General features: G+C 54.9%; 106 protein-coding genes and 2 tRNA genes (2 of these 108 cut by a window edge). 42 read left to right on the top strand and 66 right to left on the bottom strand.

Annotation, left to right across the window (positions count from 1 at the left end; all coding sequences use genetic code 11):
* Nucleotides 1-366, bottom strand: the 5' portion of a protein-coding gene (nrdR, locus tag FDP13_RS02635; RefSeq protein WP_012770763.1) for a transcriptional regulator NrdR. Its footprint begins 84 nt before the window's first position; 366 of the gene's 450 nt are visible here — the first part of the coding sequence; it begins with the start codon at nucleotides 364-366; the stop codon falls past the left edge of the window.
* A 459-nt stretch (nucleotides 367-825) separates the two neighbouring features.
* Here nrdR and mgtA point away from each other — a divergent pair, with 459 nt between their 5' ends.
* A complete protein-coding gene (mgtA, locus tag FDP13_RS02630) occupies nucleotides 826-3,537 on the top strand; it encodes a magnesium-translocating P-type ATPase (RefSeq protein WP_143838496.1) in 2,712 nt (903 codons plus the stop codon).
* A 178-nt stretch (nucleotides 3,538-3,715) separates the two neighbouring features.
* Nucleotides 3,716-4,285: a DUF3251 domain-containing protein gene (locus FDP13_RS02625; protein WP_033576003.1), complete on the top strand. Its 570-nt coding sequence runs from the start codon at nucleotides 3,716-3,718 to the stop codon at nucleotides 4,283-4,285.
* Nucleotides 4,286-4,410: 125 nt separating this feature from the next.
* On the opposite strand, the gene secF is transcribed toward FDP13_RS02625, so the two are convergent.
* From secF to queA, 5 genes are all read right to left on the bottom strand, one after another.
* Nucleotides 4,411-5,382, bottom strand: a complete 972-nt coding sequence (gene secF, locus FDP13_RS02620) for a protein translocase subunit SecF (protein ID WP_012770766.1) — start codon at nucleotides 5,380-5,382, stop codon at nucleotides 4,411-4,413.
* A 10-nt stretch (nucleotides 5,383-5,392) separates the two neighbouring features.
* Nucleotides 5,393-7,240 (bottom strand): protein translocase subunit SecD, encoded by a 1,848-nt coding sequence (gene secD, locus FDP13_RS02615; protein ID WP_072033789.1) that lies wholly within the window; start codon nucleotides 7,238-7,240, stop codon nucleotides 5,393-5,395.
* A gap of 28 nt (nucleotides 7,241-7,268) precedes the next feature.
* A complete protein-coding gene (yajC, locus tag FDP13_RS02610; RefSeq protein WP_012770768.1) occupies nucleotides 7,269-7,604 on the bottom strand; it encodes a preprotein translocase subunit YajC in 336 nt (111 codons plus the stop codon).
* A gap of 66 nt (nucleotides 7,605-7,670) precedes the next feature.
* On the bottom strand, nucleotides 7,671-8,834 hold the full coding sequence (gene tgt / locus FDP13_RS02605) for a tRNA guanosine(34) transglycosylase Tgt (RefSeq protein WP_012770769.1): 1,164 nt from the start codon (nucleotides 8,832-8,834) through the stop codon (nucleotides 7,671-7,673).
* An 89-nt stretch (nucleotides 8,835-8,923) separates the two neighbouring features.
* Entirely contained in the window at nucleotides 8,924-9,991 is a 1,068-nt protein-coding gene (queA, locus tag FDP13_RS02600) for a tRNA preQ1(34) S-adenosylmethionine ribosyltransferase-isomerase QueA (protein ID WP_033576092.1), read from the bottom strand.
* A gap of 159 nt (nucleotides 9,992-10,150) precedes the next feature.
* On the opposite strand from queA, the gene FDP13_RS02595 reads away from it, so the two are divergent.
* Together FDP13_RS02595 and FDP13_RS02590 are read left to right on the top strand one after the other, a co-directional pair.
* Nucleotides 10,151-10,756, top strand: coding sequence for an ACP phosphodiesterase (locus FDP13_RS02595; protein ID WP_027712849.1), 606 nt, complete (start codon nucleotides 10,151-10,153; stop codon nucleotides 10,754-10,756).
* A 177-nt stretch (nucleotides 10,757-10,933) separates the two neighbouring features.
* On the top strand, nucleotides 10,934-11,536 hold the full coding sequence (locus FDP13_RS02590; protein ID WP_013316819.1) for a peroxiredoxin C: 603 nt from the start codon (nucleotides 10,934-10,936) through the stop codon (nucleotides 11,534-11,536).
* A gap of 78 nt (nucleotides 11,537-11,614) precedes the next feature.
* Here FDP13_RS02590 and proY read toward each other — a convergent pair whose 3' ends face one another.
* From proY to phoB, 6 genes are all read right to left on the bottom strand, one after another.
* The gene (gene proY / locus FDP13_RS02585) at nucleotides 11,615-12,967 is read right to left on the bottom strand and encodes a proline-specific permease ProY (RefSeq protein WP_012770773.1); all 1,353 of its coding nucleotides are present in this window, start codon (nucleotides 12,965-12,967) and stop codon (nucleotides 11,615-11,617) included.
* Between the two features lie 99 nt (nucleotides 12,968-13,066).
* Entirely contained in the window at nucleotides 13,067-14,386 is a 1,320-nt protein-coding gene (gene brnQ / locus FDP13_RS02580; protein WP_033576093.1) for a branched-chain amino acid transport system II carrier protein, read from the bottom strand.
* Nucleotides 14,387-14,816: 430 nt separating this feature from the next.
* Entirely contained in the window at nucleotides 14,817-15,923 is a 1,107-nt protein-coding gene (locus FDP13_RS02575) for a cobalamin-independent methionine synthase II family protein (protein WP_027712852.1), read from the bottom strand.
* Nucleotides 15,924-16,143: 220 nt separating this feature from the next.
* Nucleotides 16,144-17,118, bottom strand: a complete 975-nt coding sequence (locus FDP13_RS02570; protein ID WP_012770776.1) for a PstS family phosphate ABC transporter substrate-binding protein — start codon at nucleotides 17,116-17,118, stop codon at nucleotides 16,144-16,146.
* An 80-nt stretch (nucleotides 17,119-17,198) separates the two neighbouring features.
* Nucleotides 17,199-18,521, bottom strand: a complete 1,323-nt coding sequence (phoR, locus tag FDP13_RS02565; RefSeq protein ID WP_033576005.1) for a phosphate regulon sensor histidine kinase PhoR — start codon at nucleotides 18,519-18,521, stop codon at nucleotides 17,199-17,201.
* Between the two features lie 26 nt (nucleotides 18,522-18,547).
* A complete protein-coding gene (gene phoB, locus FDP13_RS02560) occupies nucleotides 18,548-19,237 on the bottom strand; it encodes a phosphate response regulator transcription factor PhoB (RefSeq protein ID WP_012770778.1) in 690 nt (229 codons plus the stop codon).
* A gap of 323 nt (nucleotides 19,238-19,560) precedes the next feature.
* On the opposite strand from phoB, the gene sbcD reads away from it, so the two are divergent.
* On the top strand, nucleotides 19,561-20,793 hold the full coding sequence (gene sbcD, locus FDP13_RS02555) for an exonuclease subunit SbcD (protein ID WP_143838494.1): 1,233 nt from the start codon (nucleotides 19,561-19,563) through the stop codon (nucleotides 20,791-20,793).
* Nucleotides 20,790-24,473 (top strand): AAA family ATPase, encoded by a 3,684-nt coding sequence (locus FDP13_RS02550; RefSeq protein WP_143838492.1) that lies wholly within the window; start codon nucleotides 20,790-20,792, stop codon nucleotides 24,471-24,473. The genes sbcD and FDP13_RS02550 overlap by 4 nt, the downstream gene beginning before the upstream one ends.
* A gap of 35 nt (nucleotides 24,474-24,508) precedes the next feature.
* Here FDP13_RS02550 and mak read toward each other — a convergent pair whose 3' ends face one another.
* On the bottom strand, nucleotides 24,509-25,420 hold the full coding sequence (gene mak / locus FDP13_RS02545) for a fructokinase (protein WP_033576008.1): 912 nt from the start codon (nucleotides 25,418-25,420) through the stop codon (nucleotides 24,509-24,511).
* Nucleotides 25,421-25,590: 170 nt separating this feature from the next.
* Here mak and rdgC point away from each other — a divergent pair, with 170 nt between their 5' ends.
* Complete coding sequence (gene rdgC, locus FDP13_RS02540; protein WP_027712858.1) at nucleotides 25,591-26,502, top strand: recombination-associated protein RdgC; 912 nt, start codon at nucleotides 25,591-25,593, stop codon at nucleotides 26,500-26,502.
* 45 nt (nucleotides 26,503-26,547) lie between these two features.
* On the opposite strand, the gene FDP13_RS02535 is transcribed toward rdgC, so the two are convergent.
* From FDP13_RS02535 to FDP13_RS02515, 5 genes are all read right to left on the bottom strand, one after another.
* Complete coding sequence (locus FDP13_RS02535) at nucleotides 26,548-28,338, bottom strand: methyl-accepting chemotaxis protein (protein WP_143838490.1); 1,791 nt, start codon at nucleotides 28,336-28,338, stop codon at nucleotides 26,548-26,550.
* 469 nt (nucleotides 28,339-28,807) lie between these two features.
* Nucleotides 28,808-29,092: a pyrimidine/purine nucleoside phosphorylase gene (gene ppnP / locus FDP13_RS02530; RefSeq protein WP_012770784.1), complete on the bottom strand. Its 285-nt coding sequence runs from the start codon at nucleotides 29,090-29,092 to the stop codon at nucleotides 28,808-28,810.
* 36 nt (nucleotides 29,093-29,128) lie between these two features.
* Nucleotides 29,129-29,650, bottom strand: coding sequence for a shikimate kinase AroL (gene aroL / locus FDP13_RS02525; RefSeq protein WP_012770785.1), 522 nt, complete (start codon nucleotides 29,648-29,650; stop codon nucleotides 29,129-29,131).
* Nucleotides 29,651-29,966: 316 nt separating this feature from the next.
* A complete protein-coding gene (locus tag FDP13_RS02520) occupies nucleotides 29,967-30,983 on the bottom strand; it encodes an asparaginase (protein ID WP_231578079.1) in 1,017 nt (338 codons plus the stop codon).
* 304 nt (nucleotides 30,984-31,287) lie between these two features.
* Nucleotides 31,288-32,388: a methionine synthase gene (locus FDP13_RS02515; protein WP_012770787.1), complete on the bottom strand. Its 1,101-nt coding sequence runs from the start codon at nucleotides 32,386-32,388 to the stop codon at nucleotides 31,288-31,290.
* Nucleotides 32,389-32,797: 409 nt separating this feature from the next.
* Here FDP13_RS02515 and FDP13_RS02510 point away from each other — a divergent pair, with 409 nt between their 5' ends.
* The gene (locus FDP13_RS02510) at nucleotides 32,798-33,985 is read left to right on the top strand and encodes a carboxylesterase (protein WP_033576012.1); all 1,188 of its coding nucleotides are present in this window, start codon (nucleotides 32,798-32,800) and stop codon (nucleotides 33,983-33,985) included.
* A gap of 128 nt (nucleotides 33,986-34,113) precedes the next feature.
* Nucleotides 34,114-34,770, top strand: coding sequence for an HAD family phosphatase (locus FDP13_RS02505; RefSeq protein WP_143838488.1), 657 nt, complete (start codon nucleotides 34,114-34,116; stop codon nucleotides 34,768-34,770).
* A 15-nt stretch (nucleotides 34,771-34,785) separates the two neighbouring features.
* On the opposite strand, the gene FDP13_RS02500 is transcribed toward FDP13_RS02505, so the two are convergent.
* Nucleotides 34,786-35,727 (bottom strand): LysR family transcriptional regulator, encoded by a 942-nt coding sequence (locus tag FDP13_RS02500; protein ID WP_033576014.1) that lies wholly within the window; start codon nucleotides 35,725-35,727, stop codon nucleotides 34,786-34,788.
* Nucleotides 35,728-35,890: 163 nt separating this feature from the next.
* Between FDP13_RS02500 and FDP13_RS02495 the strand changes: the two genes are divergently transcribed.
* A complete protein-coding gene (locus FDP13_RS02495) occupies nucleotides 35,891-37,318 on the top strand; it encodes a M20 family metallopeptidase (protein WP_012770791.1) in 1,428 nt (475 codons plus the stop codon).
* Between the two features lie 8 nt (nucleotides 37,319-37,326).
* Nucleotides 37,327-38,601, top strand: coding sequence for an MFS transporter (locus tag FDP13_RS02490; protein ID WP_143838487.1), 1,275 nt, complete (start codon nucleotides 37,327-37,329; stop codon nucleotides 38,599-38,601).
* Nucleotides 38,602-38,701: 100 nt separating this feature from the next.
* Here FDP13_RS02490 and FDP13_RS02485 read toward each other — a convergent pair whose 3' ends face one another.
* A complete protein-coding gene (locus FDP13_RS02485) occupies nucleotides 38,702-39,901 on the bottom strand; it encodes an MFS transporter (protein ID WP_143838485.1) in 1,200 nt (399 codons plus the stop codon).
* Nucleotides 39,879-40,409 carry a GNAT family N-acetyltransferase gene (locus tag FDP13_RS02480; RefSeq protein ID WP_027712867.1) on the bottom strand — a complete coding sequence of 177 codons (531 nt, stop codon included), beginning with the start codon at nucleotides 40,407-40,409 and terminating at the stop codon, nucleotides 39,879-39,881. The genes FDP13_RS02485 and FDP13_RS02480 overlap by 23 nt, the downstream gene beginning before the upstream one ends.
* Before the next feature lie 157 nt (nucleotides 40,410-40,566).
* On the opposite strand from FDP13_RS02480, the gene FDP13_RS02475 reads away from it, so the two are divergent.
* A complete protein-coding gene (locus FDP13_RS02475; protein ID WP_033576018.1) occupies nucleotides 40,567-41,448 on the top strand; it encodes a LysR family transcriptional regulator in 882 nt (293 codons plus the stop codon).
* Between the two features lie 80 nt (nucleotides 41,449-41,528).
* On the opposite strand, the gene FDP13_RS02470 is transcribed toward FDP13_RS02475, so the two are convergent.
* Entirely contained in the window at nucleotides 41,529-42,107 is a 579-nt protein-coding gene (locus FDP13_RS02470) for a hypothetical protein (RefSeq protein ID WP_012770796.1), read from the bottom strand.
* Nucleotides 42,108-42,547: 440 nt separating this feature from the next.
* Between FDP13_RS02470 and FDP13_RS02465 the strand changes: the two genes are divergently transcribed.
* From FDP13_RS02465 to FDP13_RS02450, 4 genes are read left to right on the top strand one after another with little or no spacing between them, the layout of a single operon-like run.
* Nucleotides 42,548-43,783, top strand: a complete 1,236-nt coding sequence (locus FDP13_RS02465) for a SpoIIE family protein phosphatase (protein WP_027712870.1) — start codon at nucleotides 42,548-42,550, stop codon at nucleotides 43,781-43,783.
* 27 nt (nucleotides 43,784-43,810) lie between these two features.
* Nucleotides 43,811-44,362 carry a SiaB family protein kinase gene (locus tag FDP13_RS02460; RefSeq protein ID WP_012770798.1) on the top strand — a complete coding sequence of 184 codons (552 nt, stop codon included), beginning with the start codon at nucleotides 43,811-43,813 and terminating at the stop codon, nucleotides 44,360-44,362.
* 2 nt (nucleotides 44,363-44,364) lie between these two features.
* Nucleotides 44,365-44,799 (top strand): DUF1987 domain-containing protein, encoded by a 435-nt coding sequence (locus FDP13_RS02455; protein ID WP_012770799.1) that lies wholly within the window; start codon nucleotides 44,365-44,367, stop codon nucleotides 44,797-44,799.
* 4 nt (nucleotides 44,800-44,803) lie between these two features.
* Nucleotides 44,804-45,529 carry a GGDEF domain-containing protein gene (locus tag FDP13_RS02450; RefSeq protein ID WP_027712873.1) on the top strand — a complete coding sequence of 242 codons (726 nt, stop codon included), beginning with the start codon at nucleotides 44,804-44,806 and terminating at the stop codon, nucleotides 45,527-45,529.
* Between the two features lie 61 nt (nucleotides 45,530-45,590).
* Here FDP13_RS02450 and FDP13_RS02445 read toward each other — a convergent pair whose 3' ends face one another.
* Nucleotides 45,591-45,932 carry a zinc ribbon domain-containing protein YjdM gene (locus tag FDP13_RS02445; RefSeq protein WP_033576020.1) on the bottom strand — a complete coding sequence of 114 codons (342 nt, stop codon included), beginning with the start codon at nucleotides 45,930-45,932 and terminating at the stop codon, nucleotides 45,591-45,593.
* Between the two features lie 314 nt (nucleotides 45,933-46,246).
* Here FDP13_RS02445 and FDP13_RS02440 point away from each other — a divergent pair, with 314 nt between their 5' ends.
* Entirely contained in the window at nucleotides 46,247-47,467 is a 1,221-nt protein-coding gene (locus FDP13_RS02440; RefSeq protein WP_143838483.1) for an MFS transporter, read from the top strand.
* Between the two features lie 77 nt (nucleotides 47,468-47,544).
* On the opposite strand, the gene FDP13_RS02435 is transcribed toward FDP13_RS02440, so the two are convergent.
* The 3 genes from FDP13_RS02435 to FDP13_RS02425 all read right to left on the bottom strand — a co-directional run bounded on the left by FDP13_RS02435 (nucleotide 47,545) and on the right by FDP13_RS02425 (nucleotide 51,446).
* Complete coding sequence (locus tag FDP13_RS02435; RefSeq protein WP_143838481.1) at nucleotides 47,545-49,308, bottom strand: L-tyrosine/L-tryptophan isonitrile synthase family protein; 1,764 nt, start codon at nucleotides 49,306-49,308, stop codon at nucleotides 47,545-47,547.
* A 315-nt stretch (nucleotides 49,309-49,623) separates the two neighbouring features.
* Nucleotides 49,624-50,304: an HAD family hydrolase gene (locus FDP13_RS02430; protein WP_012770804.1), complete on the bottom strand. Its 681-nt coding sequence runs from the start codon at nucleotides 50,302-50,304 to the stop codon at nucleotides 49,624-49,626.
* A gap of 20 nt (nucleotides 50,305-50,324) precedes the next feature.
* Entirely contained in the window at nucleotides 50,325-51,446 is a 1,122-nt protein-coding gene (locus FDP13_RS02425) for an L-tyrosine/L-tryptophan isonitrile synthase family protein (RefSeq protein WP_234424366.1), read from the bottom strand.
* A gap of 809 nt (nucleotides 51,447-52,255) precedes the next feature.
* On the opposite strand from FDP13_RS02425, the gene FDP13_RS21920 reads away from it, so the two are divergent.
* Nucleotides 52,256-52,402, top strand: a complete 147-nt coding sequence (locus tag FDP13_RS21920; protein ID WP_255582005.1) for a hypothetical protein — start codon at nucleotides 52,256-52,258, stop codon at nucleotides 52,400-52,402.
* A gap of 125 nt (nucleotides 52,403-52,527) precedes the next feature.
* On the opposite strand, the gene FDP13_RS02415 is transcribed toward FDP13_RS21920, so the two are convergent.
* Nucleotides 52,528-53,106, bottom strand: coding sequence for a YbhB/YbcL family Raf kinase inhibitor-like protein (locus tag FDP13_RS02415; protein WP_143838479.1), 579 nt, complete (start codon nucleotides 53,104-53,106; stop codon nucleotides 52,528-52,530).
* 183 nt (nucleotides 53,107-53,289) lie between these two features.
* Here FDP13_RS02415 and FDP13_RS02410 point away from each other — a divergent pair, with 183 nt between their 5' ends.
* Nucleotides 53,290-54,138: a helix-turn-helix transcriptional regulator gene (locus FDP13_RS02410; protein WP_033576024.1), complete on the top strand. Its 849-nt coding sequence runs from the start codon at nucleotides 53,290-53,292 to the stop codon at nucleotides 54,136-54,138.
* A 118-nt stretch (nucleotides 54,139-54,256) separates the two neighbouring features.
* A complete protein-coding gene (locus FDP13_RS02405) occupies nucleotides 54,257-55,147 on the top strand; it encodes an oxidoreductase (RefSeq protein WP_143838477.1) in 891 nt (296 codons plus the stop codon).
* 5 nt (nucleotides 55,148-55,152) lie between these two features.
* Here the strand turns inward: FDP13_RS02405 and FDP13_RS02400 are convergent, their stop codons facing one another.
* Nucleotides 55,153-55,674 (bottom strand): TetR/AcrR family transcriptional regulator, encoded by a 522-nt coding sequence (locus tag FDP13_RS02400; protein WP_234424365.1) that lies wholly within the window; start codon nucleotides 55,672-55,674, stop codon nucleotides 55,153-55,155.
* Between the two features lie 217 nt (nucleotides 55,675-55,891).
* On the opposite strand from FDP13_RS02400, the gene FDP13_RS02395 reads away from it, so the two are divergent.
* The 5 genes from FDP13_RS02395 to mutS all read left to right on the top strand — a co-directional run bounded on the left by FDP13_RS02395 (nucleotide 55,892) and on the right by mutS (nucleotide 62,050).
* Complete coding sequence (locus FDP13_RS02395) at nucleotides 55,892-56,632, top strand: 3-oxoacyl-ACP reductase family protein (RefSeq protein WP_143838473.1); 741 nt, start codon at nucleotides 55,892-55,894, stop codon at nucleotides 56,630-56,632.
* Nucleotides 56,633-57,041: 409 nt separating this feature from the next.
* Complete coding sequence (locus FDP13_RS02390) at nucleotides 57,042-57,476, top strand: MarR family winged helix-turn-helix transcriptional regulator (RefSeq protein WP_072033791.1); 435 nt, start codon at nucleotides 57,042-57,044, stop codon at nucleotides 57,474-57,476.
* 30 nt (nucleotides 57,477-57,506) lie between these two features.
* Nucleotides 57,507-58,241 (top strand): NADPH-dependent F420 reductase, encoded by a 735-nt coding sequence (locus tag FDP13_RS02385; RefSeq protein ID WP_033576028.1) that lies wholly within the window; start codon nucleotides 57,507-57,509, stop codon nucleotides 58,239-58,241.
* A gap of 33 nt (nucleotides 58,242-58,274) precedes the next feature.
* On the top strand, nucleotides 58,275-58,988 hold the full coding sequence (locus FDP13_RS02380; RefSeq protein WP_033576029.1) for a nitroreductase: 714 nt from the start codon (nucleotides 58,275-58,277) through the stop codon (nucleotides 58,986-58,988).
* 503 nt (nucleotides 58,989-59,491) lie between these two features.
* Nucleotides 59,492-62,050, top strand: a complete 2,559-nt coding sequence (gene mutS, locus FDP13_RS02375) for a DNA mismatch repair protein MutS (protein ID WP_033576030.1) — start codon at nucleotides 59,492-59,494, stop codon at nucleotides 62,048-62,050.
* A gap of 62 nt (nucleotides 62,051-62,112) precedes the next feature.
* Here mutS and FDP13_RS02370 read toward each other — a convergent pair whose 3' ends face one another.
* Both FDP13_RS02370 and FDP13_RS02365 read right to left on the bottom strand, forming a co-directional pair.
* Entirely contained in the window at nucleotides 62,113-62,727 is a 615-nt protein-coding gene (locus tag FDP13_RS02370) for a copper resistance protein NlpE N-terminal domain-containing protein (RefSeq protein WP_143838471.1), read from the bottom strand.
* 45 nt (nucleotides 62,728-62,772) lie between these two features.
* Nucleotides 62,773-63,321: a YaeQ family protein gene (locus tag FDP13_RS02365; RefSeq protein WP_012770816.1), complete on the bottom strand. Its 549-nt coding sequence runs from the start codon at nucleotides 63,319-63,321 to the stop codon at nucleotides 62,773-62,775.
* Between the two features lie 238 nt (nucleotides 63,322-63,559).
* Here FDP13_RS02365 and FDP13_RS02360 point away from each other — a divergent pair, with 238 nt between their 5' ends.
* Nucleotides 63,560-63,760: a YaeP family protein gene (locus FDP13_RS02360; protein ID WP_012770817.1), complete on the top strand. Its 201-nt coding sequence runs from the start codon at nucleotides 63,560-63,562 to the stop codon at nucleotides 63,758-63,760.
* Nucleotides 63,747-64,007: a Rho-binding antiterminator gene (gene rof, locus FDP13_RS02355; RefSeq protein ID WP_012770818.1), complete on the top strand. Its 261-nt coding sequence runs from the start codon at nucleotides 63,747-63,749 to the stop codon at nucleotides 64,005-64,007. The genes FDP13_RS02360 and rof overlap by 14 nt, the downstream gene beginning before the upstream one ends.
* A 55-nt stretch (nucleotides 64,008-64,062) precedes the next feature.
* On the opposite strand, the gene tilS is transcribed toward rof, so the two are convergent.
* The 19 genes from tilS to rpsB form a co-directional block, all read right to left on the bottom strand.
* Nucleotides 64,063-65,391, bottom strand: coding sequence for a tRNA lysidine(34) synthetase TilS (gene tilS, locus FDP13_RS02350; protein WP_143838469.1), 1,329 nt, complete (start codon nucleotides 65,389-65,391; stop codon nucleotides 64,063-64,065).
* Nucleotides 65,381-65,770, bottom strand: a complete 390-nt coding sequence (locus FDP13_RS02345) for a VOC family protein (RefSeq protein ID WP_012770820.1) — start codon at nucleotides 65,768-65,770, stop codon at nucleotides 65,381-65,383. Before FDP13_RS02345 ends, tilS begins: the two co-directional genes overlap by 11 nt.
* Before the next feature lie 184 nt (nucleotides 65,771-65,954).
* The gene (accA, locus tag FDP13_RS02340) at nucleotides 65,955-66,914 is read right to left on the bottom strand and encodes an acetyl-CoA carboxylase carboxyl transferase subunit alpha (RefSeq protein ID WP_143838467.1); all 960 of its coding nucleotides are present in this window, start codon (nucleotides 66,912-66,914) and stop codon (nucleotides 65,955-65,957) included.
* A 12-nt stretch (nucleotides 66,915-66,926) separates the two neighbouring features.
* Complete coding sequence (gene dnaE / locus FDP13_RS02335; protein WP_143838465.1) at nucleotides 66,927-70,409, bottom strand: DNA polymerase III subunit alpha; 3,483 nt, start codon at nucleotides 70,407-70,409, stop codon at nucleotides 66,927-66,929.
* A gap of 77 nt (nucleotides 70,410-70,486) precedes the next feature.
* Entirely contained in the window at nucleotides 70,487-71,083 is a 597-nt protein-coding gene (gene rnhB, locus FDP13_RS02330; RefSeq protein ID WP_143838463.1) for a ribonuclease HII, read from the bottom strand.
* Nucleotides 71,076-72,227 carry a lipid-A-disaccharide synthase gene (lpxB, locus tag FDP13_RS02325; RefSeq protein WP_143838461.1) on the bottom strand — a complete coding sequence of 384 codons (1,152 nt, stop codon included), beginning with the start codon at nucleotides 72,225-72,227 and terminating at the stop codon, nucleotides 71,076-71,078. The genes rnhB and lpxB overlap by 8 nt, the downstream gene beginning before the upstream one ends.
* Before the next feature lie 3 nt (nucleotides 72,228-72,230).
* Nucleotides 72,231-73,019 (bottom strand): acyl-ACP--UDP-N-acetylglucosamine O-acyltransferase, encoded by a 789-nt coding sequence (gene lpxA / locus FDP13_RS02320; protein WP_012770825.1) that lies wholly within the window; start codon nucleotides 73,017-73,019, stop codon nucleotides 72,231-72,233.
* A 3-nt stretch (nucleotides 73,020-73,022) separates the two neighbouring features.
* On the bottom strand, nucleotides 73,023-73,478 hold the full coding sequence (gene fabZ, locus FDP13_RS02315) for a 3-hydroxyacyl-ACP dehydratase FabZ (protein ID WP_012770826.1): 456 nt from the start codon (nucleotides 73,476-73,478) through the stop codon (nucleotides 73,023-73,025).
* 150 nt (nucleotides 73,479-73,628) lie between these two features.
* The gene (gene lpxD, locus FDP13_RS02310) at nucleotides 73,629-74,651 is read right to left on the bottom strand and encodes a UDP-3-O-(3-hydroxymyristoyl)glucosamine N-acyltransferase (protein ID WP_027712888.1); all 1,023 of its coding nucleotides are present in this window, start codon (nucleotides 74,649-74,651) and stop codon (nucleotides 73,629-73,631) included.
* 3 nt (nucleotides 74,652-74,654) lie between these two features.
* On the bottom strand, nucleotides 74,655-75,152 hold the full coding sequence (gene skp / locus FDP13_RS02305; RefSeq protein WP_012770828.1) for a molecular chaperone Skp: 498 nt from the start codon (nucleotides 75,150-75,152) through the stop codon (nucleotides 74,655-74,657).
* 136 nt (nucleotides 75,153-75,288) lie between these two features.
* Entirely contained in the window at nucleotides 75,289-77,706 is a 2,418-nt protein-coding gene (gene bamA / locus FDP13_RS02300) for an outer membrane protein assembly factor BamA (RefSeq protein ID WP_027712889.1), read from the bottom strand.
* 34 nt (nucleotides 77,707-77,740) lie between these two features.
* Nucleotides 77,741-79,096: a sigma E protease regulator RseP gene (rseP, locus tag FDP13_RS02295; RefSeq protein WP_143838459.1), complete on the bottom strand. Its 1,356-nt coding sequence runs from the start codon at nucleotides 79,094-79,096 to the stop codon at nucleotides 77,741-77,743.
* A gap of 21 nt (nucleotides 79,097-79,117) precedes the next feature.
* A complete protein-coding gene (gene cdsA / locus FDP13_RS02290) occupies nucleotides 79,118-79,975 on the bottom strand; it encodes a phosphatidate cytidylyltransferase (RefSeq protein ID WP_012770831.1) in 858 nt (285 codons plus the stop codon).
* A gap of 9 nt (nucleotides 79,976-79,984) precedes the next feature.
* The gene (ispU, locus tag FDP13_RS02285; RefSeq protein WP_012770832.1) at nucleotides 79,985-80,746 is read right to left on the bottom strand and encodes a (2E,6E)-farnesyl-diphosphate-specific ditrans,polycis-undecaprenyl-diphosphate synthase; all 762 of its coding nucleotides are present in this window, start codon (nucleotides 80,744-80,746) and stop codon (nucleotides 79,985-79,987) included.
* 181 nt (nucleotides 80,747-80,927) lie between these two features.
* Complete coding sequence (gene ispC, locus FDP13_RS02280; RefSeq protein ID WP_012770833.1) at nucleotides 80,928-82,121, bottom strand: 1-deoxy-D-xylulose-5-phosphate reductoisomerase; 1,194 nt, start codon at nucleotides 82,119-82,121, stop codon at nucleotides 80,928-80,930.
* 203 nt (nucleotides 82,122-82,324) lie between these two features.
* Nucleotides 82,325-82,882, bottom strand: coding sequence for a ribosome recycling factor (frr, locus tag FDP13_RS02275; protein ID WP_012770834.1), 558 nt, complete (start codon nucleotides 82,880-82,882; stop codon nucleotides 82,325-82,327).
* 142 nt (nucleotides 82,883-83,024) lie between these two features.
* Nucleotides 83,025-83,756, bottom strand: a complete 732-nt coding sequence (gene pyrH, locus FDP13_RS02270; RefSeq protein WP_012770835.1) for a UMP kinase — start codon at nucleotides 83,754-83,756, stop codon at nucleotides 83,025-83,027.
* Between the two features lie 172 nt (nucleotides 83,757-83,928).
* The gene (tsf, locus tag FDP13_RS02265) at nucleotides 83,929-84,786 is read right to left on the bottom strand and encodes a translation elongation factor Ts (protein WP_012770836.1); all 858 of its coding nucleotides are present in this window, start codon (nucleotides 84,784-84,786) and stop codon (nucleotides 83,929-83,931) included.
* A gap of 125 nt (nucleotides 84,787-84,911) precedes the next feature.
* Nucleotides 84,912-85,637 (bottom strand): 30S ribosomal protein S2, encoded by a 726-nt coding sequence (gene rpsB, locus FDP13_RS02260; RefSeq protein WP_012770837.1) that lies wholly within the window; start codon nucleotides 85,635-85,637, stop codon nucleotides 84,912-84,914.
* 368 nt (nucleotides 85,638-86,005) lie between these two features.
* Between rpsB and map the strand changes: the two genes are divergently transcribed.
* The 4 genes from map (at nucleotide 86,006) to FDP13_RS02240 (ending at nucleotide 90,938) form a co-directional block, all read left to right on the top strand.
* Entirely contained in the window at nucleotides 86,006-86,800 is a 795-nt protein-coding gene (gene map, locus FDP13_RS02255; protein ID WP_012770838.1) for a type I methionyl aminopeptidase, read from the top strand.
* Between the two features lie 49 nt (nucleotides 86,801-86,849).
* Entirely contained in the window at nucleotides 86,850-89,531 is a 2,682-nt protein-coding gene (gene glnD, locus FDP13_RS02250) for a bifunctional uridylyltransferase/uridylyl-removing protein GlnD (protein ID WP_012770839.1), read from the top strand.
* 72 nt (nucleotides 89,532-89,603) lie between these two features.
* Nucleotides 89,604-90,428: a 2,3,4,5-tetrahydropyridine-2,6-dicarboxylate N-succinyltransferase gene (gene dapD, locus FDP13_RS02245; protein WP_012770840.1), complete on the top strand. Its 825-nt coding sequence runs from the start codon at nucleotides 89,604-89,606 to the stop codon at nucleotides 90,426-90,428.
* A gap of 123 nt (nucleotides 90,429-90,551) precedes the next feature.
* Nucleotides 90,552-90,938 (top strand): DUF3461 family protein, encoded by a 387-nt coding sequence (locus FDP13_RS02240; RefSeq protein ID WP_012770841.1) that lies wholly within the window; start codon nucleotides 90,552-90,554, stop codon nucleotides 90,936-90,938.
* Nucleotides 90,939-91,154: 216 nt separating this feature from the next.
* On the opposite strand, the gene FDP13_RS02235 is transcribed toward FDP13_RS02240, so the two are convergent.
* From FDP13_RS02235 to syd, 4 genes are all read right to left on the bottom strand, one after another.
* A complete protein-coding gene (locus tag FDP13_RS02235) occupies nucleotides 91,155-91,607 on the bottom strand; it encodes a flavodoxin (protein ID WP_027712894.1) in 453 nt (150 codons plus the stop codon).
* Nucleotides 91,608-91,625: 18 nt separating this feature from the next.
* Nucleotides 91,626-92,408 (bottom strand): tRNA pseudouridine(65) synthase TruC, encoded by a 783-nt coding sequence (gene truC / locus FDP13_RS02230; protein WP_033576040.1) that lies wholly within the window; start codon nucleotides 92,406-92,408, stop codon nucleotides 91,626-91,628.
* Between the two features lie 2 nt (nucleotides 92,409-92,410).
* Nucleotides 92,411-92,731 carry a YqcC family protein gene (locus tag FDP13_RS02225; protein ID WP_143838457.1) on the bottom strand — a complete coding sequence of 107 codons (321 nt, stop codon included), beginning with the start codon at nucleotides 92,729-92,731 and terminating at the stop codon, nucleotides 92,411-92,413.
* Nucleotides 92,732-93,441: 710 nt separating this feature from the next.
* Entirely contained in the window at nucleotides 93,442-93,990 is a 549-nt protein-coding gene (gene syd, locus FDP13_RS02220; RefSeq protein WP_143838455.1) for a SecY-interacting protein, read from the bottom strand.
* Between the two features lie 285 nt (nucleotides 93,991-94,275).
* On the opposite strand from syd, the gene ppnN reads away from it, so the two are divergent.
* Entirely contained in the window at nucleotides 94,276-95,640 is a 1,365-nt protein-coding gene (ppnN, locus tag FDP13_RS02215; RefSeq protein WP_012770846.1) for a nucleotide 5'-monophosphate nucleosidase PpnN, read from the top strand.
* A 56-nt stretch (nucleotides 95,641-95,696) separates the two neighbouring features.
* Complete coding sequence (gene xni / locus FDP13_RS02210) at nucleotides 95,697-96,458, top strand: flap endonuclease Xni (protein WP_012770847.1); 762 nt, start codon at nucleotides 95,697-95,699, stop codon at nucleotides 96,456-96,458.
* Between the two features lie 72 nt (nucleotides 96,459-96,530).
* Here the strand turns inward: xni and rlmM are convergent, their stop codons facing one another.
* The 4 genes from rlmM to FDP13_RS02190 form a co-directional block, all read right to left on the bottom strand.
* Nucleotides 96,531-97,631: a 23S rRNA (cytidine(2498)-2'-O)-methyltransferase RlmM gene (gene rlmM, locus FDP13_RS02205; RefSeq protein WP_012770848.1), complete on the bottom strand. Its 1,101-nt coding sequence runs from the start codon at nucleotides 97,629-97,631 to the stop codon at nucleotides 96,531-96,533.
* A 1-nt stretch (nucleotide 97,632) separates the two neighbouring features.
* Complete coding sequence (locus FDP13_RS02200; protein ID WP_012770849.1) at nucleotides 97,633-98,019, bottom strand: DUF423 domain-containing protein; 387 nt, start codon at nucleotides 98,017-98,019, stop codon at nucleotides 97,633-97,635.
* Nucleotides 98,020-98,101: 82 nt separating this feature from the next.
* Nucleotides 98,102-99,028 carry a transcriptional regulator GcvA gene (locus FDP13_RS02195; protein WP_027712901.1) on the bottom strand — a complete coding sequence of 309 codons (927 nt, stop codon included), beginning with the start codon at nucleotides 99,026-99,028 and terminating at the stop codon, nucleotides 98,102-98,104.
* Between the two features lie 353 nt (nucleotides 99,029-99,381).
* Nucleotides 99,382-99,603, bottom strand: coding sequence for a YgdI/YgdR family lipoprotein (locus FDP13_RS02190; RefSeq protein WP_012770851.1), 222 nt, complete (start codon nucleotides 99,601-99,603; stop codon nucleotides 99,382-99,384).
* Between the two features lie 171 nt (nucleotides 99,604-99,774).
* Here FDP13_RS02190 and csdA point away from each other — a divergent pair, with 171 nt between their 5' ends.
* Both csdA and csdE read left to right on the top strand, forming a co-directional pair.
* The gene (gene csdA, locus FDP13_RS02185; protein WP_143838453.1) at nucleotides 99,775-100,980 is read left to right on the top strand and encodes a cysteine desulfurase CsdA; all 1,206 of its coding nucleotides are present in this window, start codon (nucleotides 99,775-99,777) and stop codon (nucleotides 100,978-100,980) included.
* Between the two features lie 2 nt (nucleotides 100,981-100,982).
* Nucleotides 100,983-101,426, top strand: a complete 444-nt coding sequence (csdE, locus tag FDP13_RS02180; protein WP_081979768.1) for a cysteine desulfurase sulfur acceptor subunit CsdE — start codon at nucleotides 100,983-100,985, stop codon at nucleotides 101,424-101,426.
* Here the strand turns inward: csdE and tcdA are convergent.
* The gene (gene tcdA / locus FDP13_RS02175; RefSeq protein ID WP_143838451.1) at nucleotides 101,414-102,247 is read right to left on the bottom strand and encodes a tRNA cyclic N6-threonylcarbamoyladenosine(37) synthase TcdA; all 834 of its coding nucleotides are present in this window, start codon (nucleotides 102,245-102,247) and stop codon (nucleotides 101,414-101,416) included. The genes csdE and tcdA overlap by 13 nt on opposite strands.
* Before the next feature lie 207 nt (nucleotides 102,248-102,454).
* Between tcdA and FDP13_RS02170 the strand changes: the two genes are divergently transcribed.
* The 4 genes from FDP13_RS02170 to FDP13_RS02155 are packed head-to-tail and all read left to right on the top strand — an operon-like array spanning nucleotide 102,455 to nucleotide 104,977.
* Entirely contained in the window at nucleotides 102,455-102,901 is a 447-nt protein-coding gene (locus FDP13_RS02170) for a GNAT family N-acetyltransferase (protein ID WP_143838449.1), read from the top strand.
* 18 nt (nucleotides 102,902-102,919) lie between these two features.
* Nucleotides 102,920-103,933, top strand: coding sequence for a D-2-hydroxyacid dehydrogenase family protein (locus tag FDP13_RS02165; protein ID WP_143838447.1), 1,014 nt, complete (start codon nucleotides 102,920-102,922; stop codon nucleotides 103,931-103,933).
* The gene (locus FDP13_RS02160) at nucleotides 103,933-104,412 is read left to right on the top strand and encodes a GNAT family N-acetyltransferase (protein ID WP_012770857.1); all 480 of its coding nucleotides are present in this window, start codon (nucleotides 103,933-103,935) and stop codon (nucleotides 104,410-104,412) included. The genes FDP13_RS02165 and FDP13_RS02160 overlap by 1 nt, the downstream gene beginning before the upstream one ends.
* 19 nt (nucleotides 104,413-104,431) lie before the next feature.
* Nucleotides 104,432-104,977, top strand: coding sequence for a GNAT family N-acetyltransferase (locus tag FDP13_RS02155; protein ID WP_234424364.1), 546 nt, complete (start codon nucleotides 104,432-104,434; stop codon nucleotides 104,975-104,977).
* A gap of 56 nt (nucleotides 104,978-105,033) precedes the next feature.
* Here the strand turns inward: FDP13_RS02155 and mltA are convergent, their stop codons facing one another.
* Complete coding sequence (gene mltA, locus FDP13_RS02150; RefSeq protein ID WP_143838445.1) at nucleotides 105,034-106,197, bottom strand: murein transglycosylase A; 1,164 nt, start codon at nucleotides 106,195-106,197, stop codon at nucleotides 105,034-105,036.
* A 210-nt stretch (nucleotides 106,198-106,407) separates the two neighbouring features.
* Between mltA and FDP13_RS02145 the strand changes: the two genes are divergently transcribed.
* Nucleotides 106,408-106,484, top strand: a tRNA-Met gene (locus FDP13_RS02145).
* A gap of 40 nt (nucleotides 106,485-106,524) precedes the next feature.
* Nucleotides 106,525-106,601 (top strand) — tRNA-Met (locus FDP13_RS02140).
* A gap of 63 nt (nucleotides 106,602-106,664) precedes the next feature.
* Here the strand turns inward: FDP13_RS02140 and amiC are convergent.
* Nucleotides 106,665-107,903 (bottom strand): N-acetylmuramoyl-L-alanine amidase AmiC, encoded by a 1,239-nt coding sequence (gene amiC / locus FDP13_RS02135; protein ID WP_033576050.1) that lies wholly within the window; start codon nucleotides 107,901-107,903, stop codon nucleotides 106,665-106,667.
* A gap of 206 nt (nucleotides 107,904-108,109) precedes the next feature.
* Between amiC and argA the strand changes: the two genes are divergently transcribed.
* On the top strand, nucleotides 108,110-109,453 hold the full coding sequence (gene argA / locus FDP13_RS02130) for an amino-acid N-acetyltransferase (protein WP_193745560.1): 1,344 nt from the start codon (nucleotides 108,110-108,112) through the stop codon (nucleotides 109,451-109,453).
* Between the two features lie 143 nt (nucleotides 109,454-109,596).
* Here the strand turns inward: argA and ptrA are convergent, their stop codons facing one another.
* The 6 genes from ptrA to thyA all read right to left on the bottom strand — a co-directional run.
* Nucleotides 109,597-112,500, bottom strand: coding sequence for a pitrilysin (ptrA, locus tag FDP13_RS02125; protein WP_143838444.1), 2,904 nt, complete (start codon nucleotides 112,498-112,500; stop codon nucleotides 109,597-109,599).
* 39 nt (nucleotides 112,501-112,539) lie between these two features.
* Nucleotides 112,540-112,926 (bottom strand): prepilin-type N-terminal cleavage/methylation domain-containing protein, encoded by a 387-nt coding sequence (locus FDP13_RS02120; protein WP_143838442.1) that lies wholly within the window; start codon nucleotides 112,924-112,926, stop codon nucleotides 112,540-112,542.
* Complete coding sequence (locus tag FDP13_RS02115) at nucleotides 112,910-113,356, bottom strand: YgdB family protein (protein ID WP_231578078.1); 447 nt, start codon at nucleotides 113,354-113,356, stop codon at nucleotides 112,910-112,912. The genes FDP13_RS02120 and FDP13_RS02115 overlap by 17 nt, the downstream gene beginning before the upstream one ends.
* Entirely contained in the window at nucleotides 113,346-113,948 is a 603-nt protein-coding gene (locus FDP13_RS02110; protein WP_143838440.1) for a prepilin peptidase-dependent protein, read from the bottom strand. Before FDP13_RS02110 ends, FDP13_RS02115 begins: the two co-directional genes overlap by 11 nt.
* The gene (locus tag FDP13_RS02105; RefSeq protein WP_143838438.1) at nucleotides 113,942-114,433 is read right to left on the bottom strand and encodes a prepilin peptidase-dependent protein; all 492 of its coding nucleotides are present in this window, start codon (nucleotides 114,431-114,433) and stop codon (nucleotides 113,942-113,944) included. Before FDP13_RS02105 ends, FDP13_RS02110 begins: the two co-directional genes overlap by 7 nt.
* A gap of 241 nt (nucleotides 114,434-114,674) precedes the next feature.
* A protein-coding gene (thyA, locus tag FDP13_RS02100; RefSeq protein ID WP_012770867.1) for a thymidylate synthase crosses the window boundary here: on the bottom strand, nucleotides 114,675-115,343 show its 3' portion. It continues 126 nt past the right edge of the window; 669 of the gene's 795 nt are visible here — the last part of the coding sequence; its start codon lies beyond the right edge, outside the window; it ends in the stop codon at nucleotides 114,675-114,677.

Here is a 115,343-nt window from a genome sequence, read left to right as displayed (position 1 = left end):
CACCTTGTCGAGCTTTCTTAGCGCATCCATCACCAGATTGCCCACCATTTTGGCCGTCACTTCCCGCTCGCCGGTCGCTCGCAGTTGGGACTTAATATGCGTAATCGCCATTTCCACATCGTCAGAGCTGACCGGGCGCTTTTCCAGCGCCTTCAGCATACCGCTGCGTAGTTTGTCCTCATTGAACGGTTCGCGCACATCATTACTTTTGATCACGCGCGGCATAACCAATTCAGCCACCTCAAACGTGGTAAAACGTTCATTACACACCAGACACTGGCGGCGACGGCGCACCTGAGAGCCCTCTCCCACCAGACGAGAATCAATTACCTTGGTATCCACAGCGGCACAAAAAGGACAATGCATAACGTTTCCAGACCATAGCCTTATTATCTCGGCCTAGTTTACCCCGAATTTCGCTTATAACCCAAATACCGGCATAACGCCTTTTTCATCGTCGACATCACTGCGGTTTAGTTTTGATTGAAGTGACATACGTTAAAGTAGCGCCGCATATTGGTCATGCTGTGTGTCGGCAGCCGACTGATAAACCTATCGGCGCCGGGATAGCCGGCACGCTAACGGAAACGCCCCGCGTTTCTTCTTTTTCCACTACCGGAGACCCCCTCAATGGGACCTGACCCTAACCCTCATCCAGGGTACTGCGTCACTCGCCGGTAAGTCAGCTTTACGCTGCCTTGCCGGTCAACACAGGCAAGGCAGCGGCGTTCATTCCCCCTGCCTTTGATAACAAGCCACACGCGGGTGTATTGGCTCTGCGTGCTATTGGGCTGCAGCTTTTTATCGCTGCGGCAGGGAGTTTTTATGCTGTTTATTCGACTCACAAGACACCTGTTCTCGCAACTTGGCCGCCATTTGCCGCGCCGCTTGTTCCAGCGCGACCTGATGCCAGACGGCAAATTGAACATCAACCAGGCCATGACCGAGGCGATGACGGCACGTTGCCTGCATCTGGCCTATCTTGATGAAACCGCCCTGTATCAGGAATTCGCCAGCCATCCCGAAGGATTATTGCCTGATGAAGTGATGCAGGCGCGGGCGCGCCACGGCGATAACTGCATTCCCGGCGAGCAACCCCTGCCCTGGTGGCGGCACTTATGGCGTTGCTATCGCAACCCGTTCAACCTGCTGCTGACGCTGCTGGGAATGATTTCTTATGCCACGGAAGACCTGACCGCTGCGCTGGTCATCGCGCTAATGGTGCTCATTTCCACGCTGCTCAATTTCATTCAGGAAGCGCGTTCCGGTAAAGCGGCCGATGCATTAAAAGCAATGGTCAGCAACAAGGTGACGGTACTGCGCAGCGATACCCACAACGGTTATAGCGACTATCAGGACATCCCGCTGGACCAACTGGTTCCGGGCGATATCGTTAAACTGGCGGCAGGCGATATGATCCCAGCCGATCTGCGCATTTTACAGGCTCGCGACTTGTTCATCAGTCAGGCGTCGCTGACCGGCGAATCGCTACCGGTGGAAAAAGTAGCGAACAGCCGCCAGAGCGAGCCGGCAACCACACTGGAATGCGACACGCTCTGCTTTATGGGCACCAACGTGGTCAGCGGCACCGCACTGGCAATGGTGATAGCCACCGGCCGCCACACCTGGTTTGGTCAACTGGCCGGCCGGGTCGCGCAAAACCCCAGTGAAATAAATGCCTTCCAGCAAGGTATCAGCCGCGTAAGCTGGTTACTTATCCGCTTTATGCTGGTAATGACGCCGACTGTCCTGTTCATCAACGGCTACACCAAAGGCGATTGGTGGGAAGCCGCACTGTTCGCGCTGTCGGTCGCCGTCGGCCTGACGCCGGAAATGCTGCCGATGATCGTCACCTCGACGCTGGCGAAAGGCGCGGTCAAACTGTCGCGCCAGAAAGTGATCGTCAAACGCTTGGATGCCATCCAGAATTTCGGCGCGATGGATATCCTGTGTACCGACAAAACCGGCACGTTGACGCAGGACAAAATCGTACTGGAATGCCATACCGATGCGTTTGGCCGTACCAGCCAGCGAGTGCTGCGCCGTGCCTGGCTAAACAGCGCCTACCAAACCGGGTTGCGCAATCTGCTGGACCAAGCGGTATTGGCCGGTATCCCATGCCAGGAGCAACAAGCCGAGCTGTCGCGCTGGCGAAAAGTGGACGAAATCCCGTTTGATTTTGAACGCCGCCGTATGTCGGTCGTGGTGGCGGAAAACAACCATGAACACCTGTTAATTTGCAAAGGCGCGCTGGAAGAAATCCTCAGCGCCTGCGCTCAGGTGCGGCGTGCTGAACAATTGCTGCCGCTGGACGCCGCCTTACTCTCGCATATCCGTCATTTAACGGATGAGTTGAACCGCCAGGGGTTGCGCGTGGTGGCCGTCGCCAGCAAGCTCATGCCAGCCGATCGTCAGGATTACGGCCGGGTGGATGAATCCGACCTGATTCTGGAAGGCTATATCGCTTTTCTCGATCCGCCGAAAGAGAGCACCGCGCCGGCGCTAAAAGCGCTGAAGGACAACGGCGTGATGGTGAAAATCCTCACCGGCGATAGCGAACTGGTGGCGGCTAAAGTGTGCCGTGAAGTAGACATCGAACTGACCGGCGTACTGACGGGCCGTGATATCGATGCGCTAAGCGATGAACAACTGGCGCACGCTGCCCGCGACACCACGCTATTTGCCCGTCTCACGCCGCTGCACAAGGAACGTATTGTGCGCCTGCTGCGCTCGGAAGGGCACGTGGTCGGCTTTATGGGCGACGGTATCAACGACGCGCCGGCGCTGCGGGCGGCGGATATCGGTATTTCGGTGGACTCGGCGGTGGATATCGCCCGCGAAGCGGCAGACATTATCCTGCTGGAAAAAAGCTTGATGGTGCTGGAAGAAGGCGTCATCGAAGGTCGCCGCACCTTCGTCAACATGCTGAAATACATCAAGATGACCGCCAGTTCCAACTTCGGTAACGTCTTCAGCGTACTGATAGCCAGCGCTTTCCTGCCGTTTCTGCCGATGTTGCCGCTGCATCTGTTGATCCAAAACCTGATGTACGATATTTCGCAGATAGCAATCCCGTTCGATAACGTGGACGACGATCAGGTCAAAAAACCACAGCACTGGAATGCCGGCGATATCGGTCGCTTCATGGTATTTTTCGGTCCGATCAGCTCTATTTTCGATGTGCTGACCTTCTCACTGATGTGGTGGTTCTTTCATGCGAACACCCCGGCCGCTCAAACACTGTTCCAGTCCGGCTGGTTTATTGAAGGGCTTCTCTCACAGACGCTCATTGTGCATATGATCCGTACCCGACGTATCCCGTTTATCCAGAGCCGTCCATCCTGGCCGGTGATGGCGATGACGCTCTTAATCATGGCGACAGGCATTGGTCTGGTGTTCTCGCCGCTGGCGGGTTTCCTGCAACTACAGGCGCTTCCGCTCAGTTACTTCCCATGGCTACTGGCGATTCTGAGCGGTTATCTGCTGCTTACTCAGGCCATGAAAGACTTCTTCGCCCGTCGCTACGGCTGGCAATAACGATAATCGATGCAGCGGTGAATAGTGGCCGCTGCATCGTGACAGTTCTCTCGATTCAGCTTGTTCTGCTTATCTTTTTCCTGAAATGTCATCCACTATAAGGGACAACGAATCGTGTCTAAACTGACACGGATTAGCTTATGAAACGGCCCGCTACGGTCTCAGGGAGAAACAGGCCATGACTGTTTACCACCGCGTTATTCCGCTGTTATCCGTCATCATGTTGCTCGCCGCATGTGCGCAACCACAAACTACCCACGTCAAAAACGAATTAGGGCAGATCAACCAGAAACTGCATGACCTCACAGACCGAGCGCTCGCTCTGGAACAGCAAAATACACTGAATGCCAACTCCACGTCTGGCGTGTATCTGTTACCCGCAGCGCGAAACCGGGCGTTGCTTGAGAGCGGCATCGGCAAGTTAAGTCTGGAAATCAGCAAAGTTGAACCGGAAGCTAACGGCACTCGCGCGTTGCTGACTATTCGTACCATGAACATGCCGGCATTACCTGCTTTTCGGGCAACACTTGACTGGGGAGCGCTTGACCCGGTCAGCGGCAAGCCATTGACCGGCGATATGCAGACACAAGTGATCACGTTCTCGCCGTCTTTGACGCCGGTTTCAGAAACGACGATCGAAATACGACTTTCCGGCCTGACGCCCGAACAGTTGGGTTTTGTGCGTATGCATGATGTGATGGCCGAGTCTGAACCGCGCCAGAGTAATCCGAATCCACCCACCCACTAAAGCGGCGCCGGCATTTATTCTCTATTCACGAACAATCACCACCTCCCGAGGCGGTGGTTTAGGGCTGATAAAAAAACCCTGCCGGTTGGCAGGGTTTTGATTGCACCATCCGCATTCAAAGAAGGTTACGGCAGCAATGACGGCTGATCCGCGCCCTCTTTTTCCACTTTCTGCACCAACATGTGCTCGCGTTTCATACCCAACTTGAGCGCCAGTGCGGAAGCGACATAAATAGAAGACACCGTACCGATGGCTACACCAATCAACATGGTCAACGAGAACCCTTTCAACATTGCACCGCCGAACAGGTACAACATCAGGATCACCACCAACGTCGTTCCCGATGTGATCAAGGTTCGGTGCAACGTTTGGGTCAACGACACGTTGAAAATTTCGTAAGGCGTTCCACGGCGGATCTTGCGGAAGTTTTCACGAATACGGTCAGACACCACGATGCTATCGTTCAGCGAATAACCGATGACCGACATCAGCGACGCTACAATCGTCAGGTCGATTTCAATATCGAACAACGACAGTATGCCCATAGTGATGATCACGTCGTGCGCCAACGCAATCACCACCCCGGCAGCCAGACGCCATTCGAAACGAAAGCCGACGTAGACCAGAATACTGATTAACGCCGCCATCAACGCCATGGCGCCATTCTGCGCCAGATCAGCCCCTACGCTCGGCCCAACGAATTCAATGCGCTTAATCGCTGCATTCTGGCTGGTTGATTCGTTGATCACGTTAACAACTTTGCTGCCGAGAGCCTGACCGCCGGACTCATCGTGAGCAGGCGGCATACGTACCATAATGTCGCGGCTGCTGCCGAAGTTCTGTACCAGCGGATCCGCAAAACCGGCTTTCTGCAGCGCTTCACGCATCTGCTCCAGATCCACGGATTTTTCCAGCGAAATCTCGATAACCGTACCACCGGTGAAATCCAGTCCCCAGTTGAAACCACGCACGCCCATCACGGCGATAGACAGGATCAACAACAAACCGGACAAACCGAAAGCCCAGTAGTCCCAGCGCATAAAGTCATAAACTTTACGGCCGTAGTTCAATTGTTCAACAGTATATTCCTGTGCCACAACGCACTCCTCAGATAGACAGCTTTTTAATGCGTTTGCCGCCGTACAACAGGTTTACGATGGCACGGGTCCCAACGATCGCGGTAAACATGGATGTCGCCACGCCAATCCCGGTCGTAATCGCAAATCCTTTGATCGAGCCGGTACCGACCGCATACAGGATAATGACCTTAATCAGCGTCGTAACGTTGGCATCGAAAATGGAGCTGAATGCGCCGCGATAGCCTTCGTCAATCGCCTGCTGAACGGTTCGTCCGTTGCTGAGTTCCTCTTTGATACGCTCGTTAATCAGTACGTTAGCGTCCACTGCTACAGCCAGGGTTAACACGATACCCGCGATCCCCGGCATGGTCAGGGTAGCCCCCGGCAGCAACGACATCACCCCGACAACCAGCACCAGGTTCAACAACAGTGCCGATGTCGCAATCATGCCGAACTTCTTGTAGAAGAAGATCATGAACAGAATCGACACCGCTAAGCCAGCCAGACAGGCTTCCAGACCTTGGGTAATGTTTTGCATCCCCAGCGTCGGGCCGATGGTACGCTCTTCCACAATCTGAATCGGCGCTATCAGCGCACCGGCACGCAGCAGCAGCGACAGTTGGCGAGCTTCGTTCGGATTGTTGATGCCGGTAATGCGGAAGCTGTTACCCAGAGGAGACTGGATAGTGGCGACGTTAATCACCTCTTCCTGTTTTTCCAGAATGGCGCGACCATTAGCGTCTTTTTTACCGCTGTCCTTATACTCCACAAACAGGGTCGCCATCGGCTTACCGACGTTGCCCTTAGTGAAGTTTAACATCAGGTTGCCGCCGGCACTGTCCAGCGAGATATTCACCTGCGGGCGATTGTACTCATCATTGCCGGAAGTCGAGTCGGTAATGTGGTCGCCGGTCAGAATCACACGTTTGAACAGGGCTATCGGGCCGCCATCACGCATATTCATCACTTCGGTATCGCCCGGCACACGCCCGTTGCTCATCGCGACAGGATCAACATTGCTGTTCACCAGGCGGAACTCCAGCGTAGCCGTCGCGCCCAGAATTTCTTTGGCGCGCGCCGTATCCTGAATCCCCGGCAATTCAACCACGATACGGTCGGCACCCTGGCGTTGTACCAGCGGTTCGGCGACGCCGAGCTGGTTAACACGATTGCGCAGGATATTGATGTTCTGCTGCACCGCATATTCACGGGCTTCGCGCAAACGAACATCGCTCATCACCGCACGCAGCGTATCGTTGCCGCTAGAGCTGATCACCAAATCGCGATGGCGAGGGGTCAGGTAATTCACCGCGTTGTCACGCGGCTGACTGTCGCGGAACAGGATTTCCACGCCATAATTATCCGACTTGCGAACAGAAGCATACTGGATGCCTTTCTCGCGCAGTTCACTGCGCAGGGAATCCATCGTCTGCTCCTGTAACTTGCCTAATGCGGTATCCATATCCACTTCCATCAGGAAGTGAACACCGCCACGCAGGTCAAGACCCAGTTTCATCGGCTCCGCCCCCAGCACTCTCAGCCAGGTTGGCGTAGCGGGAGCCAGATTGAGCGCCACCACATATTTCTCGCCCAGCGCGTTCAGCAGCACTTCACGAGCATGAAGCTGTATATCCGGCGTAGAGAAGCGCGCGAGAATAGCGCCGTTTTCCAGCGCAATAGACTTGCTGGCGATATTTTGTTCTTTCAAAACATTCTGGATCTGGACCAGCGTAGATTCACTGGCGGCGGTTCCTCGCGCGCCAGTGACCTGAATTGCCGGATCCTCACCATACAGGTTAGGAAGTGCGTAGAGCAGACCGACGACGATCGTCACGATCAGCATCAGATACTTCCACAGAGGATAGCGGTTTAACACGATAGTTCCCTTCGGGAAAGTCGAAAAATTACAGGGCCTTCATGGTACCCTTCGGCAGTACGGACGTCACGTAGTCACGCTTGATCACGACTTCATTGGTATCATTCAGGGCAATGGTGATAAATCCGTTATCAGCCACTTTGGTCACGCGACCTACCAGGCCGCCGTTAGTCAACACTTCGTCGCCTTTGCTGATCGAATCCATCAACTTCTTGTGTTCCTTGGCACGTTTTTGCTGAGGGCGCAGGATCATGAAATAAAAAATCAGACCGAACACGGCCAGCATAATCACCAGAGAGTACGGGCTTCCTTGAGCCGGAGCACCTGCGGTTGCTGCCACAGCGTCGGAAATGAAAAAACTCATTTAAATGTCCTCTTTAGTTATCAAAACAACAGTTATCTATAAAACGTTCATGCCACGCAAACATGCTTATTGCGGCACATGACCTTCATGGTCATCTCCCGCCGCCTTGTCGACCAACGGCGGAACCGGTTTACCGATGCGCTGATAAAACTCAGTCACAAAGCTCTCTAATCTACCTTCCTCGATAGCCTGACGTAAACCCGCCATCAGGCGTTGATAATAGCGCAGGTTATGGATGGTATTGAGGCGCGCGCCGAGTATTTCGTTACAACGGTCAAGGTGGTGCAAGTAGGCGCGGCTATAATTGCGACACGTGTAGCAATCACAGTGCTCATCCAGCGGTCCGGTGTCGTCTTTATGCCGGGCATTACGGATCTTGACCACGCCGTCCGTCACGAACAGATGGCCGTTACGGGCGTTACGGGTCGGCATCACGCAATCAAACATATCGATACCGCGGCGTACCCCTTCCACCAAATCTTCCGGTTTACCCACCCCCATCAGATAGCGGGGTTTATCCGTCGGCAACTGCGGGCAGACATGCTCCAGAATGCGGTGCATATCGGCCTTCGGCTCGCCGACCGCGAGGCCGCCCACAGCGTAACCATCAAAACCGATGTCTACCAGACCTTTTACCGACACATCACGTAAATCTTCGTAAACACTGCCCTGAACGATGCCGAACAGCGCGTTTTTGTTGCTTAATTCGTCAAAACGCTGACGGCTGCGCTTCGCCCAGCGCAACGACATTTCCATCGACCGCTTGGCGTAATCCCAATCGGCGGGATACGGCGTACATTCGTCGAAAATCATCACGATATCGGAACCGAGATCGTACTGAATTTCCATGGATTTTTCCGGGCTCAGGAAAATAGCGTCGCCATTGATCGGATTACGGAAATGTACGCCTTCTTCCGTGATCTTGCGGATATCCCCGAGGCTAAAAACCTGAAAACCACCGGAGTCAGTCAGGATCGGACCATGCCACTGCATAAAATCATGCAGGTCGCCGTGCCGTTTCATGATTTCCTGCCCCGGGCGTAACCACAGGTGAAACGTGTTGCCCAGAATGATCTGAGCGCCGGTGTCTTTAACTTCTTCCGGCGTCATGCCCTTAACGGTGCCATAGGTGCCGACCGGCATAAAAGCCGGGGTTTCCACCACACCACGTTCAAAAACCAGACGACCGCGACGCGCGCGGCCGTCCGTTTGCAACAGTTCGTACTTCACTTAACCTCCAGCATCAGAAAACAGTCTGATGGCGTTATTGATATACCCACAGAACCTGGCCTGCGGTATGGAAATCGGTCGGCGGCGAATTAGCCCACCTGCTCCTGTTCCGCCGATGGATTACGGGTGATGAACATCGCATCCCCGTAACTGAAAAAACGGTACTGCTCCGTCACCGCTTGCCGGTAAGCCGCCATGGTATGGCGGTAACCGGCAAACGCCGAAACCAACATAATCAGCGTCGATTCCGGCAGGTGGAAGTTGGTCACCAGCGCGTCCACTACCCGGTAGTGATAGCCGGGATAGATAAAGATACGGGTATCGCCGAAAAACGGTGCGAGACTCTCCCCTGCGCTGGCCTGGGCTGCGCTTTCCAGCGAGCGCACCGACGTGGTGCCGACGGCGATAACGCGATTGCCGCGCGCCTTGCAGGCCAACACGGCATCCACCACCGCCTGCGGCACTTCGGCATACTCGGCGTGCATGATGTGATCTTCGATGGACTCCACCCGCACCGGCTGGAATGTACCGGCGCCGACATGCAGGGTAACGAAGGCCATTTCCACGCCTTTTTCCTTCAGGGCCGCCAGCAACGGCTCGTCAAAGTGCAAACCGGCGGTCGGCGCCGCCACCGCGCCCGGACGCTGGCTATATACCGTCTGGTACAGTTCGCGGTCCGCCGCCTCATCCGGGCGGTCGATATAGGGTGGCAGCGGCATATGCCCGATGTCATTGAGAATGGTCAACACATCGCGCGTATCGTCAAACTGAATTTCAAACAAGGCGTCATGACGCGCCAGCATGGTGGCTTTCACGCTCTCACCTTCACCGAGCAATAGCGCAGTACCCGGTTTCGGCGCCTTGGAAGCGCGCACATGCGCCAATACGCGCTTATCATCCAACATGCGCTCGACCAAGACTTCCAACTTGCCGCCGCTGGCCTTGCGGCCAAACAGACGAGCGGGAATAACACGGGTATTGTTAAATACCAGCAGATCGCCCGGCTGTAATTTATCGAGCAGATCGGTAAAGACGCCGTGCGCGATTGCGCCTGTCGGGCCATCCAGCGACAACAGACGGCAACCGCTGCGTTTTGCCTGCGGATAGCGGGCAATCAGAGATTCAGGCAACTCAAACGAAAAATCGGCAACACGCATGACCATTCACTTAATTTTCGGCACAGTGGAACAAAAGAAGCGGCCTAGTCTAGAGCCCGTCGGGAGCGGCTGCAAGAAATAAGCGGGACTGCTCGTCGCCTTCCTCTATACTTGCGCATTATTAATGCCTTTTCGCTTTTCCGGGAGCGCGTCGACCCCATGAATTTTCTCGCACATCTGCATCTCGCCACGCTGGCACAAAGCTCGTTGACCGGAAACCTGATGGCGGATTTCGTGCGCGGTAACCCTGACACACTTTATCCGGCGGAAATGGTCGCAGGCATCCGTCTGCACCGCCGCATAGACGCCCTGACCGACAGCCTGCCGGAAGTACGCACCGCCTGTCGCCATTTCAGTGCCGATTATCGCCGCGTCGCACCGATAGCGCTGGATGTGCTGTGGGACCATTTTCTGGCGCGCCACTGGTCGGAACTGGAGCCCACAATACCCTTGACGCATTTCGTCAACGACGCCGAACGACAAATAGCGCCCCACCTGCCTGATACCCCGGAGCGCTTTCGCAACCTGAATCATTACCTGTGGCCTGAACGCTGGCTGGAGCGTTACGCCGAACTGCCGTTCATCGCCGACGTACTGCACCGCATGTCGGTGCGCCGCCCGAAGCTGGCGGCGCTTTCCGGTTCTTTCGGCGACATTGAACGCGGCTACCATCAATTTGAAACATTATTCTGGCAGTTCTATCCTCGTATGATGCATCTGGCAAAAACAGGTCAGCTTGATGGCCCGGCTGACGCCGCACGGTAACATGAGGAACAGCACGCCAGGCTGTTCATCTGTCAGTGAAAAGAATTATCAATTGATTCGATAGACAAAGGCTATCTTATTGATTGGTCGCTTTCACTTTATTCACCGGCAGGCTGTACCTATACTTACGGCGTTTATTACATTCACCTATCATTAACAGTATTTACAGGAGTAATTATGGTCCTGGTAACGCGTCCTGCCCCCGATTTCACCGCCGCTGCCGTACTGGGAAGCGGGGAAATCGTTGAGAATTTCAATCTGAAAAAGCACATCAACGGTAAACCGGCTGTGATCTTCTTCTGGCCGATGGATTTCACCTTCGTGTGCCCGTCTGAGCTGATTGCGTTCGATCACCGCTATGAAGAGTTTAAAAAACGTGGCGTTGAAGTGGTTGGTGTGTCTTTTGACTCTGAGTTCGTTCACAACGCCTGGCGTAAAACTCCGGTCGAAAACGGCGGTATCGGCGAAGTGAAATACGCGATGGTCGCTGATATTAAACGTGAAATTCAGAAAGCCTACGGTATCGAACACCCGGAAGCCGGCGTAGCGCTGCGCGGCTCTTTCCTGATCGATAAAAACGGCATCGTCCGTCATCAGGTAGTGAACGATCTGCCGCTGGGTCGTAACATCGACGAAATGGTACGTATGGTTGATGCACTGCAATTCCACGAAGAGCACGGCGAAGTGTGCCCGGCTCAGTGGGAAAAAGGCAAAGCCGGTATGGGCGCCTCTCCGGACGGCGTGGCGAAATACCTGAAAGAAAACGCCAACAACCTGTAATCGATACGTCGATATCAGGCATCAGCCAGCGGCCTCGCCGCTGGCTTTTTTATGCCCGTCATCCGTGCACCGTGCGGCTCAAGCACGGCGCCGACGCAGCGCGTAGCTTGCCAGTAACAGCGCTATCCACACCATCCCGGCATACAGCGCGATACGGGTATCAGGGAAATAACCGATCAGGCCGATGATGAATACCAGAAAGACAATGCCGACCATCGCGGTCGCCGATCCGCCGGGTAACGGAAACGCCAGTGCTTTAGCCTGTTCGCGACTCAGTTTGCGGCGAAAGGCAATCTGTGAGCACAGAATCATGATCCACACCCATACCGTAGCGAAGGTCGCCAGCGACGCAATCACCAAAAACACTTTCTCCGGCATGATGTAGTTGAGATACACGGCGATCAACAGCGCCAGCACCATCACCACCACCGTCACCCAGGGGGTGCCGCGCTGTGACAGGCGGCTGAATACCTTCGGCGCATGTCCCTGCTCCGCCATGCCGTGCAACATGCGACCGACGCCGAACACGTCACTGTTGATGGCGGAGAGCGATGCGGTGATCACCACGAAATTCAGGATGCCGGCCGCCGCCGTAATGCCCATATGTTGGAACGTCAGTACAAACGGGCTGCCTTCGGTGCCCACCTGATTCCACGGATAAATCGACATAATCACAAATAAGGTGCCGACATAGAACACCAGAATACGCCAGGGCACCGAGTTGATGGCGTGCGGAATGGACTTGTGCGGTTCTTTGGCTTCGCCGGCGGTGATGCCGATAATTTCCACGCCGCCATAAGCGAACATCACCATCTGCAACGACAGGATCATCCCCATCACACCATTGCTGAAGAAACCGCCGTTGCTCCATAAATTATGGATACCGGTCGGCTCGCCGCCGTTGCCGATCCCCCAGACGATGATGCCAATCCCGGCCACAATCATCACCACGATGGTCGCGACCTTGAAAAACGACAGCCAGAACTCCAGCTCGCCGAAGACTTTCACATTCATCAGATTGATGGCGCCGATGATCAGCACTACGCTCAATACCCAAACCCAATGCGGCACCGCCGGGAACCACACGCCCATATAAATGCCGAAAGCGGTAACGTCGGCAATCGCCACGATCAGCATTTCAAAGCAATAGGTCCAACCGGTGATATAACCGGCCAGCGGGCCGAGGTAATCGCGGGCGTAGCGGGAAAAGGAGCTGGCCTGCGGGTTGTTGACGGACATCTCCCCCAGCGCACGCATAATGATATAGGCGAACACGCCGCCAATCAGATACGCCAGCAGCACGCTGGGGCCGGCCATTTGAATGGCGCTGGCAGAACCGTAAAACAGTCCGGTGCCGATGGCCGAGCCCAGCGCGATGAAACGAATATGCCGCGTACTTAAGCCGCGCTTGAGTCTGGATTGTTGTTCCATAGGTTTGGATTGTTGTTCCATAAATAAGCAACCCTGTCTTTACAAACGAAAAAACCACAGGCAAATGCCTGTGGTGAAAAACCTCCGTCCAACCGTCAATCAGGAGTGTGCGGTGACTTCCTGACGACCGGTGATGCGGTCATAAATCCCCACCACCAGCAGAATGAGCAATGACGGCGGCAACCAGGCCAGACCCTGCTCACTCATCGGCAGGCTTTGCGTCCAGCCCGGCAGTAATGACTGAAAAGCAGAGGATTTAATACCGTCCAGCAAGCCAAACACCAGACTGACCAGCATCACCGGTGCGATCACATGGGTACTGTTATTCCACCAGCGACGGGTGAAACTCAGCAGCACCAGCACAATGCACGGCGGGTAAATAGCAGTCAGCACCGGCACTGACAGCTGAATCAGATGACTCAACCCCAGATTGGAGACCACCATCGAGAACCCCCCCAGCACAAACACCAGCGTGCGATAAGACCACGGCAGGTACTGCGCGAAAAATTCGGCACAGGCGCAGGTCAGCCCTACGGCGGTGACCATACAGGCGATGAAGATCAGCAACGCCAGGAAGCTGCTGCCCATATTGCCGAAGGTGTACTGCACATAGGCGTGCAGAATTTCAGCGCCGTTTTGTGCGTTCGGCACCAGCGAACCACTGAAGGAACCCAGGTGGAACAAACTCAGGTAAACCAGCGTTAATCCCAGCCCGGCGATCAGCCCGGCCCAAATGGTGTAACGGGTTAACAAGGCAGCGTCGCTGACGCCGCGAGAACGCGCAGCGTTGACGATAACAATACCGAACACCAGCGCACCCAACGTATCCATAGTCAGATAGCCGTTGACGAAACCACTGGAGAACGGCACCTGCTGGTAGGCCTCGGCCGTCGGCATCGGCGTACCGGCCGGCCATAACAGCGCGGCAATTCCCAGTACGGTCAACGCGATAATTTTTACCGGCGCCAGAATGTGGCCGACGGTATCCAGCAGCCGCCCGGGATAGAGCGAAATCGCGATGACGATGGCAAAGTAGATCAGGCTATAAATCAGCAACGGCATGGCGCCCTGGCCCACCAGCGGCGCGATACCGACTTCAAACGATACCGTCGCGGTACGCGGAGTAGCGAATAATGGCCCCACCGCCAGATAACAGACCGTCGCCAGCAGCACGCCGGCTTTCTTGCCGATCGGGCTACTCAGGGTATCAATACCGCCGCCCACTCGGGCCAACGCGATCACCGTCAGCACCGGCAAGCCCACCGCGGTAATCAGGAAGCCCAGTGCGGCTACCCACACGTGTTCACCGGCCTGCTGGCCGACCATCGGCGGGAAAATAATATTCCCGGCACCGACGAACAGGGCAAAGGTCATGAAGCCCAATGCCATGATATCTTTGGAAGTTAAACGATGACTCATCATGTATGTTGTTGTTGCCTGTAAAAATGTTGTTGCCTGTAAAAATGGTGTTGCCGGCAAGAAACCGGGCGCGTAAAGCGGCGCACGCGAAAAGCGAAACGGCCGTGCGATGTGCAGGATTATGGATGTGAGGTTTTATTGCACAGCGTTAATGGGGGCTAAGTAAAACGTTTATAGCAATAAAAGGCAATACGCGATCGGTAAACCAGAACATTAATCTGATATTTAATATAAAGTCAGCATTAGAATTTATATTTTCACACCCAGACTATACATGATTTGTGCATAAAAACAGTTTGTAGCGCGAAAGATAAGCTCAGATTTCCATCAAAGAGCAATAAGTAGCCATATTAAAAACTTATGGAAATAAAAAACGCCGGCAATAGGCACCGGCGTTATAAAAAAGCGTACTGACCTGCGGAGTTCGCCGTTACCAGACGCGGTTAGCGATATCCACCACCAGCTTGAGTTTTGCCCACTGCTGCTCTTCCGACAGCGTGTTGCCCTCTTCGGTAGATGCAAAACCGCATTGCGGGCTCAGGCACAACTGGTCCAGCGCAATATATTGCGTGGCCTCGGCAATACGCTTTTGTACTTCTTCCGCGTTTTCCAGTTCGCCATTTTTGGTGGTGATCAAACCCAGCACCACTTTCTGGTGGCCCGGTTTGATGAAACGCAACGGCTCAAAGCCACCGGCCCGTTCAGTGTCGTATTCGAGGAAAAATGCATCCACATTCACTTCACCAAACAGCGTTTCCGCCACCGGCTCATAGCCGCCTTCGGAAATCCAGGTGGAGCGGAAGTTACCGCGGCAGACATGCAGGCCCACCACCAGATCGGCCGGTTTACCCTCCAGCGCCTTGTTCAGCACTTGCGCATAGGTGCGGCGCAGATAATCCGGATCATCGCCGCGTTCGCGGATCTGGCGTTTCTGGTCTTCGGAACACAGATAAGCCCACACCGTATCGTCCAGTTGCAGGTAACGGCAGCCAGCGTCATAGAATGCGCGAATGGCATCACGCCAGGTCAACGCCAGATCGTCGAAATAGTCGGCCAGATCCGGATAAACGGTACTGTCGATGACGTTACGGCCGCCGCGGAAATGCAACACGCTCGGGCTGGGAATCGTCATCTTGGCGACCGCATCGCCGGCCACGCTGTTGAGGAAGCGGAAATCGTCCAGCATCGGGTGCTGGGGATTAAAACTGACTTTGCCGGTCACTTTCACACCGCGGGCTTTGGTCTGCACGCCGTTAAACTGAATCCCCTGATCCGCTTCATAACGCTCCACGCCGTTCAGGCTGTCGAAGAAGTCAAAGTGCCACCAGGCGCGGCGAAACTCGCCGTCGGTCACCAGTTGCAGACCCGCCGCGCGCTGCAACTCCACCGCGCGTTGAATTTCCTGATCTTCGACACGGCGCAACGCAGTGGCGTCAATCTCACCGGCCTGAAACTGCAAACGTGCCTGCTTGATGGCCGCCGGACGCAACAAACTGCCGACCACATCGGCACGAAACGGAGAAAGGGCTTGTGTCATATTCTGCTCCTGCACTTCAACTGACACGAAACAGCCTGATTTCAGGCGGTTGGTTTTCAGATGAACTGATTTTTAGATGAATTGGTTTTCAGAGGAAATAATTACGCCGCTGAACTTTTTAGCCATCCAGACGGCTAGAAGTGAAACTATCCTGTCATGCGTTTTTCTCAACGACAAGGGAAGAATTTTCACGACACATGAAATAAATTCATGTTATTCATCAGTTTGTTGCAGAAACGCTATGCGATGCCGGCGCCATATCGTCAAGCCCGAGCGACTGTCTGGTTTGCTCACGCGCTATTTCCGGCAACGGCAGGTAACCATCCTGACTGACCAGGGCTTGTCCCGGCGCCGACAACACCCGGTCCAGAAACGCGGCGGTCAGCGGCTCCAGCGGTTTACCGGGAACTTTATTGACGTAAATATAGAGATAACGCGTATAGGGGTAACGCCCGCTGCGGATAGTGTCGGCGGTCGGCAGTACGTAATCGTTTGTGTCGCTGGCCGCCAGCGGCAGCACCCGCACCCCGCTGGCGCGAAAGCCGATGCTGGCGTAACCAATGGCGTTGACCGACGCCGCGACCGCCTGTACCACCGACGCAGAACCGGGCAATTCATTTACCTGCGGCAGAAAATCGCCGCCGCACAGCGCCTGCTGTTTGAAGAAACCGTAGGTGCCCGACGCTGAATTGCGTCCGTAGCGCAGCAGCGATCGCTGTTGCCAGATGCCGTTTAGCCCCAATTCCTGCCAGCGTTGTACCGCTTTGCCGGCACCGCAACGGCGCGTCACCGAGAAGATGGCATCCAGTTGGCGCACCGTCAGCCCGGTAATCGGGTTATCCTGATTGACCAGCACCACCAGCGCATCCAGCGCGACGGGCACCGCCGTCGGCGCGTAGCCATAATGCTGTTCGAACGCTTCGATTTCGCTGCTTTTCATCGGCCGGCTCATCGGCCCCAGTTGCGCCGCACCGGCGGCCAGCGCCGTCGGCGCCGACGAGGAACCCGCAGCCTGAATCTGTAAATTAACGCCGGGATAATGCTGGCTGAAATCCGCCGCCCAGAAGGTCATCAGGTTCGCCAGCGTGTCGGAACCGGCGCTGGAAAGATTCCCCGCCAGCATCGCCTGCGGCGCAGCCGCAACCTGACCAGACAGGCACAACAGCAAAGCAAGCAGGCGGCGGGTGGCTATCATGTGTGGTTTCCATCGCAGTGAAAGACAAGAGTCGGCTATTTTCGGCACAGCGGCGGGGACAATCAAGCCCCCGCCGGGCATCACAACTGTGGATTCACGGCATTCTGTCCCAGCACCGAACGAACAATCAGCCGGTTTGGCAAGGTGAACATAAAGCGGGAACCGGCACCTTCTTCGCTGAGGATCTCCAGCCGGGAGTCGTGGTGGCTGAGCGCATGTTTGACGATAGCCAGCCCCAGCCCGCTGCCGCCGGTCTGCCGCGAGCGGGCCTTATCGACACGATAAAAACGCTCGGTTAAGCGAGGGAGATGTTCGGCGGCAATACCCGGGCCGTTATCGCTGACCTGGAACTGCGCGCCCTGCGGCGTTTGCTGCCAGCACACCTCAATGCGGGTGCCCGACGGCGTATGATTAACGGCGTTATACACCAGATTCGACACCGCGCTGCGCAGTTGCTCCTCGTTGCCGAACACCTGCAGTTGCTCGTTGACGCGAAACACAATCTCGTGACGCCCTTGGCTGAGAGTGTCGGCTTCACGTTTGAGCACCCGTAGCATCAGCGGGATATCCACCTTCTCGTTGAGATCGATAGCGGCGGCGGCCTCAATGCGCGACAGCGTCAGCAATTGCCGCACCAGCCCGTCCATACGGCGGGTTTGCTCCTGCATGGTGTGCAACGCCTTGGACTGCAACGCGCCATCCAGCGATTCGTCGCTCATCATTTCCAGATAGCCTTGCAACACCGTCAACGGCGTACGCAATTCGTGGCTGACGTTGGCAAAAAAGTTACGCCGCGCCCCTTCCAGTTGGTGCATCTGAGTGACATCGCGGGCCACCATCAGCAATTGGCCTTCCGAATAGGGCATCACCCGGAATTCCACATGATGGGCGTTTTTTAGCGTCAACGTCAGCGGGCGGCTGAAATCCTGCTGTTGCATATACTGGGTGAATTCCGGGTAACGCAGCAGGTTGAGGATGTTTTGGCCATTGTCTTCCGGCCAGCGAAAGCTGAGCAGGTGCTGAGCCAGCCGGTTACACCAAATGATGCCGCCCTCTTCGGTGGTGATCACCACCGCATCCGGCAACGACTCCGCTCCGCTGCGAAAGCGTTTGATCAGCAGCGCCAACTCACGGCGGCGGCGGCGGTTGCGCAGTTGCATCTGATACAGGCCGTAAAACAGCGGCTCCCAGCTCCAGCGGCCGGGCGGCGGCGTCATACTGCGGTCAACCCACAGCCAGTAGGACAGGCGCAGTTGGTTATAGAAGTTCCAGCACAGTGCCGCCAGCACCGACGCCAACAGAAACCAGGGCAGATAGCCGATGATCAGCCCCAGCAACAAACCGGGCAAACAAAAAAAAGCCAGCTCCAGCGCCAGCTTTTTCCAGGACAAACGTTCTAGCACGTCAGATTTCTCCGGGACTCACGCTATCAATAACGTGTTGAGAAACGGTATCCAGTTCCCCGAACGGTCTGAACCATCTTGTCGTGTCCACTGGTTTCCAGCGCCTTGCGCAGGCGGCGGATATGCACATCCACAGTACGATCCTCAACATACACGTTAGTGCCCCATACGTGATTCAGCAACTGCTCACGACTATATACCCGCTCCGGGTGGGTCATAAAGAAGTGCAACAGCTTGAACTCCGTCGGCCCCATATCGAGCGCATGTTCTTCCGTCGTCACCCGGTGGGAAGAGGGGTCCAGACTTAAGCCACGCATTTCGATCACTTCTTCCACCGCCATCGGCGAAATTCGGCGCATCACCGCTTTAATGCGCGCCACCAGCTCTTTAGGTGAAAACGGTTTGGTGATGTAATCATCGGCACCGACTTCAAGACCGCGTACGCGATCTTCTTCTTCGCCGCGGGCCGTCAGCATCATGACCGGAATATCACGGGTCAGCGCTTCGCGTTTCATGTGCTTGATAAACTGCAAACCGGACCCGCCGGGCAGCATCCAGTCCAGCAGCACCAGTTCAGGGTAAGGCTCGGCCAGCCGGGTCACCGCGCTGTCGTAATCCTCCGCTTCAACCGGCTGATAGCCGTTCTGCTCCAGCACGAAGCACACCATCTCGCGAATCGGCGCTTCATCTTCCACCACCAAAATACGTCTTGCCATATCTATCCTGCCGTTAATCGTCACGGTTAGCGTGCGGTGTGCATTATGCGTCAGTTTTATGACAGATTTATGAAAAACGCGCCCGACAACCGCCGCCCCATCACCATTTGCGAAGACAGCCGGAGCGCTTATTTTTTCCGCCATCCCACGCCGGTCGGCCGCGCTCATACAGATATTATGGGACAGGCCCTAAACTGCACGCCTATAATCGCCGATGATAAAGACGCGGCGTTTAGCCATAACCTACGGTGCCCGCCTTTGTGCCGTTGTCGATGAACACCGCCAAAACAACATGTCGTTTGCACTCACCTGCAGGGAGTCTCATGCGAATTATTCACACGTCTGACTGGCATCTCGGTCAGTACTTTTATACACGGAGCCGTGCGTCTGAGCATCAGGCGTTTTTGCACTGGCTGGTTCAGCAGGTTGAGCAGCATCAGGCCGATGCAGTAATAGTAGCAGGTGATGTGTTTGACAACGGCGCACCGCCCAGTTACGCCCGTGAAATGTATAACCAGTTTGTGGTGGCGTTGCAACGCACCGGCTGCCAGTTGGTGGTGATGGGCGGCAACCACGACTCGGTCGCCACCCTGAACGAATCCCGTGCGTTGCTGGCCTGCCTGAATACCCGGGTGGTCGCCGGTTTTGAGGGCGATATCAACGAGCAGGTACTGGTGCTGAATAACCGCGCCGGTGAGCCGGGCGCTTTGCTGTGCGCCGTCCCTTTTCTACGCCCACGCGATGTGCTTGCCAGTCAGGCGGGTCAATCCGGCGCTCAGAAACAGCAGGCGCTACAGGATGCCATCGCCGAACACTATCGTCGCTGTTACCAGTTGGCGTGCGAACAGCGCGCGGCACTGGGTCGGGAATTGCCGATCGTATTAACCGGGCACCTCACGACGGTGGGCGTCGCGACCTCCGACTCGGTACGAGATATCTATATCGGTACGCTGGATGCGTTCCCGGCACAAGCCTTCCCCCCGGCGGATTACATCGCGCTCGGGCATATTCATCGCCCGCAACGGGTGGCGCAGTGTGAGCACATCCGTTACAGCGGCTCACCGATCCCGCTGAGCTTCGATGAGCTGAATCATGAGAAATCGGTCTATCTGGTGCACTTTGAGCAGGGAAAACTGCAGGACGTCACCGCGCTGAGCATACCGACCGAACAGCCGATGCAGTTGGTAAAAGGCAATCTGGCGGAGATCGAACGCCGTCTGGCCGGATTCCGCGATTATCATGGCGATAAACCCGTCTGGTTGGATATCGAGATCGCCACGCAGGATTATCTGAGCGATATCCAGCAACATATTCAGGCGATGACCGAACCGCTCAACGTGGAAGTGATTCTTTTGCGCCGGGCGCGGGAACAGCAACAGCAAATGCTGGTGCAACTGGAAAAAGAAACACTGGAAGAGTTACAGCCGGTCGAGGTTTTCGAACGGCGACTGGCACTGGAAGAAAACCTGGACGAGGCGATCCGGCAACGACTGAAAGGCTTGTTTAACCGGGTGATGCAGGAGATCGACGCACAGCGACAGGAGACGTCCGCATGAAAATTCTTAGCCTGCGCCTGAAAAACCTCAACTCGCTGCAAGATGAGTGGAAAATCGACTTCACGCGCGAGCCTTTCGCCAGTAATAGCCTGTTCGCCATCACCGGCCCGACCGGTGCAGGTAAAACCACCTTGCTGGATGCCATCTGCCTCGCGCTGTACCACCAGACGCCGCGTTTGAAGGTCAGTCCCGGTCATAACGAACTGATGACGCGCCACACCGCTGAATGTCTGGCGGAGGTGGAGTTCGAAGTTAAAAACGTCGCTTACCGCGCATTCTGGAGCCAGCGCCGCGCGCACAACAGCCCGGAAGGCAATTTACAGCCGCCCAAAGTGGAACTGGCGCTGTGCGCCGACGGCAAAATCCTTACCGATAAAGTGAACGACAAGCTGGCGATGGTAGCCGATATCACCGGGCTGGATTTCGATCGTTTCACCAAATCGATGATGTTATCCCAGGGGCAGTTCGCCGCCTTCCTCAACGCCGATGCCAATCAGCGGGCGGAGTTGCTGGAAGAACTGACCGGCACCGATATCTACGGCCAGATCTCAGAACGGGTATTCGAAAGGCACAAAGAAGCACAGAGCCAACTGGAGACTCTGCGGGCGAAAGTCGCCACGCTGGAGCTATTGAGCGATGAGCAACGTCAGGCACTGGAACAGCAACTGGACGCCATCCGCCAGCAGGAACAATCGTTATCGATACACCGGGAAGAAGTGCTGGCGCACCAGCGTTGGTATGACTCGCTGCTGCAACTCCAGCAGACGCAAAAACAGGCCCTGCAACAGCAATCCGCACATCAACAATTACAGCAACAATCGCAACCGCAATTAGATAAGCTGCAACGTAGCGAACCGGCGGAAAAATTGCGCCCGCTTTATGATGAGCGCGGGCGTGCGCAACGGGAAAAACAGCGGCTGAATCAACAATTAACCAGTGTTCGCCAGCAAATCGGCCGCCAGCAGGACGCCATGAACCAGCTGAAAATACAACTGGAAAAAGCGCTGTCTACCCGCCAGCAACACGCCGAACACCGCCAACAGCAAGAGACATTGATCAACGAGCGCATTCTGCCGCTTGACCACCATATCGCCACCTTGCAGACGCAGCGCGCCCAGCAGCAACAAGCGCTGGATAGCCTGATTGAACAACAAAAGACGCTGATAGCCGGCCTGGCCAGGCTACAACGCCAGCAAGAACAAACGCGGCTGCGGTTGGAGGAGATAGAAAATTATCGTCGGCAGCATAGTCGCCACCAGCATCTGGGCAGCCATATTCCCTTGTGGCAAGCGCAATTCCCCCAGCAACTGAAATGGCAGCAGGACCTGCACGTGGTGCAGGAAAAAGCGGCACAGCAACAGATTCAGGCGGAATACCTTGACCAGCAGCGCACGTCGCTGGTCGAAAAACAACAGGCGCAACAGCTCGCCTGTGAACGCGCCCGGCAACGGCTTAACGAGCATCTGCAACAGGATGAACAACTGGAAGCGGAGTACCCGCTGGCAAACCTGCGTCAGCAGTTAGCGCGGCGTGCGGCGGAACGGCCGGATCGCCAGCAACTGGCGACCAGCGCCGCCGTACTGCAACAGTTAATCAGCCAGCGTACCTTGCTGGAAGTACAACAGTTGGAAACGCAACGCCGAATTCAGGCGCTGGAAGAACAGCAAGTGCAGCAGCGTCGCGACTATCAGAATCAGGCCAGCCATTTGGTCGATCTCGACAAACGTCACGAACTGGAACTGCACATCGTCAGCCTGGAGCGGGAACGCCAGCAGCTCCAACCGGGCAAAGAGTGTCCCCTGTGCGGTTCAACGCACCACCCGGCGGTGGAGCGTTATCAGGCGTTGCGTCCGTCCGAAACCCAGCTTCGGCTACATGCGTTGCGTCAGGAGGTGGACGCACTGAAAGCCAACGTAGTGCAGACCGAAACCCAGCTTCAGTTGCAAAAACAGCACCGCCAGCAGCAGCAAAACGCACTGGAAAGCGTCCAGCGCGATTACGAGTCGCTGCGGTTGCAGTGCCAGTCTGTCAGTGAGCGCTTACTGGTTAGCTTCGATCCGCTGCAACTGCCGACGTTGCACCAGTGGATTGATGAATGTGACGCGCAGGAGCAATCGCTACAGACACAAATCGCCAGCCGTGAGCGCAATCAGCGCACTATTCAGGAAAGTAAGGATTTACTGACTTCGGCGCAGCAACTGCTGGCGCAAACCCTACAGCAACTGGAGTTAAACACCCAGCAGCAATCGGCGTTGCAGACCTCGCGCGATGAACTACAGCGATTACTGGACAAAACCGAACGCGAATTACAGCGCCTGCACGACAGCCTGAGCCAAACGATGGAAACGTTCGGGCTGACGGCACCCTCGCTCGCACAGCAGGAAGAGTGGCTGCGCCAGCGCCAAACCGAATGGTTACGCTGGCAGGAAAACGAACACGAGCAGCATCAGTGCCAGCCGCAATTGGCTGCACAGGCCGCCGAGATTACCGCCGGCCAGCGACGACTGGAAGAGACCGACGCCGCCATCAAAACCGGCCAGTTACAGTTGGCGGAAACACAACGCACGCTGGAGCAGGCGCAGCAGCAACGCTGGCAACTCTTGGGTAACCAGGCGGTGAACGACGTGCTGAAGCAGTTGCGGCAGGTCAGCCAGGCGCTGGAACTGGAAAATCAACAGGCGCAGCAGCAATGGCAACAAGGCCAGTCGCTGTTAAGCCGCCTGAACGGAGAAATCGACAGTCTCGAACAGCAAAGCCAACACGCAGACAGCGTGTTGCAACAACTGCAAACCCAGTTTGACGCAGCGCTCGCCGCAGCCGGATTCAGTGACGCCATCGTCTTTCGCGAGGCCCTGCTGGACGAAGGGGAACGCCATCAGCTCATTACGCTGAAAGAGCGGCTCAGCCAACGTCAACAACAGGTAGAAGCGTTATTGCAACAGGCCGGCAGCGCGTTGGAGCAACATCAGGCGACCCGGCCCGAATCGATGCCGGAAGGTATCAACGACTGGGATATTCGTCAGTTGCTTGCCGGTCTGGGCGACATGGTGAAAGTCGAAGTCGAACGTCAGGGCGAGCTGCGCCAGCAATTAGCCAGCGACCAACAACGCCGCGACAAACAACGCCAGTTGCTCGACGCTATCGAACGCGGCCAGCAAGTGTGCGATGACTGGGGCTACCTCAACCAGCTAATCGGGTCGCAAAAAGGCGACAAATTCCGCCGTTTCGCTCAAGGGTTGACGCTGGACCATCTGGTCTTTCTGGCCAACCGCCAGCTCTCTCGTCTGCACGGGCGCTACCTGCTGCAACGCAAGGCTTCCGACACCCTGGAGCTACAGGTGGCCGATACCTGGCAGGCCGATGCCGTTCGCGATACCCGGACATTATCCGGCGGCGAGAGTTTTCTGGTCAGCCTGGCGCTGGCGCTGGCGTTGTCCGATTTGGTCAGCGCCAAAACCCGTATCGACTCGCTGTTCCTTGATGAAGGTTTCGGCACGCTGGACAGCGAAACGCTGGATACCGCGCTGGACGTGCTGGATAACCTCAATGCGTCCGGCAAGACTATCGGCGTAATCAGCCATGTCGAAGCGATGAAAGACCGCATACAGGTGCAGATCCGGGTCAAAAAGCGCAACGGCCTCGGCATCAGCCAGCTCGATAGCACGTACGCCGTGAAATAACCGCAAAGGGGGCGCTCACCACGCCCCCCTCTCGCTTATGCTTCCCGCGGCCACAACCAGGCCGCGCCGCGCACGCCGCTGGAATCGCCGTGCATCGCCCGCCGGATCGGCGTGTCGCATTCACCGCCAAACACCCAGGGTTTCAGCAGCGCAGGCACGGTGTCATACAGCCGCATCACGTTACTCATGCCGCCGCCCAGTACAATCACATCCGGGTCCAACACGTTAACGATGTGCGCCAGCGACTTCGCCAACCGCTGTTCATAGCGTTGCAGCGCCTGTTCCGCCAGTCTGTCGCCCTGCTCCACCAGCGCGATAATCTCATGCCCTTTGCGTGCATCGCCGCTCAAACGCTGATAATCCATGCCAAAGCCGGTGCCGGAAATAAAGCTTTCGATACATCCGGTGCGGCCGCAATAGCAGGGCATCGTCTGCTGATCGCGCCATTCGTCGGCATCCATCCAGGGCAGCGGGTTATGGCCCCACTCGCCGGCTACGCCGTTACGTCCGCTGTGCACCAGGCCATTCAACGCTATCCCGGAACCGCAACCGGTGCCGATAATCACCGCAAACACCTTACCCGCCCCCGCAGCCGCGCCATCCACCGCTTCGGATACCGCAAAACAATTGGCGTCATTCGCTATCCGCACCGGCCTGCCCAGCAGTTGCGCCAAATCCTGATCCAACGGCTGCTGGTTCAGCCAGACCGAGTTGGCATTTTTAACCCGCCCGGTTACCGGCGACAGCGTGCCGGGAATCCCCACCCCGACGCTACCGCGTTGGCCGGTAGCCTGCTCCGCCATATCGACCAAATCGGCGATAGTTTGTAACGTTTGACGATAATCGTGGCGCGGCGTCGCCACGCGATGGCGAAACGCCTCCTCGCCTTCGTTCGTCAACGCAATGACCTCGGTTTTGGTACCGCCCAAATCAATACCTATTCGCACGTTGTCTCCTGTTTATCTACCGAACTCACGTACCACTGATGATGACATTATCGTACCGCCTCTCACCACAATTCGTTATTATGCCCGCTGCGAATAACCCCTGCGTCTTGAAACTCGCTCCGTGTTATCACGAGATATTGCGCCCAAGACGCGCCAGTCTGGGAAGAAAAATGCTGTGGTTTAAAAATTTGATGATCTATCGCCTGAGCCGCGATATCAGCCTCTCTGCGGACGCCATGGAGACACAGCTGGCCTCCTTCGCCTTCACCCCTTGCGGCAGCCAGGATCTGACCAAAACCGGCTGGGTTTCGCCGATGGGCCCGCACGGCGACGCTCTGACGCACGTAGTCAACGGTCAGATTCTGATCTGTGCGCGCAAAGAAGAAAAGATCCTGCCGGCTCCCGTTATCAAACAGGCGCTACAGGCCAGGATCGACAAGCTGGAAGGCGAACAACACCGCAAACTGAAGAAAACCGAAAAAGACGCGTTGAAAGACGATGTGCTGCACAGCCTGCTGCCTCGCGCATTCAGCCGTTTTAGCCAGATCTCGCTGTGGATAGACACCGTCAATCATCTGATTATGGTGGATGCCGCCAGCGCCAAGAAAGCCGAAGATACGCTGGCGCTGTTGCGTAAAACGCTGGGTTCGCTGCCGGTGGTGCCGCTCACGATGGAAAACCCGATCGAACTGACGCTGACCGAGTGGGTGCGTTCCGGCCAAACACCCGCCGGTTTTACCTTGCAGGACGAAGCCGAACTGAAAGCGGTGCTGGAGGATGGCGGCGTGATCCGCTGTAAGAAACAGGAACTGGTCAGTGACGAGATCGCCACGCATATCGAAGCAGGCAAGGTGGTAACCAAACTGGCGCTGGACTGGCAGGAACGTATCCAACTGGTGCTGGCGGACGACGGCTCGCTCAAGCGGCTGAAATTCGCCGATACGTTACGCGAGCAAAACGACGATATCGACCGGGAAGACGTAGCACAGCGGTTTGACGCCGATTTTACGCTGATGACCGGTGAAGTGGCGGCACTGATAGCCAGCCTGACGGAGGCGTTGGGCGGCGAGGCGCAACGCTAATCCCCGTCAAACTCAGGGTGCCGAATAAACCGGCACCCTGTCGCTTTACAGCTTAAAGTGGCTAATCGAGGAGTGTAATTCTTCAGACTGCGACTGCAACGACGCGAAAGCGGACGCCGCTTCCTGCACCATCGCCGCGTTCTGTTGCACCATCGAATCCAGTTGCGCCACCGCTTTGTTAATCTCCTGAATACCACGCATCTGCTCTTCCGATGCATGGGTGATTTCCGACATCACCGTCGTCACTGAAGAAACGCCGCCGACGATCTCGGTCATGGTGTTACCGGCCTGGCGAACCTGACGAGAACCGGCATCCACGCTCTCTACGGTAGATTCAATCAACGCCTTAATCTCTTTTGCCGCCTGTGCGCTGCGCTGCGCCAGCGAACGGACCTCGCCGGCTACCACCGCAAAGCCGCGACCTTGCTCACCGGCGCGAGCCGCTTCCACCGCCGCGTTCAACGCCAGAATGTTAGTCTGGAAGGCGATGCCGTCGATCACGCCGATGATGTCGCCGATCTTGCCGGACGCCACCTCGATCTCTTCCATGGTATTGATCACCTCGGACACCACCTTACCGCCGGCGCCGGCATCGTTCGCCAGCGCCAGCGCCCGGTCGTTCACCTGACGGGCTGAACCGGCCGACTGCGTAACCGTCGCGGAAATCTGCTCCAGCGCGGCGGCGGTCTGTTGCAGGCTGGCGGCCGCCGCGTCAGTACGGGACGCCAGATCATTGTTGCCGGTCGCCACTTCATCCGTCGCGGTTTGCAGCGACGCGCTGATGTCGCGAATCTGTAGCATGATCATGCTGAGCTTATCGACAAAGCTGTTGAACGAACGGGCAATCTGCGACACCTCGTCGTGGCCTTCATCCGGCAGACGTTGCGTCAGGTCGTTATTACCGTGGCTGATGTCATCCATCGCATCACGAATCTGCAACAGGCGTTTGAGGGATGCGTTGATCAGCAGCCCCAATATCACCGACCCCAGAATACTGATGATGACCAGTGCTATCACCGAGGTCCACAGCAACGACCCCATACCGGCGGTCGCTTCCGCTTTGTCCAACGCCACCAGCACATACCAGTCAGTACCGGCTACCGGCTGGGTTTTCACCAGCATGTCGCGTCCGCTGATGTTCAGCTGTACCGGCCGGTCGGATTTCAGTACCGATGCCAGACTCAGTTGCGGCACAATCTCGGTTAATTTTTTCAGCGTTAATTTGGCATCCGGGTGGGCGATGATGGTGCCATCCGCCTGAATCAGAATCCCGTAGCTGGCAGGCGTCGGGTGAATGGCTTTGACGTTGGCGATAACGCTGTCCATAGTCACGTCGCTGCCCAGCACGCCTTTGACGCTGTTGCCGTCCAGTACCGGCGCCACAAACGACACCACGATGGTATTGGTCGCCATATCCAGATAGGGTGCGGTTGCAACGGCTTTCCCTTCTCTCACCGCCTGCTGATACCAGGGCCGAACGGTGGGATCATAATTAGCCGGGATGCCGCCTGGGTCTGAAAATTTAGCGGTATGACTGGCGTAGCCCATATACACATTGATGAAACTGCCCGCCGTGGCCATCTGTTTAAATACAGGGATAGGGTCATCGTTGGTCAGTGCAACGGAATTGAGCGATGTTATGATTTGTTTTTTGGAAGCAACCCAATCACTGATAGCCAGGCTGTGGCCGGCAGTGACGGCGGTAAGCAGGTTATTGATAGACTCATCGTTATATTTATCAGTCACCCGGTAATTCAAGAAAGTGTTAATTACCAATGCAACCACAATGATAGCCGTACACACGGCCAGAATACGAGCGCGAATAGTTTTAAACATAATGACCACGTAATTATTGAAATACTTTTTTTTAGATAACCACAACGATCGCCTCATCGGTTACGAGGCATTCCATTCGGGAAAAATAAACTATCGACCAGAAGTATCTCCTCTCATCACGCGGACTATCGATACCGCAGCCAAAAGAAAGGTTCTCTCTCAGGAAAATACAATGGCTCTCGCTAGATTTACAGATTTATCTGAAATTTTTCCCATAAGAAAAGAGTATGAGATTTTTAATTAATAACAAAAAGATAATATACGCAAATATATATTTTCAAATAACCATCATTCCGCTTGGTAATGACTAAACGTCATTATCACCTAAGAATGATATCCCAGTAATACGTTTCGATAACGATATAACGACAGGATGACAAGCAGATTGCGCTAGCGATAGGTAAGCAGGTCGTAGAAAACGACCGCCGGTATCACCGACGGTCATTATCAAGAAAGGAAAAACCGCAGGTTACAGATAACGGCACAGATAAGAAGACGGTTCAGACACCTTCAGTTTAAATTCGCTTTTTTCCGGCACATTGAAAACGGCGCCCGCTTCAAATAATTGCCATTCCTGCGCGCCCGGCAGCAATACGTTTAATGCACCGCTGACTACGGTCATTTCTTCCGCCTGCCCGGTGCCAAAAGTATATTCACCGGCTTCCATCACGCCGACGCTGGCGCGGCCGATGCGGCTACCGTCAAAACCGATGGATTTTACTTTCCCTTCAAAATACTCATTTACATTCAGCATAATGCCCAACCCTTCTGTTAAAAAATCGATTGGCCGTCAGGCCGCAGGCAAACGCAACGTCTGCAACAGTTCCGCGACGATGACCGCCGGCGGCCGGGTCGCATCGACCACATAGTGCGCCACATCCTGATACAGCGCCTCACGTTCCCTGAGTACCGCTTCCATTTCCTCGGCGATCGGCCGTCCGGTCAGTGTCGGCCGCTGATGTGCCTGCGGGCTGGCCTGCAAGCGCTGAGCCAATTCCTGCGCCGGTGCGTGCAAATAAACGACGGTTCCGTGTGCACGCATAAACTCGCGGTTTTGTTCCAGCAGCACCATACCTCCGCCGGTCGCCACAATCCGATTCGCGGTTGTGACCGCCTGCAATGCATCGCTTTCCCGACGGCGAAACCCAGGCCACCCTTCCGCGGCGACCACATCCGCCACGGTCAAACCGCTGGTGTGCTGCATAAAAATATCCGTATCGACAAAGTCATAGCCAAGCGCCTGCGCCAGCTCGCCGCCGACGGTGGTTTTTCCGCATCCTCTGGCACCGACCATAAAAATGGGTTGTGTCATGTCACGACCTGTCCTTCTTTTTCTTCTCAGGCCTGCTCCCCGCAGCGAAGTTGCCGCCAGTCAGCGCCCGTCGTACCAAGAGCTGAATCATACAGGCAACAATCCTCATTAAGAAAGCCTCCGTATTGTCGCAATATGGGGAAAGCGACTTCACGCCAGCTTTCCCGCCAAATCCAGCACAACACGCCATCATTTACGCCGGATATGGCAAATCCCCCCATAAAAGCGCTGCAGATATTTATAGGTCTCTTACCAACAACAAGGCCGCCCAAAGGCGGCCTGCGTATACCGAATCGACCTTACACGTTCAGGGCTATCAGTAGGTGTGGAAATATTCCTGAATCACGTTCGGATCGCTGGTACGCGTCAGTGCCAGCATCAGCAGGATACGAGCGTGCGGCGGGTTGAGAGAGTCCGCAACCAGCCCCGGCAGCGCTTCATCCGGCGGCACGATACCATTACCGGTACGGGTGGAGCGCATCACGATAACGCCTTTCTCCTGAGCCTTACGCATACCGGTAATACCACGAACCGACACCGACCCGGCCCCCATACCGGCATAGACGATGCCTTTCGCGCCATAACGGATGGCCGCGTCATACAAATATTCAGGATCATCCTGATAACCATAAAGAATATCGACTTTCGGCAGCGAGGTCAGGCTGCGTACATCGAACACCGAACGGTTAGTATGCAGTTTATCGAGGCGATTTTGATAATAGATACGGTTACCGATCATCACGCCCAGATAACCTTCTTCATGCGCACGGAAACTGTCCAGCGTCGAAGCATTGCTCTTGGTAATGTAGCGGGCGGAACCGATACGATCATTAAGCACCACCAGCACGCCACGGCCGCGAGACTGTTTATCGCCCGCCACGCGCACCGCTCCCAGCAGGTTCATCGGGCCGTCGGCGCTGATGGCCGTAGCCGGGCGCATCGCCGCCACAAACACCACCGGTTTGTCGCTTTTCACCGTCAGATGAAGAAAATAGGCCGATTCTTCCAACGTGTCGGTACCATGAGTAATGACGACGCCATCCACATCGTCCCGCGCCAGCAGTTCATTCACGCGCTGACTCAGCTTCAACACCACATCACCGGTCATGTTTTCACTGGCCATGTTGGCGAATTGCTCGCCCTTCACATTAGCCAGTTTTTTGATTTCCGGCACGGCGTTGATGAGCGTATCCACGCCAAGCGCGCCTGCCTTGTAACCGGTGGTTTGTGTACCTGTTGCCGCGGAGCCGGCAATCGTACCGCCGGTTGCCAGGATAACGATGTTCGGCAGCTTATCAGCCGCATTCGCCGTAAAAACAAAAAATAAAACCATAACAAACAGAGATTTTAACCATCTTTCCATAACAGATTCTCTTTATCTGGTCAGAGGCGATCGGGCTGATCCGGCCCAAACTCGGCGTCAGCCGATCGTTTTTTTATTAAAAAATGCCTTGCCTGCCAGCCAGCTAGCTGGCATCGGCGCTTATGGTGCAGCGCTCTCACAGAGCTGTATAGCGTCGAATGGTCAACAGGAGAGCCAGATCACTGAATGGACTGTCTATTTTCATCAATCCCCGCATCAAGATGAGAGATGCAGGCGCTAACGGATTCCCCCTCCGCCGTCTACCTAAGACGGCTTACTCCGGTAGCGTCCAGACTTCATGAGCAATATTCACCATATGCTTCAACTTGGCCCATTGCTGCTCTTCCGTCAGCCCACCCGGCTCGCTGTGCCCGAAACCACACTTTGGGCTAATGGCCAACTGCTTTAGCGGCAGGTACAACGAGGCGGTATTGATAGCCATTTTGATCGATTGCGGCGTCTCCAGCCCGGCATGGTGAGAATCTATGACGCCCAACACCACTTTCTGGCAGTTCACCTGCCGTAACGGTTCCAGTCCAACCGGACGGCGGTCGTCATACTCGATAAACAGGCTATCTACCGCCAGATTCGCCATCGCATGTCCCATGACTTCACGCCCGCGGCCGTAAACCCAGTTTGGGGAAAAACGGCGGCAACAGATATGCAGACTGATGAACATATCCTGCGGACGTTCCGCCAGCGCCTGGTTTAACGTGTAGGTACAGCGTTCCAGCAGCGTATGCAGCTCGACTCCAGCCGCACTTTCCCGCTCCATCGCCCGGTTGTCGCACAGGTGCGCCCAGAACAGATCATCCAGTTGAATATAGCGGCAGCCCTGACGATAAAACGCCTGAATCACCTTGCGGTATACCGCCGCCAGATCATCGCAAAATGCCTCCAGCGAGGGATAAACCGCATTGTTGCGGATAGCCGGGTACATCAGCATATTCGGGCTGGGCAGCGTCTGCTTTGCCAGCATTCCCCCACCGCCGCCCACCGCCTGATGTAAAAAGCGATAATGGGTCAAAAATGGATGGTTATCGTCAAAATCGAGTTTACCCACGACACGCAGCCGGTAGGGTATCTCGTCGTCCGGCAGGACCGAGTCGTCCACGTCGATGCCCGTCAGGCAGGAGAAAAAATCGGTGATGCCATCGCATACGCGCAGTTCGCCATCGGTAATCGCATGAAGACCGCAATCCTTCTGACGTTCGACCACATTCAGCACTTCTTCGTTTTCGATTTCGGTTAACCGATCACGGGTCATGAGCCCCTGCCGCCATGCCAGTCGTGCCTGCCTCAGGCGAGGCGGCAGCACAAAGCTGCCCACATGTTCAGCATGAAACGGCGGATAAGGTTTTTTTACTGTGCGCATCTCACGCATCCTTTTGGTTTACTCGGCGCTATTGTGTTGACGCAGTGGGTTACACAACATGGCCAGCGCTTCAATGCGCTTGTGTTTTCTCGGGTTATCGTTCAGGCGGCGGACTGTCACTGATCCGCTCGCCGGTGTCAATTGATGGGGCGGGCGATTGTCGCACTGATTACCCATTGATAACAAATAACAAAATTTAATTATTTCATTGCTATATATTTTCCATGCTGGGATTTAATACCGACGCAACGCCGTTATCCGCCGGCACCGATTTCCAATACCCGGTTTTCCTGCACGGAAAAATTGTTTCCTCAGGACGCCATCGTTATGATTCAAGGGATGATTTTCGTCAATCAACTTGTCATACCGTCTTACGATTGTGCGCGCTCGCTCGCAAGGATGGTTTTTTATGAAATACTCGTTTACCGCTCTCCGGCGCCGATTACTCACAGCCAAAATGCTGACGCTGGCCGGCATCATCATGCTGCCGATGCTCGCCGCCTGCGGCCGTATTGCCACGCCGCCGTTAGGACAGCCCTCTTTTACCGCCTATCAACAGCAAACCGAGCAATGGGTGCGGCAGCATCGGGCGTTTCAGTCCGACGATATTCGACAAGAGCTACGCTGGAATACACCGCAGGAAACCAGCCCCGCCGGGAAACCCCGCAAAGGGATCCTGCTGGTGCATGGGCTGGGCGATGCGCCCGGCACATTTAGCGATGTGGCACCGGCACTGGCGCAACAAGGATACCTTGTTCGCACGGTACTACTGGCCGGACATGGCACCCGCCCGGAAGATATGATCCCGATATCGGTAGACGATTGGCGGCAGGTCGTCGCCGAACAGGCCGGGCAGCTACAACGCGATGTGGATGAGGTTTATCTGGGCGGTTTCTCCACCGGCGCCAATCTGGTTCTGGAATACGCACTGGAACACCCGAACATTCGCGGGCTGCTGCTGTTCTCTCCGGCGATTCGCTCCAATTCAACCTTTGATTTTCTAACGCCGGTGATTGCCCCGTTCCGGGAGTGGTTGCTCGCGCCTCGCCCCAATGCGCCGACACAGTTAGCCACACGTTATCTGTCGGTCCCGACCAACGGTCTGGCGCAATATTACCGAACCAGCCTGGCGGTAAGACGCCTGTTATGGCGCTACAACTATGATCGCCCGGTGCTGATGGTCGTCGCCGAGCACGACTCGGTATTGGATACGCCTTACCTGCGGCAGCTCTTTCGAACGCACTTTACTCACCCGGCCAGCCGCCTGATTTGGTACGGGCAACCGGATAATGCCATCACCAACCGTGAGCAGGTACGCGCCGATCGTCTGCCTGAATGGCACATCAGCCAGTTTTCACATATGTCGGTCTTGTTCTCGCCGGATAACCCGCTGTACGGCCGCAATGGTTCGGTAATACTTTGCCGCAATGGCCTGAACTCTCCATCAGACGAGCAATGCCGCGATCGCAGTCGCTTCTGGTATTCCGACTGGGGCTATCAGGAGGAGGGAAAAACGCACGTGCGGCTGACGTTTAATCCTTATTTTGATTGGCAGAACAGTGTGATGCGGCAGGTACTGGCCGATGCCGCTCCCTAACCGCCGCACGGATGCGTGACTGTCATTATTGATCGGTACAATATTTAGCTTTGCCGTGCCGGGCGCATCCATTGCGTCGGCGGTTACCCGACAACCTGATATCCGCAGCTGACTACCGGAGGATCCTGATGGATTTAGCCCTGTTTGATCTGGACGAAACCCTGATTTGCGCCGATAGCACCGGCTTATGGCTGCGCTGGCTGGAGGCGGAGGGGTTCGCCGGCAAAGAATTATTGCAACGGGAACAGCACCTGATGCAGAGCTACTACCAGGGTACGCTGGCGATCGAAGATTACATGTACCTCTCGCTGTCGCCGCTGATTGGTCTGGAGGCCGAGACGGTCTCCAGTTGGATCGAACGCTTTATCCAGCGCGATATTCTGCCCCGGCTCTATCCACAAGCACGAGAGCACATGGACTGGCATCGCCAGCGCGGCGATACCCTGGTGGTTATCTCCGCCAGCGGCGAACATCTGGTGCAGCCCATCGCCCGTCATTTGGGCGCGGACCACGCGCTGGCGATCGGCGTTACGCTGAAAGACGGGCGTTTTACCGGCGATATTCACGGCGTACCAACCTATCAGCACGGTAAAATCACCCGTATCCGCGAATGGCTGGCACACCGCGACGGCGAGCCCTTCGGCCGGCTTTACGGTTACAGCGATTCGCTCAACGACCGGGCGATGCTGGAATTCGTCGATCAGGCTTACGTGGTTAATCCATCGCCTGAACTGGCGGCGTTAGCGCAGGAGAAAGACTGGCGCATCTGCCGCTGGCAATGCTAACCCGACGCTCTTGGGCTAACCGAATGTGTGCGGCTCCAGTCCGATATCCGCTGCCAGCCGTGCATGTTCGCGGCCCAGTTCGGCAAGGATAAACGCGATGAAATGACTTAATGCCGCCGAGCGATGTTTACCCGCCGGCGTTTGTACCTGCAGGCTGCGTTGAGTCAACGGTTCGCTGTGTACGGGTTTCAGCAACAAGCCGTCTTGTCGCGCCCGGTACAGCACCGAAAAATGGCTACAGGCGGTAATGGCGTCCGGCGTCTGCTGCATAAAGTAGTAAAGCGCGGAAAAGTTGTTGCAACTGAGCGTCGGCTCCAGGAAGGTGCCGCTCATCCGACAGGAAAGATCGAACAGTTGGCGGATGGTGGTGCCCTGTTGCGGCAATACCAGCGGAAATCCATGCAGATCAGGGAGCTGGATGGTTTTGTTTGCCAGTGGATGATCCGGGCGCATCAGCAGCAACACCGGCGCCGGGTACGACGCCATCACGTCAATGCCGCGTTCCGGCGACAAGCTGAACTGAAACGCCAGATCACATTCACCGTTGCGCACCATTTCCGATACCTGTATCGCGCTACCGACCTGCAAAAAGAACGTGACGGCGGGGTTATCCTGCCGGAAGCGGGCAAACAGCCCCGGCAGCAGATCAAACGCCATGCCGTCGGTACAGGCAACCCGCACAAACGTTCGCCGAACCGCTTTTAACCCCTGAATCTCGGCGATGGCGTATTCCATGTCCATCATGCTTTTACGCACGTGGTTTTCCAGGATTTGCCCGGCATCCGTCAACACCATACCGCGGGCATGGCGTTCAAACAGCGGCGCACCGATGCGCGCCTCCAGCTTGTGGATTTGCCGGCTGATGGCCGATACCGCCACAAACAGTTGTTGGCTGGCGGCACTTAGCGACCCCGTGTTCGCTACCGTCAGGAAATACCTGATTTCATTGCTATGCATAACCTGTCCGCTTGCCTCGTTTTTGTGCAACGACGCTTTATATTAAAAGCAAAGCTCGCTTGCAATTATTATTATTGTGGCAATGCTGGCGATGATTTAGAACGTGGTTTATCGCATCACTAAAAAACATCACGACAAAAACATCACCACAGACAGGCACAACATGACGACACCACAAGTGATTCAACAGGCGCTGGCGTATTTCGATAGCGGCCGCTTTCGGGATGTGCTGGCGCGTCGCGTCGCTATCGCCAGCGAAAGTCAGCGCAATGACCGGGACGCCGCGCTACAACACTATCTCAGCGGGGAAATCGTACCGGCGTTACAGGCGCTGGGTTTCGAATTGCAGCAAATCGATAACCCGGCCGCGGCTAATCGCCCATTTTTGATAGCCTCCCGCATTGAAGATGCCAGCCTGCCCACCGTGCTGTGCTACGGCCACGGCGACGTCGTGTTCGGCGATGACGAGCACTGGAGCGAGGGGCTTTCTCCGTGGCAACTGGTGGAGCGGGAAGGTCGCTGGTATGGTCGCGGCAGCGCCGACAACAAAGGCCAGCACACCGTCAATATCGCCGCGCTGGAGCAGGTCTTTCAGGCCCGTCAGGGGCGGCTTGGCTTTAACTGCAAATGGCTGTTTGAAATGGGCGAAGAGATAAGCTCGCCGGGCCTGGCCGAGGTGTGCCGCCGTCATGCACAAGACCTGCAAGCCGATCTGTTCATCGCTTCGGATGGCCCGCGTCTCAACGCCGAACGCCCGACGCTGTTTCTGGGTTCACGCGGCTGCGTCAACTTTCGCCTGACCATCCGCGCCCGTGAGCGGGATTACCACTCCGGCAACTGGGGCGGTTTACTGAGCAATCCCGGCACGCAACTGGCTAATGCGATTGCCTGTCTGGTCAATCAACACGGTCAAATGCAGGTGGATGCACTGAAACCACCGCGCCTCACACCGGCGTTGCGCACGATTCTGGCGGACATCACGCCAGGCGGGCAGGCGACGGACCCGGCTCTCGACCCGCATTGGGGTGAAGCGGGGCTAAGCCCGTCCGAGCGGCTGTTCGGCTGGAACACGCTGGAGGTGCTGTCGTTTCTGACCGGCAATCCGCAGCGGCCGATGAACGCCATTCCCGGCCACGCTACGGCGGTATGCCAGCTACGTTTTGTGGTGGACACCGACTGGCGGCAACTGGCGCAGCATCTGCGTCGTCACCTCGACGAGCACGGCTTCACCATGGTGGAGATCAGCGAGGTACGTGGTACGCCCGCCACCCGTCTCGACCCGACCGACCCGCTGGTAGACTGGGCGCTCGACCTGATGCGTCAGTGCAGCGATAAAAAACCGGCGTTGTTGCCTAACCTCGGCGGCTCGCTGCCCAACGAGGTATTTGCCGAGATTCTCGGGCTGCCGACGCTGTGGATACCTCACTCTTACCCGGCCTGCGGCCAGCACGCCGTGGACGAGCATATGCTGATAAGCGTCGCCCGCGAAGGGTTGCAGATCATGACGCGTCTGTTCTGGGATCTGGGTGAACAGGGTCACGCCATTCTGGCGCGACACCGCGCACATCATCATGCCAACAAGCCAAGCTGAGGGACACGATGACGACGGTATCCGTTTCACATCACCAAGCCACACGCCCCAGCCTGTACAAAACACTGTTTGCTACGTGCATCGGCAATGCGCTGGAATGGTTTGACATCGCGGTCTACGGCTTCTTCGCCAATTACATCGCCCACGCCTTTTTCCCCACCCAGGATCCGACGGTATCGCTGTTGCTGGCCTTCGGCAGTTTCGGCGTTTCTTTTTTGATCCGTCCGTTGGGCGCGGTGGTGCTGGGCGCTTACGCCGATCGCGCCGGACGCAAGGCGTCTCTGCTGCTCTCCATCAGCCTGATGTTGTTGGGCGGCGCAATGATTACCTTTATGCCCACTTACGCCAGCATCGGCCTGGCGGCACCGCTGTTGATCATGCTGGCGCGCCTGATTCAAGGGTTTTCCGCCGGCGGCGAGTTCGGCAGTTCCACCGCGTTTCTGGTGGAGCATTTCCCGGAACGCCGCGCGTTTATCGCCAGTTGGCAGTTCGCCACGCAGGGCGCCAGTACCCTGCTGGCTTCGGCGTTTGGTCTCGGATTATCGCAATCGTTAAGCGAAGTCCAAATTCAGGAATGGGGCTGGCGCATCCCGTTCGCGTTTGGTTTGTTGATTGGCCCGGTGGGGCTGTACATCCGCCGTCACGTGCATGAACCCGCCAACTTTGAACAGGCCGAGAAAACCCAATCGCCGATCAAAACGCTGTTCACCCGGCAAAAGGCACTGTTCTTGATTGCCGTCGGCCTGATGGTGATTTCCACCGCCATTAACTACATGCTGAACTATGTCCCTACTTATGCCACCAAGACGCTGCACCTGCCGTCCGGCGCTGCGTTCAGCGCCACGCTGATTGCCGGCGTCATCCTGACGGTCGTCACGCCGTTGGTCGGCTTGTGGGCGGAAAAAGTCGGCCGCCTGCCGCTGATGTGGGGAGCGCTGCTGTTGCTGGCGGTAACCATCTATCCGGCATTCTGGCTGATGACCCGGTATCTGTCGGCGATGTCGCTGATTGTGGTGGTAGGCTGGATGGCGCTGCTGAAGTCGGTGTATTTCTCCACCGTGCCGTCAATGATGGCTGACCTGTTCCCAGTCTCCACCCGCGCCAGCGGCATGGCGATCAGCTATAACGTGGCGGTGACCGTATTCGGCGGCTTTGCCCCGTTCATCTGTACGTTATTGATTAGCGCCACCGGCAGCAGCCTGGCGCCAAGCTACTACCTGATGATCACCGCGCTGATAAGCGTACTGGCGCTATGGCAGGCTCAGTTACGCCATCGCGGCTAGCAATCAATACCCGGTTCCCCGTCATGGCGGCGCGTTATGCCCTGGCGGGGAGCCTATCCGAACCTTGGACGCCGCGCAGGCGTGACACCCCCCGTCGGCGCTATGCGGGGCCGCCGCCAATTATGCGAGGCCGCCGCCGATAAAGCAGCAACGCGGTCAGGGTAATCAGGCAGGCGATACCGAAAGAAAACACCAGCGTGCCTCGATCGCCGATCGACGCTCTCAGCGCGGCATACACCGACGGGGCGGCGGCAGAAAAGAAAAACCCCGGCATCAACAGCAAGCCGATACGAAAGGAGTAACCCTCCCGGCTAAACAACTCCAGCGGCAATGCGGCTTTTACCAGGGTACTCAATCCGTTCGCCGCGCCATATCCGCCAACAAACAACACCACCGCCACCAGAGAATATTCCCCCAACAGCGCCGACAGAAAGCAGACCGGCAGCCCAGCTCCCAGAAACAGGCTTAACTTCAGCGCCGGAAGGCGCCCGCCCATCAACACATCAGCCATCCGGGCGCACACCTGACCGACGCCCCACAACGCCCCCAGCGCAGCGGATACCCCAAATCCGGTCAGTATCGCCAGCAGATGGGCGGAAATACCGGCAGATAAAAAACTGAATAACGCCATCAGCACCGCATACAGCAGCGCAGGAAGACGATCCGCCTCTCCTGTACTTAACGCTATTTCGGTCTTATCTGCACAATGAGGCTCGCTCAACGGCACCGGCTTCGGCAATGCCCGCAGCCATGCGGTTCCCGACAACAGGATAACGCCATAAATCGCCACGCCCCATCGCCAACCCAGCCCACTTTGCAGCGCCATGCCCAGTGGCCAGAACAGAGACGACGATATGCCGCCAAACAACGTCACCAGCGAAATAGCGCGCCGGGCTTCGCCGCCATATAACGCCACCAGCGTGGCGAAAGCCGCTTCATACAGCGAGAGCCGCATCCCGGCACCCAGCATGATCCAGGCCAGAAAGTAGTCCGCCATACCGGTACTGCTCGCCATGAGCAGACAACCGGCGGCGCTGCCGACCGCTCCCAGCGTCATCACTCGTCGCCCACCTACCCGGTCGAGCAACCGGCCGGCATAAGGCGACAGGCACCCCATCACCACCAGCGCCAGCGTGGCGCCGGAGAACGCCAGCGTCGGGCTCCAGCCGCGATCCGCCGCGATGGCGGCGCAAAACACGCCGGGAAGATAAAATGCCGCCCCCCAGTTAATCAGTTGCGTCATACCGACGCAGACGGTGACCCATGTTCGTCCGGCGTCAGTCATACGGTAAGGAGGCATCCCCCTCCCCCAGCGCACGTTGCAGCAATGTGGTATCCACCCAACGCCCGTGCTTCATCCCCACCGAACGTAACGTCCCCGTCAGGGTAAATCCCAGCGACAAATGTAATTGCAGCGAAGCCTGATTACCGCTGTCGGCAATGACCGACACCACCTGTCGATATCCTTGTTGTTCCGCCTGTAACAATGCGGCGGATAACAAGCGCTTGCCGACGCCTTTCCCCAGATGATCCGGATGCAGATAAATCGAATCCTCCAGGGTGAAGCGGTAAGCATAACGAGTACGATAAAACCCCAGATAGCAGTATCCCAACACGTGTCCGTTTTCCGTCGCCACCAGCCAGGGCAAGCCAGCGTCGCGGATTTTCCGCCAACGATCGCGCATTTCGGCTTCCTCAGGCGCTTCGGTTTCAAACGTCGCGATGCCATGCAGAACATGTTGGGCATAAATATCCCTGATGGCGGCGATATGTTCCGCCCGGGCATCCTCAATTACAATGGTACTCATTCGTGTATCCTTGTCAGAACAGCAGGTTAGCGATTAGGCTGGGCCTTATTGCCGCACACACCATCGTATGCGACAGCAGGATATCCACTAGCTTAACCAACCCCCGATAAAGGCAACAGACACAAACAGTTATGCCCACCATAAAGGAAAGTTTGATATGGCCAGATTGAATCTGGAATTGCTGGAAACCTTTACCACGGTGATGCGGGAGGGCAGTTTTTCTGCGGCAGCCAACCGGCTCAACCTGAGCCAGCCTGCCGTCAGCCAGCAGTTTCGCCAACTGGAGCACTATTTTGGCGTACGGCTGGCCGAACGCAGCGGCAAAAACCTGCGGCCAACGCCGGCAGGCGACATGTTGCTGCTCAAAGCAGAACAGATTCGCCAGTTGTTGGACGAAACCCGTCAGGTTATCGCCGACTATACCGAAGACGTCATGGGGCATGTGATTCTGGGTACCGGCGCCACCGCCTGCATTCATCTGATGCCCTCTCTGCTACGCCAGTTGCGACAAGACTATCCCCGGTTGACCGTAGGGGTACGCACCGGTAATACCCGCGACATCGTTCAGGCGGTAATCGACAACCGGATTGATGCCGGGCTGGTCACTCTGCCTATTCCCGCTGCCAGTGTGGCGGTTACGCCACTGATGGAAGACGAACTGGTCGCCATCAGTAACGATCCCTCGCTTCCCGAGAGCGTCTCTCCCGCCTTTCTGCACACCCAGCCGCTGATTTTATTTGAGCGCGGCAGTAGCACCCGCACGTTGATCGACCGCTGGTTTGGCGACGTGGGCACGCCACCGCAACCGGTAATGGAATTGGGCAGTATCGAGGCTATCAAGGAAATGGTGCTGGCCGGGCTGGGATGCAGCATCGTACCAAAACTGTCGTTGAACTCTGACGCGCTGACGCCAGCGTTTCATATTCGGCCACTGAGTCCGGTGCTTAACAGGACGCTGGCGATTGTCATGCGGCAGGATAAACCCGTGAATAAGGCATTGCGCCTGGTTCTGGAAAGACTGAAAAAAGAAAAAATCTAAAAATAAGTCGCCGCCTGATAATAAATCAGGTCATTAATATATTTTCTGAATAATAAACGTAGCGGTAATATTTTTACGTATCAGCCCGGCTGCGGTAATTTATTGCTACCGGGAAGCGTCCAGGGAACCTCACCCGAACTTGCACCCAGCATTTGCTGTATTTTCTCGTAAACTTCTGCTGCCGACATACCGCTATATAAACCCTGGCTATAATAACCAAACTCCGCCGTACTCGCTGGCGCACGCCCGCCACTTACACTTAAATCCGCGGAAGTCAAACGCTTACCGGTAAATACGTTATAGCTTTCACTTTGACCGTCAGGGTATTTCACTACCGAAACCAACACGCCGCCATAAAGCGGGATGCCCGTCATACGCAGCGAGCGCTCAACGCTAGATTCAGTTTGCTGTTTCTGTAGTTTTTCTTTTGCCAGGCGCTCGTCCAGCGATGTCGTACGATCGCGCGTATCGGTTACATCATTCGAATTGTTATCCGCAAATTCATTATTTGGCGAATTATTCATTTTCCCTGAGCTAAAGGAAGCGGATTTATTTACTCCGACAGCGTCGGCGCTCTCTCCAGAGCCGCCATTGGCAATATAACCTTGCTGTGGATAAGAAGATGTTATGTTTTGATTCTGAATACCTGATATGACCACGATTCACTCCTTTTTTATTTTTAACGATAACATGCCTCTAAGGGCACTGATTTATTACGACGCACCAACACCTGCACACCGGAAGAAAAACAACATACCCGCCGCAGCGAGAATCACACAGGACGGCTAAACAGACTCATGCCATCCAAAGCTATCAGGAAATAGAAGAGTGGTTGAAAACCACACGAGCGGCCTCGTTTTTCACACGGCACTCACAAAATAGAAAAGACACACCCACGTCTAAAATATATCGGCCAATTTATTTTTTTATTAATACGAAAAAGGCATAAAAACGTTCATTAAACGACCATGTTGGCAATATTTAGTCATGAGTGTAAAGACGAAACTGACAATTCCTTAGCGTTTCAACAGCCTGTCATGTTCCCGTCATCTGTCGCTGTTAACGTGGAGCCAGCCTACTTCCCCAGAAAGACAAAACAATGAGTGCCTTACCGTCACAGGAACATCGGTTATGCTTCGCTTCCTTCCCAAGCGCACGCGACTTATGTATCACCACGCCGGATATCTCGCCCTCTACCGATAACGCCACCGTATTACAGTTGTTCAGCCGTCACAAGGATCTGGTGAGCCTGCCGGTGGTGGAGGATGGACGTCCATTCGGCCTGATCAACCGTCATAGTTTCCTGTCGCAAATGGCGCGCCCCTACTACCGCGAATTGTATGACCGAAAAAGCTGTATTGCTTTTATGGACAAAACGCCGCTGATCATCGAAGCCTCCGCCTTATTGAGCGATGTGGCGGACAAAGCGGTCATCAGCGGAGAGCGCTTTCTGGCCGACGGCTTCATCATTACCGAAAACGGCCGCTATCTTGGTATCGGCCTGGGTATCGATCTGTTTCGTATCGTCTCGGATACCCATGTGCGCCAGCACCGGCAGATTGTACAAAGTATAGAATATGCCAGCGTCATTCAGGGAGCGATGCTGACGCCGTTTCGGCAAACGCTGGCCGCGACCTTGCAGGATTGGTGTCTGGTGTGGGAACCGCGCGATTGCGTCGGCGGCGATAGTTACGCCTTCAGACAATACGCACATGGCTGGCTGGCCGTACTGGCCGATTGTACCGGCCATGGCGTGCCGGGCGCCTTTATGACGCTGATATTCAATTCGGCGCTGGAACAGGCGCTGGCGCAACACCGCCCGGACCAACCAGGACAACTGATCGGCGGCATTAATCGCTACATCAAAGACACGCTGGGCCAAAAGAGCGGCTATCCGGGGCAAATGTCAGCGTCCGACGATGGCTGCGATGTGCTGGTGATATACGTCAATACCGCCGAGCAAACCCTGAGCTGGGCCAGCGCCCGCATGACGGCGTTTCTGATCGATGCGCAAAGCGGCGAGTTGCTGACGCTCGACAATGACCGTATGGGCGTGGGCTACACCCATACGCCATACGACTACAGTTGGCCGACATTCCAACGCCCGCTGTCGCCGCAAGATCTGTTTTTTTCCACCACCGACGGTTTGCTCGACCAGATTGGCGGCGAGCGGCAGATCAAATTCGGCAAACGCCGTCTGCAGAACGTGTTGCAACGCATCAGGGAACTGCCGATGAATCAGCTTGCCGCTCAACTATTACATCAGCATCGCATCTGGCAGGGCGCCCAGACACGACGCGACGATCTTACATTTTGGGGCTTCAGGCACCCATGAACACGTTTAACCAGGTAAAACCGGAACATGTCCGACACGAAGTACACTGAATTTTTCGACCTCACCCAACAGCAAAATATCGCGCTGTACTATGTGGGGTATTTCTCGCAAAACATCATCTGCTCGCTGGCGGAAACGGTACGGCTGCAACTGGAAAAAAGCCGGGTGCCGCCCAATGTCCGCCGCAAGCTGTTTTCCAGCTTTGTGGAGATGGTGCAGAACATCATCCATTACTCCGCCTCGGCGCTCACGTCGGAAGAACAGGAACATGAAATCCGTCATGGCTCGGTATGCATCGGTTTTGAGGCGGGAAAATACTTTTTATTGAGCGCCAATCGGGTCTATCCGGCTGATGCGGAAACACTGCGCCGACGGCTGGAACCGCTGTGCACGATGACGCTCGATGAAATTCGGCTTGCCTATAAGGCCTCACTGCGTGAAGAGATCCCGGCATCCAGCAAAGGGGCGGATATCGGCCTGTTGACCGTTGCCCGCGATGCCAGCGAGCCGCTGCAATTCACCTTTCGCAGCGACGCCACCACCGGGCTCTCCACGTTTTATCTGAAGGCGGTGATTTAACCATGACAGACATAATAACAACGGACAATCTTCATATTACCGGCACGGCCAGTACGCCGACGGTGGATTTTCGCTTCGACGCCCACCAACTTTCGTTGTCCGGGGAGTCTTACCCGGAAAATGCGGCGGCGTTTTACGGCCCGCTGATCGAGCAGGTGCAGCGCTATTTACAAAACCGTCTCGTACAAACCCGTCTCGCCGCAACCGCCGGGCAACCGGCGCTGATTAACGTGCATGTGTCGCTGCCCTACTTCAACAGCTCCAGTACCAAAATGCTGTTCAGCCTGTTCAATATTCTCGATAAAGCCGCACAGCAGCAGCTTCCTATTGCGTTGCACTGGTATTACGACCAGGACGACGACATTGCCGAAGAGTTCGGGCAAGAGCTGCATATCGATTTTCCCGCGCTCGAATTTCATCCCCACATTCTGGAGTAACGGCATGAGTCGCTATGAACTGTTCACCCCCGAATACGACATCCTGCTGTCAGCCCGCAATATTGCCGCTCAGGCCGACATGCCGGCGGAGGTGTACCGGGAAAGCCTGATTATGCTGGCGGAACACTATCAACGACTGGTACGGGAAACCCACCGGCTGATCACCCGCAGCGACAGGGCGGAACGTGAGCTGACCCGCCTCAATACCCAATTACATCAGTTAGCGGTGGAACTGGAGTACAAAGCCACCCACGACCCGCTGACCGATGTATTCAACCGCAGCGCGATCATCGACCTGGTCGACCACGCGCTGGAACAGGAGCAGGCGGCACTGATAGTGCTGGATATCGACCATTTCAAGCAGGTCAACGACGCTTACGGTCACCCGACCGGCGATGCGGTGATCTGCGCGTTGATAGCCCGCATTAGGGACCTGCTACAGGGAAAAGGCAGTATTGGCCGCGTCGGCGGCGAAGAATTTACCATCCTGCTGGATGGCTATACGTTGATGGCCGCGGTGGATGTCGCCGAGCATATCCACGCCAGCCTGAACCACACCGCATTGGAGCCGTTGCCTGAGCATCAGGTTACCGCCAGCTTCGGCGTCAGTTGGGCGCCGCCGCATACCAGTTTCGATATGTTGTACGGCACCGCCGACGCCGCGTTATACCGGGCCAAGCATCAGGGGCGCAACCGGGTGGAATATATACCGATCGATACCGTCAGCTAACCGACGAGCCGCCCGGCGCCATGCCGGACGGCGTTATTTTTCATCGCGCTGAATTTTCCGATCAGTTTTTCTTCACAAATTCGGATTTCAGCTTCATGGCGCCGAAACCGTCGATCTTGCAATCGATATTGTGATCGCCTTCCACCAGACGAATCCCCTTCACGCGGGTGCCGATTTTCAGCGTCGAAGAGCTACCTTTCACTTTCAGATCTTTCACCACAGTAACGGTATCGCCGTCCGCCAGCAGGTTACCGTTGGCATCCCTCACCACCAGCCCTTCTTCCTGCGCTCCTGCGTCCCCGTCCATCGACCACACATGCCCGCACTCCGGGCAGTTCAGCATGGCATCATCCTGCCAGGTGTATTCAGACTGACATTTAGGGCAGGCAGGTAGCTGTTGCATAATAATCCTCATTAAGATGGAAAAATCAGATAAAAACCCGATATATCAATAAATAAAAAATTTCGTATTTATTATTTTATCGCCTTTAACCAAACAGTGTCAGCAAAAAGAGTCGGAAAAATCGATATTGTTGCACCTTCCTCATCAAAGCCACTCTATTTATTCAGTTTTCTCGCTATCGCCGCTCTACGCGAAAGACACCGCCGATCCGTTATCGTTTACTTACCTCTGTGGAGAAAACTTCAGTTTAATAAAACAATAAGTTGGGTACACTGAACACATCTCATTACAACTACCAGCCTGGATTACATTCCGTGGAAATCGCATCACCACTTAAAAATCCCACTTTTCTGTGTTTCTGGTTAGGACAAATTGCGTCCTCTTTTGCCTTTCAGATGCTGGTCGTCGGGATTGGCTGGCAAATGTATGAATTGACCAATAGCGCATTGAACCTCGGTCTGGTGGGATTAGCGCAATTCCTGCCGCAACTGGCGCTGACGCTGGTTGCCGGTCATACCGTCGATCAGTACAACCGTCGTGTGATTATCCTCTGCTGCCGCCTGCTGATGGCCACCACCATACTGGTGCTGGTGCTGGGTAACCTCACCCATACCATCAGCGCTGCGATGATTTATGCCTGTTCCGCCGTGCTGGGTGCGACGCGAGCCTTTGAAATGCCGGCGACGCAAGCGCTGCTGCCAAACCTGATAGCGCCCAGTTTGTTGTCTCGCGCCGTGGCGTTGATGGCGTCGGCTCGCGAGGCCACGGTGATTGCCGGCCCGGCGCTCGGCGGCCTGATTTACCTGATAGGCGCCACCACGCTTTACGCCACCAGCGTAGCCTGTTTTCTGGCATCATTTTTGGTGCTGCTGCGGTTAAGATACGAGCACAAGGCGCCGGCCCGCGCGCCAGTCACGCTGGAGAGCTTGTTTGGCGGCATGAATTTTATCCGCCGTAATCCGGTCATTCTCGGCTCGATCTCGCTGGATATGTTCGCCGTGTTGCTCGGCGGCGCCACCGCCTTGTTGCCGATCGTCGCTAAAGATATTCTGCACACCGGCCCGTGGGGACTAGGGTTACTACGCTGTGCGCCCGCGCTCGGTGCCGTGCTGATGTCGATTTACCTGAGCCGCCGCCCGCTCACCCGCAATGTCGGTAAGATCATGTTCTCAGCGGTCGCGGTGTTCGGCGTCGCCACTGTCGCGTTCGGTCTATCCAGCAATCTGTTTCTGTCGTTGTCCGCATTACTGTTGCTGGGCGCATCCGACATGGTCAGCGTTGTCATCCGATCAACGCTGGTGCAACTGGAAACGCCGGACGACATGCGCGGCCGGGTGAGCGCCGCCAACTCCATTTTCATCGGCACTTCCAATCAACTGGGGGAATTTGAATCCGGCGTGACCGCCGCCTGGTTGGGGGTGGTGCCGGCGATCGTCATCGGGGGACTCGGCACGCTGCTGGTGGTGGCGCTGTGGATGAAATATTTCCCGACGTTGACCCAACGCCAGACGCTGGAAGCGGGAGAAAACACGTAGAACCTGCCGATTAGATAACCGGGCGGATAGATAACGGGGCGGAGCCGCCCCGTGTTATTGCCGTCATGCCGCAGCGATTAAAACACCTGCACCCGCCACAGTTCGCGGCCACGCGAGGCCTCGGTCATCGGCAGCCGGCCGTGCAGCGTCTGCCAGTTATCAAGGATCAGCAGATCGCCCTGCTCCCAGTCATGCGCAATCATACAACGTTCATCGTATACCAGCCGGTCAAGCTCCTCGATGAGAGCCCGGCTCTCCTGTGCGGAGACGCCTTCCACCTCAACCGTGAATTTTTGCAGCTCGGAGTCGCTGCCCTCCTGATAGCGGAACGCCTTCTTACCGGTTTTCGGGTGCGCATACACCAGCGGATAAGTGCGGGGCTTGCCGCCGAAATAGGTCATCGGCGTGTTATAGGTAATGTGGACGTCTTCCCACTTTTTCACCACGTCCGGGCCAACCATCTCCATCACGATGCGACCGTCCACCACCGTGGTGTTGCCTTCACCTTTTTTCGGCGGATTCTTGCAGTACAGCATAAAGCGCTCCGCGGTAAACCAGGGGTTGCCGCCGACCTGCTCGTGATCCAGCCGAATCATGCTCAGGTCCCAATGTATCGGCGTTTTTTCCAGCGAGTGCACGAATCCGCTCGGTTTATCCTCCGGTTTAACCACATGCACCGCACCGAATTGCCACTGGAAAATTTCGCCGAACGGCTGGCAGAACGCTTCCAACTGCTCGCTGCGCTCAAACTGCACGCCCTTGATACACACGAAGCCAAACTGAGCGGACAGGAAAGCCAGAAACGCCGGCGACAGCGCCTTAACGCCTAATCCGTGCGGATCGTCAATCTTCAGGCCGAACAACGGTTGTTTCAGCAGCTCATAGTCGAACTTTCCGGCACCGGCGTCATCGGCTTCCACATACACCCACGGCCGCCCCTGATAAGTCACCAACACATGGCGGTCTTTATCAATACTGGCGTGCCCCTGCAGCGAAACGTTTCCTGACGCGGCCAGAACCGGCACGCTGTGCCACGGTTGACGCACAATGGTGAGACCATCGGTAAAACCAAAGGTGAATTTCGGGCCGTCATTATCATACTGATGGACCGACAGGCGTACGGTATCGGGAAATGCCCGCTCAACCAACGCACTCAACGCCTGACCGCGGTACATCATCTGATAGGCTTTTTCCGCCACACTGTTCAGGTAATCTTCATTGGACTGTTGGGGTTGCCGGTTCAGTCGCACATCGTTATACAAATAACTGCAAATTTTATCGTGCGTCGCCGCCAGTTCGGCGTTATTTCTGACTCGCTTGATAAAATCGGCAATGCCTTTGTAAGGTAATCCGGCTGATTTAATCAACGCTTTTCGGGTTTCATCGTCCGAACGCGCTTCCGGGAAAAAATCCCCGAGTTCTTTCCATTCAATATAGGGCGATTGAATCAACTCGCGTAATTGGCGGTTATAAGCTTTACGCGTTTCATCCGGAACGTCGACAATATCATTAAAGGTGGTGCCATCGCTCAGAATAGTCACCTGACAGCCGGGTTCATATAAAGACTGAATCGCTTTCGCCAACGACTCCAGACGATTAATAGAAATCACATCGCCATAATCCGGTAACGTGCCAAACGACTTATCGACGACATTGGGCGATTTGCAAGGGAAGCCAGGCAGGACGAATCTGACAGGCGTGGCGGCTTGCAGGAAGGCACCGATTTGTTTTTCCAGAAACACACGCCCTTCCGGCTCAAAACGATCGTTGTGAGCCTGAACCAGATAGGATTTTACGATATCAGCTATCTTATTAGCCGTCTCTTTAATACTGTCGTGCATAATTCGACTCCATTAATATTGAGTATATTCATTGTTTTCGTTCACAGAAAAACCGTTCACATAGAAAACAATGTATCGAACATTCCTTGCATTCACCTACCCCAACCTGTAAATGGGCACGTTATTTCACACAGAAACGACACCGCCGCCAGTAAAATAAAAACCAGATAAAAGTGTTATTGATAATGCAGTACACCGTCAGCATCATGGTGATAATTAAAATGAATCAGAAGCCAACAGCATTAATGATTTATTTTTCTTGCCGCGTAATATTATGCCGTCTTATTTCACCGTATTTATCCTGCATTCTCAGCATCAGGCAACAGACGCCTGCAACGCTAAATGCAGACACAGATAGGTATTCAGCTCTGCCACGCTGTGGCAAACAGAGCTCGGTTGCCAGGCGGTAGTGCCGTCTGCGTTACCGTATCCCCAGGTCACGTAAGCGACAGCCACGTCGGCATTGTTTGCCGTTTGCACATCGATTGACGTATCCCCCACATACAGACACCGCTCATGCGACGTCTCCAATGTCGTCATCACCTGCCGCAAACCGGTAGTATCAGGCTTGAGCGGCCGATCGGGCCGGGCGCCGTACACCAACTCAAAGGTATCTGGCGGGAACAACGCCTGCAGGATTCGGTTGGATAGCGCGTCATCCTTATTGGTCAATACCGCCAGCCTGACGCCTTGCGCTTTTAACGTCACGACCAGTTCTTTCACCCCGGCATAGCAGACGGTATCGTGCAGACAATGTGCCTGATACAACGCATGGTAGCGTTGCGACAGCGCCGTTGTATCACTGATGCCATGATGTCTGGCGGCAGCGGCCAACATCTTTCCTGACCCGCCGCCAATATGCGCCCTGACAATGAACGCCGGGTCCGGCGTTACGCCGAACTCGCCCAGCGTCTGATGCAATGCAAATGCAATACCGGGCAAGGTATCGACCAGCGTACCGTCCAGATCGAAAATCACGGCTTTATTTACCGACATAATCACTCCATACCGACAAGTTACTTCACATTGAGTTGGGTGCTGATGTAATGAAAAGGACGGCCTGATTTGAAAATCAGGTGGTGATGGCGTTCATCCACATTGCTGCGCTTTTCCAAATAGATGTCGGCTCCCCGTTTCACCGCCACCGAGTGCCACGGCGTCCGCCAGCGATCCCTGACCGGAGCCAGCTTGATACCAATTTTTTTAGAAATCCGGAATTGCGGATGAATCGACAAACGCACAGCTTGTGGGAATTTCTCTTCCAGATGCTGACTCCAGGCTTCGCTACGCTGAATAACGCGATAAGCCGCCACTCGGGCTACTTTCTGGATTTGTGCATTACTCACGCCGGCAAACTCCTCCATACCGCCGTAATCCTCACACAAAAAGCGTGTTACGCCTTTATACATGGAGGCGGCTTCCGGTTCTTCTTTCACCCGTTTTTTCAGCGTCAATAATGACGTGCCATACTGAATCATCAATTCTTCCCGCATGGAATCGAGATCCTTGATTTCCCGATACGTCTCAATCAGGTCATACATAAAAAACATGCCTGGATATTTCTTCATGCAATAATCGCTGATCATATCCGTATAATCCTTTACCTGATGATCCGGAATACGGACGACATCGGAAAAGACATAACCGTCAGAACAAATACCAATGACTGCCCCAGGTTGATAAACGCTGCGAATGTCCTGACATAATTCATGCAAATTATCCAACGCATACAATTCTGCATAATCAGGTAGATGGCTGAGGGTTTTTTTGCGATTCGGCGACTTTCCCGGAAACGCGGGAAGAACCATGACGATGGGTTCCTGGCGGCTGACGGCGTGGATAATATTATCGAGATGAGGTGCAATTTCATCCTCATGCCGGTAATGTTCCTGACCGTCTTCATCCACCAGACAACGACGTTCAAATATCTTTTCAATAATCGCCAGTGCAATATTTTTATGTTCCGGTTGCATAAGAAAATCATTGGTACTACCCAGCGATATTCTTTTTATCTGAGTATCCATCTGAATAACCTCTATATATTTTTTATATCCGTCATATTTCAGCCGACAGGCGCACAACCGGAAAAGCCCAGACTTTCCAGCTGCATTGTTGGGTATATTCCCGTCATACTTCACGTTGCAGGTGCGTTGGCTTCCCTGCAACTCGAATTATTTTGGGTATAGAACATGCTATCCGAACTTTAATCAAGCCGTTTGATTAAATAAAGCCATCTTTTCTTAAAGACAATGAAACCCAGAAAAAACACTGAGTCAATGGGGAATATCGCCGTGAGCTTAAGTCGATACTTTCATGCCGTCAATAGAACTTATTGAATATGATAATCACCTTTTTTGAATAACAAGAAATTCTCTCTGAAATTATTTACCTGTGAAACTCTAATAAATAAAATCAATAAGATTTAAATATATTCATCCATCTTTAAAATGGATGACCTCAATCAGCCTTCATGCCATTCTTAATGAGGAAATAATAAGAAATAAATTTCCACCCTGTATCTTCCTTCGCATGTTCACCCTAAATAATTCGAGTTGCAGGGCAACACGCTCGCATGTTGAACAACGTACCGGTAATGTGAAGTATGACGGGTATAGAGGTATTGAGGCGCACTTGTCCTGAATCCTTTCACCACAAAACAACATTGATGCCTATTCGCCAGAGAAAAAGCACTTATCATCACCTGCTCAACATTTATCTGTTTAACGCGCTTATCGTCATTTTCATTTCCGATTAATTACCTTATTTACCCATCAATCATCACCAGTATAGTTATGTACTACGATAATTTTTTATTTATAAATACAACCATGATCAGCATAATTTTTTAAATATGTCACTTCACGAAAGTTGATTATTCTTGGTGAATTTAATATTTCATCATCACATATTTGTAACAATATGTTTACTGACGTTTTCACACCCACGGATGGTGGACGGGTCATATCGTGGTGCGCCTGTACCAACACACGGGAAAGTCAGCGGCCGTGAATCAGCATCAGACATCACCGTTTTCGACAGTTCCGGTCTGGCGATTCAGGGTCTGTATATAGCGAAAGCCGTGATTAACGCCTGACGGCATCAACACGTTTGAGGCAGGCACATCGTTACGATAAAACCGGATACCGCCCTATCGGGTATCCGGCTTGATGCAAACGTGACGCCCCACCAAACGGCAAAGCGTCTCTCGCGGCCGGACGATTACTGCGCCGGGCGGCCGTAGTAAGCCGTGAAACTGGCTTTGGCCAGTGTATTCGCGTTAATCATAAAGCCGCCGAGCGCCGGATTAGCATCTTGAGGGACATCCAGCGTTTTGGTTTTCAGCGCATACACGGTGAAAATGTAACGATGCGGTTTGTCGCCCGCCGGCGGGCACCCCCCCCCCCACGCCGCCACCCCATAATCAATGCGGACCTGGCTAGCGCCGGCGGGCAGGCGTTTGCCGCCAATTTCGCCGGCATTAGCCGCAAGGCCCGCTACATTTGCCGGAATATTCACTACCATCCAGTGCCACCAGCCCGAACCGGTCGGCGCATCCGGGTCATAAACGGTGACGGCAAAACTCTGAGTACCTGCCGGCGCGCCGCGCCAGTTCAGCGCCGGGGATTGATTCTGCCCGCTGCAGCCGAAACCATTGAACTCAAAGCTGGCAGGCAACGTGCTATTCGGCGCAATCGTCGGGCTGGAGAGTGTCAGGGTTTGCGCATGTGCCGCAGCCGTCACCATCAAACCGACGAGCAACGGGGCGCAAGAGCGGGTCAAACGTAAACCTGTTTTCATATTCATATTCCTGTGACTCATGGTAGGCTTTGGATTCGTCATTCATTACCTCACCGCGTTTACGGCTTATTGATGACGAAGTCGGAACACAGACTGAACTGTGATGCCAATGGTAGCGCGCCGGTATCGTTCCCGTTGTTCCGGCTCGTTCAACCTCTGTTCCATTTTGACCACGGATACCGGATGACGCTGACCGCTCCCCCCAATCTGCCCACGACGTATTCGCCCGAACCGGTGCCTCGCCATAGCCCGGCCGGTTCGCTGCTTACCCATCAAATTATTGCCCGTAACCAATACGTATTACGCACGGTAGTGATGCACGCCGATCTGATTGGGCTGGTCGTTTCCGGCACCAAACAGTTGCTGGCGCCGCAAGGCCGCAGTGATTTTGCATCCGGCGAGTTATTCATATTGCCGCGCGGCACCCAATGGGATGTTGTCAACGACCCGGCGCCGCAAGGGCGTTATGTCGCGCAAGTTATCAACCTGCAACCCGAGACGATAACGCGCTTTTATCAGTCTTTCGGTCAGTTCGCCGCGCTGGAACCGGTGCGCAGCGCAGCCCGGGTCGCAGAGACCCCGGCAAGCATAAAAACGGCGTTTTTGCGTGCCGCCGATGCATTGAGCGACGCAAACTGTTCGACAACGCTCAGTGAACACCGGGTGTTGGAAGTGTTGCTCTTGCTGGCTGAACACGCCGGTGTGGTCCTGGCGCCGCCGGGAGCATTGAACTGGAGCGAGCGGGTGCGGCGGCTGGTGGCGCAGCGCCCGTATGATCACTGGTCGGCAAGCCGTGTAGCGCAAGCGCTGTCCACAACCGCCAGCACCCTGAACCGCCGACTGGCACAGGAAGGCTGCACCATCACGACCTGTGTGCGGGATACCCGGCTGGAAACGGCAATGGTGTTGTTACAGTCATCCGAACGCCCGGTCGCCGCTATCGCCCTTGACGTCGGTTATGAATCCCACAGCAAATTCACCGCCGCTTTCCGTCGCCGATTCGGCGTTGTGCCATCGGCATTGCGTGGGTAGGATCACGCTTTCATCTGATTAACACGTTCAACCAATATACTGTTACCCATCGGCCCTGTCGGCATCCTCGGTCATCGCTACCGGTTCCGTGATGATCATTGAATCAGGAGAACACAAAATGTCAGACCATCCCACAATGGCGCTTCTGGGGCCGGGTGCTATCGGTACGACCATCGCTGCGGTTCTCCATGAAGTTGGCCGCACGCCACGCCTTTGCGGACGCACCGCGCAACCACAGTTAATTCTGCACCGCGATGACGGTGCAGTTGTGGTGCCGGGCCCGGTATTGAACAATCCGGCGGTTATCAGCCATCCGTTCGATCTGGTGTTTGTCGCGGTGAAAACCACCCAGATTGCTAGCTGCGCCGACTGGCTGGCTACACTGTGTGATGAAAACACCGTCGTGTGTGCACTGCAAAACGGCGTCGAGCAGAAAAAATTGTTGGAACCTTGGGTCAACAGCGCACAGGTGTTGCCTTCGGTAGTCTGGTTTCCGGCACAGCGTGAACCTGACGCTTCCGTCTGGTTGCGCGCCCAACCCCGCCTGACGCTGCCGGATGTGCCGCAGGCAAAATGGGTAGTGGATGCGCTCAGCGGCACTCGCTGCACGGTTGAATTATCATCCGATTTTATCTCGATTGCCTGGCGCAAACTGCTGCAAAATGCCGCCGCGGGGCTGATGGTACTGGCTAATCGTCGGGCCGGGATGTTCTCACGCGGGGATATCTCGGAACTGGCGTTGGCTTATCTACGCGAATGTCTGGCGGTAGCACATGCGGAAGGCGCGGTACTTGATGAGAATGTTCCACAGGAGATTGTTGACGCCTTTCACCATGCCCCCGCGGATTTAGGCACCTCAATTCTCGCCGACCGACAGGCGAACCGCCCGTTGGAATGGGATATCCGCAACGGCGTGATCCAACGTTATGGTCATTCACAGGGTATTCCAACCCCCATCAGCGACGTGCTGGTGCCGCTGCTGGCGGCAGGAAGCGAGGGGCCGGGGTGAAGCCGTCAGGAGGCAGCCGCCTCCCAGTCGCCCCATCCCAGCATCGCGTACCGGGCAACCTTCTCAAGCTCAGCACGGCTGGCGCCATCGCGCGCCTGCAACACCATGCCGCCTTGTACCGCCAGAACATAACGAGCAAGCCCGTTAATATTCACCGAGGCTGCGAGATCCCCCTCGCTGACCGCTTGCGAAAAACGGAGTTCCAGCTTTCGGCGCGCCTGTGCTCGCCCGTCTCGTACTAATTCGCCAAGGGTAGTATTGCCCTCTTCGCCGACAGCCGACAGCGCCAGCATACAACCGAGAGGTTCATCCGGGCCGTACGACCCGGTGAGCGCCGCAGCCGAATCCATAAGATAGGCTTGAACCGCATCACGGGCCGTCCGGGCGCTATCGAACCCCGCCCAAACCCGATCGCTGTAGTGCTCGGCGTAGTAGCAAATCGCTTCGGCATAAAGTTCCTCTTTCGACCCAAACGCAGCATAAAGGCTGGGGCCGCCTATCCCCATCGCGGCGGTGAGATCAGCCATGGAGGTGGCCGAAAACCCCTTGCGCCAAAAAAGGCGCGTGGCTTCTGCCAGCGCGTTTTCACGATCAAACGTACGTGGCCTGCCCTTGGCAGGGCGCGCGGTCGAAGAGCACTTCGGATTGGATTTATTTTGCATCGATCGTTACATAAATAGATTGACTCATACCCATGAGCTGTTTATAACATTTTATATCGATCACTACAAAACAGGAAAAGCGATGACTGAACTTATCGGTAAAAAAGCGTTGGTGACGGGTGCTTCCCGCGGCATCGGCGCAGCGATTGCACTCGAGCTGGCGGAGAAAGGCGCAGACGTGGCAATCACGTACCAAAATTCTGACGCGCGCGCATTGGAGATAGTCCAAACGATTCAGGCAAAGGGCCGGCGTGCATTGGCGATAAAGGCCAACAGCGCAGATGCGCAAGCCGTTACGCACTCGGTACACGAAGCGGCGGATAAGCTGGGTGGTCTCGATATTCTCGTCAACAACGCCGGCATTGCCCGCGCCGGCATGGTGGCGGACATGAGCCTCGCGGATATCAACGATATTCTGAACGTGAATGTTCGAGCCGTTGTTCTCGCATCGCAAGCAGCAATAGCGCATTTGAGCGAAGGCGGTCGAATTATCTCAATCGGTTCAAGCGTCTCAGAACGAGTCTCCATGGCGGGCATAGCAGTCTACGCTATGTCGAAATCCGCCTTGCTGTCTTTCACCCGTGGTCTGGCACGTGAATTGGGGCCTCGCGGCATCACCGTAAACCTGGTACACCCAGGCTCGACGGACACCGACATGAACCCCGCCGACGGCAGCCATGCGGACGCACAGCGTGCATTGATAGCCCTTGGCCAGTATGGCAAGCCCGAAGATATTGCTGCTGCGGTCGCGTTTCTTGCCAGCCCAGCCGCACGGTACATAACCGGAACCGGCATCACGGTAGACGGCGGCGCCAACGCCTGACACCGTTGCATCAACATCCACTTTAAGCGCGTTGGGTCTTCCGGTTTGATCCCATGCGCTTACGCTTTTTTCTGCTCATGATTGAGTGAAAATGTCAGTATCCGACGCTCAGTTTGCTGCGCCCAAACGTTATGGCCTCTCATGTAAACCTGGCAAATTTTGCGTACGGGCAAAAATGCACTCCCTGCATGTGCACCGTGAAACTCGCTGGGCTGACGTGGAAATAGCCTGTTCAGAAGAGTCTTCTCAACATTCACATCGCCAATGCCGGGAGGATGACGTTTAACGGCCGGTGAATTACTCGATTCAGGCCACCGCACAAATTACCTATAGCAGATGTTTTATTCGGCCGGCTAGGCCTGCTATCATTTATCTATTGCACTAGATTATCACTCAACAGACTTTTTCCATGAACAATAAACAGCGCCGGGAAATCGGCACCGAACTGTCCTTTGCGTTATACGGCGCAGCCAACCGAATGAACCGGATGCACAAGATCTTCCTCGATCCGCTCGGGCTGACCTTTCCGCAATACCTTGTGATGCTTGAACTGTTTAACCAGGCACCGCGAACCGTAGGCGAACTGGGCAACAAACTGGGGATGGATACGGGCACCATCACACCACTTCTGAAACGGCTTGAAACCGCCGGCAGGGTACAACGCACACGCGATACGAGCGACGAGCGACGCGTGCTGATAACACTCACCGAGGCAGGTAAGGCGCTTCATGACGAGCTCTGGAGCATTACCGGAAAAATAAAATCGGCCTGTCGGCTTACTGAAGACGAGCTGACGCAGCTTCGCGACACGCTGAACGCGTTTGCCCACCCCGCTTCTGAATAACGACGGCGCATTCTCACAGAAGGAAACCTCATGATTATTAGCATCATTGGCGCAGGCAACATTGGCGCATCACTGGCCAGAAAGCTTTCTGCCAGCGGGCATAGGGTAAAAATCACCAACTCCAGAGGGCCCGACACCATTCGGGACATCGCCAACGACGCCGGCGCCAGGGCGGTTACACACGAGGAAGCCGTCAGTGATGTTGACGTGATTATCCTTGCCATCCCTTTCGGGAAGCACAGTGAACTCGCTACCTTGCTCAGCAAGGCGCCGGCAAATGCGACCGTTATCGATACGTCGAATTACTATCCGTTTCGCGATGGTTCGATTGCCGATGTTGAGCATGGAAAACCTGAAAGCGTCTGGGCCAGCGAGCAAGTCGGCCGGCCGCTCATCAAAGCGTGGAATGCCGTGCTGGCCGCTACCCTGGCAGACAAAGGCCAGCCAGCGGGTGCCGCCGGAAGCATCGCCATCCCGGTTGCCGGCGACGACGAAAAAGCAAAATCCATCACGATGACATTAGTGAGTGAAACGGGGTTTGAACCCGTAGACGCAGGCGCGCTGACCGAATCCTGGCGCCAGCAACCTGGCACGCCGGCGTACTGCACTGAGTTGTCTCCTGCTGAACTAAAAACTGCGTTGCAGGATGCAGATAAAGCCCGCGCGCCAAAAAACAGAGATGCTCTGATGGATGAGTTTATGTCTGCCGGGGAAGCCCTTACCCACGATCACATTGTTGCCCGTAACAGAGCAGTTTCGGCTTAATTCCAAAGAATTAAGCCGCTACAGGAGGTTCAAATGAACAACACGATACTCACCCAACCGCAGTCATCCCTTCATGATGCGCAGTCCTTTAGTAAAACAGTAAGGCTTCGTCGTTCTTACCGGGGTTTTCTTCCCACGCCCGTTCCGCCGGAAATATTGCGCAATGTGTTAGAAGACGCCCAGCGCGCGCCGTCTAACTGCAATACCCAGCCGTGGAATGTACATATCGTTTCAGGCAACAAGCTGACGGAGCTGGCGAAAATACTCAATGAGAAGAATAATGCCGGGGAGTTTACTCCCGATTTTACCTTCGATATGGACCATTTTTATGGCGCATACGGCGAACGTAAAAATGCACAGGGCAAGGCTTATTATGAAGCCATGAATATTGCCCGTGATGACAAAGAGGGACGCCACCGGGCTGTCGCCTATAATTACTCTTTTTTTAACGCCCCGCATGTTGCACTACTCTTCATGCCGACGTTTGGTGACAATGTCCGCGTGGCAGGCGATATCGGCATGTACGGCCAGACTTTTCTGCTGTCTCTTGCTGCGCACGGGCTGGGCGGCATCCCGCAAACTTCTCTCGGATTTTTTGCCGACCCTATACGCGGTTTCCTCGGTATCCCCGATAATTTGAAGCTATTGTTTGGCATCTCCTTTGGTTATCCCGATGAAGCCGCACCGGGTAACCGCATGAGCATGGATCGCGTGGATATCAGCGAATCAGTGACCTTCCATAACTAATCATTAATCGCAATAACGGATATCGCGCCACGTTAACCAGCCCATGCTTATTTCCGTGTAATGGGCTGGTCAACGCGCCATAAAATAGTACGTTTCCCTCCGATTGAACCGCTTGGGGCGATTGCGCATTCGACACCCGATTGACCTGGCCAGTTACGTTCTCCGATATCCCTTGGTTAAAAGCCCCCTTTTCCGCCGCCAGAATAAGACATGGCTAAAAAAGCACCTCGAAAACGGGTCACCCGTCATTATTTGGCTACCACTAAATACCATTGTTTCGAGCGCGCTCGAAGAATACGCCCGCCCCTCTTGTTTTCCTGCCTTAAAGACTCCGTTATCATGCAGCCTGCATACCAATGAAAGCCATGTTGGTCGAACATTCCTCCGCTTCCGGGGGGATAACCAGACCGGCCCGCAGTAAAGCACAGGATTTCATGAGAGCTAATGAGCATCGCCAGCATCATTAACTCATTAAAATTTAAGAAGATGGACATCACAACGCGATGAGTACACCAGAGAGTTTAGACGCCCACACCCCCATGATGCAGCAGTACCTGAAGCTAAAAGCCCAGCATCCCGATATTTTGCTGTTTTACCGTATGGGCGACTTCTATGAGCTGTTTTATGACGATGCCCGGCGTGCGTCGCAATTACTGGATATCTCGCTCACCAAACGCGGCGCTTCCGCCGGCGAACCGATTCCGATGGCCGGTGTCCCTCATCATGCAGTAGAAAACTATCTGGCCAGACTGGTGCAGTTGGGTGAATCGGTCGCGATTTGCGAACAGATTGGCGACCCGGCCACCAGCAAGGGGCCGGTAGACCGCAAAGTTGTCCGCATCGTCACCCCCGGCACCATCAGTGATGAAGCGCTGTTACAGGAAAAGCAGGATAACCTGCTGGCGGCCATCTGGCAGGAAAACCGGGGATTTGGGTACGCTACGCTGGATATCAGCTCCGGTCGCTTCCGGCTGGTGGAGCCGGTTGATAGAGAAACCATGGCGGCCGAGTTGCAGCGCACCAATCCGGCGGAACTGCTTTATCCGGAAACCTTCGAGGCGATGCCCTTGATTGAGCACCGCCACGGGTTGCGTCGCCGTCCGTTGTGGGAATTCGAGCTTGATACCGCTCGCCAGCAGTTAAACCTGCAATTCGGCACCCGCGACCTGACCGGTTTCGGTGTCGAGCAGGCCCGGCTGGGGTTACGTGCGGCCGGTTGCCTGTTGCAGTACGCCAAAGATACCCAGCGCACATCGCTGCCGCATATCCGCGGCATCACCATGGAACGCCAGCAAGACGGCATCATTATGGATGCGGCGACCCGCCGTAATCTGGAACTGACGCAGAACCTGTCTGGTGGCGTCGACAACACACTGGCTTCCGTACTGGATCGTACCGTCACGCCAATGGGCAGCCGTATGCTCAAGCGTTGGCTACACACCCCCATTCGAGACACTCAGGCGCTGCTGCTGCGTCAACAGGCCATCGGCGCACTGCAGGATATTGCCGCCGAGCTGCAACCGTTTTTGCGTCAGGTCGGCGATCTGGAGCGTATTCTGGCGCGTCTGGCGTTACGTTCCGCACGCCCACGTGATTTGGCCAGAATGCGTCACGCGTTTCAGCAACTGCCGGATATCCACACCCTGCTGGAAACAGTCAACGCCGACGCGGTACAACAGTTGCGCGCGCAGGTCGGCCATTTCGATGAACTGCGCGACCTGCTGGAACGCGCGGTGGTGGAAGCGCCGCCGGTGCTGGTGCGCGATGGCGGCGTTATCGCCGGCGGCTACAACGACGAGCTGGATGAGTGGCGTATGCTGGCCGACGGCGCCAGCGACTATCTGGAAAAGCTGGAAATCCGTGAACGTGACCGACTCGGCATCGATACCCTGAAAGTCGGCTTCAACGGTGTGCACGGTTACTATATTCAGGTTAGCCGTGGGCAAAGCCACATGGTGCCGATGAACTATGTCCGCCGCCAAACGCTCAAAAACGCCGAGCGTTACATCATTCCCGAACTGAAAGAATACGAAGATAAAGTACTGACCTCAAAAGGCAAAGCGTTAGCACTGGAAAAAGCGCTGTATGAGGAATTGTTCGACTTGTTACTGCCGCACCTGGCGGAACTCCAGCAAAGCGCCGGCGCACTGGCGGAACTGGATGTGCTCAGCAATCTGGCCGAACGTGCCGACACACTGAATTACGTCTGCCCGACATTGAGCGACAAGCCGGGGATCAAGATCACCGGTGGTCGCCACCCGGTGGTAGAGCAGGTACTGAGCGAGCCGTTTATTGCCAACCCGTTATCACTGTCGCCCCAGCGCCGGCTGTTGATCATCACCGGTCCTAACATGGGCGGTAAAAGCACCTATATGCGGCAAGCGGCATTGATCGTGCTGATGGCGCATATCGGTAGTTACGTCCCGGCCGAACAGGCGGTGATTGGCCCGGTTGACCGAATATTCACTCGCGTCGGGGCCGCCGATGACCTCGCCTCCGGTCGCTCAACCTTCATGGTGGAAATGACGGAAACCGCCAATATTCTGCATAACGCCACTGAACACAGCCTGGTACTGATGGATGAAATCGGGCGCGGCACCTCCACCTATGATGGTTTGTCGCTGGCCTGGGCCTGTGCTGAAGCACTGGCAAACAACATCAAAGCCATGACGCTGTTCGCCACCCACTATTTCGAACTCACCAACCTGCCGGAGAAAATGGAAGGCGTCATCAACATCCATCTCGACGCATTGGAACACGGCGACACGATTGCTTTTATGCATAGCGTGCAGGAAGGCGCAGCCAGCAAGAGTTACGGATTGGCGGTTGCCGCACTGGCCGGCGTACCGAAAGAGGTCATCAAACGGGCCAGACAAAAACTGAGGGAGTTGGAATCGCTGGCCGGTCATGCGTCCGCCAGCCATGTCGATGGTTCGCAGCTTGCGCTGCTCGCGCCAGTCGAGCCGTCACCGGCAATGGAGGCGCTGGAATCTATCGACCCGGATACACTGACGCCGCGTCAGGCGCTGGATTGGCTGTATAAATTAAAAGGTATGCTGTAAGAGTAAGCGCTTTGGGCGGAGAACAGCCGTGTTCTGGTTCTCCGCTCATAGAATACGCCTATTCACCCTGCTACTCGGGACGGCGAGACAGGATAAACGATCACGCGGGAATGTGAGTAATAACTCACGCGAATGGCGGCGCTCCCCGGCGTTGCCGTAATCGAAAACACATACCCATCCGGTTGCACCGTCTCACGCTCAGTTGCCGTGCTCAGCGCTCGCTTACCATGTTCAGAAAGCCAACTGAGGCAGGCAGGCGCAGTACCGCTGTTACCTGGCTTATCTACCGCCAGCAACCGATAACGCGCCGCCGCAGCCATCGGCTGGCCATCATCGCTCAGCGCTTCAAGGTCGTTGTTCAACGGGCGGAAATAGCGCTTCTCACCATGACTATCGGTCAATACCAGACGTTCAGCCGTGCGACTCCAGCGACCGGATTCGGCAACCGTAGTTTTACCTTCCGCCCCGGATGAATAGCTCTCCTGCATCACAAAACTGCCGTCCGTGCTTAAAAAGAGCGATGTATCCATGTCACCACACGCGCCGCAAGGCAGCTTACCGCGATAGTATTGCGCCATCGGGCGTAGTGACTCGTCCTGAACCTGGGAGCGGGAATGGCATCCCATCAGCCCCGATAATAAAACAACAAGCATCACCCCTGTCGCCAGTTTTTTCATCCTTATTCTCCTGCTGTGTTGTGCTGGCCTGCTGTCAGATCATCCTTAACCTTGCGCAATTTGCCAGTTACTGAACGACAATTCCAGATTATTCTGATCGTCAGACAGCCAGATAGTTCCCTCCTGCAACGTCGCCTGTAACGTCATGGTGCGCTTTGCCAGAGCAGCCAGGCTCATCAGTTGTTGATCATCCAAGAAACGCACCGTCAGGTTAGCCAGCGCTCCCGCTTTATCCGCCATGTTTTGCCACCAAACCCGGGCGGCGCGTTCACCATACGCATAAAGTACAACCGACGGCGAAAGGCTACAGGCTTTCTTTAGACGTTTCTCATCCGGCAACCCCAGTTCAATCCAGAGCATCAGTCGGCCGTCGTCGCTATGTTGCCAGATTTCCGGTTCGTCATCCGCGCACAGCCCTTTGGTAAAACGCAATCGATCATCGGCATGACAAATCCACGCCAGCAGCCGCAGCATCATGCGTTGGTCGGTTTCAGAAGGGTGCTGAGCCAGTGTCAGACCGACATCCTGAAAAAAGGCGCGATCCATATCAGCGATATTGACGCTGGCTTTGTAAACCGTTGCTTTTAAGGCCATTCTCTACCCCTTGTGACAGAACCGACAGTCTACCCTAGCTGCGACAGACATCACAGCCGCACGCACGCGTCTGACGGTAACAACTTAATATGCTGTTGCATTATGCTGATAACCTACCGGGGCCTATGCTATAGTCGGGAATAAGAGGAGAGTTTATCTTCGTAGAACTACATTGCAGTCACGATAACCATGAAGGGTGCATGAATCTCTACCGGGGTAAGCTCTAAGGGAGGATATTGTGCAACAATACAGTGAATTAGTACGCCGTCTATACGCGGAGATCGCCAGCGGCGATCTGGGGTTCATACCCGACGCGCTGGGTTGTGTGTTGAAAACCCTGGATGACATCGCGACAAATAGCGAATTACCATCCTCTGTCAGGGAACAGGCGGCCTATGCCGCCGCTAACTTATTGGTGAGCGATTATGTCAATGAGTAATGAATATCAACCCATCAATTGTGATGACTACGATAATCTGGAAGCCACCTGCCAGCAGCATCTGACATTAACGGTCGAATTGCGTAACGGCGAAATCGTGGTCGGCAAAGCCAGCGATATGATCTCTCGAAAAAACATCGAATACCTGGTGATTGACGATGCGGGCCAAAAACGCGAACTTCGACTCGACCACATCCTCAGCTTCAGTCACCCTGAAATAGGCAAAGTTGTGGTCAGCGAACCCTGATAACCCCAACGCCTCTTCGGCATCAGCATTAACGGACAACCCTGGTTGTCCGTTTTTACTCCGGCCTGCACCAGTCGATAAACCACCCGGCGACGCCTTGCGTTACCGCTCCCTCTCGGGTCACGAATCGCCCCACTGCGGTAATCAATTGCCGGTTGTAAAATACCAGCGGCGTGCGCTCACGCAGCCACGGCGGCACGTTCAGCTCCTGCCAGAGTTTTTTAATCGGCCGTCCGTGGGCGCGCCCAACTATCTGCACATGCCCCTGGAAACCAAACCCTACCGTCACGGTTTCATCATGACGTGGTTGCCGAACCCAGGTTCCTTGCGTCGACAACTGCAATTGCCCGAGGTTATCCGGCAAAGCTAAAGGGGCTACCGTCGGTTGCCACGACAACACGTAGTCGGTTACCGGCTGCATCGTCGGGAGCAAATAAAGGTAATGACGAAATCGCCTGATCTGCCATGAACCAAGTTGTAACCGCGGGTTGGCGTCATCGCGACTGAGCGCCACCTCTTGCCATAATCGAACCAGTTGCTCACGAGACGGCATACGAGCACCCTGCTCTGCCAGCCACCGACGCAACAAGGCAAACCGCCGCGTCGCGCTCATCGGCATCAGGGCCTCCACACTCAATGCGCCGTCAGCATTGCGCAATGCCGCCAGCGACTCCGCCAGCAGCTCATCCAACAGCTGTTCCTGCTCAGCACACAATTCCGCACTGCGTGCAACGGTGGATGGAAAATGAGGCCAACGCTGCTTCAACACTGGCAAGACTTGCCGACGCAAAAAATTACGGTCATAACGCTCATCAGTATTACTGTCGTCTTCTACCCAACTCAGTTGATGCAACCGGGCATAAATCTCCAGTTGCTCACGGCTGATGCTTAATAATGGGCGTTGCAGCACCATACCGTTCAACGTTGCGGCCGTCGCCATCGACGCCAGGCCGGCAGGGCCGCTGCCACGCTTGAGCGCCAGCAGAAAAGTTTCGCTCTGATCATCCTGATGCTGGGCCGTCAGCAGCACTTCTCCATCGCACACATGTTGATGCAACACTTTATAACGCGCCGCCCGGGCCGCCGCTTCAATACCGCCGTCACGAGCATCGACCTGCACCGGCACGACATCAAACGGCACCAGCCAGTTCAGACACTGGGTACGACAATGCTCGGCCCACGTATCAGCATTCACACTCAAACCGTGATGCACGTATACCGCTCGTAACGACAGGGCACGAGGCAAACGCAGGCGTGTCATCAGATGCAGTAGCACGGTGGAATCCAGACCGCCGCTGTAAGCCACCAGATAATGCCCGCCGGTAGCGAGCTGTTCGCCAACAGTGGTCAACAGTGTGGAGGTAATATCGGTCTCAGCGTTCATACAATTCGAGCGGTAATCCATCAGGATCAGCGAAAAACGTAAACCGGCGCCCGGTATACTCATCTATGCGTACCGGTTCACAGTTTACGCCCGCCGCATTCAGCGCGGCCACTGCCTGTTCGATATCGTCAACCGCAAACGCCAGATGACGCAACCCACAAGCTTCCGGCCGGCTGACGCGCGCGGGTGGTGCAGGAAATGAAAACAGTTCGATCAGGTAATGACCGTTCAGCGCCAGATCCCCTTTCCAGGAATCACGAGCGGCACGGTAAACCTCTTGTTGCAGCGTAAAACCGAGCACATCGCAGTAGAAACGCTTACTGCGCTCATAATCCGAGGCAATAATCGCGATATGGTGGATATTCAGCAGTGTCAGCATAAGGTTGATTCTCCGAAGAGGCGCACCACCACGCCTGTCGATGCGATGCCATGAGTCGGGAGAAAGGTTTGGGTCAGGTAATTATCGCCGTGAACATCACGCATCGCATAAAACCGTTATCAGCATAACAAAAAGTCCACGATCGTTCCCAATCGCGGACTTTTCTTGCGTAACGCGTGCTAAATCAGCAGTAGCCGTAATTCATCAAACGCTGATAACGACGGTTCAGCAGTTCCTGTTCACTCAGTGTATCCAGCTCTTTCAGGTCAGACAGCAATTGAGACTTCAAGGACGCCGACATCGCTGCGATATCACGGTGAGCGGAACCCAGTGGCTCGGAGATCACGGAATCAATCAGCTTCAGCTCTTTCAGACGCGGAGCGGTAATGCCCATGGCTTCCGCAGCCAACGGCGCTTTATCGGCACTCTTCCACAGAATCGAAGCGCACCCTTCCGGCGAAATCACCGAATAGGTACTGTATTGCAGCATGTTGACTTTATCGCCGACACCGATGGCCAACGCGCCGCCGGAACCGCCTTCCCCGATAACGGTACAGACGATCGGCACACGCAAGCCGGACATTTCACGCAGGTTGCGGGCAATCGCCTCAGACTGACCGCGCTCTTCCGCCCCCACGCCCGGATAGGCACCTGGAGTATCGATGAAGGTGATGATCGGCATTTTGAAGCGCTCGGCCATCTCCATCAGACGCAGTGCTTTGCGATAACCTTCCGGAGCCGGCATCCCGAAGTTGCGACGGATTTTTTCTTTGGTTTCACGACCTTTCTGATGACCGATGATCATCACCGGCCGACCGTCGAGACGAGCAATCCCGCCGACGATCGCTTTGTCGTCGGCGTAGGCGCGATCGCCCGCCAGCTCATCAAAGTCGGAGAAAATATGCTGAACGTAGTCCAGGGTATAAGGACGTTGCGGATGGCGAGCCAGTTGGGCTACTTGCCAGGCACCCAGATCGGCGAAGATTTTCCGCGTCAACTCTACGCTTTTCTCACGCAGACGCTTAACTTCCTCGTCCAGGTTAATATCCAATTTTTCATCTTGGCGGCTGACTGCGGTCAGGGAATCAATCTTCGCTTCCAACTCTGCAATCGGCTGCTCAAAATCAAGAAAATTCAGACTCATAGTATTCCTATTTTAGTCAAATTCCAGTTCTACCTGTTCATTACCAACCAGGGTACGTAAATCATTCAGCAACACATCGGTGGGCGTGACGCGCCATGCTGCACCAAAACGTAGCCGGGCACGCGCATCCTGGCGCTGGTAGTAGAGATGCACCGGAATCGTCCCCGATCGATGGGGTTCCAACGACTGACGGAGACGGTTTAACAGCTGGTCATCAATTTGCCTGTCAGTCAGCGAGATAGCAAGCCCACGCGCATATTTTTCCCGCGCTTCACTGATATCCATTAACTCTCTGACCGTCATTTTAAGTCCACCGCTGAAGTCATCAAAGCTGACCTGTCCGCTGGCTATCAAAATGCGATCCTGCTCCAGCAGGTGCTGATATTTTTCCAGCGCGTCGGTAAACAACATCACCTCCAGACGACCGGAGCGATCATCCAGCGTGCAGACGCCAATACGGTTGCCCCGCTTGGTCACCATCACCCGGGCGGCCAGCACCAGCCCGACGGCAGTGGTCATTTTTCCCCGCTCCGTGGGATGCATATCTTTCAACCGCACGCCTCCGGCGTAGCGTTCGATTTCCTTCAGATATTGGTTGATGGGATGGCCGGTCAGGTATAACCCCAGCGTTTCCCTTTCACCATCCAGCACCACCTGCTCAGGCCACGGCGGCACCGTACTGTAAGACTGCTCTACCTGTTCGGGGGTTTCCGCCAGTACGCCGAACATATCCGCCTGACCGATAGCCTCCGCCTTTGCGTGCTGATCGGCTGATTTCATGGCATCTGCCAGCGAATTCATCAGTGCCGCCCGATGCGGGCCAAGCCGGTCAAACGCACCGGACATGATCAGTTTTTCCAGCACCCGGCGGTTCAGCTTCTTGATATCCGTGCGGGCGCACAGATCAAACAAATCACGGAAATAGCCGCCGTTATTACGTGCTTCGATAATGGCTTCAATCGGCCCTTCACCCACGCCTTTGATGGCGCCGATGCCGTAGACAATTTCGCCGTCATCGTTGACGTGGAAATGGTAGAGCCCGCTATTGATGTCCGGCGGCAGGATCTTCAATCCCATACGCCAGCATTCATCCACCAGCCCGACTATCTTGTCGGTGTTGTCCATATCGGCGGTCATTACCGCCGCCATAAACTCCGCCGGGTAGTGTGCTTTCAGCCATAACGTCTGATACGACACCAAAGCATAAGCAGCCGAATGCGACTTGTTAAAGCCATAACCGGCGAATTTCTCCACCAAGTCGAAGATTTTCATCGACAGCTCGCCGTCGACCCCCATCCTCTCCGCGCCCTCTTTGAATACCGAGCGCTGTTTGGCCATTTCTTCAGGTTTTTTCTTACCCATCGCGCGGCGCAGCATATCCGCACCGCCGAGGGTGTACCCGGCCAGTACCTGGGCAATCTGCATCACCTGTTCCTGATACAGAATAATACCATAGGTCGGCTCCAGCACAGGCTTGAGCGTCTCATGCTGCCACTGGATATCCGGATAGGAAATCGCTTCACGTCCGTGCTTACGGTCGATAAAGTTATCCACCATCCCTGATTGCAGCGGCCCCGGGCGGAACAGGGCCACCAGAGCGATCATATCTTCAAAACAGTCCGGCTTAAGGCGCTTGATAAGGTCTTTCATGCCGCGCGATTCAAGCTGGAACACCGCCGTGGTTTCCGACCGCTGCAGCATGTCGAAACTGTTCTTGTCATCCAGCGGGATGGCGGCGATATCTACCGGTTCCAGCCCCTGTTTTTCGCGCCGGGCGTTAATCATCTCCAGCGCCCAGTTAATGATGGTCAGCGTACGTAAGCCGAGGAAGTCGAATTTCACCAGCCCGGCGTATTCTACGTCGCTCTTGTCGAACTGGGTGACCGGGTGATGCCCTTCCGGGTCGCAATACAGCGGCGCAAAATCGGTGATTTTAGTGGGTGAAATCACCACCCCACCGGCATGTTTCCCGGCGTTACGGGTTACCCCCTCCAACTTGCGCGCCATATCAATCAGCGCCTTAACCTCTTCATCCGCTTCGTAAATTTCGCCCAGTTGCGGCTCAGCGGCAAAGGCTTTCTCCAGCGTCATGCCCGGATCGGGCGGCACCAGTTTGGAAATCCTGTCGACAAAACCATACGGATGCCCCAACACCCGGCCCACGTCGCGAATAACCGCTTTAGCCGCCATAGTACCGAAGGTGATGATTTGCGACACCGCATCGCGGCCGTACATATCCGCCACATGCTCGATCACCAGATCACGTTTTTCCATGCAGAAATCGACGTCGAAGTCAGGCATCGACACACGTTCCGGGTTAAGGAAGCGTTCGAACAGCAGGTCGAATTCCAGCGGGTCCAGATCGGTAATCTTCAGCGCGTAGGCCACCAGCGAACCGGCGCCGGAGCCTCGTCCCGGCCCTACCGGTACGTCGTTGTCTTTAGACCACTGGATAAACTCCATTACGATCAGGAAGTAGCCGGGGAAGCCCATCTGGTTGATGACGCCGAGTTCGATATCCAGACGTTCATCGTATTCCGGGCGACGCTGAGCACGTACGTCTTCATCCGGGAACAAGAACGCCAGTCGCTCTTCCAACCCTTTTTTAGCGCACATGACCAGATAGTCTTCGGTCGACATGTCGCCGGTAGGAAATTGCGGCAGGAAATACTCACCGAGCCGGATAGTCACGTTACAGCGTTTGGCGATCTCTACCGTGTTGATCAGCGCTTCAGGGATGTCGGCAAACAGCTCACACATCTCATCTTCGCTGCGCATGTACTGCTGCGGACTATAATTACGGGGGCGTTTAGGGTCATCCAGTGTAAAGCCGTCATGAATCGCTACGCGAATTTCATGCGCGTCAAAATCATCCTGACTGATGAAACAGACTTCGTTGGTGGCGATGACCGGTAAGCCGTGCGCGGTAGCCAGCGTCACTGCGGCATGTAGGTAGCTTTCTTCGTCCGGTCGACCGGTGCGCGTCAGCTCCAGATAAAACCGCTGAGGAAAATGTTGCTGGTAAAACGCGACGCACTGTTCCACCAATGCCTGATTACCACGCAATAAAAACTTGCCGATATCACCATGACGCCCGCCGGACAACAACAGCAACCCAGCCTGATGCTCCACCAGCCATGCGCGATCGATCGTCGGGCCGTCAGCGCCATACCCGCGTTGATAAGCCCGCGAAATCAGCAACGTCAGGTTCTGATAACCTTCGTTATTCATCGCCAAAACGGTGAGATGCGCCAGTTCGTCGCCTAACTCTTCGCTTTGCAGATAAAAATCAGCGCCGATGATCGGCTTAATACCGGCGCTATGCGCACCGCCATAGAACTTCACCAGCCCGCACAGGTTAGTAAAATCGGTGATCGCCAGCGCCGGCATCCCCAGAGCAGCGGCTTTTTTTACCAACGGGCCGATTTTTGCCAGCCCATCGATCATGGAATAGTCACTGTGAACACGCAGGTGAATAAAACGTGGTTCGGCCATTTACGGATCCCATAATCTTTTCAGTAACCCGCCTGATAGATAGCATCAGGCACATTATGCGTTTCCAGACGTTTGCGTTACGCCAGACCCAGCGCCCGTTTAACCGGAGCAAAACTGCGCCTGTGGTGAAGGGTGGCGCCCAACGTCGCCAGTTTTTCAAGGTGATATGCCGTAGGATACCCTTTGTGCTGCGCAAATCCATACTCTGGAAATTGCCGGTCCAGCACTTCCATTTCGCGATCCCGCGTCACTTTGGCCAAAATCGAGGCCGCGCTGATTTCCGCTACCCGACTATCCCCTTTAACCACCGCCTGCGACGGCATCGGCAAAGCTGGGCAACGGTTACCGTCGATCAGCACAAAATCCGGCGTAACAGGCAACGCAGCCACCGCACGCTGCATCGCCAGCATGGTAGCGTGCAGGATATTAAGCGTGTCGATCTCTTCCGGCTCGGCGCGGCCAAGGCTCCAGGACAACGCTTTTTCGCGAATCTCATCGTATAAAGCCAGACGGCGTTTCTCGCTGAGCGTTTTGGAATCCGCCAGTCCGACGATCGGCCGGTTCGGGTCCAAAATCACCGCCGCCGTCACCACCGCGCCAACCAGCGGGCCGCGCCCCACTTCATCCACGCCGGCAATGCAACGTGCCGGTGGATAAACAAAAACATCACTCATAACCGCACAGCTCCAGTACCGCCTGCGCCGCCTGCTCATCGGCGTCGCATCGAATCTGCTCATGCAAATGTAAGAATGTCTGCTGCAATTGCTGGGCCGCGTCGCCGCCTGCCAGCCAAGGTAATAACGCCGTCGATAGTTTGTCGGGCGTGCAATCGTCCTGCAACAATTCGCTGACCAGTTCACGCCCCGCCAGTAAATTAGGCAACGATACCCACGGCGTTTTCACCAGTCGTTTCGCCAGCCAATAGGTAAAGGGCCTCATGCGGTAACCGACTACCATCGGACACTTCGCCAGCATACACTCCAGCGCCGCCGTACCGGATGCCAGCAAGGCAGCGTCGCTGGCGATCATCGCATCACGCGCCTGCCCGTCCAGCAGCCGAACTGTCATGTCCGGCGCGACTTCAGCCTTAATTTTTTCGAACTGTTCACGGCGTCGCTGATTTACCAGCGGCACGATCACTTCCAGTTCAGGGTAGGTTTGCCGCAGTAATTGCGCCGTTTTCAGAAAATCCGCACTCAACATTTCTACTTCGGCGCCGCGACTCCCCGGCAACATCGCCAGGCAACGCGCGTCTTCCGGCAACCCTAACGTACGTCGTGCAGCGGCTTTGTCCGGATGCAGCGGCATCGCATCCGCCATGGTATGGCCGATAAAATGACAAGGCACATTGAAGCGATCATAAAAGGCTTTTTCGAACGGCAGAAACGCCAGCACCAGATGTGTGGATTTACCTATCTTGAAGACGCGCTTTTGCCGCCATGCCCATACCGACGGGCTGACATAGTGGATGGTTTTGATGCCATTGCGCTTGAGACGACCTTCCAGCGTAATGTTAAAGTCGGGAGCATCGATACCGACAAACACATCGGGTTGCAATGCACTGAAACGCTGCGTCAGGTCACGACGGATTTTCAACAAGCGGGGCAGGCGTTCCAGTACTTCAACCACCCCCATCACCGCCAGCTCTTCCATCTCATACCAGGCTTCACAACCTTCAGCCTGCATAAGCGGACCCGCCACACCAACAAAGCGGGCATCAGGCACGTGAGCTTTCAGTGCGCGGATCAAGCCGGCACCAAGAATATCGCCGGAGGTTTCTCCGGCGACCAGTCCGATAGTCAGGGGACGCTGCGTCATGACTTAGCGAATAATGCCGCGCGTTGAGCGGGTAAAGAAATCGAGGTAAGCCTGTACCGCAGAATGCTCCGCCGCCAACGCTTCGAGATCAGCTTTCACTTCGTCCAGCGTCTTACCACTGCGATAGATCAGTTTGTAAGCGTTACGAATGGCATGTAGCGTGTCCTTTTCAAACCCACGACGTTTAAGCCCTTCAATATTGATGCCGAACGGCGTAGCGTGATTGCCCTGCGCGATGAGATACGGCGGAACATCCTGAGCGACGCCGGAGCAACCACCCACCATGACATGAGCGCCAATGACACAGAATTGGTGCACTGCCGTCATGCCGCCGATAATCGCGAAATCATCAACGGAAACATGGCCGCCCAGCGTCGCATTGTTCGCCAGAATGCAACGATTACCGATAACACAATCGTGAGCGATATGGGTATTGATCATCAGCAAATTATCGTTACCGACTTTAGTCAACCCACCGCCCTGAGCAGTACCACGATGAATGGTCACGCTTTCACGAATACGGTTGCGATCGCCCACTTCAACGCGGGTCGGTTCGCCAGCGTATTTCAAGTCCTGGTTGACTTCACCAATCGTTACAAACTGATAAATTTCATTGTCACGACCAATCTTGGTGATGCCATTCACGACGACATGAGACTTCAGCACCGTTCCTGCGCCAATCTCAACCTGCGCGCCGATATGGCAAAACGGCCCGATATGAACACCGGCACCGATAACAGCGCCGTCTTCAACAATCGAACTGGGGTGAATAAAGGCGGTTTGATCAATCACTAATCAGCCCTCCCGACGACGCGCGCACATCATTTCCGCTTCACAAGCGACTTCGCCATCAACCTTAGCAACACCTTTGAAACGCGCAATGCCACGGCGCTCCTTGATGAACTCGACTTCCAGAATCATCTGATCGCCTGGTTCTACTGGGCGTTTGAAACGTGCTTCATCTACAGCGGCGAAGTAGTACAGCTCGCCCGGTTCCAGTTTACCCAGGCTCTTAAACGCCAGAATCCCCGTGGCCTGCGCCATGGCTTCGAGAATCAATACACCCGGGAAAATCGGCTTGCCGGGGAAATGCCCCTGAAAGAACGGCTCATTAAAAGAGACATTTTTTACCGCGCGCAGGAATTTTCCTTTCTCAAAATCCAGTACACGATCCACCAGCAAAAACGGATAGCGGTGCGGTAGTAGATCCAGAATCTCTTCGATATGCAGAGTATGCGTGTCTGTATTCAAAATACTCTTCCTGTCAATAAAAACGATAGCATTAACAACACGGCCTGCACATTCCCCGACGAGGGAGGAACAACATGCAGGCCGCAAATAAAAATTACGCACATCGGCGTCAGTCTTACACCCGAAACTCAGGGTTATGAATACCGGTGATTAGCGGTCTTCGAGCTTACGCTCGACAGCTTTGAGTCGTTTACTCATCTCATCAATATTCATCACCAGCGCAGCTGTTTTGCGCCAGACTTTGTTCGGTTGTAACGGGATCCCGGAGGAATAAACTCCCGGCTCGGTGATCGGCCGCATGACCATCCCCATCCCTGTGACTGTTACCTTGTCGCAAATCTCCATGTGACCATTGATCACGCTGGCACCGCCAATCATGCAATACCGGCCAATCTTCAGACTGCCCGCCATGATGACACCACCGGCCACGGCGGTATTGTCCCCAATCACAACGTTGTGTGCAATCTGACATTGGTTATCAATGATGACCCCGTTACCAATAATGGTGTCATCCAGCGCCCCACGATCAATGGTGGTACTAGCGCCGATCTCGACACGATCGCCGATAATGACCGTCCCCAACTGGGGAATCTTGATCCAATTGCCACGATCGTTGGCGTACCCGAATCCATCTGAACCGATTATCGCACCAGATTGAATCAGGCATTTTTCGCCCAATACAACGTTATGGTAAATGGTGACGTTGGCCCATAACCGGGTTCCCGCACCAATACGGGCATTTTTGCCGATAAAGCAGCCAGCGCCAATCACGGCGCCATCACCCAGCTCAACGCCGGATTCAATCACCGCATTAGCTCCAACCGAAACCCCATCTCCTAAACGCGCATCAGGAGCTATCACCGCGGAAGGTGCGATCCCCTGTGCAGGCGCCGGCGTTGTATCCATCAACTGCGCCATACGCGCATAGGCCAAATAAGGATTCTTTACCACTAACGCAGCAATATTACAGAACGGCAAATCAGCTTCCGTCAGTACTACTGCCGAGGCCTGAGTGCTGCTCAGTTGTTCACGATAGCGGCTATCGGATAAAAATGTAATCTGTCCAGCCTGCGCTGAATGCATAGAAGCAACAGCGGTGATGACGATATCGCCATCACCGTGTAATTGTGCATCCAACTGTTGAGCCAAGGCGTCCAGTCGAATTGAAAACATGAATTATTTAACCTGTTTCAGCACATCGGCAGTAATGTCTTTCGCGTTGTCTGCATAGGCAACGGCGTTAGCGTCGATAACTACGTCATAACCCTGTTTGGTCGCAACGGCTTTTACCGCATCCTGAATACGGCTCAGGATTTTGTTACGCTCTTCCATCTGACGACGACGATTGTCCTGATCGAACGCCTGCGCTTTGCTGGAGAACTGCTCACGCTGAGCCATCACGTCGCTTTCCATCTTGGAACGTTCGCTGGCTTTCATGGTCGAACCATCACGCTGCAACTTCTGCATTTTTTCCTGCAGGGCGCGTTCCATAGACTGCAGTTCAGTGGCACGGCCTTTGAACTCGTTTTCCAGCTGTTTGCCCACGGCTTCACGCTGCGGCAGCTGTTGGAAGATGCTGGAAACATTGACGATAGCAATCTTGTCAGCAGCCTGAGCACCGGCAGAGACAGCCAGCGTTAAACCCAACCCTGCGGCATACAACCACTTTTTCACGTTAAAACTCCTTACCCTAAGTATTTCTGCGCTGATTGCGCTTATCGTAATCACGGCATCGGCAGTCAAGCTGTTCGCTTCAATTACCACCGAATGCCGGTATATTTTCCATTCGATTCAAACGTACGCGGCCCGATTACCAGGTCTTACCAATGTTAAACTGGAACTGCTCGGAGCGATCGCCTTCATATTTCTTAAACGGCTGCGCGTACGAGAACACCAACGGCCCCAGCGGCGACATCCATTGCACGGCAAGACCTGAGGACATACGAATATTGCCGGGCGTACTGTAATCCGGCACGCCAGCCGCCAGCGTCTGGGCGGTATTTTCCCAGTGCGTATCCCACACGGTACCCGCATCAACAAAGAAAGAAGTACGTACCGAGCTGGAATATTTATCACTAATGAACGGCGTCGGCACGATCAATTCCGCACTGGCGGTCGCCATAGCGTTACCTCCCACCGCATCACTCATTTTAGATCCATCAATGCTGCACGACGACACACTTTGATTAGCGCAGTTCGTGTAGTAAGCCGCTTTCGGACCAATGGTATTAGAACGGAAGCCGCGCACCGAGCTGGAGCCGCCACCGAAGAAGTTGTCGTAGAACGGCACTTCTTTACCACTTAATCCATCGGCATAACCCGCTTTGGTTCTCGCCATCAGTACCCAGTTGTGGCTCTCGCTGAGTGGGAAGTAACTCGCCGAATCAAAGGTCAGCTTATAGTATTCGTTGTCGGATCCCGGCACCGTTACCTTAGCGTTCAGGTTGGCACGATTGCCCGCTGTCGGGAAGTAACCACGGTCAAGGTTATTGTAAGTCCAGCCCGATGTCAGGAAGAAATCGTTGGCGTCGAAACTGGCGCTCGACGTCGTACTGGGATCAGGATCCACACCGGCTTTGTTGAGGTAGCGCCACATGGCGACCTGAGGCTTCATGTCAGACAACGAGTTGTGCACGTAATCCAAACCGACGCGCAGCGAGTTATTCTCGTTGATTGGGAAGCCCAGCGTTGTACCTGCACCATAACTTTGGTTGGTGTAGTCGGAAAGATCCGCATCCAACGCTTTGAAGTTATTATAGAAAATACGGCCGCCGAGACTCACGCCATCCACAGTGAAGTACGGGTCGGTCATCGACAATTCTATATACGTCTGGTAGTCGTTGCGAGTCCCGCTAATGCCGACGGAGTTACCGGTTCCCAGCCAGTTGTCCTGCTGAACACCCGCCTGGAAGCTGATGCCGCTTTCCGTACCGAAGCCGACGCCAAAGTTAAGGCTACCGGTATTACGCTCCTTGACCTTGTACACCACGTCTACCTGATCCGGCGTACCCGGCACACGCTGGGTTTCGGTATCCACGCTTTCGAAATAACCAAGACGGTTCAGACGCTCTTTACCCTGCTGTACCAAATCGTTGCCGAGCCAGCCGCCTTCCATCTGGCGCATCTCGCGACGCAGCACGGAATCTTTGGAGACATCGTTACCTTCAAAACGGACGCGACGCACCGTAAAACGGTTCCCCGCATCCACATTGATATTCAACCGCACCGTCTTGTCGGCATCGTTGATTTCCGGTTGAGTCACCACGCGCGGATAGGCATAGCCATAGCGGCCCAGCAGTTTTTTGATGTCCTCTTCCATCCGGGTCACTTTCGTGCCGTTATACAGCTCACCCGGCTGGATACGCGTCAAATCTTCAATTTCAGTGGCATGTCCAACCAGGTTGCCGCGAACCATCACACCAGAGAGTTTGTATTGGTTACCCTCGGAAATATTGATGGTGATATAAATGCCTTTCTTGTCGGGCGTCAGGCTCACCTGCGTCGAGTCAATGTTGAAGCGAGCATAACCGCGGTCAAGATAAAAACTGCGTAGCGTTTCCAGGTCGCCGGACAGTTTCTGCTTCTCGTATTTGCGATCCCCGACCACGTTCCACCACGGTACTTCATCACGTAACTGGAAGCGGGAAATCAACTCATCAGAGCTGAAGGACTTATTGCCGACGATATTGATCTGCTGGATCTTGGCGGATACCCCTTCGGTAAACACCAATTTGAGATCAACACGATTGCGAGGAAGCGGTGTGACGACGGCCTTTACCGTTGCGCTGTATTTACCCACGCTGTAGTAGAAATCTTCCAGTCCCTTCTCGATGTTGGACAAGGTGGTTCGGTCGAGCGCTTCACCTACGCGTACGCCCGATGCTTCCAGATTCTCCTTGAGCATCTCTTCCTTCACCGCCTTGTTGCCGGAGAAGGTCAGGCTGGCGATGGTCGGACGTTCCTTGACCTGAATCAGCAGCGAATCCCCATCACGCAGGACACGAACATCTTCGAAGTTCCCGGTCGCAAACAAAGCTCGAATGGTGTTACCGATATCTTCGTCAGTGACGGTATCCCCTACCCGAACAGGCATGCTGAGCAATGCCGCACCGACGGCAACCCGTTGCAGGCCCTCGAAATGAATATCTTTCACTAAGAACCCGTCTGCACCGTATACGGTGGCGCTGCTAAACAGCAGCGACGCTATGAGCAACTTTTTCATCGCCATCGTTGTTATGCGTTTTTCCTAACCTAATCCACGCCTAAAGGCGGGAGAAATCATTGAAAAGTGCAAGACCCATTAACATCACCAGCAACACCGTGCCAATGCGATAACTGACGTCCTGCACACGCTCGGAAACCGGTCCACCCTTCAGCTTTTCGATAGCCAGGAAGAGCAGATGACCACCATCCAGTACCGGCAGAGGGAACAGATTGATAATCCCCAGATTGACGCTAATCAGCGCCAAAAACATCAGGTAATACACCAATCCGTAATCTGCTGACATGCCTGCTCCCTGCGCGATGGAAATCGGGCCGCTCAGGTTATTCAGTTTCACGTCGCCGGTAATCAACTTACCCAGCATACTGACTGTCAGCTTCATCAACAGCCAGGTTTTATTCCCGGCCTCATAGATGGCGCTGAACGGCCCATACTGGCGCACGGTTTTATACTCATCAGGCAGAGGGGTCACTTTAGGCACCACGCCGGCAAACCCTTCCAGACGCCCTTTCGCCACCGTTTTACTGTCTGGAATTAGAGTAACAGAAAGGGTATTTCCGCCTCTTTCCACCTCCAGCGCAACCGGTTTACCTGGGTTATCACGCACGACAATGACAAACTGCTGCCAGCGCGCCAGCAGTTGACCACCGACTTTAACGATCCTGTCCCCGACTTGCAAACCCGCTTTTTCAGCCGCGGAACGAGGCTGAACCTGCGTCAGCACCGCTTCAACCTGCGGCCCTTTAGGCACAATCCCCAGCGATACCGCCGGATCCTGCCTTTCCGGGTCGAAATGCCAGTCTTGCAACTCAAGCCGTTTGCTCTCTGTATTAGCGGTACCTAACGGCGCAGTTTCAATCACCACGTCAGGCTCGCCAATCCTGCCAATCAAGGCCAGACGCGCGCTATCCCAGTCAGGCGTTTCGATACCGTCAATCGACTTTAGTTCCGTTCCCGGCGAAATTTGGGCCGTTGCCGCAATCGAGCCGGGTAAAACCTCGCCGACTACCGGGCGGATACCCGGAACGCCAATGATGAACACCAGCCAATAAGCCATGACGGCAAATACGAAGTTGGCAATCGGCCCGGCGCTGACAATCGCCGCTCGCTGCCAGATCATTTTGTGGTTGAATGCCTGATGCCTGAGCCCGGCAGGCACCTCATCGACCCGGCCGTCAAGCATTTTCACGTAACCGCCGAGCGGAATCAGTGCGATCACATATTCTGTCCCCTGTCGATCGCGGCGGCGCCATAACGCCTTGCCGAAGCCGATGGAGAACCGTTCAACACGAACGCCGCAACGGCGGGCGACCCAGAAATGCCCAAACTCATGCACAGTGATCAACACACCGAGCGCAACGACGAATGCAGCCAGGCTCCAGAGAATATTCAGCATAAACCGACTCTACCTGTATTCCTAAACAGCCTTGAACAGCAGCAGCATCAGGCAGGAAAATACCGGTATGGCTGCGGTCAGACTGTCAATACGATCCAGTACCCCACCGTGACCCGGAATCAGGTGACTACTGTCCTTGATACCGGCTTCACGCTTGAACATGCTTTCCGTCAGGTCGCCCAATACCGAAGCCAGCGTTGCTACAATAGAGCACACCAGCAGGGTAAAGGTCGAAACAGACAATGGCGCATAGTGGCTAAACAGTAGCGCAATCATCGCTGATGTTGCCAGGCCGCCGATGAATCCTTCCCAGGTTTTTCCCGGCGAGACTTTGGGCGCCAGTTTATGTCGGCCAAACAGTTTACCAAACATATAGGCACCGCTATCGGCGCCCCACACCAGCACCATCACATAGAGTAACCACCAGGCTCCGCTAAAAGGATTGGATTCATACTCGAATTGCCGCAGCGCCAGCATACCCCAGAAAAAAGGCACGATAGTCAGCACACCAAAACACAGACGCAGCAGACGAGAATGACGCCACAATGCAGCAGAAGACGGATAAAACAGCACCATCAGCAGTGCTATCCCCCACCAGACCAGGGAGATCCATAGAGACAGGCAAACCGGCACAAACGCAACGGAATAGTGATAATCAGGCAAGGTCAGCATCATCGCCGCCAGCAGAAAACCGCAGGCGATGGCAAGCCAGATTCGCTGAGTGTAAGAAACCAAACCAGCCAGTTGACCCCACTCCCAGGCGGCCAGCATACAAACAGCCAGCGTCACCAGAGAAAAAACCAACGGCGGCAGGAAAAAAAGCGCCGCAATAACTAAAGGAATAAGAATCAGCGCAGTAATCAGGCGATACTTCAGCAAAAATACCCCCTACGATGCATTCGCATCGTCAGGCGTGGTTCCCCCAAAGCGACGCTCACGTTGAGCAAAGGCATGAATGGCACCTTCAAAGGTTTGTTCGTCAAAATCCGGCCAGAGAACATCGGTAAAATAGAGTTCTGCATACGCAATCTGCCATAACAGGAAATTGCTGATGCGATGTTCTCCGCTGGTTCTTATTAGTAGATCAACCGGAGCCAGATCGTTTAAGCACATGTAACGATTCAACGTCGACTCGTCAATAGTATCAGGACGCAGCAACCCTTCCTGGACCTGCTCGGCAATTTTTCTGACCCCGTGGATAATATCCCAACGCCCGCCATAATTCGCAGCAATATTCAGAGTCAGGCCGGTATTATTTTCCGTCATCGCTTCAGAACGCTGGATAAGCCCCTGTAATCGGCTACTGAATCGACTAATATCACCGATCACACGCAAACGGACATTGTGCTTGTGCAGGTTTTTGACTTCGCTATTCAATACGCGCACAAACAGCTCCATCAGCGCGGAGACTTCCTGCGCAGGACGGTTCCAGTTTTCGCTACTAAACGCGTATAACGTCAAGGCTTCAAGGTTCTGTCCAACCGCATAACTGATCGCTCGGCGTACTGACTTCACTCCAGCCTGGTGACCGAAGATCCGCAGCTTTCCCCTCTGTTTAGCCCAACGTCCATTGCCATCCATGATTATTGCTACATGGCGCGGACCGTTAGGTAACAACTTCTGACTACCGTGTTGATTTTCGGAGGGCATAGCGTGTATTGATTTCCTCGAGCAAGAAAATGATTATTCCAGTCGCAGCCAAACCTGACAGCATAAAAAAAGCTGTGAACACACAGCTTTCATCACCGTGGCGTTTATTAATAACCACCTGCATCAAGCGGCGCTGACTATACCATTTCAGGCGCATGTGAACAAACACACCAGCTTAGGGTCACTGATAACGCCGCAACACATTTTCTGCGGCTTGTCTTGCCCAGGTATCGATAGACAATACATCATCAACACTTTGCGGTTCAGGTAGTGTCAGTTGTTCCATCACGCACTGATTGACTGCGGCGATATCGGTAAAACGAATACCGGATTGAAGGAATGCCGCAACCGCAATTTCATTTGCCGCATTGAGCGCCGTAGTGGCGGCTTGCCCTTGATTACATGCATCAATAGCCAGACGCAGACAAGGGTAACGCTGGAAATCCGGTGCAGAAAAGGTCAACGCCCCCAACTGGCAGAAATCAAGCGCAGGCGCACCGGAAAAAACACGGTCAGGATAAGCCATCGCATAGGCTATAGGGGTTCGCATATCTGGCGTTCCCAACTGCGCCAATACACTGCCATCCCGATAACGCACCATAGAATGGATAACGGATTGGGGATGGATAACCACTTCCATCTGTGATTCAGAGGCGTTAAACAGCCAACGCGCCTCAATATATTCCAGTCCCTTATTCATCATGGTGGCGGAATCCACCGAAATCTTTCGCCCCATAGACCAGTTGGGATGGGCGCACGCCTGCTCAGGAGTGACGCTCTCCAATGCGGCAAACGGAATCTCACGGAATGGGCCTCCCGAACCGGTCAGCACCACCCGCTCAACCCCGTATTGCGTTAGGGAAGCATATCCCAGTTGCCGCTGGATTGGCTCAGGTAAACTCTGAAAAATGGCACTGTGTTCGCTATCAACCGGCAACAATTGCGCCCCGTTTTTCGCTACCTCGTCCATGAACAGACGACCACAGGTCACCAGCGATTCTTTATTCGCCAGCAGAACCTGCTTGCCGGCGCGGATCGCCGCTAATGCCGGCAACAGTCCGGCTGCACCGACAATCGCCGCCATCACCTGATCGACCTCATCCAGCGCCGCCAGCTCACAGGCAGCCTGCTCGCCCGATAGCACTACCGTCTTGCTGCCAGCATCCCGTAAGCTGAGGCGCAGTTCACGCGCGGCGTCCTCATCCGCCATAGAGGCATAAGCGGGGCAGAACTCCAGGCATTGCTCCGCCATCAGAGAAACATTGCGTCCGGCGACCAACGCCATAATCGAAAACTTGTCTGGGTTGGCCCTGACCACGGCCAGGGAACTGACGCCAATAGAACCGGTGGAACCGAGGATTGTCAGTTGCTTCATGAATATGACCTGATAAAGCTAGGGGTTGATTACAGGCGTGGTGCCAGTCTGTAACGTCATCGCCGGCCTGTCGATGAGGCTGGTATGAAAATGCGTGGCGTTACGCAAAACATCCCGCATCAAAAGCTGAAAAAGCAAAACGCCGCGGAAGGGGCGGGGCTGACCCTGCACACCTGCCAGCGGCGCTATGCCGAACTGCCGAATCAGAAATCCATCAGTTCTTTTTCTTTCTCCGCCAGAGCGGCATCAATCTTCTTGATAAAACCGTCGGTCAGTTTCTGGATATCATCCTGAGCACGACGTTCTTCATCTTCACTGATGGTTTTATCTTTAAGCTGCGCTTTCAGCTTATCGTTAGCATCGCGACGAACATTACGTACCGACACTCGTCCTTGCTCGGCTTCACCGCGTACAACTTTGATCAGGTCTTTACGGCGTTCTTCCGTCAACGGCGGCAGCGGAACACGGATGACCGTACCCGCAGACATCGGGTTCAGCCCCAGATCGGATGCCATAATGGCTTTTTCCACCGCCGGGCCCAACGTGCGGTCAAATACGGTGACGGCCAGCGTACGTGAGTCTTCCACCACGATATTGGCTAACTGGCGTAATGGGGTTGAGCTACCGTAGTATTCCACATGAATACCGTCCAGAAGGCTGGGGGACGCACGGCCGGTACGCACTTTGCTGATCTGGTTCTTGAAAGCTTCTACGCATTTATCCATGCGCGTTTCGGCATCTTTTCTGATTTCATTAATCACGTTGTGAACCCTTGAAAACTGGTTGCCAGTCAGGCCACGCACAGCTTGCATGACCCAGCGAATCGTTGATTACCAGCTGCAGGCTGGCAATATATGGCGCAATCTTGTATCACCAAAACAAGATATTACCTTAAATTAGACATCAGCCGTTATTACTGATCAACGTCCCTTCTTTTTCGCCCATGACTACACGACGCAGCGCGCCCGGCTTGTTCATATTGAACACACGGATCGGCAGGTTATGGTCGCGAGCAAGCGTAAAGGCGGCCAGATCCATGACTTTGAGTTCGCGCTCCAGGACTTCCTGATAACTCAGTGATTCGTAGAGCGTCGCGTTAGGATCCTTGACCGGGTCGGCCGAGAATACGCCATCAACCTTGGTGGCTTTCAACACGACATCCGCTTCGATTTCAATCCCGCGCAGACAGGCGGCCGAATCGGTGGTAAAGAAAGGGTTGCCGGTTCCGGCAGAGAAAATCACCACACGATTGTTACGCAACAGACTGATGGCTTCAGCCCAGTTGTAGTTATCACACACGCCATTAAGCGGAATCGCCGACATCAGACGGGCGTTAACATAAGCACGATGCAGCGAATCGCGCATTGCCAGGCCGTTCATCACGGTCGCCAGCATACCCATATGATCACCCACCACACGGTTCATACCTGCTTTGGCCAAGCCCGCGCCGCGGAACAGATTACCGCCGCCGATCACCACACCGACCTGAATGCCCAATTCAACCAGCTCTTTTACTTCCTGGGCCATGCGATCGAGGATGCTCGCATCGATACCGAAACCTTCAGCTCCCTGCAGCGCTTCGCCACTCAGCTTAAGCAGGATACGTTGATATACGGGTTTTGCGTTGGTTGCCATGGTGTTCTTGTCCTAACAGGCTGTCATCGTACTGGGGGTTATTACTGCCACACCCGGCGCATCAAAGAGGAAGGCACCAGATGCCATGAAATTTGCTTGTATCACGAATTACAGGTATCGCGAATAGCTTGGCTGGATAAAAAGGAACCGCCAACTGGCGGCTCCTTTTTCATTAAGACTGTTTGCTCATTGCTGCGACTTCGGCAGCAAAGTCAACTTCAGCTTTTTCGATACCCTCACCCACTTCGTAGCGGATGAAGCTGCTGACGGAAGCATTGTGCTCTTTCAGCAGTTGACCAACGGTTTTGTTCGGGTCCATAACGAAGTTCTGGCCGGTCAGAGAGATCTCGCCGGTGAACTTACGCATACGGCCTTCAACCATTTTCTCAGCGATTTCGCGCGGCTTACCAGATTGCATGGCGATATCCAGCTGAATCTGATGCTCACGAGCAACCACGTCGGCCGGAACGTCGTCAGCATTGACGTACTCCGGTTTGCTGGCGGCGATATGCATGGCGATGTGCTTGATCAGCTCTTCGTCAGCGCCGGTTGCAGCAACCATAACGCCGATACGTGCGCCGTGCATGTAGAAACCCAGCGCGTCGCCAGTCTGAACAGCGATACGACGGATGTTGATGTTTTCACCGATTTTCGCAACCAGCGCGGTACGCTGTTCTTCGAATTTCGCTTTCAGAACTTCAACATCGGTGATGCGTTCGTTCAGTGCTGCGGCAGCAACTTCTTCGCCAAACGCTTTGAAGCCGGCATCTTTTGCTACGAAGTCGGTTTCACAGTTCAGTTCAACGATGATGCCGTATTTGCCGTCAGCGGCAATCTTGGTCAGGATCACACCTTCAGCGGCAACGCGGCCTGCTTTTTTAGCAGCTTTAGCCTGGCCAGACTTACGCATGTTGTCGATTGCCAGCTCGATGTCGCCGTTAGCTTCAACCAGAGCTTTTTTACATTCCATCATGCCTGCGCCGGTACGTTCGCGCAGTTCTTTTACCAGGGCAGCGGTAATTTCAGCCATTATCTTTTCCTCGGTTATCTCGTGGCGGAGATAAGTAAGAGATAAGTAAAAAGGGGGCCTGACAAGGCCCCCTAACCAACATATGTCAATACCTGGTTAATAAGGGCTCAACAGAGCTGGCCTTATTATTCAGCTTCGACGAAGCTCTCTTCTGCCTGCTCGGCCAGATCCTGAGAACGGCCTTCACGGACAGCAGCGGCAACAGCGCTCAGGTACAGGCTTACTGCACGGATGGCGTCGTCGTTACCAGGGATGATGTAATCAACGCCATCCGGATCGGAGTTGGTATCAACAATCGCAAATACCGGAATACCCAGGTTGTTTGCTTCTTTGATAGCAATGTGTTCGTGATCGGCGTCGATAACGAACAGCGCGTCAGGCAGACCACCCATGTCTTTGATACCGCCCAGGCTGTTTTCCAGCTTGTCCAGTTCACGGGTACGCAGCAGGGCTTCTTTTTTGGTCAGCTTGTCGAACGTGCCGTCCTGAGCCTGAGTTTCCAGATCTTTCAAACGCTTGATGGACTGACGAACGGTTTTCCAGTTAGTCAGCATACCGCCCAACCAGCGATGGTTCACAAAGAACTGGTCGCAGTTGTTGGCAGCTTCTTTTACCGCTTCGCTTGCTGCGCGTTTAGTACCGACAAACAGAATCTTGCCTTTACGGGAAGAAATTTTGCTCAGCTCAGCCAGGGCTTCGTTGAACATCGGTACGGTTTTCTCAAGGTTGATGATGTGAACTTTGTTACGAGCACCGAAGATGAACGGTTTCATTTTCGGGTTCCAGTAACGAGTCTGGTGACCAAAGTGTACGCCCGCCTTGAGCATGTCGCGCATGGAAACAGTTGCCATGATTACCTCTGTAGATTAAGTATGGGGTTATGCCTCCACGTGTCCCATTGCGCCGACCCGAATGGAGCAAACCACTCAGGCACCCCGGCGAATGTGCCGACACGTGTGTGTTATACACATAGTGAGTTCAGTTTGAACCGGCAGGACTCAGTCATCTGAAAACTCCAGCCGGAACACCGGCGCGCTTTATACCATAAACCGCCCCCGGACACCAACTTTTGTTGCATTCTAGCACCGCGCGCCACATCCCCCGATGACACGCCCATGACGGAATGATGATTTGGCAGTGTCTGGCTGGGCTGATACCATAAATCACTATTTACTGACCCTCTTTCGTCGAAAACGGCGATACCTGCGGACTGAACTCAATGGCAATCTCAATAAAAACCTCTGAAGATATCGAAAAAATGCGTGTGGCCGGCCGTCTGGCGGCGGAAGTGCTGGAAATCATCGAGCCGTACGTGGTGCCCGGCGTGAGTACCGGCGAGTTGGATCGCCTCTGTCATGACCACATCACCAATAAGCAAAACGCGATTTCCGCCAGCCTCGGCTACCACGGCTTCCCGAAATCCGTCTGCATCTCCGTTAACGAAGTGATATGTCATGGCATTCCGAGCGATGACAAAATTCTCAAAGACGGCGATATCGTCAACATCGACGTTACGGTAATTAAAGACGACTTTCACGGCGACACCTCCAAAATGTTCATCGTCGGCAAACCGACGATTCTGGGAGAACGCCTGTGCAAAGTGACCCAGGAAAGCCTGTATCTGGCGCTGCGGATGATCAAACCGGGCATCCGGTTACGCACACTGGGCCGCGAAATCCAGAAATACGTGGAAGCGCAGGACTTCTCCGTCGTGCGCGAGTACTGTGGCCACGGCATCGGCCGCGGTTTTCATGAGGAGCCGCAAGTACTGCATTACGACGCCGACGACGGCGGCGTGGTGTTGCAACCGGGCATGGCGTTTACCGTGGAACCGATGGTTAACGCCGGCGATTACCGCATCCGCACCATGAAAGACGGCTGGACGGTAAAAACCAAGGATCGCAGCTTGTCGGCGCAATACGAGCATACTATTGTGGTGACTGAAAACGGCTGCGAAATAATGACGTTGCGTAAGGATGACACCATCCCCAACATCATCACGCATCAGGAATAATTGAGCATAAGCCGGCTAACGCCGGCTTTTTTATGTTTATGGTGGCGCAATGATTGACAGAAACTTCCCGCACGATATCACCGGTTCCACCACCACGGTCCACCCGGCACCGACTTCCCCTCTCACCTTCACGGACGACATGCTGAAATGCCAGACGCTGAAAACCCACCTGGAACAATTCCAGCGTTGGCTGGCGGAGGAATTCAAGGCCGGCGTCAGCGCAGAAACGCTCATCGAGGCCCGGACGCTGTATATCGATCATCTAATGCAGCGGTTATGGCGATTCTACGGCTTCGAAAGTATGCCGCAAACCGCGCTGGTCGCCGTGGGCGGTTATGGGCGCGGGGAATTACATCCGCTGTCGGACATCGACTTGCTGGTGCTAAGCCAACATCAGTTGACGGATGCGCAGTCACAAACGATCGGTACGTTTATCACCCTGCTCTGGGATTTACGGCTGGAAGTCGGTCACAGCGTGCGTACGCTGGATGAATGTCTGGAGGAAGGGCAGGCCGACATTTCCGTCGCGACCAACCTGATTGAGTCCCGTATGATTTGCGGGGACGTAGCGTTATTCCTCTTGTTGCAAAAACATATTTTCAGCGATGCGTTCTGGCCGTCGGAAACGTTCTTCCCCGCCAAAATCGCCGAACAGCGGGAACGCCACCAACGTTACCACAGCACCAGTTACAACCTTGAACCGGACATCAAGAGCAGCCCCGGCGGGTTACGGGATATTCATACGTTGCTGTGGGTTGCCCGGCGCCACTTTGGCGCAACGTCGCTGAACGAAATGGTCGGATTCGGTTTTCTAACGCAAGCCGAGCGCAATGAACTGAACGAGTGTCAGAGCTTTCTATGGCGCATTCGCTTCGCCCTGCACTTAATTTTGCCGCGTTACGACAACCGTTTGCTGTTCGACAGGCAACTCAATGTGGCGCAACTGCTGCAATATCAGGGCGAAGGCAACGCGCCGGTAGAACGAATGATGAAAGATTTCTACCGCATGACGCGTCGCGTAGGCGAACTCAATCAAATGTTGCTGCAACTGTTTGACGAAGCGATTCTGGCGCTGGATAGCAGCGATAAACCGCGTCCGCTGGATGAGGATTTCCAGCTACGCGGCCAGCTTATCGACCTGCGCGACGAAACCCTGTTCGAACACAAACCCGAAGCCATCATCCGCATGTTCTACCTGATGGTGCGCAATCAGGAAATTACCGGTATTTACTCGACGACGCTGCGCCACCTGCGCCACGCACGTCGCCATCTGCGCCAGCCGTTATGTACCATACCGGAAGCCCGCAGCCTGTTTATGAACATTCTGCGCCATCCGCGCGCCGTCAGCCGTGCTCTGCTGCCGATGCACACTCACAGCGTGCTCTGGGCTTATATGCCGCTGTGGGGCAACATCGTCGGGCAAATGCAGTTTGACTTGTTCCACGCCTACACCGTCGACGAACATACCATCCGGGTGCTGCTGAAACTGGAGAGTTTCACCGAAGAAGCCACGCGCGCTTCGCACCCGCTGTGTGTGGAGCTGTATCCACGCTTGCCGCAGCCGGAATTGCTGCTGCTGGCGGCACTGTTCCACGACATAGCCAAAGGCCGCGGCGGCGATCACTCGGAGCTGGGAGCAAAAGACGCGCTGGAGTTCGCGGCCCAACATGGTTTGAACTCGCGGGAAGCACAACTGGTGGCCTGGCTGGTACGCTGCCACCTGCTGATGTCGGTCACCGCGCAGCGCCGTGATATTCAGGACCCGGCGGTCATTCAGCAATTTGCCGAACAAGTGCAAAGCGAAACCCGGCTGCGCTACCTGCTGAACCTGACCGTGGCGGACATTTGCGCCACCAATGAAACGCTGTGGAACAGTTGGAAACAAAGCCTATTGCGCGAGCTGTATTTCGCCACCGAAAAACAGTTGCGTCGCGGTATGCAGAACTCGCCGGACCTGCGTGAACGGGTGCGCCATCATCGCCTGCAGGCACTGGCGTTGCTGCGCATGGACAACATCGATGAGGAAGCGCTTTACCACATTTGGAGCCGCTGTCGCGCCGATTATTTCCTGCGCCACTCCCCTAATCAGTTGGCCTGGCACGCCCGCCATTTACTGGAGCATGACGCCAGCAAGCCGATGGTATTGATTAGCCATCAGGCCAGCCGAGGCGGCACCGAAATTTTCATCTGGAGCCCGGATCGTCCTTATCTGTTCGCCGCCGTCGCCGGCGAGCTGGACAGGCGGAATCTGAGCGTACATGACGCCCAGATCTTCACCAGCCGCGACGGTATGGCGATGGATACCTTTATCGTGCTGGAACCCGACGGCAGCCCGCTGGCGCCGGACCGACACGACATGATCCGTCATGCGATCGAACAGGCATTGACGCAGCGGGATTATCAGCACCCAAGAGTGAGGCGACCGTCTTCTCGCCTGCGCCACTTTAGCGTACCGACCGAGGTGGGTTTTCTGCCGACCCATAACGATCGGCGCAGTTATATGGAGTTGGTTGCCCTCGACCAGCCGGGCCTGCTGGCGCGAGTAGGTGAAGTCTTTGCCGATCTCAACTTATCGCTGCACGGCGCCCGGATTTCCACCATCGGTGAACGCGTCGAAGACCTGTTTATACTGGCAGATAGCGAAAGACGGGCATTAAGCCCCGAATTACGGCTCCAGTTGCAACAACGGTTGACAGAAGCCCTCGACCCAAACGATAAAGTAGCTTCTTAAATGTTAAGCCGCGTCCCGTCGTCCGGTATGGCGAACGCGGTCTGGTTTTATTAATCACGAAAGAGAAACAGGATGCAGCAACTACAGAACATCATCGAAACCGCATTTGAGCGTCGCGCAGAGATAACCCCAGCCAATGTGGATACGGTGACGCGCGAAGCGGTAAATCAGGTTATCAGCCAGTTAGACAGCGGTGTGCTGCGAGTGGCTGAAAAAATCAACGGCCAGTGGGTAACGCATCAGTGGCTGAAGAAAGCGGTGCTGCTCTCTTTCCGCATCAATGACAACCAGCTGATGGAAGGAGCCGAAACCCGCTACTACGACAAAGTGCCGATGAAATTCGCCGGCTACGATGAAGCGCGCTTCCAGCGTGAAGGTTTCCGCGTCGTACCGCCCGCCAGCGTACGCCAGGGCGCATTCATCGCCCGGAATACCGTGCTGATGCCGTCTTACGTCAATATCGGCGCCTACGTTGACGAAGGCACCATGGTCGACACCTGGGCCACCGTCGGTTCGTGTGCCCAGATTGGTAAAAATGTGCATCTGTCCGGCGGTGTTGGCATCGGCGGCGTGCTGGAACCACTGCAGGCCAACCCGACCATCATCGAAGACAACTGCTTTATCGGCGCCCGTTCCGAAGTGGTGGAAGGCGTGATCGTAGAAGAAGGGTCTGTTATCTCGATGGGCGTCTTCATCAGCCAGAGCACCAGAATTTACGATCGTGAAACCGGTGAAATACATTACGGCCGCGTACCGGCCGGTTCAGTCGTCGTGTCCGGTAACCTGCCTGCCAAAGACGGCAGCCACAGCCTTTATTGTGCCGTGATAGTGAAAAAAGTGGATGCAAAAACCCGCGGAAAAGTGGGCATTAATGAGTTATTGCGCACTATCGACTAATACCACTATCGACTACACTGAATGGCGGGTTATTACCCGCCATTTTTTTACGGCATCCAGCCGTCACGACCAACAACACTGGCCCAGTTTTTCAGGCCGACGTAAAACAAGAAAGGTGGTGTTATGTACGACAATCTGAAAAGTCTTGGGATTTCCAACCCGGAAGATATCGACCGTTACAGCCTTCGTCAGGAAGCCAACAACGATATTCTGAAGATTTATTTTCGCAAGGATAAAGGGGAATTCTTCGCTAAAAGCGTCAAGTTTAAATATCCACGCCAGCGAAAAACCATCGCGGCAGACAATGCCGGGCAAGGTTACAAGGAAATTAACGAGATCAGCCCCAACCTGCGTTATGTGGTGGATGAGCTCGACCAGATTTGCCAGCGCGACCAGGTTGAAGTCGATCTGAAACGCAAAATTTTGTCAGACTTGCGTCACCTGGAAAGCGTGGTTACCAACAAGATCAGCGAAATCGAAGCCGATCTGGAAAAACTGACCCAACGTTAAACCGCCGGTCATCGCCCGTTGCCTCCGGCAATCAGGGTGAGTAACACGCAAGGCGTTATGGCAAACGAGGCGTATGCAGTAAACGAGGTTATAGCCGTAAAGCTATAGCAGCACACGCCGTTGCACTAACCCGCAATGATGGTGATGAACGCAATCACAAAAAACGGGGCCTAATGGCCCCGCCGTCACGAGCTGAACGCCGGCGTGCGGAACCCATTACGCCGTCAACATCGCCGCCCAGGATTCCACCCACGGGCTGGAAATCACCTCCGGCTCCGGATGCTCCGCTGCATCAATCTCCAACAGCTCGCCCACGCGTTTCGCGCTCATCTCCTGCAACAAGGCATCAAACTGATGACCACCGCCACAGAAGTTATCGTAGCTGCTATCGCCCAACGCAATCAGCCCGTAATGCAGATCCGGCTGATAGCCGACTTTCTCGCGCAGCGCTTCGTACAACGGCACGATAGACTCCGGCAACTGCCCTTGCCCGGTGGTGGAAGTCACCACCAACACCGTCTGCTGACTGTAAGCCAGCCAGTCATCCACCGAAGCATCCTCGAAAACCTTTACCTCATGCCCGTGCGCCTTGAGAATGCTTTCTGCCTCTTCCGCCACCAGCAATGCATTACCGTACACCGTGCCAACAAAAATACCGACTTGCGCCATGACGCTGATTCTCCTGTTTTACGCTGACGTCAGGTTATCCTGACCGGACACCTGAGGAAACTCAACCCTTTCAATATCCGCAAGGCTTCCTTGCCAACCAAACTGCGTCATGACGCCTTGCCAGGATTCATCCCAACGCGCCTGAATAACCAGCGGTTCGTCGGTCACCGGGTGGGTTAACGACAAACGGCTGGCGTGCAGCATCAATCGGGCGCAGCCGAAATACGCCGCCATACCGCGGTTCTGACGCAAATCGCCGTGGGTGGTGTCCCCAATGATGGGATGACGCAAATGCGCCATATGCCGCCGTAACTGATGCTTACGCCCGGTTTTAGGGCTCAATTCCAGCAGGCTGTAGCGTGCCGTATCATACCGCCCGATCGCCACCGGCATTTCCGCACGAGCCAGTACCCGATAGTGGCTGACGGCAGGCTGCGGCGCTTTATCCGGGTCAGCGAATTTATCCGCAATGCGGTCCAATTCCTCCGTCAGCGCATAATCAATCACACCATCTTCCATGACGTAACCGCGAACCACGGCATGGTAGATTTTCTCCATCCGGTGCTGTTCAAACTGCTGCGCCAGCAAACGAGCCACATCAGCGGACAACGCCATCAATAACACGCCGGAGGTCGGGCGATCGAGACGATGAACCGTAAACACATGCTGGCCAATCTGGTCGCGTACGGTTTGCATCACCACGACTTTTTCCTTGCGATCCAACCAACTGCGATGCACCAACCAACCCGCAGGTTTATTTACTGCGATCAGATGCTCGTCCTGATAAATAATCTCCAGCATCCTTATTCCTCGAACAGGGCGTCAAGCATACGTAACTGCGTGAGCAATTCGCCCACGTCATCGGCTCGGCCATCGAACGACACTTCAAAATAAGGCAGAACGGCAAGCCGAACAGGCAGCGGGGCGCCGTCATCCAGCAATGTATGCATACGCGGCAAAAAAACCCACTGTAACCACTGCTCCGCCGCCATCGTATCGATGCAGAACGGCTCCCGGCTGGCGAATGCCGTCTCGTCCGGGGCCGAAGACTGCCATAGCGAGCTCGCTTTAAGCGCACGCTCAACGGCAAATAGCGATTGTCTAATCTGACTCTCTACACTCATGGGGTCCGGTTCTCATCAGGCTCAATGGCAGGGGCGGCAAAGCATAGCATCGTTGCCTTATTCTGACACCCGAATCCCCTTTCATCATCGGCATACCACCCGGCGCCGCAACGTGCAGGCAATAAACAAAACGAAAAGAGGGAACCGATTTCTCGGTTCCCTCTTAGTTCGTTTGCAGCAGTCCCGCTACCTTGTTGCTTCCCTGCTCGTCCTTGAAAACTTGTCCTTTATGGTCTTCCTAACCCACAATCCTTGCTGGCGATCCCTCTTTCATCCGTGACGGTCGATCCTTCATAATCATCCGTGATCCCATTCCTTTAGGCTCCTGCCCCACCGGCATTCCCAGGCCGGCTCTCATTCTCCTTCCTGGAGGTGTCCCTTATTTCATCCTGAAAAAAGAGTCTGGCTGTAACAAAGTATGCTTCCTGCCCTCCTGGCATGGTCGACATAACCTGTTACCGTGTTACTAAACTGAATAATAAGATGTATTAATTAAACCGAATCAGCAAGCCACCCAAACGGCACAATAGCCATGCAAAAAATGCGGTTTATTGACGAGAGCCATTAATTCATTAATTAATAATACAAAAATTAAATGGAAATCTTAGTTTAATATTAAAGATAAGAGATAACTTACACACAATGTAAGAGATCTCTCACACGCCGAAAAGCGAAACGCGATTCAGCATTATGGAATCAATAGCAACAATTTATACAAGAGATGGCAACAACTTATACAAAAAACCACTCAGATCCGATGACAACACCCGGCGCTGACGCGTACCAAACTCTTCCAACACAACTTCGCCGCTCAGGTTGCACAAAGAGATTAGCGACATTTCAGAGTCGGTTGTCGCAAGAAATAATGTCGGTGACAATTTTAATCGTTTCTGTGTCAAAAGATGACCAATCAGATTTTCCTGCAGGCGAATAAAATCGTCTTCACTCCAGACCTGAAGCAGCGTACATTCCAAATCCTCAAAACGCGCCGTCATGTCACCAGCAAACTGGCTGGTGAAAAACGAATGAATATCCGGGTGCAACTGAATCCCCAGCGCGCGCTCCACACCATCCAGCCGCACAGCTGCCGTTGATGTCTGCGGCAGCCAATGCACCTGGCTCTCCTGCGTTGCGACAATGCAGGGCGACGCGACGCCGTACAGCGCTTCACTGGCCGGCGGATGCCCCGCCTCTCGTTGCCATAACTCGACGTAACGCCGGGTAAACGCACTCAATGCCTGTGATACCTGCTGATCCATCTCGCCTCTCAATCTAGCTGTCGGTTGTCGCTGAACACGTATTTTATCCTGACTACCGTGCCGGTAGTCGACAGAATACGTATCAAAGTGCGTAGCGCCGCGCAACTTTATCGTCAGAGCACGCGCATACCTTGGCAAAAGGCCATTCGACACGTTAAGGTGAGACAGCAGAGAAACGTATCAAACAAACGCATTTAACCCGCGTGTCGTTCAAACGTATTGTGCAAACTTATTGTACAAACATACTGAACAACTGTAGCCGCACACTGCGTTTCAGGGAGTAGTATGATCACACATATCAGCCCGTTAGGCTCAATGGATTTACTATCGCAGTTGGAAGTAGACATGCTGAAAAGCACTGCCAGCAGCGATCTTTACCGATTATTCCGTAATTGTTCCCTCGCCGTGCTGAACTCCGGCAGTCAGACGGACAACAGCAAGGAGCTGCTCTCCCGCTACGAGGATTTCGATATCAATGTGTTGCGCCGGGAGCGCGGCGTCAAACTAGAACTGGTCAACCCGCCGGAAGAGGCGTTTGTCGACGGGCAGATAATCCGTTCGCTGCAAGCCAACCTGTTCGCCGTGTTGCGCGATATCCTGTTTGTAAACGGCCAGATAGCCAATGCCGGCCGCTACCAGAATCTGAACCTTGAAGACTCGGCCCACATCACTAATCTGGTGTTTTCCATTCTGCGCAACGCCCGGGCGCTGCATGTCGGCGAAGACCCGAATCTGGTGGTGTGCTGGGGCGGTCACTCCATCAATGAAAACGAATACCTGTATGCCCGTAAAGTCGGCAGCCAGCTTGGCCTGCGCGAACTGAACATTTGTACCGGTTGCGGCCCGGGCGCGATGGAAGCGCCGATGAAGGGAGCCGCAGTGGGCCACGCCCAACAACGTTACCGGGACGGGCGTTTCATCGGCATGACCGAGCCTTCCATCATCGCGGCGGAACCGCCCAACCCGTTGGTGAATGAGCTGATTATCATGCCGGATATTGAAAAACGACTGGAAGCGTTTGTACGCATCGGTCACGGCATCATCATTTTCCCAGGCGGGGTCGGCACCGCGGAAGAATTCCTGTACTTATTGGGAATTATGATGGACCCGAGCAACAGCGAACAGGTGTTGCCGATTATTCTGACCGGCCCACGGGAAAGCGCCGACTACTTCCGGGTATTAGATGAATTTATCGTCAGTACGCTTGGTCGTCAGGCGCGTCGTTACTATTCCATCATCATCAACGATGCGGCCGAAGTCGCCCGCCAGATGAAAAAAACCATGCCGCAGGTAAAAGAGCACCGTCGCCATACCGGTGATGCCTACAGCTTTAATTGGTCGTTGCGCATCGCCCCGGACCTGCAACTGCCGTTTGAGCCGACGCATGAGAATATGGCGAACCTCAACCTGCATCCGGACCAGCCCGCCGAACAGTTGGCTGCAACGCTGCGCCGGGCATTTTCCGGTATCGTGGCCGGTAACGTCAAAGATGCGGGGATTCGGCTCATCGAAGAGTTTGGCCCGTACAAATTGCGTGGTAATGCCGATATCATGAAGAACATGGACCGGCTGTTGCAGGACTTTGTGTCCCAGCAGCGTATGAAGCTGCCCGGCAGCGCCTACGTGCCGTGCTACGAAATCTGTTCCTGACCATCAGTTCGCCACCGGCGCTAGCCCGGTGGCGAACCTTTGCATAATCACCGCTTATGGCCGTACATCTGCTTATTGTCGACGCACTCAACCTGATCCGACGCATTCATGCGGTACAAGGCTCCCCTTGCCTGGCCGCCTGCCAACATGCCCTGAATCAGTTGATCCAGCACAGTCGACCAACCCATGCCGTTGCCGTTTTTGACGACGAACAACGCGACCAGAGCTGGCGCCACCAGTTGTTGCCGGAGTACAAAGCCGGACGCGCGCCGATGCCGGAAAACTTGTCTCGCGAATTGCCGCAAATCAGAGAGGCTTTTCTGGCATCAGGGGTGGACAGTTGGCACTCGCCAGGCAACGAAGCGGACGATCTCGCCGCTACGCTTGCCAGCAAAGTCGCTGCTCAAGGGCATCAGGCAACCATTGTTTCAACCGATAAAGGCTACTGTCAGTTACTGGCGCCAACCATCCGCATTCGGGATTACTTTCAAAAACGCTGGTTGGATGTCCCTTTCATCCAACAAGAATTCGGCGTGCAACCAGAGCAGTTGCCGGATTACTGGGGGCTGGCCGGCATCAGTAGCAGCAAGATCCCCGGTGTGAGCGGAATCGGGCCGAAAACCGCCGCACAGTTGCTGCAACAGGCAGGTTCGCTGGAAGCGTTATACCAGCAGTTAGAACAGATACCGGAGAAATGGCGACGTAAACTGGAATCTCAGCAAGACATGGCTTACCGCTGCCGTCAGGTCGCCACGCTCAAAACCGATTTGGTGCTGAACGGCAACCTGCAACAGCTACGCCTGCCCGCGTCGGGTTAGGTGGTAGTCAGGCCGTTGGCACAATCACAGAAACGGCCAACGGCAGTCCGCCGACGCACTTAACGTTCGTCTTTAGCGTTCGTCGCGACGACCAGGAATCGCGCCCCAGATGCGTCGGGCATGAACGGTAATCTCTTCGCGATCGTGATAGAGATGCTTGGCGTGAATCTCGAAGTTAATGCCGTTTTCTTCCAGCCGCTGCGCCAATAAAGCCAGATTCTGAGTCACTTCCTCATAGCGCTTTTTCATCGGCAGCTTGAGGTTGAAGATCACTTCACGACACCAGCCGTTGACCAGCCAGTCCGCCATACGGTTGGTGACTTTGGCCGGTTTTTCTACCATATCGCACACCAGCCAGTAGATATTATTGCGCGGCGGTTCAAAACGGAAACCATCCGCCTGATGGTGGATAACCTGGCCGGTATCCATCAGGCTCGGCGCCATCATACCGTTGTCGACGGCGTGAACCATCATACTGCGTTTTACCAGTTGGTAGGTCCAGCCGCCGGGGCAAGCCCCCAAATCCACCGCAAACATGCCGCTGCCGAGGCGCTCGTCCCACTCGTCCGCCGGTACAAACACATGGAAGGCTTCTTCCAGCTTCAGCGTCGAACGGCTTGGGGCATCCGCGGGGAACTTCAGCCGTGGAATCCCCATGTAGAACGGTGAGTTGTTATTGCTGTAGGAATAGCCGACGTAACAGCAACCGGGCGCGATAAACAGCACATGGATGACCGGACGGCTGGCTTTCTCCTGCGCCAGCAGAATACGGTTTTCCCGCAATGCAGCGCGCAGCGGTACCGTAAACTTGCGGCAAAACTTCATCAACTCTTTGCTTTCATTGGTATCGGGCACTTCAACCCGCAGTTCCCCAGCGCGCTCCAGCACCCCGGTCAGCATCCCGACGATAGGCGTGATGCGATCCTCCGGCGGCAAATCGCGCAGCAACTCACCGCAGACCATCATCTGACGGGCGAACACCAGTTCCTGAAACGGCAACTCTTTAATCAGCCGATCGGCATCTTCATGCTGATAGCATTCAAACACCACATACCCGCTGTTATCTTTTACCCGCACAAAACCATAAACGTTATAACGCGCCGCTTTGTCGGTAATTTCCGCCGCGCACTCTTTCTCAAATCCCGGGCGGCAGTACAAAATCACTTTATTCATGCTACTCAGCCTTTTTCTTTAAGCGTAAGGCTCCAATTAACAGTAACAGCCAGCCCGTCAGGAAACAGAAGCCCCCGACCGGGGTGACAAATACCCACAGTTTAAGATGCGACAACGCCAGGCAATACAGGCTACCGCTAAACAACAGCGTGCCCAGCGCCAGAAACGCCGCACTCCAGTAAAACCAGACACTCGCCCGTTGATGCATCGCCACCGATAGCACCAGAATCGCCAGCGTATGAAACGCCTGATACTGAAGCCCGGTATGCAGCCAGGACATTTCGACTTCGCCCAGCGATTTACTCAAAACATGTGCGCCGAATGCGCCCAATGCCACATAGACAAACCCGCTGACAGCGGCGAATATCAGCATAAAACGGCTGTTCATCGTTCGAATCTATTCCATTATCAAGAAAAAGAAACCAAGCCGGTGAGCCCGGCGTGAACGGGGTGTTCAACCCAAACGGTTTTTAACGAGAACCATTGTCGTAACGGAAGCGGAACTTTTCCTGCTCGCTAGCCGCACGAGCCAGAATCCATTGGCGAAAGGCGGCTATTTTACCCAGTTCCGCCTGGCTGTCATGACAAACCAGATAAAACGCGTTCTTACTGACCAAGACGTCATTAAACGGACACACCAGCCTGCCGGCCTCAATCTCGGTCTGCGCCATCACATTATTAGCCAGCGCCACGCCTTGCCCGTGAATCGCCGCCTGCAACACCATCGCGCTATGACTAAAAATCGGCCCCTGCTGTACATTAATCTGTGCGATCCCTAACTGACGGGTATAAGCCAGCCAATCGCGTCGCGAAGCATCATGCAACAACGTATGCCATACCAGATCTCCCGGCGTTTTCAACGGATGCTCGCCGGTCAGCAACTGCGGCGCACAAACCGGCAACAGATACTCCGCGTACAGTTTCTCTACCCGTAGACCAGGCCAGTTCCCTCGGCCATAGAAAATCGCCACATCCACATCGTCGGATAAGCGCTCTTCCTCGCGGTCCACGGCTTGAATCCGCACATCGATGCCGGGGTACTCCGTATTGAAACTCGACAGACGCGGCACCAACCAGTGAATAGCAAAACTGGGCAACAAACTGACCGTCAGCGCGCCTTTGGCGCTACGCGCCTGCAACTTACGAGTCGCCTCATTAAGCGCAGAAAAAATTTCTTTGATATCCAGAAAATAACTCTGCCCTTCTTCCGTCAACAACAGGGAACGATTACGGCGACGGAACAATTTCAGGCCGAGAAAATCCTCCAGCGATTTGATCTGATGGCTAACGGCGGCCTGAGTCACAAACAACTCTTCGGCCGCACGGGTAAAGCTCAGGTGACGGGCAGCAGCATCAAAGACACGCAGGGCATTGAGAGGCGGCAATCGTTTCGACATAAACCGGATTCTTCGTATGCGGCCTATCCCGGTGAATGCACCGTGATTTGCCATTAGTTTTTGTAATCCGATGCATTATAAATTGTCCGTTGAGGATGCACCAGCAAATACCTATAGTAGCGCCACTTCCCTGAGCCGGAACGAAAAGCGCAACAGGTTGACTGGTGTGTTTTTGGCTTGTGGTTGTGATGTTGTGTTTGCTATTTGTTTACTGTCTGCATTTCAGACGTGGTAGCACTGCTACCTTTCATTTCCTGTACATTTACCCTGTCTGTCTAAGTGATTTTTGCATAGCACCGCGTTTTTTGCGGTGCTTTTTTTTCGTCTGAACGTTCTCTGTCAGCCGCTATTCGTTACTTCGCTTCCGTCATCGCTTTCAGATCATTACGGTTGATCTGTTGATGATGACCGTAAGCATCGGTGTAGCTTATCAGGCCGGTTTCATCATCCACCTTCGGTTTACCCTCGGTGATGATGGTGCGTCCATCCGACGTTTCCAGCACGTAATGACTCGAACAGGCCGACAGCGATAATGCTATCCCCAAGGCCGCCACGGTAACAATCTTATTCTTCATAATTAACTCCTGATGATTTTTAATGTTTACATAACGTAATTTTTCGTTATTAAACGCCAAAACCAGCAAGATTAAGGGTAGCAAGCAAGGCACGATTTTCGTTCAGGATCGTCCTAAACTTGTTTCAGGCGTAAAAATGGGACAGGATCTGTCGCTCAACAGAGGACAGACATGAAACCGTTTAACGCCCCGGACTTTCGCCGGCAATTTCCCGCACTTCGTCAGCCCGGTGTTTATCTCGATAGCGCCGCGACGGCGCTAAAACCCGAAGCCGTCATCGCAGCGGTTCAGCACTGTTATGCCAGCGAAACGGGTAATGTACATCGCAGCCAGCATCGCGCCGCCCGGCAGTTGTCGGAAGCGTTCGAGCTGGCGCGCGAAAAAGTCGCGAAATACCTCGGCGCAGAGCAGGCTCGCAGTATCGTGTGGACCAAAGGGACGACGGAAGCCGTCAATCTGGTAGCGCAATGTTATGCCCGCCCACGATTACAACCCGGTGATGAGATTCTGGTTAGCGAAGCCGAACACCATGCCAACCTGATTCCATGGTTAATGGTGGCGCAGCAAACAGGGGCTCGTGTGGTAAAGCTGCCGATTGGCGCAGACTATTTGCCGGATCTTCGCTTGCTGCCCTCACTACTCAATGCCCGCACCCGTCTGCTGGCTATCGGGCAAATGTCGAACGTGACGGGCGGTATGCCGGACCTGCAACACGCCATTACTCTGGCGCATCAGGCCGGCGCCGTAGTGATGGTCGATGGTGCGCAAGGCATTGTGCATACCACGACGGATGTGTCGGCGTTGAGTGCGGATTTTTATGCTTTTTCCGGCCACAAACTGTATGGCCCGACCGGCATCGGCGCGCTATACGGCAAACCCGACTTGCTGGAAACCATGCCGCCCTGGCAGGGCGGTGGAAAAATGATGACGACGGTATCGTTTGACGGTTTTACCCCTCAGGCAATCCCCCAGCGATTTGAAGCCGGCACGCCGCATATTGCCGGGGTGATCGGGCTAGCCGCCGCGATTGACTGGTGGCGACAACAGGACAGCCGCGCCGCCGATCGGCACAGTGTTGCACTGGCGAACAATGCAGAACAGCAATTGAGCCGCATACCCGGTTTTCGCAGCTTTCGCGCGCCGGGCTCCAGCCTGTTGTCATTCACTATTGATGGCGTGCACCACCACGATCTGGTGACGTTGCTGGCGGAGGATGGCATCGCCTTACGGGCCGGTCACCATTGTGCTCAACCACTGATGGCCGCTCTGGGTGTTGCGGGTACATTACGAGCCTCGTTTGCGCCTTACAACCAGCAACAGGATGTGGACCAGTTGGTCCACTCAACCCAGAAAGCCCTTGAATTACTGATGGATTGATGATGACCACCGATTCTACACCGCACCCGTTTGGCACCGACATCAATGAAGCGGCGCTGATAACCCGCTTTGACGCCTGCCGATCCTGGGAAGAGCGCTACCGCCAGTTGATTCTGCTAAGCAAATCCCTGCCGCCGCTACCGGAAGCCTATCGTCAGCAGCAGATTGAGCTGCCTGGTTGTGAAAACCGCGTCTGGCTGGGATATCAACGGCAGGCGGACGGCTCGCTGCATTTTTACGGCGACAGCGACGGCCGCATCGTGCGTGGGATGCTAGCGATTATCTTGACGGCAGTGGAAGGTAAAACGCCACAGGCGCTGCAACAGAGCGATCCGCTGGCGCTGTTCGAGCGGCTGGGGTTGCGCGCTGAACTCAGCGCCTCACGGGCCGGCGGGCTGGCCGCACTGGCCGGCCGTATCCACGATATCGCCGGTCAGGAATCCTGATTCAGTGCGGCGGCTTGCGCCTGCCGGGCATCACGCGCCATCATTTTTTTCAACGCATGAGAAACCGCCACAAAACCAAAGGTGGCGGTCACCATCGTCGCGGCACCAAAACCGGATGCGCAATCCATACGTTTCACGCCGTCAGCGGTGCTACGCGATGCGCAAACCGAGCCATCCGGCTGCGGGTAGACCAATGGTTCGCTGGAAAACACGCAATCGATCCCCAGCTTGCCTTTGCTGTTCTTAACGATATTAAAATCGTGCTTCAGCCGCTCACGCAGCTTGGCTGCCAGCGGGTCCTGAATGGTTTTCGCCAGATCGGCGACTTCAATACGCGTAGGGTCAATTTGCCCCCCCGCTCCGCCGGTCGTCACCACCGGAATCTTGTTACGACGGCACCAGGCCAGCAACGCCGCTTTAGGGCGGACACTATCAATGGCGTCAATCACATAGCTGAAATGGTTATCCAGCCGTTCCGCCACGTTATCGGCGCTGATGAAATCATCAACGCAGGTCACCTTGCATTCCGGATTGATCGCCAGAATACGCTCCGCCATGACCTCGGTTTTCAACTGGCCGGTATGCTGGCGCAATGCGTGGATCTGCCGGTTGGTGTTGCTGACGCACACATCATCCATATCAATCAGGGTAATCGCGCCGATGCCGGTGCGCGCCAGCGCTTCCGCCGCCCAGGAACCAACCCCGCCAATGCCGATTACGCACACATGCGCCCCGGCAAACAGCGACAACGCCCGCTGGCCATACAATCGTGCCGTACCGCCAAAACGTTGCAGATAACTTTCGGATAATTGCGTACTCATTGCCCACCTTCACTCAATCACAAACGGCAGCGATGATACCCCAGTCAGGCCGTTTACGCAGCGGATAACGGCGATCTGCCATTTTCTTCGTCCGCAGCATTTCCCACGAATCGTATATTTACCCTGTTGACAGGTGACGGCATCCGGCTGGCTGTGGCACCTTACCTTATGGACGTTCATCAGGCTTTCCGCAGTGGAGAAAAAACCATGCATGTTGATCTCATCCCCGCCACCGAATCCGATATCGATTTCCTGTTGCAACTGCGCAAGCTGACCATGGGGAAATATCTGGCGGACATCGGCGCATCGACGGACCACGAGAGCCTGATGCGCCGCGTACGCTATGAATTCGAACACGCGCATATCGTACAGGCAGACGGGCGGCCTGCCGGGTTATTCAAGTACCGTTTTATGCCGCAGGAACAGCACTGGTATCTGATTCAGATTCAAATCCACCCCAATTTCCAGAACCGCGGCCTCGGCAAGCAACTAATTCAAAACCTGCTCGCACAGGCATCAACGCAAAATCAGGCGGTGGTGCTGAGCGTGCTGAAAAATAATCCCGCCCGCCATCTGTATCATCAGCTGGGATTTCAGGTAACAGACCAAAACGATCGGGAGTTCATTATGACCTGCCTCCCCAACGCACAATAAATACGGTTAAGGATCAGCATGAACATCGCCATATTGGATGACTATCAGGATACCGTCAGGCACCTGAATTGCTTTTCGCTGTTGAACGGCCACCAGGTACAGGTGCTGGATAAAACCTATACCGACGCCGCTCAATTGGCGGCGCAACTGCAAGATGTTGAAGCACTGGTGCTGATTCGTGAACGCACCCATATTACTGATGAATTACTCGCCCAACTGCCGAACCTGAAGCTCATCAGCCAGACCGGTAAAGTGAGCCAGCACCTCAACGTGGACGACTGCACCCGGCATGGCGTGGCGGTAGCGGAAGGAAACGGTTCGCCGATTGCACCGGCGGAATTATGCTGGAGCCTGATCATGGCGGCATCGCGCCATCTGCCCTGCTATAACGCTCAGTTGACTCAGGGCCGCTGGCAACAAAACGGCACGTTGGGATTGGGCAGAACGCTGCATGGGCTGACGCTCGGTATCTGGGGATACGGCAAAATCGGGCAGCGTATCGCCCGCTACGGTGCGGCATTTGGCATGACGGTGCTGGTGTGGGGCAGCGAGACATCGCGAGAACTGGCGCGCCAACACGGCTTTAGCGCAGCCGACAGTAAAGCGGCGTTTTTCGCCGGCGCGGATGTGCTGTCGCTACACTTGCGCTTGAACCCCGCCACCCGCCACTGCGTAACCCAGCACGATCTGGCGCTGATGAAGCCGGACTCGCTGTTCGTCAACATCAGCCGAGCCGAACTGGTGGAACCGGGGGCACTCTGGCGTGAACTCGCGGCGCATCCCGGCAAACAGGCGGCGCTGGATGTGTTTGACAACGAACCGGCAGCGCCGGAAAACGAGCCGTTACTGACGCTGCCGAATGTACTGGCGACACCGCACATCGGTTACGTCGAACGTGGTAGCTACGAGCTGTATTTCAAAACCGCTTTTGAAAATGTGGTGGCATTTGCCGCCGGTCAACCCGCCAATCTGGTGAACCTCGCGGCGCTTGCCGATACCCACGCCCACGATGCCGGCACAGGAAACCGCTAATGCACACGCCCGCCATCACACTGCGTAAGGCACGTCGAGCCGATGCGCCGGAAGTATTAGCACTGCGCAATCGCGCCATCCTGCATGGTTGCCGCCATGATTACACGGCGGAACAACTACAACGCTGGACCAGCGGCGCGCTCAGCGAAGTATTTGAGAATACCGTCACCCACCATTTTCATCTGGCGGAGATAGCTGCCCGGATGGTCGGGACAGGGATGGTCAATCTTCATACCGGCATGATCGATGCGGTGTTCGTTGAGCCAGAGGCGATGGGCAAGGGCGTAGGCAAACGGATGATGCAGCATCTGGAAACGCTGGCGCGTGCGGCAGGGTTGGCGGCAATCCGGCTTGACGCCAGCCTGAACGCGGCACCGTTTTATCGGTCCTTGGGGTTCTGCGGCGATGAAATCAGCCTGTACCATTCGCCGCGCGGCTTCTCGTTGCCCTGTATCCCGATGGTTAAAGCGATCAACTAACAATATCTCAGTAAGCGATATGCCGTTATTCGGTTACCCGTACGAGGAAAAAATGAGCAATATAATTATCAGACGCACAGAAGCACACGATGCCGCTGCCGTAGCCAGCATTTATGAAGGGGAAAATGCCTACTCTGGTACACTGCAACTGCCTTATCCGTCATTGGCTACGTGGGAGTCTCGTTTAAACCACATGCCAGAGAATGTTTATAGCCTGGTGGCAGAATGGGAAGGCGAATTGGTGGGCAATCTGGGGTTTGAAATATTCAGCAATCCACGCCGCCGCCATGCAGGAACCTTTGGCATGGGAGTAAAAGACACGCATCAGAATCGGGGGGTTGGCAGCGCCATGTTGGCAGCATTGACCAATCTGACGGATAACTGGCTTAACATCCATCGTATTGAGCTAACCGTTTACACTGACAACGACGCCGCACTGGCGCTATACAGAAAATTCGGTTTTATCGTCGAAGGCGAGTCCAAAGATTACGCCTTCCGCAATGGTCGTTTCGCCGATGTATTTCACATGGCGAGAATCCGCCCGACAAATACAGCCAATCGGTAAGCCGAAAAACAAGGTGTATCCCGCCGCAACAAAGCCATGGAGCGGCGGAACGTTAGTCATTCGTTGGGATTACTGACCAGCCCGCCGGTATTTCCAGCCGTATTATTGTTGCCGGCACTGAGCAACGGCATGGCGGAGGAGGATTGCGCATTTTTCAATACCCACACCCGGCCATAATGATTGTAGAAACCGGCAGCGTGCCCGGCGTCCGTGCCAATCCCTTGATAGATATCGAAATGCTGTCCTTTAATCGCGCCGCCGACATCCAGTGCGACCATTAAACGCATCTCATATTGGCCGGTAAACTTGCCCTGATTATCCAGCAGCGGCACTTCCGCCAGCAGCGTGGTGCCCGCCGGGATCAACGACCGGTCAGACGCGACGGAGGCTCGTGCCACCAGCGGTACGGCACTGGCGCCTTTTACCGGCATCGACGCCATCGATTTAAAGAATACGAAAGAAGGGTTCTGCACCAGTAAATCCCGCACTTCGGCCTCGGAATGCCGATCAGCCCACTGCCGAATAGCCTGCATCGACATCTCTTCTCTGGGCACCTCGCCGCGGTCGATCAACACCTTGCCGATACTGCGGTAGGCATGACCATTTTTACCGGCATAACCAAAAAAGGTCAGAGGGCTGCCGTCGCCAAAATCGACATAGCCGCTGCCCTGCACTTCCATCATGAAGTTATCCATCAGCGAGTTAGTCCAGGCGATAGCCAGTTCGTTGCTCAGCGCACCGGAATAAATGGCGGCCCGATCCGGCAGACGGCCGTTTTTACGCACTCGGGGCATGGCATACAACGGGAAGCGAAACTCGCCCTGACGATAACGACGCGCCTGCACCACCGGCGTGTAGTAACCGGTAAACTGCACGTTGCCGAAGCTGTCAACGCCTTCCATCTGCCAGGCGTTGAGGCCGAATTGCGCCAGTTGGCGGGTATCGCCGCCGGCCTGAATCCAGTTCTGTACGGCCTGAAAGATATTGCTGTTACGGGAATAGAGTCCGGGAGAGGACGATTGAATCTGACTAACCTGTTGGGAAAAATCGACCGCATTCACCGGCTTGCCGTTAGCGTTCGGCGCATTTACCCACTCCAGCGGTTGATCGAGACGGCCGTCTTTATATTGCTGTCCCCGATCGCTGGGCCGAGTCTGACAACCGGCCAATATCGCGATGACCACCCCGGTCAACACGTATTTCCCCCACCATCCTTTCATTTCCGAGCTCTCTTCATTCTTGAGTGTAAAACCACGCAGAACGATAACAAACAGAGGGAGGGAATAAAACGCATCACGACAAAACGGCACGCAGCAGTCTAAAAAAGAAACGCAATGACGACAATTTCACCACCCGTCGGCAAAAACGTAAACTATTTGAAAAAAGAGGTTGCATCGAGGCGAACGCGGAGTATAGTGCGCATCCACGGACGCGGGGTGGAGCAGCCTGGTAGCTCGTCGGGCTCATAACCCGAAGGTCGTCGGTTCAAATCCGGCCCCCGCAACCAATTGATGTACCAGCATCATAGATAGAAGAAACAAGACGGACGCGGGGTGGAGCAGCCTGGTAGCTCGTCGGGCTCATAACCCGAAGGTCGTCGGTTCAAATCCGGCCCCCGCAACCAATAAATAGACACCCTGACGGGTGTTTTTTTATGTCTGGCGTTCAGCCGACGCCATCATGGCGCTTAACGCGCCTGAGCCGCGAAATAGGCTTTTATCCCTTCCATGATCGATTGCGCCACCTGTTGCTGAAAACGGCTGGTACGCAATTTGCGTTCCTCTTCCAAGTTGCTGATAAAAGCCGTTTCCACCAATATTGATGGTATATCCGGTGCCTTCAGTACCGCAAAACCGGCCTGATCGACGCTATTTTTGTGTAAATGGTTGACCTTTCCCAAACGATGCAAAATTTCTTTGCCGAATTTCAGGCTGTCGTTAATGGTGACGGTCTGCACCATGTCAAACATGGTGCTGTCTAAATAACGATCGCCGCTCAGACTCACCCCGCCTATCAAATCCGACTCATTTTGCGTTTGCGCCAGATAACGCGCTGCTGAACTGGTAGCGCCTTTTTTGGACAAGGCAAACACCGAAGAGCCGCGGGCTGAGCGGTCGCTGAAGGCATCGGCATGGATAGAAACAAACAAATCGGCGCGTTGCTTGCGTGCTTTAGCCACCCGTACCTTAAGTGGAATGAACACATCTTCATTACGGGTCATGTAGGCTTTCATGTTGTGCTCACGCTCGATCAGCGCTTTCAAGCGTCGGGCGATTTGCAGCACCACATCTTTTTCGCGGGTCCGGTTTTTACCGATGGCGCCGGGATCTTCGCCACCGTGCCCCGGATCCAGCATGATGATCAACGGTCTTTCGCGCCCGGCCTTGCCATCGTTGGGCCTTTCCGGCGGCAGCGTTCGCTCCAGGTCGCCTTTATTGTAATCCTCCAGCAACGCCAGCAGCGGGTCATCGGCATCGTCATAACGACCGGCAGCAGGGTATAAATCCATTACCAGACGATGCCGAAAGCCAGCGACCGGTGCCAGTGTAAACAACCGGGGATTCACCTTCTGCCGTAACTCCAACACCAAACGTACCGTATTTTTGTCGAACTGCCCGGCCCGAGCCGTCTTGATAAAAGGATCACGTCGTTCGAATTGTCGGCCTGCATTTTTCAGCACACTATTCAACGAGGCATTCTCAATATCGACGACCAGGCGATCAGGGTTTTCCAACATAAACTGACGGTATTTTAGCGGCTGGCTGGATTCGAGCGTGACACGGCTGTACGCAGAAGCAGGCCACACCCGTACGGCAATCACTTGCGAGACGGCGGCCAGCCCAACACCGCTGATGCTCAGTAACCAGGTGGCGGCGGCGCCCTGTAATAAATGACGACGGGTCAGATGGTGCTTCGAATCAGACATGCAACTCCGCTAATGGCTAAGGAAATCAGGCAGATTGATGAAAACGCCGAAAACTTTAACCAATACGTACCGGGCTGTCATGCAAAAATCATGTTGATGTTTTCTACTGTGATAGCCGCGCTGCTTTAAACTATCAGACCAGACCGAAAAGTTATCGCTTGCCTTTTGGTTTGCGAGGAATAAAAATACGAAAATATCGAATAAAAATGCAAAGAGGGCTCGCAGTGAAGGAACGTAGTACAGAACTGGTTCAAGGCTTCCGCCACTCAGTTCCTTACATCAACGCACATCGCGGTAAAACGTTTGTCATCATGCTCGGCGGCGAAGCTATCGAACATGAGAATTTTGCCAAAATCGTCAACGATATCGGCCTGTTACACAGTCTTGGTATCAAACTGGTGGTAGTTTACGGCGCACGCCCCCAGATCGATGCGAATCTGATGGCCCATCACTATGAACCTCGCTACCACAAGCATACCCGCGTAACAGACAGCACCACGCTGGAACTGGTGAAACAAGCAGCCGGTATGTTGCAACTGGATATCACCGCCCGCCTGTCGATGAGCTTGCTTAACACGCCGTTGCAAGGCGCGCACATCAATGTCGTCAGCGGTAACTTTATCATCGCCCAGCCATTGGGCGTGGATGATGGCGTCGATTACTGCCACAGCGGGCGCATCCGCCGTATTGATGAAGAAGCGTTGCATCGCCAACTGGACAGCGGCGCCATTGTGCTCTTAGGCCCGGTGGCCGTTTCCGTCACTGGCGAAAGCTTTAACCTCACTTCCGAAGAGGTCGCCACCCAACTGGCTATCAAGCTCAAAGCCGAGAAGATGATTGGCTTTTGTGCTTCTCAGGGGGTCACGAATGCCGAAGGCAGCATCGTGTCAGAGCTGCTGCCAGACGAAGCACAGCAGCGTATTCAATCGCTGGAAGAGGCGGGCGATTATAACTCCGAAGTCGTACGTTTCCTGCGCGGAGCGGTGAAAGCCTGCCGTAGCGGAGTGCGCCGCAGCCATTTGATCAGCTATCAGGAAGATGGCGCGCTGTTGCAGGAACTGTTCTCCCGCGACGGTATCGGCACCCAAATCGTAATGGAAAGCGCAGAGCAAATCCGCCGGGCGACCATCAACGATATCGGCGGGATTCTGGAGCTGATTCGTCCGCTGGAACAACAGGGCATTCTGGTACGCCGTTCCCGCGAGCAGTTGGAAATGGAAATCGATAAATTCACCGTTGTGGTGCGCGATAATTTAACTATCGCCTGTGCCGCACTCTACCCATTCCCGGAAGAGAGTATCGGTGAAATGGCCTGCGTGGCGGTCCATCCGGAATACCGTAACTCGTCACGTGGCGATCAATTGCTGCATCATGTCGCCACACAGGCGCGCCAGCAGGGGCTAAAACGCCTGTTTGTGCTGACCACCCACAGTATTCACTGGTTTCAGGAGCGTGGTTTTCAGCCGGCGGAAGTGGCAGTACTGCCGAAACGCAAACAAGAGCTTTACAATTACCAGCGTCGCTCCAAGATTTTGGTCATCGACCTGTAAAACGGCCTATGAAGCCGGTAACGCGTGGTCATCACCACGCGTTACCGCTCCCCATCCCAACCGTTTCTCTTCTGGTTTCCTCTTACGCTATCCGCAGCACACAGTGTGTCGCCAGTAGTAACCTCTTCACCCGTCCCCCGTCGTTATTGGGTTTCTTTTTCAGCCGGCTTCTGTTCAACCGTTTTCAACGACAGTGTTTGCTGCAAGGCGGACGTTGATGCATAAGACTGCCATTCCGATGGCTGGGCATAATCTGCCTGCCCACCGGAACTGCCAGAAATCTGGGATAACACCGCCAGCCCTTGCGGATGCAGCGCCTGCCGGAAAAAATCCGTCAACTGAGCCGAAGAAATGGACGCCAATTGCCCGATCAATTGCTGACGCGTATCGAAAGCAAAATTCTCCCGCTCCAAGTCACCGCGCAAACGCGCCACTTCCTCATCCAACGTCTGAGGCGGCTGGCTGAGTGCATTAATCAACCCTTGTTTGTTCTGAGCAAACGTCTGTGCATTCATGGCGCTCAAACGCTGTTCGGCTTTACCAAAAAAATCCTGATAACGTTGATAAAGGTAACCCGGCTGCTTGCTGTTGCTCTGTAGCAGGAAACCAATCCCCCACTGGCGATCAACAGATACCGGCGTGGCAAACACGGCATACCCCAGTTGCTCCTCTGTACGCAGTTGATTAAAGAACCAGGGATGAATGATCTGCCCCAGCAGCTTGCTGTACGCAGCGCTCTGTATCTCGCCATATCCGGCAGGGATATACACTGCCGCCAGTGCCGAATCGGTACTGCCGCCGCTGCGTTGCAATGTCGCTCGCTGTGACTGGCTAATGCTGACCGATTGCCCTCGCCACCACTCCATACCGCTGCAGCCCAACCGCTCACGCAAATTATGCGACAAGCTAACCACCTTATCCTGCTCCAGATTACCGACCACCAGCATCTCCGGCGCCGCCTGCTGCAACAACGCTTTACGGTATTGCACCAACTCTTGCAGCGTAATGTCCTTCAGCAAGTTGCGCCGCTCGCTGCGTTCGCTATAAGGCACGCTAGACAGCCCTTTAATCGGAAACATCGCCTGCTCATAGGCTTTAGCCTTATCGGCGGCATCCAATTGTTCGGCATACCAGGATTTCGCCTGTTCCAGTTGCTCTTGCGTCGAATTAAAACTGGCGTACTGCTCTACCAACGTCAGCAATAAATCAGGTAAATGCTGGGTGTAGCCGCTGGCTGTCATCACCAGCCCATCATTACTGCCGGTAGAAAACCCGATACCGCCCACCGAAGCCTGATAACTGAGAGCATCCAACGCCACACCGGCCAGATAATCATTCAAGGCAAACAGCACCTGATTACGGGCAGAATCATTCGCCATGCGATTACGCAACATCAACGTAATATCAGCCTTCGGCTCGCTGGCGAAATAGCGGCTGGGCATGTAAAACACGCGCAGCCCAGGCTGGTCGACGATTTTCTTGGGATGCGTAATCGCCGCATCCGCGGCAATCAGCGAGAAATCATCCGGAATATACGGGTTAGGCGTCGGCAAGCTGAGCGTCAGCGATTGAGCTGCCTGCCGCCACTTCATGATCCGTGCGTCGCCGATTTTATCCACCTGATAAGGCGCACCGACAAAATAAGCCTCTTTATTGTGCGGTTGCTCGGGGCTGATGACCCAGATACGCGCATTGTTGGGGGTCATGGTTGATAACCGCGCTTTGATTGCATCAGGGGCAAAGCGGTCGGCCAGATAAGCACCTTCAAGCGTGTATTCCACCGGCAGCCGCAACATAGTATCGACCAGCCACTCTACATAGCCCATATCGCGGGTCAGAGAGGGATACCGGAAGTCGATATTCAGTACGCGAGAGATCTCATCGAAATAACGCTGTTGGATCCCCTCATTGCGCAGTTTTTCCAGATAGGCGAAGACGCCGGCAATCACATTGTCCTGCTGTTCCAACCCCTTGTCGGTCAAATCGACATTAATATTAAACACGCCGCTATTACGTTCGGACATCGGATCGGCGCTGGCATGTACCGACTCGGCCAACCCCTGTTTTTGCAGCCAGTCAGAAAGCGTATTCTGACTGCGATTACCGATCAGGTAACTGATGTAGGTATCTGTTTTACTGCGAAACGCCGGGCTGTTGTTGTCGATCCGAAACTCAATCTTTAGCTGCTTGCGCGGTTGCGCCGGAACATAATGGATGAACAGCCCACGTTGTTCATCCGTCACCACCGGTTCAGTAATCGGCGGGACGCTGGCCTGACGATTAGCAATTCGCCCAAACGTCGAAGCGGCAATAGCCGCCAACTCCGGCAGAGGGCGCTTGCCATACACCACGCCTTTCATCAGATTGGCGGAGTAATAGCGCTGGTAGAAACCGACCAATTCATCATGCAGCTTGCTGCCAGGCTTGTCGCTGAGGGTTTCCAGATTACCGCCCGCAAAACGGGAACCAGGATGCGCCGGATTGATGGTTTCAGCTCCGACCTGCGCCATACGCAGGCCGTCACGGGCGCGAGCCATAGTCAATTCCGCATTGACCGCATGTCGCTCACGATCAGCGTTGACGGGATCAAGTAATGGTTCGGCAATCGCATCTGCCAACCGGTCAACCGCCGGTTGCAGCGCATCATTTTCCACCTCAAGATAAAAAGCCGTACGGTAAGATGCCGTGCTGGCATTGTGGCTGCCGCCGTGCATTTTCAGAAACTCTGCCAACCCATCGGCTTGCGGGTAACGTTTTGAGCCCATCAGCAACATATGTTCCAGATAATGGGCCAATCCCGGCTGCCGCGTCGGGTTATCCAGCGAGCCGACCGGTAACGCCAGCGCCGCCAGCGAACGGGTAGCTTGCATATCAGATACCAGCAACACCGTCATATCGTTATTAAGCCGAATCGCCTGATACTGTCGCTCGTCATTTTCACTCTTTCGTACCGTCTGCGGTAACGACTGCCAGCCATCTGACGCCTGAGTGGTCGGAAACCAAAAAACCAACAGTAACACGCTTAACCAAATACAAGATTTCCGCATCAATATCTCCAGAGGCGTTATATAAGCTCTTATTTCAGGCTATGGTCCGTCGCGTTGAGCAACGACATCAGCGGCATCACAAAACCAGCGGTTCAATACCGCCCGGTAGTGATAAGGCGTCACCACCGTCACGGTGACGCGGCGACAAGCCGGCGGCGAGAGTTGCTCTGCCCGATGTAGTTCCCAACCTGCCGGCATACCCGCTGACGCGGAAACCCGGCCGGCACTTTCCTCTTCCAATCGGTAATGGGCCAGCCGCCATGCCTGGCGCTGTTGCATTTGATGCAACAGCGATTGCTGAAGTACCTGATGATATTGCAAGAGACCGGCCAGCGATACCGCGAATAACAGGGCTGCCACCAGCGTTTCCGGTAGACTGAAACCGGCACAGCTGCCGCAACGCCGACTTTTAAGGTGTCGGCGCACAGGCAAACTCCATCGTCTCAGGACAAAAATCCGACCATCCGCCAGCTACTGGTTGGATCCGCCCTCCAGTCGCAGCGACATCAGCCACCACTCGGTGATAAAACGCCAGGGGTTGTCGTTCGCCGATAACATTTCCCTCGGCGCGCAGCAGCCCATAACGGTCTTCGTTGTTTATACGCAGACAAACGCGTAACTGTGCTGATGGTTGAGTCTGACATTGCCATCCTTCGATGATTTGCCACTGAAGACTGATTCCCCAATTCAGTGACGATACCCCCTGATTGAATGCCTGCCAGAAACGCTGTTCATCAATGCCTTGTCGTAGCTGAACGTCCAACTGGCGCTGCAACCCGCCCAACATCAACAGACCTATCATCATCACCAACATGACCACCACCAGTATGCTGCCCTGCTGTTGTCTACCCTGCATGATTCCTCCCTGACACCAGACTATCCACCTGCAGCCGCTGCGCCGGGCGTGCAGTCCAGTAACCGGTCAGTAAAACCTGATAACGAGACCGAATACCGGATGCATCCTTTGTGACTTCTGTTATTTCAAATCGATCGACAGTGACTTCGTCGGGATCCAGTAATTTCTCCCAGCGATTGCCCTGACAACGCGGGCCACCGGTTTGTACCTCCAGCGCGCCGCCGCGTAAACGGTAGCTAAAAAACTCCGGTTCAGACTGTTCCCCCGTTTCCCAGCGCCCATTACGGTTGACGTCGTAAGCCACCGTCAGGCAACTCACCTGCCGGCTGGCGCCGGTTTCCAGCGTCAACGATGCCCCCTGACAGCGGCCTGCGCAAAATCCGGCACGTCGAATATCTTTTTCTATACCGAACAGCGTCTGACTTAGCAGGTGCTCCAGGCGGATAAGACTGGCGCTATCCTGCATCTGCGCTCGCAATAATGGCAGCAACTGCGCCAATGCCAACATGGTCACACTGCTCAATACCATCGCCAGCATCACCTCCGGCAGAGTAAACCCTCGAACCGTTTTTCCGGATAACGTCTTCAACATACCGGGATGCCTTGTAACGGCCGGGACTCGCTGCAAAGGCGTAAACGACCACGCGCCGATATCACCAGCCGGACACGCCCGGCTGGATTGCTTAATGTAAGATGCCCAGCCTGCGCGGCATTACGCAGGCCATAAAACATCAACCGTTCACTGGTGGTTTCAACCAGCGCGACATCCTGCGATGTGCGGGTAAAAATGGATGTACTTTCAGGTGGGCAGGCAGCCGGTTCCGCGCCATTTCCCATACACCAGTTGCCGTTTGCAGACTTAAGCCACAGCGTGTCGGTCTGGTTACGCCAGTAAGCATTGGCTTGCACGCGCCCCATAAATGCCAGTAAATGCCGGGCGTGTTGCTCCAGTTGCAATGCCTGCCGATAAGCCAGCCAACTGTACATCCCACCGCTCGTCAGTAACGCCACAATGGTTATCACTATGATGAGTTCCAGCAAGGAAAAGCCCCGCTGCCTTTGGTTAGGTCTGTTCATAGCGGCAATTCTATAGCGCAGCGATGCGATGAATAGCGCCGAAGCATAGGGTTACGAGCCGTATCGCAGGCAAGATAAGGTGAGGCAGCAACATACAAGGGAATTGCGCGCTTGCCCGCAAATCAGCAGAGAAGAAAAAAAACCGCCCATCGGTCAGATGCCGGGCTACTCAACGGGAAACAGCATTCCCATGGTCAGCGGCATCCGCCTTTGGGCGGTGAGAGCGAGACAGAATAAAGACTTAAACGGCTACCGGCGCCTTGATGGCAGGGTGCGGGTCATATCCTTCGATGTCGAAATCTTCAAACCGGTAATCAAACAGCGACTCAGGACGGCGCTTGATAACCAGTCGCGGCAACGGACGCGGCTCACGGCTCAACTGGAGGCGCGTCTGCTCAAGGTGGTTGTTATAAAGATGGGTATCGCCGCCGGTCCAGACGAAATCCCCGACGTCCAAATCACATTGCTGCGCCATCATGTGTACCAGCAGCGCATAGCTGGCAATATTGAACGGCAGGCCGAGGAATACGTCACAGGAACGCTGGTACAACTGGCAAGAGAGTTTGCCGTTGGCAACGTAAAACTGGAAAAAGGCATGGCAAGGCGCCAGCGCCATTTTGTCCAGTTCCCCGACATTCCAGGCTGAAACAATGATACGGCGGGAATCCGGATCCTGTTTCAGTTGATTCAGCACGGTCTGCAACTGGTCTATCTGACGGCCATCCGCCGCGCCCCAGGCTCGCCACTGCTTGCCGTAAACCGGCCCGAGTGAGCCATTCTCATCCGCCCATTCGTCCCAAATGGACACCTTATTGTCATTCAGGTAGCCGATATTGGTATCGCCATTCAGAAACCATAGCAGTTCGTGGATGATGGATCGCAGATGGCAACGCTTGGTGGTCACCAGCGG

This window comes from Dickeya sp. ws52 (genome assembly GCF_007210685.1).
GTDB lineage: Bacteria > Pseudomonadota > Gammaproteobacteria > Enterobacterales > Enterobacteriaceae > Dickeya > Dickeya chrysanthemi.
Note: the sequence above shows the minus strand (reverse complement) of the source record. Positions and strands in the feature narration are given on the sequence as shown.

Coding starts and splice junctions, on each gene's coding strand:
- mgtA (WP_143838496.1), top strand. CDS start 826: ATGCTGTTTATTCGACTCACAAGACACCTGTTCTCGCAACTTGGCCGC.
- FDP13_RS02625 (WP_033576003.1), top strand. CDS start 3,716: ATGACTGTTTACCACCGCGTTATTCCGCTGTTATCCGTCATCATGTTG.
- yajC (WP_012770768.1), bottom strand. CDS start 7,604: ATGAGTTTTTTCATTTCCGACGCTGTGGCAGCAACCGCAGGTGCTCCG.
- queA (WP_033576092.1), bottom strand. CDS start 9,991: ATGCGTGTTGCCGATTTTTCGTTTGAGTTGCCTGAATCTCTGATTGCC.
- FDP13_RS02595 (WP_027712849.1), top strand. CDS start 10,151: ATGAATTTTCTCGCACATCTGCATCTCGCCACGCTGGCACAAAGCTCG.
- FDP13_RS02590 (WP_013316819.1), top strand. CDS start 10,934: ATGGTCCTGGTAACGCGTCCTGCCCCCGATTTCACCGCCGCTGCCGTA.
- proY (WP_012770773.1), bottom strand. CDS start 12,967: ATGGAACAACAATCCAGACTCAAGCGCGGCTTAAGTACGCGGCATATT.
- brnQ (WP_033576093.1), bottom strand. CDS start 14,386: ATGAGTCATCGTTTAACTTCCAAAGATATCATGGCATTGGGCTTCATG.
- FDP13_RS02575 (WP_027712852.1), bottom strand. CDS start 15,923: ATGACACAAGCCCTTTCTCCGTTTCGTGCCGATGTGGTCGGCAGTTTG.
- FDP13_RS02570 (WP_012770776.1), bottom strand. CDS start 17,118: ATGATAGCCACCCGCCGCCTGCTTGCTTTGCTGTTGTGCCTGTCTGGT.
- phoB (WP_012770778.1), bottom strand. CDS start 19,237: ATGGCAAGACGTATTTTGGTGGTGGAAGATGAAGCGCCGATTCGCGAG.
- sbcD (WP_143838494.1), top strand. CDS start 19,561: ATGCGAATTATTCACACGTCTGACTGGCATCTCGGTCAGTACTTTTAT.
- FDP13_RS02550 (WP_143838492.1), top strand. CDS start 20,790: ATGAAAATTCTTAGCCTGCGCCTGAAAAACCTCAACTCGCTGCAAGAT.
- rdgC (WP_027712858.1), top strand. CDS start 25,591: ATGCTGTGGTTTAAAAATTTGATGATCTATCGCCTGAGCCGCGATATC.
- FDP13_RS02535 (WP_143838490.1), bottom strand. CDS start 28,338: ATGTTTAAAACTATTCGCGCTCGTATTCTGGCCGTGTGTACGGCTATC.
- ppnP (WP_012770784.1), bottom strand. CDS start 29,092: ATGCTGAATGTAAATGAGTATTTTGAAGGGAAAGTAAAATCCATCGGT.
- aroL (WP_012770785.1), bottom strand. CDS start 29,650: ATGACACAACCCATTTTTATGGTCGGTGCCAGAGGATGCGGAAAAACC.
- FDP13_RS02520 (WP_231578079.1), bottom strand. CDS start 30,983: ATGGTTTTATTTTTTGTTTTTACGGCGAATGCGGCTGATAAGCTGCCG.
- FDP13_RS02515 (WP_012770787.1), bottom strand. CDS start 32,388: ATGCGCACAGTAAAAAAACCTTATCCGCCGTTTCATGCTGAACATGTG.
- FDP13_RS02510 (WP_033576012.1), top strand. CDS start 32,798: ATGAAATACTCGTTTACCGCTCTCCGGCGCCGATTACTCACAGCCAAA.
- FDP13_RS02505 (WP_143838488.1), top strand. CDS start 34,114: ATGGATTTAGCCCTGTTTGATCTGGACGAAACCCTGATTTGCGCCGAT.
- FDP13_RS02500 (WP_033576014.1), bottom strand. CDS start 35,727: ATGCATAGCAATGAAATCAGGTATTTCCTGACGGTAGCGAACACGGGG.
- FDP13_RS02495 (WP_012770791.1), top strand. CDS start 35,891: ATGACGACACCACAAGTGATTCAACAGGCGCTGGCGTATTTCGATAGC.
- FDP13_RS02490 (WP_143838487.1), top strand. CDS start 37,327: ATGACGACGGTATCCGTTTCACATCACCAAGCCACACGCCCCAGCCTG.
- FDP13_RS02485 (WP_143838485.1), bottom strand. CDS start 39,901: ATGCCTCCTTACCGTATGACTGACGCCGGACGAACATGGGTCACCGTC.
- FDP13_RS02480 (WP_027712867.1), bottom strand. CDS start 40,409: ATGAGTACCATTGTAATTGAGGATGCCCGGGCGGAACATATCGCCGCC.
- FDP13_RS02475 (WP_033576018.1), top strand. CDS start 40,567: ATGGCCAGATTGAATCTGGAATTGCTGGAAACCTTTACCACGGTGATG.
- FDP13_RS02465 (WP_027712870.1), top strand. CDS start 42,548: ATGAGTGCCTTACCGTCACAGGAACATCGGTTATGCTTCGCTTCCTTC.
- FDP13_RS02460 (WP_012770798.1), top strand. CDS start 43,811: ATGTCCGACACGAAGTACACTGAATTTTTCGACCTCACCCAACAGCAA.
- FDP13_RS02455 (WP_012770799.1), top strand. CDS start 44,365: ATGACAGACATAATAACAACGGACAATCTTCATATTACCGGCACGGCC.
- FDP13_RS02450 (WP_027712873.1), top strand. CDS start 44,804: ATGAGTCGCTATGAACTGTTCACCCCCGAATACGACATCCTGCTGTCA.
- FDP13_RS02445 (WP_033576020.1), bottom strand. CDS start 45,932: ATGCAACAGCTACCTGCCTGCCCTAAATGTCAGTCTGAATACACCTGG.
- FDP13_RS02435 (WP_143838481.1), bottom strand. CDS start 49,308: ATGCACGACAGTATTAAAGAGACGGCTAATAAGATAGCTGATATCGTA.
- FDP13_RS02430 (WP_012770804.1), bottom strand. CDS start 50,304: ATGTCGGTAAATAAAGCCGTGATTTTCGATCTGGACGGTACGCTGGTC.
- FDP13_RS21920 (WP_255582005.1), top strand. CDS start 52,256: ATGGTGGACGGGTCATATCGTGGTGCGCCTGTACCAACACACGGGAAA.
- FDP13_RS02415 (WP_143838479.1), bottom strand. CDS start 53,106: ATGAAAACAGGTTTACGTTTGACCCGCTCTTGCGCCCCGTTGCTCGTC.
- FDP13_RS02410 (WP_033576024.1), top strand. CDS start 53,290: ATGACGCTGACCGCTCCCCCCAATCTGCCCACGACGTATTCGCCCGAA.
- FDP13_RS02405 (WP_143838477.1), top strand. CDS start 54,257: ATGTCAGACCATCCCACAATGGCGCTTCTGGGGCCGGGTGCTATCGGT.
- FDP13_RS02400 (WP_234424365.1), bottom strand. CDS start 55,674: ATGGCTGATCTCACCGCCGCGATGGGGATAGGCGGCCCCAGCCTTTAT.
- FDP13_RS02395 (WP_143838473.1), top strand. CDS start 55,892: ATGACTGAACTTATCGGTAAAAAAGCGTTGGTGACGGGTGCTTCCCGC.
- FDP13_RS02390 (WP_072033791.1), top strand. CDS start 57,042: ATGAACAATAAACAGCGCCGGGAAATCGGCACCGAACTGTCCTTTGCG.
- FDP13_RS02385 (WP_033576028.1), top strand. CDS start 57,507: ATGATTATTAGCATCATTGGCGCAGGCAACATTGGCGCATCACTGGCC.
- FDP13_RS02380 (WP_033576029.1), top strand. CDS start 58,275: ATGAACAACACGATACTCACCCAACCGCAGTCATCCCTTCATGATGCG.
- mutS (WP_033576030.1), top strand. CDS start 59,492: ATGAGTACACCAGAGAGTTTAGACGCCCACACCCCCATGATGCAGCAG.
- FDP13_RS02370 (WP_143838471.1), bottom strand. CDS start 62,727: ATGAAAAAACTGGCGACAGGGGTGATGCTTGTTGTTTTATTATCGGGG.
- FDP13_RS02365 (WP_012770816.1), bottom strand. CDS start 63,321: ATGGCCTTAAAAGCAACGGTTTACAAAGCCAGCGTCAATATCGCTGAT.
- rof (WP_012770818.1), top strand. CDS start 63,747: ATGTCAATGAGTAATGAATATCAACCCATCAATTGTGATGACTACGAT.
- tilS (WP_143838469.1), bottom strand. CDS start 65,391: ATGAACGCTGAGACCGATATTACCTCCACACTGTTGACCACTGTTGGC.
- FDP13_RS02345 (WP_012770820.1), bottom strand. CDS start 65,770: ATGCTGACACTGCTGAATATCCACCATATCGCGATTATTGCCTCGGAT.
- accA (WP_143838467.1), bottom strand. CDS start 66,914: ATGAGTCTGAATTTTCTTGATTTTGAGCAGCCGATTGCAGAGTTGGAA.
- dnaE (WP_143838465.1), bottom strand. CDS start 70,409: ATGGCCGAACCACGTTTTATTCACCTGCGTGTTCACAGTGACTATTCC.
- rnhB (WP_143838463.1), bottom strand. CDS start 71,083: ATGAGTGATGTTTTTGTTTATCCACCGGCACGTTGCATTGCCGGCGTG.
- lpxB (WP_143838461.1), bottom strand. CDS start 72,227: ATGACGCAGCGTCCCCTGACTATCGGACTGGTCGCCGGAGAAACCTCC.
- lpxD (WP_027712888.1), bottom strand. CDS start 74,651: ATGTTTTCAATTCGACTGGACGCCTTGGCTCAACAGTTGGATGCACAA.
- bamA (WP_027712889.1), bottom strand. CDS start 77,706: ATGGCGATGAAAAAGTTGCTCATAGCGTCGCTGCTGTTTAGCAGCGCC.
- rseP (WP_143838459.1), bottom strand. CDS start 79,096: ATGCTGAATATTCTCTGGAGCCTGGCTGCATTCGTCGTTGCGCTCGGT.
- ispU (WP_012770832.1), bottom strand. CDS start 80,746: ATGCCCTCCGAAAATCAACACGGTAGTCAGAAGTTGTTACCTAACGGT.
- ispC (WP_012770833.1), bottom strand. CDS start 82,121: ATGAAGCAACTGACAATCCTCGGTTCCACCGGTTCTATTGGCGTCAGT.
- pyrH (WP_012770835.1), bottom strand. CDS start 83,756: ATGGCAACCAACGCAAAACCCGTATATCAACGTATCCTGCTTAAGCTG.
- tsf (WP_012770836.1), bottom strand. CDS start 84,786: ATGGCTGAAATTACCGCTGCCCTGGTAAAAGAACTGCGCGAACGTACC.
- rpsB (WP_012770837.1), bottom strand. CDS start 85,637: ATGGCAACTGTTTCCATGCGCGACATGCTCAAGGCGGGCGTACACTTT.
- map (WP_012770838.1), top strand. CDS start 86,006: ATGGCAATCTCAATAAAAACCTCTGAAGATATCGAAAAAATGCGTGTG.
- glnD (WP_012770839.1), top strand. CDS start 86,850: ATGATTGACAGAAACTTCCCGCACGATATCACCGGTTCCACCACCACG.
- dapD (WP_012770840.1), top strand. CDS start 89,604: ATGCAGCAACTACAGAACATCATCGAAACCGCATTTGAGCGTCGCGCA.
- FDP13_RS02240 (WP_012770841.1), top strand. CDS start 90,552: ATGTACGACAATCTGAAAAGTCTTGGGATTTCCAACCCGGAAGATATC.
- FDP13_RS02235 (WP_027712894.1), bottom strand. CDS start 91,607: ATGGCGCAAGTCGGTATTTTTGTTGGCACGGTGTACGGTAATGCATTG.
- truC (WP_033576040.1), bottom strand. CDS start 92,408: ATGCTGGAGATTATTTATCAGGACGAGCATCTGATCGCAGTAAATAAA.
- FDP13_RS02225 (WP_143838457.1), bottom strand. CDS start 92,731: ATGAGTGTAGAGAGTCAGATTAGACAATCGCTATTTGCCGTTGAGCGT.
- syd (WP_143838455.1), bottom strand. CDS start 93,990: ATGGATCAGCAGGTATCACAGGCATTGAGTGCGTTTACCCGGCGTTAC.
- ppnN (WP_012770846.1), top strand. CDS start 94,276: ATGATCACACATATCAGCCCGTTAGGCTCAATGGATTTACTATCGCAG.
- xni (WP_012770847.1), top strand. CDS start 95,697: ATGGCCGTACATCTGCTTATTGTCGACGCACTCAACCTGATCCGACGC.
- rlmM (WP_012770848.1), bottom strand. CDS start 97,631: ATGAATAAAGTGATTTTGTACTGCCGCCCGGGATTTGAGAAAGAGTGC.
- FDP13_RS02200 (WP_012770849.1), bottom strand. CDS start 98,019: ATGAACAGCCGTTTTATGCTGATATTCGCCGCTGTCAGCGGGTTTGTC.
- FDP13_RS02195 (WP_027712901.1), bottom strand. CDS start 99,028: ATGTCGAAACGATTGCCGCCTCTCAATGCCCTGCGTGTCTTTGATGCT.
- FDP13_RS02190 (WP_012770851.1), bottom strand. CDS start 99,603: ATGAAGAATAAGATTGTTACCGTGGCGGCCTTGGGGATAGCATTATCG.
- csdA (WP_143838453.1), top strand. CDS start 99,775: ATGAAACCGTTTAACGCCCCGGACTTTCGCCGGCAATTTCCCGCACTT.
- csdE (WP_081979768.1), top strand. CDS start 100,983: ATGACCACCGATTCTACACCGCACCCGTTTGGCACCGACATCAATGAA.
- tcdA (WP_143838451.1), bottom strand. CDS start 102,247: ATGAGTACGCAATTATCCGAAAGTTATCTGCAACGTTTTGGCGGTACG.
- FDP13_RS02170 (WP_143838449.1), top strand. CDS start 102,455: ATGCATGTTGATCTCATCCCCGCCACCGAATCCGATATCGATTTCCTG.
- FDP13_RS02165 (WP_143838447.1), top strand. CDS start 102,920: ATGAACATCGCCATATTGGATGACTATCAGGATACCGTCAGGCACCTG.
- FDP13_RS02160 (WP_012770857.1), top strand. CDS start 103,933: ATGCACACGCCCGCCATCACACTGCGTAAGGCACGTCGAGCCGATGCG.
- FDP13_RS02155 (WP_234424364.1), top strand. CDS start 104,432: ATGCCGTTATTCGGTTACCCGTACGAGGAAAAAATGAGCAATATAATT.
- mltA (WP_143838445.1), bottom strand. CDS start 106,197: ATGAAAGGATGGTGGGGGAAATACGTGTTGACCGGGGTGGTCATCGCG.
- amiC (WP_033576050.1), bottom strand. CDS start 107,903: ATGTCTGATTCGAAGCACCATCTGACCCGTCGTCATTTATTACAGGGC.
- argA (WP_193745560.1), top strand. CDS start 108,110: ATGCAAAGAGGGCTCGCAGTGAAGGAACGTAGTACAGAACTGGTTCAA.
- ptrA (WP_143838444.1), bottom strand. CDS start 112,500: ATGCGGAAATCTTGTATTTGGTTAAGCGTGTTACTGTTGGTTTTTTGG.
- FDP13_RS02115 (WP_231578078.1), bottom strand. CDS start 113,356: ATGCAGGGTAGACAACAGCAGGGCAGCATACTGGTGGTGGTCATGTTG.
- FDP13_RS02110 (WP_143838440.1), bottom strand. CDS start 113,948: ATGTTGAAGACGTTATCCGGAAAAACGGTTCGAGGGTTTACTCTGCCG.
- FDP13_RS02105 (WP_143838438.1), bottom strand. CDS start 114,433: ATGAACAGACCTAACCAAAGGCAGCGGGGCTTTTCCTTGCTGGAACTC.